The following is a 115343-nucleotide window of genomic DNA, read 5'->3' as shown; positions in this document are numbered from 1 at the left end:
AGATCTTTTTTTTCTTTGAATTCTTAATGGCTGATTCATGCGACTTTCCATACTCTTCGACCACATTGATTAAATGTTTTGAAAAATTATTTGCCGCATCTTGCATTTGATCTGGTGTTTTTCCTTGCAAGTCATGCCTCGAGATTCTTAGTTCATGCCTTAAGGATTCCAGTTGACCTCTTTCTCTAATCTTTTTTAATTCCAGATCGGAAAGCGCAGTAAGGAATTTTACTTCCGCGGCTGAAAGGCCCATTGTAATCGCTTGCTCTTCAGAAGAAAGAGGATTTAATTTACCATAATCCTTGACCAACTGCTCCGTAGTCCATTCATGTAAAAACATATGGTTACTATAAATAACTGGATCAATGCCTAATAGTGTTGCCGATAATTGAGTTGATCGCTGTGCATAAATTGCACCTTCAACCTTACCCAGTAAGGTTCCTATAGCTGACGGCAGATCGTAATCCAGAAGATCTACCTCTCTTGTTGTAAAACTCTTTAAATCTGTATCGTAAACCCAGACTTCTTTTTCGATGTTATTGAAATTATTAAGCAATGTTTTTAATAATTCTTTATTTATTAGGATCTTCTGGAATGTTTCTTCATTTCTCCCAAAGTGCTCAAGAAACGCTAAATAAGTAGCGTAATCCATTTTTCTATCTTTAAAAAAGAGCTGACTTAGAAAAGCGGCAGATTGTTCATGATTGCGTTCTTTATCAAAATCTAGTAATTCAGGAACGATTAGAAAAATTGGATAATCATCATCAATAGTCATAAATGGGATGGCGCGAAATAGATTGGAAACATGTTCAAGTAATACCAACCTGCGCATGCGGACATAACTATTATCTGGTGGCAATGACAAAAATGAATGCAGAGAGCTAAGAGAAGGAAAATGTAATGGATCAACCATTATGATGCTATCAAAATAAATTCCCAGAGATCTAAGGTGATTAGATATGTTATAACCAAACCGTTGAATCGGAAGTAATAATCGATAACTTTTAGACGCCCGCACTTCTGTTATAAGCGCCGCAGCGTGAGTATCCCAAAATTTATTTAGCAACACCATTAGGTTTGTAAGTTGATTATCTAACTCGGGAGAGCTAATTAGCTCTTTCAGGATGAATCTACGTAATTCTTTCAGTTCTAAATTTCTAAATGCATATTTATATTTTTCAGAAAAAGCGTTTTCCATCAATAAAACATATTCATTCTGTATGCTTTTTGTAATACTACTCATCATCTATCTCCGAACCACCACGCAACGATTTCCCAGTGTAGTGGTTCTTATCATGTGTATATTGTTAGTCATGTTATCGTAGAAAATTCAGTGGTCAATAACTCATTGAGGTAGCTACTAAAATTTGCAGTTACCAGGATTAGGATGATTTTAAAAATGTTTATAAATTCAGGCTGCGCCGCAGCGATTGCACTGATTTCCACATAACATGATAATCAATGGCTTTGATACCCTTTAAACGAACAAATATGAGCTTAACATGGCGACAATAAAGGATGTTGCATCCATGGCCGGTGTATCAACCGCGACTGTATCACGCGTCATTAACCAGACCGCGTGGGTTGAACCCGTCACGCGCGAACGTGTAGAGAAAGCCATGCGCGATCTCAATTATCGCCGGAATGCCGCCGCTATCGCGCTGGCGAAACGTAGCGGCGATATGCTCGGATTGTTAACCGGCAATCTGGCCGATCCTTTTTTTGCCCGCCTTGCTCGCGGCGTAGAAGATGTTTCTCGTAAGCAGCAGTATCGCTTGATGGTATGTAGCGGCGGCCACGACGAAGAAATGGAAAAAGCGGGACTGGATTTTCTGGTTAATCAAGGCTGTGAGGCTATTGTTGTACATGCCAGCCGATTACCGGATAAAGAGCTGCTGCGCTACGCAGCCCACTTTCCAGCGCTGGTTGTTGTTAATCGTTATATCGCCGGTATGGCCAACCGGTGTATCTGGCTGGAAAATCGCAGCGCCGCCAGGGAAGCGACCCGATATCTCCTGGCGAACGGGCATCGGCGCATTGCCTGTGTGACATCTGACTTGCCAATTATCGATCGTCAGGAACGCCTTGATGGTTACCGTCAGGCGCTGGAAGAATATGGTATTTCTCCAGACCCTCGCTGGGTGATTAGCGTTCCGTTTAACGAAGAAGGCGGCGAGCGGGCCGCGCATCAACTTATCAATAGCGGGCTTCCCCTTACGGCTGCGGTCACGTTTAACGATGTGATGGCCGCTGGCATTATGCGTATTCTTCATCAACGCGGCGTTCAGCTTCCGCAACAGCTCTCTATTGTCGGCTTTGATGATGTGGTGCTGGCCCGGTATCTTTATCCGGCGTTAACAACAATGCATTATCCGGTCGAACAAATGGCGCGTTGTGCCGCGCAACTGGCGATACAGTTATACCAGGGCATTACGCCGCCGCCCAGCAGCAATCATTTCAATGCCGAACTGGTGATCCGCGATTCTGTCGCGCCCTATTTTTCACGATGAATGCGTCGTCAACAGTAAAAACTGTGATGACTATCAAATTAACCCTTCTCATGTAATCGGTTACATGGACGAAAGTAATGGATCACAGTAGTGAGAAGCGTATCCCCCTACCCTTGAGCTACCTTACTGACCGGAGCTCCATTATGAGTGCATCACAAAACAAGAAGAAAACGCTGTCATTGGGTTTAGCGCTAATCCCAGTCATCTCCATGTTGTTATTGTTGATTATCGGTTACGGCATCATGGGGCTACGTATCGAACCGCTCCTTCTGTGCTCTGCGGCGGTAGCGGCAGGCATTGCATGGTGGCAAGGATACTGTTGGGAAGACATCATCAACTCAGTGGTGGATAAGCTGGCTAAAGCAATGCCGGTTATCATGATCCTGATCTGCGTGGGCGGTTTGATTGGCACCTGGATGTTTAGTGGCACCATTCCCTACATGGTGTACTGGGGGCTAAAACTCATAAGCCCGGAATATATTTTGATTGCAGCCTTCTTTTTAACCAGCGTGGTCTCCGTCTGTACCGGTACATCGTGGGGGTCCGCAGGGACGGTTGGCGTTGCGTTAATGGGGGTTGCCGCCGGGCTGGACGTGTCTCTTGCAGCAGCAGCTGGCGCCGTCGTTTCTGGCGCTTATTTCGGCGATAAAATCTCACCCTTGTCCGACTCGACTAACTTTGCCGCGATTGTCGCAGACACTACTCTGTTTGAGCATATTCAGCATTTACTTTGGACGACCCTGCCAAGTTTCCTGCTTGCCGCCGTGGTTTATCTTATCGCCGGACACAGTAATATGCTGGGCGAGGTGGCCACGCCGCAGCGCGTTACGGATATCATCCACTCGCTGGAATCGCTATACCATTTTAATATTGTTCTTATTTTGCCGCCGGTGATCGTACTGTGGGGCGCAATTCGCAAGAAGCCTGTCATCCCATTAATGTTAAGCGCCTGCGTACTTGCCTTATTCCTCGGCGTCATCATGCAGGGACTGAGCATCAAACAGGGACTGGACGCTTTCATTGATGGATTTGATATCGCCATGTTCCCACAAGGCGCTGAAGGTGTCGTGGCCGATGTTCCGCGCCTGCTAAACCGGGGCGGAATGTTCTCGATGATGGGAACAATACTGTTAGTTTTCTGCGCTTTTTCATTTGCCGGAGCGCTAACGTTAACCGGCGCGTTAACGATCATCATTAACCGGCTGCTGACTATTATTCATAGCGTTGGTCAGCTCATTGCCGCCACTATCGGCACCACAATTTTGGTCACAGGAGCGACCAGCGACGGTAAACTGGCATTGTTAGTTCCCGCCGAACTGTTTAAAGATGCCTATCGTCGTATGGGGCTGGATACTAAAAACCTTTCACGGACGATAGAAGATGCCGGTACCGTTATCGAACCTCTCCTGCCGTGGACCTCGGCTGGTGTCTACATGGCGACCACGCTGGGCGTTAGCACGCTTGATCTTCTGCCCTGGGCTATCCAGTGCTATGCGGCGATCTTCTTCGCATTAATTTATGGTTTTAGCGGAATTGGTATTGCCAGAACTGCCTCCGCTTCAGAAAAGTCGCCGCAAGCGTCAGTGACGAAATAATAAGGAAACAAGATGGATTTTAACCAGATTATCAATCGCAACAATACTGGTTCGGTAAAGTGGGATTTTATTGAGCGTCACTTTGGCGACGGCGCTGGAAAACTGCTGCCGATGTGGGTTTCTGATTTCGATTTTGCCTGCCCGCCTGAGGTTCAGGCGGCATTGCATCAGCGAATCGAGCACGGCGTATTTGGCTATAGCGAACGCGATGAGGCCTATTTTAACGCCCTGCTTCACTGGTTTTCATCACGCCACCAGCTCACGTTAAAACAAGAATGGGTATGCAGCGTGGAAGGCGTCGTACCAGGGTTGGCGCTCTTAGTGCAAATGTTGACGCATCCAGGCGACGGCGTAGTGGTACAGGGACCATACTATGGCTCCTTCGCCAAAATAATCACGCTTAATGGTAGAAAACTGCTGGAGAATCCCCTTAGCGAGTCGCCGGACGATGGCTACCAGATGGATTTTTGCCAACTGGAAAGGCTGTTTCGCCATGAGCGCCCTCCGCTGATGATTTTGTGTAATCCACATAATCCAACCGGGCGTTGCTGGTCGGCCAACGAGCTGGAGCAACTGCTTTTATTATGTGAAGCTTATGATGTCACTCTCATCTCGGATGAAATATGGGCCGATCTATTGCTGCCCGGCGAAACCTTTACCTCGGTACTGCATTTAGGGGAGCGCTGGCATAAACGGGTCATCTCCGCCACTGCGGCCAGCAAAACGTTTGGCTTATCGTCGTTGCGAATTTCTAATTTTCTCATTCCCGATCCTACGCTTCGCCAGCGTTTCCTGTCTCGTCTGGACGCTCATGGGCTGGACGTCTTTAACGCCCTCTCCGTTCAGGCGGCGACTACCGCATGGAATGAAAGCAGACAGTGGCTGGATTCGCTACTGGATTACCTGGCGGAAAACCGCCGCTGGTTTGTTGAACAGGCGACAGAGCACCTTCCCTGGGCAAGAATTGCCCCGGCGCAGGGAACCTATTTATTATGGATGGATTGTAAAAAACTGGGACTGGATGACGAACAGCTAAAATGGGTAATGGCGGATGTCGCGGGTATTGCTCCTTCAATGGGCAGCGGCTTTGGCCCGGCGGGCAGCGGATTTATCCGTTTAAATCTGGGTTGTCCACGTACCTACCTTGAAATGGCAATAGACGGCCTGAAGCGAATATCGGTGAAGACAATTAAAGGAATACCAACAGGCGGATGAATTTTTCGGGCGATAAACTGACAACGGTGTTATTTCTGCGGCATGATATCGCCTGAGCGCCAGTAAAAAAACCGGCCATCAAGGCCGGTTGGGTCCGGAGCGCAGTTTTACTATCAGGGGCGTCTGAATAATACGATGCTGCGCCCGGCCAGATCGAAATCCATTTCTTCGGTAATCCGCATTCCCTGCTGCGCGTTATCGGCAGTCGTCAGTTCAAGTACCCAGCCGCCTTCTCCCCACATCGGAATACGGAACGGTACGCTGCCTTCAAACGGATTGAAAAGCAGTAAGGCGTCGTGCCAGATCCCCGCTTCCGGCTGAAGATCGGGTCGACTAATACATACGCCTATCGTCGATCCCTCATCCCATTGTTCGGATTGCTGCGCCCCTCCGCCGGCGTTAAACCAGCGGATCTCCAGACCGTCACGCCAGCTCTCCCGGCGCAGCAACGGTTGCGTGGCGCGCAGTTGAATCAGATGACGGGTAAACTCCCGTAGCGCATTGGCGGTTTCCGGCAAATTATCCCAGTGGACCCACGATATTTCACTGTCCTGACAGTAGCCATTGTTATTGCCCATCTGACTGCGGCCAAACTCATCGCCCGCTAATAACATCGGCGTGCCGTGCGAGAAAAGCAAGGTGGTCAGGAAATTACGTTTCTGTTGCTCGCGTATCGCATTGATGCCCTCGTCGTCGGTTGGCCCTTCTGCGCCATAGTTACAGGAGCGGTTATCATTATGCCCGTCATTATTATCTTCGCCATTGGCTTCATTATGTTTGTCGTTATAAGACACCAGATCGTTCAGCGTGAAGCCGTCATGGGCAGTAATAAAGTTAACGCTTGACCAGGGGCGACGGCCGCGCAAATCATAGAGATCGCCGGAACCCAGCAGACGTGCAGCGAAATCATTTGTGACGTTGTCACCTTTCCAGTATTCGCGCACCGTATCGCGGTATTTATCATTCCATTCGCCCCACCCTGGTGGAAAACCGCCAACCTGATAGCCGCCCGGTCCGATATCCCAGGGTTCGCCAATCAGTTTCAGTTTTGCCAGTACCGGGTCTTGCGTTACCGCATCAAAAAAGCCGCCTCTCTGATCAAAGCCTTCCGGCTCACGACCAAGAATGGTGCCCAAATCAAAACGAAAGCCGTCGACATGCATTGACTCCGCCCAATAGCGAAGCGAATCCATCACCATTTGCAGTACCCGTGGATGAGAGGTATTGACGGTATTACCTGTCCCTGTATCGTTAATGTAATAGCGATGCTGATCGGGCATGGTGCGATAGTAAGAGAAGTTATCGATACCTTTAAATGATAGCGTGGGGCCAAGCTCATTCCCTTCTGCCGTATGGTTATAGACCACATCCAGTATCACTTCGATGCCGGCATCATGGAAAGCGCGCACCATATCGCGGAATCCCTGAATACCTTTTGGACCATAGTAGCGCGTCGCCGGCGCAAAAAAGCCAAGCGAGTTGTATCCCCAGAAATTTTTCAGTCCTTTATCGAGCAGATGCTGATCGTCCGGAAACCAGTGAACGGGTAAAAGCTCGACGGAGGTAATACCCAGACTTTTAATGTAATCCACGCTGGCTTTATGCCCCATGCCCTCAAACGTACCGCGTAGAGGCTCAGGGATCGCGGAATTAAGCTGGGTAAAGCCTTTTACATGCGTTTCATAAATAATGGCGTTCGACCACGGTATGGAAGGCCGTTGTCTATCCTCCCAATTCGCCTCAGCCGGATCAATCACCCGGCATTTAGGCGTAAATGGCGCGCTATCCTGGTCATCAAAGGTCAAATCTTTATCGTCATGAAGTAATTGATACGCGAAATGCGCATCGTTCCACTGAATATCGCCCACCAGCTCACGGGCATAAGGGTCAATAAGCAGCTTATTGGGGTTAAAACGATGACCATTTTCCGGGTCATAAGGACCGTAAACGCGGTACCCATACAGCGCGCCGGGCTGCAACTTCGGGACATAGCCGTGCCATATTTCGTCGGTATATTCCGGTAACTCCAGACGAGCGATTTCATGCTCCCCGCTCGGATCGTAAAGACAAAGCTCGACGCGTTCCGCATGGGCGGAAAAAATAGCGAAATTCACGCCTTCGCCGTCATAATTCGCGCCAAGCGTATGGCTGTATCCTGATCTGATTTCAAAAGCCCTGTTTGTTGTCATTCTCTTTCTCCACCCACGGTAAACGTTGTCCTGTCACGGCACATCAACACATAAACTCAGTCGCTCATTAAAACCAGTACGCCGCCCTGATGTGAGGCCAACGACAGGCGTTCACCAGGCATTAACCTCTCCCGGGTAAGCACATTGCGATAACGATGCTGATTAAGCTGTCCGGGTATAATAATGTCGGTTCCTGCCCAGAAACCGCTATGCGATTGTGACAATAAGCCGTCACATTCGGCGAACACCAGTCGGGGCGCAACAACAATCAGCGCATCATCATGATTGGCTCTGGCGTAAGCGATGACTTTGTCGGCACGCTGACCAACAGCCCGCAGCGGTATATAGTCGCCAAAACGGAAGAGATCATGATTCTGCTGACGCAGACGCAGTAAGGCGGCGGTGGCATACTGATTCACCTGCCCGTTCAGCCAACTCTCTTCGCACGAGAAAACTCCCGGCGTTAGCTGGTCTAACTGCTGCGCCAGCGTGGCGAAATCCGGTTCGCGGCGGTTGTCGGGATCGACAAGGCTAAAATTCAACGCCTCGCTTCCCTGATAGATATCAGGTACTCCCGGCGCGGTTAATTTGATAACGGTCTGCGTCAGGCTGTTAACCAGCCCTGCGCGGATGAAGGATTGCAAGGAACGATAAAAATCCTGCAAAAATGTCTGATTATCCGGCGCCAGTAAATAACGGGCGTAATCAAGCATTGCCGTTTCGTAAGCCTCATTACTGTCCACCCAATCGGTACGTAGCTTCGCTTCGCGTAGCGCTTTCTCCACAAAGGCTTCAAAGCGTGTTTTCAGCGCGTTTAAACCTGTTTCGTCCTGTGGTTGTAGCATCGGGGGCCAGACGCCGGTCAGCGCCTGATATAACATCCACGTATCCGCCGATTTTGGCGCAGTGCCATCATTCAAAAATTTGACATGGGTCTGGTTCATCTGCCGCCAGCGGGCAAGGCATTCGCTCCACTGTTCCGGCGCTTCGGTAAGCGTATACAGCCGTGCTCGCGCATCCTCGCCTCGCTTGGTATCATGGGTCGACGTACCGGATAACGCGTCAGGCTGTCGCGCTTGTCGGGTTTTCATCTCATGGTGAAAGCGTTCAATGGAGAAGTGATGCGTGACGGGCTCGGCGCCGACTTCATTTAACGCCAGTCCCATGTTTTGACGAAAGAAAAGCGTATCCTCTACCGATTTCGCCATCAGCGGACCGGTGAGTTGCTGGAACCGAACGCGAAACTGTGTCGCCTCCTCCTGGCTGGAGGTGGGAACATCGCCGGTAAGAAGGCGGCTCAGAAATGTAAGCGCTTCTGGCTGCGGAGGGTTTTCAAGCGTCTTTACCCGTTCCACAATACGATGTAACAGGCAAATATCGGTCGGCGGTAGCCCTTCTGCCGTGCCGTAAGTGCGATATACGGGAAAGGCAATTAATAACTCGCGTAACGCCTGCCGAACGATGCTCTCTTCCTGTGCGATCTGTAGCTCGCTGGCAATCGATAGCGCAAGCGCGAGCAGCCGGGTAAATTCCCCCTCGAAATTGCGATCGACCATCAGCAATTTAGCTGCCCGTAATTCCGCCCGCATATCCACTGGCGCGCCTTTAACGGTCTCGTAAGCCTGGCGCAGATTGTCTATCTGCTCATCGTCAACCAGCACCTCCGCCAGCGAGGCGATGAATTCATAGCCTGTGGTGCCGGAAACCGGCCAGTCATCAGGAAGTTGCTCGCCTTTAGCGAGAATTTTTTCCACGGTGATATAGCACGCCGGCCCCACTTCCTGACGTAAACGCGCAAGATAGGCTTTCGGATCGGCAAGGCCGTCGATATGATCGATACGTAAACCGTCAACCGCCCCCGTTCTGACCAGCTCCAGAATCAGCCGATGTGTATCGTCGAAGACGGTTTTATCTTCCACCCGCATTCCTACCAGCCCTGTGACCTCAAAGAAACGCCGATATGAAAGCGAGCGAGCAGCATCGCGCCAGGACATTAATTTCCACGGCTGGCGCTCATGCAAATCAGCAATAGCGGCTTTATCGGTAAGCGCCAGTATTTCGGCCTCGCGCCCCTGCCATGTCGCCGGCGCAAGCGGATAATAGTTATCATAATAGGCGAACGCGGGTTTACCCGTAGCGGGATCGGGCTTGATCGCAATTTCTCCGTTTTCCAGCACGGCGTCAAATGTGTCGCCTAAAAAAGGCAGCGTCAGTCGGCGCGACCAGTCAATATCGAAATGGCGCGCGTAACGGCTCTCCTTGCCATATTCAAGCACGTCGCGCCACCAGGCGTTTTCTAGCGAGCTGGCCATGTGATTAGGCACAATATCGATGATCAATCCCAGACCTTGCGCTTTAAGTTCAGCCACCAGTCTTTCAAATCCTTCACGCCCGCCAATAGAAGGCTCAATCTCATTCGCATCGGTGACATCATAACCATGCGTTGACGCTTTGGTGGCGGTAAAGATGGGTGAGGCATAAAGATGGCTGATACCCAGATTTTTAAGGTAAGGCACCAGCGCCGCAGCGCGATCGAAGGTCATGCCATTACGAAACTGAAGGCGATACGTTGCAGTTGGGATCATGATGCAGACTCTCCCTGGGCTAAGCGGACAATAAGAGAATGTTGGGAAAGCGACCCGGTGGATTCATTCGGCCAGGCGAAGAGAGTCTTACCCGGTAAATCGGGCAGTAATACCGTCGTGGCGCTAATATTCAGCGCCAGTGACAGTGTTCCTCCCGGAAAACGCCAGCTAACGGCAATAAACCCGGGCGCGGTTTGCAATACCGTTCCTGAGCTCTCACGGGCAGCGGACAACAGCGGTACGATATGCTTCTGGCGCAAAAGCAGTAGTTCGCGGGTAAACGCCAGCCACGCTTTACCCTCTTCACTGTGCTGTTGCTTCCAGTTAAGTTTTGAGCGTTGAAAGGTCTCTGGCGCATTCGGGTCCGGAACATTTTCCCCTGCATGATCGGCAAACTCTTTTGCGCGACCTTCACGAACGGCGCGGGCTAAATCCCCATGGAAATCGGTAAAAAAAAGAAAAGGACGGCTTTCGCCATACTCTTCGCCCATAAAAAGCAGCGGAATATGCGGTGAAAGCAGCAACGTGGCGAGCAATACTTTTGTTCGTTCAGCACCCGCCAGGGTTATCAGTCTGTCGCCCTGGGCGCGGTTACCGACCTGATCGTGATTCTGAATAAAATCCACAAAAGCGACCGGGGGTTGTCCGGTACTTTTTACGCCGCGAGGTTCGCCGGTTTGTGGTGAAATTTCTCCCTGATAAGCGAATCCTTCGGCCAGCGCTCTTGCGAGGTGTTTTTCCGGGGCATCAGCAAAATCGTTGTAGTAGGCCTGGGTCTCTCCGGTCGCAAAAACGTGGACGGCATTATGAAAATCGTCATTCCATTCGGCGGTAAACAGCGGCACATTGCCATCCTGATCTCGGGGATGCAGAGAAATAATATTGCGGCTATCTTCGGTGGTCAGATGAATGGGTCTGTCGGTAATGTCTTCCCGAATACGTTGTGCGATTTCAACCAGCACATGCTTGGCGCTACTGTCCTCAATCTGATCGATAGCGTCAAAGCGTAAGCCGTCGAGATGGTATTCTGTCAGCCAGTATAACGGCGCCTCGATGATATAGCGCCGCACGGCGTCGACATCATAGGCGATACCATTTCCCCACGGCGTCATGCGCTCTTTGTGGAAAAACGCCGGCGCCAATAGCGGTAAATAATTTCCCTCCGGGCCGAAATGGTTCAGCACAATATCCAGGACGACGGAAAGACCATACCCATGCGCGGCGTCAATAAACGCTTTGAAATCATCCGGCGTCCCATAGGCTGAATGCGGCGCGTAAAGCAGTACGCCGTCATAGCCCCAGCCGCGTTCGCCGCCAAATTGCGCAACGGGCATCACTTCAATAACGGTAACGCCGAGTTCAGCGAGATAAGGCAGCTTCGCTATTGCGGCGCGGAAGGTGCCTTCCGGAGTGAACGTGCCTGTATGCATCTCGTACACCACGGCCTGCTCCCAACGGCTACCTTTCCACCCGGTGTTGCGCCACGCGTAGCTGCCTGGATCAATCACATATGACGGACCGTTGACGTCAGTTTTTTGGGCGCGGGAAGCCGGATCGGGGAGCACCATGCCATCGCTGAGTACAAAATTATACTCCGTACCTGGCGTCACCCCGGAGACGTCCAGCGTAAACCAGCCGTCACCGCTCGCCTGCATTTCCTGGTCTTTACCCGCAAGCCTGAGCATAACCTTTTGCTGACCGGTGGCCCAAAGACGAAAGCGGACAACATCAGCGGCGATATATTCAGCCCCCCAGCTTTTGCAAAAAATTTTTGAACTCATTTATCGCTCCGTTTAACCCATAACCTCTACAGCATCCGAAGAACAAGCATAGACTATGGGGCTAATCTTTACGTGACACTGTCACTTAACAGGCGTTCTTTTTCGTATCTGCGTGTAAAAGCGTGGAATTATTGTCGGGATTGCTCAGATGTACCGAAGTGCGCGGTATCGCCTCGCCCGTGTTCGCCAGCGCCCTGAACACGCTGTAGCTGGATAACTTCTCCCTGCTCCCAGGCGTTAGCCCCCTTGATAACGGGATGTTCAGGCAGATCCTGCCGCTCGCGTTTAATGGCCTGGGTATCAATTCCCAGACGGCGATCCCGATCGGCCAGCAGCGCGGGGTCAAGCTGCCCGTCGCCAGTAAAGCCCATCATCAGCGCAGGGATACCCATTGGCAGGGTTTTATCCCGGTCGGTATGCCAGGTGTGCCAGGTCTTGCCATAAGTATTAACAATCTTACTCATCAACGCCTTATCAGCGACCTGCGGTAAGCCAGGCGCCACCAGGCTACCGGATTTCACCTCGTACTGGTGGCTGTGCCACAGTTTTTTCTCCTCGGGAGGAAGCGTTTTAAATAAACGTTCGCTGATAATGTACTCCACCCCCATCAGGCGCGCGTTTTTCGTATTGCCGTCGTAAATCACCGCCTGCATGACATCTTCGTTCAGGACGGTAACGTAATGGTGCGCTTCCATCTGTCCGTTTTTATCACCGCTATAAAAATGGAACCCGTCAAGGTAGGTACTGATGGCATCGACAGGTGGTCTGGATTGAATAGCCGCCGCGCCTGTTTCCAGGGTACGTAATTTGGCAGATGTTTTTTCCCCGGGAATAGGCGTTTGCGGCGGCGTATTATTGGCGCCACATCCGGCCAGAAAAGGAATGATAAAGAGTGCCAGCGGTAAAATTTTCATTAGGTCTCCATATAGTGAAAGGGCTCTAATGAAAATAGTGCAATACCACGTGATTGGTAGAAGAAATGGAAGATGTTATTTGTGACGGTGTCACAAATAGTAAAACCCGACACACAGGCCGGGTTTTGATATCAGTTTACTCTTATTTTGAGAGTTCTTTCTTGATTTCGTCTTTTATTTTGCTTAATTCACTCTGCGGGTTTTTCTTACAAAGCTCAACGGCTAGCGGCACTGCTGTCGTCTCAGTTTCCTGGAAATCAACGTAGTCCCCGCCTTTAAAATCTTCATCTTCATTCAGCACCCAGAAAGCGACTGGCGCCATAGTCTGCGGATTGAGGTCAACAAACTCCTGGCAGCTCATACCTTTAGGCGTAACGTTTGTTTTAGTAGTATCTGTTGCCGCATTCACGCTAACACTGGTTACCAGCGCTGCCACGATAATACCTGCTGTAGCAAGGGAGAATTTATTCATTGTTGTTGCTCCAATAATTATATAAATAACCTCTACATCTGCGCGTTAACCCGTTAATGTAGAACGCAGAAAATAATACCCCTCCTCTCTCAGGAATAAAGATCACCCTCCGTGATATGGCTATTATTGATATTTACGTTGACTGATTTTGATGTTTGATGAATAAAGCAACATGGCGAGCAGATTTTAGGGCGAAAAAGTAGACCACGACAATAGCAAATGACGAGGTATGCGCTACGTTGAGCTGATGAAAGAGAACTTCGCTCTGACATGCTGTCGCAATCGCGCCAGCCAGACACAAACGGTGGGCAGAACAAACATCGTAAACAGATTGCCTGTCAGCATTCCGGAGGCAACCACCAGCCCTGGCCAAAACGGCTTGCGGCGTCTACGCCGCTGGCGAACCCTATCAGGGCTAAACCAACCACTATTGCCCCGGTAGTCATCAGCACCGGGCGCAATCGGATCTACAATACAATTTCATAGCATTTACAGATAGTCGGACAATTTCAGGTTTCCGTAATCATAAAAAACACCTTTCGTACACAAACTGTATACTTCCAGTAGATTTATTGTTATTTAGCACTATAACTGCAAGCAGTTGAATCCAAAGGGTAATAATTCAGGCATTATTGGAAGGGTAATTTACATTATTAAGATAAATAAATGCTTATCGGTGAAGTGAGCGACGTTTAAGTTTTGTTGTAACCACGGCTTTATACTTTTTACGAGTGCTATTTTTTTTGGCTAATTAAAAGGTAAAGTTAATGAAACTATCCGTAACATTGGCGTTTTTCGGTTACATGATGGCATCCAGTTTAGCACAAGCTAGCGATATCAATATGTGGCGTGAACCCAAACCTGTTGTGAAAGAGGGTAAATATTACAGCTTAATCATGGATCGTGGCGAGTTGCAGAAAGCAGTAAAAAGCAGCAATAACAACTATCTCTTTTCCGAAAAAGGTGCAGGAGTGAAACCGCTGGTATTGATCGGCTCTCCGGTAGAGATTAGCGAATTTATGTTGCAAAATAAAACTCGCAGTATTGAAAACCACATTAAAGGTCTACCTGACATTTATATGGGAGTGACAAAATATAAACCCAAACAACGTTTTACCGGCTTATTTCCGCTGCAGGATATATTGACTCAAACTGTTGATCAGGTATCGAAATTTGTGCCCGGTACCGATATCACCGATGCGGTGGGAATCCCCGCCGACCTAAAAGCATTACAGCAAGCTATTTTGGCTATGAAGCCAAAAGATAAAACCAGCAACAATATACTGTACGTCAAATTTAGCTACTTACCGGAAGATGGGATGGTGAAAGTAGGAAGCAAAACAGTTTCTTTTGGTCGTATTCTGGAGAAAATGCAGCAGAGTAATCGTACCCTGCGTAGATAAGCAGGAAGCTGGCAGTATTTCCAGCTTCTGGAATGTTAACTTAAGCTACAAAAGCTGTCTGGAGGTAATAGGTAGAAATAAGTTATAAAACAATAGCTTAATTGCAATTTATATATTTAAAGAGGCAAATGATTATGACCGGAATATTTGCAGAACAAACTGTAGAGGTAGTTAAAAGCGCGATCGAAACCGCAGATGGGGCATTAGATCTTTATAACAAATACCTCGACCAGGTCATCCCCTGGAAGACCTTTGATGAAACCATAAAAGAGTTAAGCCGTTTTAAACAGGAGTACTCGCAGGCAGCTTCTGTTTTAGTTGGTGATATTAAAGTTTTGCTTATGGACAGCCAGGACAAGTATTTTGAAGCGACACAAACTGTTTATGAATGGTGTGGTGTCGTGACGCAATTACTCTCAGCGTATATTTTACTATTTGATGAATATAATGAGAAAAAAGCATCAGCCCAGAAAGATATTCTCATCAGGATATTAGATGATGGCGTCAATAAACTGAATGAAGCGCAAAAATCTCTCCTGGCAAGTTCACAAAGTTTCAACAACGCTTCCGGAAAACTGCTGGCATTAGATAGCCAGTTAACCAATGATTTCTCGGAAAAAAGTAGTTATTTCCAGTCACAGGTGGATAGAATTCGTAAGGAAGCTTATGCCGGTGCTGCTGCAGGCATAGTCGCCGGTCCGTTTGGATTAATTATTTCCTATTCTATTGCTGCGGGCGTGATTGAAGGGAAATTGATTCCAGAATTGAATAACAGGCTAAAAGCAGTGCAAAATTTCTTTACTAGCTTATCGGCTACAGTGAAACAAGCGAATAAAGATATCGATGCGGCAAAATTGAAATTAGCCACTGAAATAGCAGCAATTGGGGAGATAAAAACGGAAACCGAAACAACCAGATTCTACGTTGATTATGATGATTTAATGCTTTCTTTACTAAAAGGAGCTGCAAAGAAAATGATTAACACCTGTAATGAATACCAACAAAGACACGGTAAGAAGACGCTTCTCGAGGTTCCTGACGTCTGATACTTTTTCATTCGCTCCGTGTACTTTTAACGCCCGATAGCGTGAAGAAAATGAGAGAGGGAGAAAAAGCGATATTCAACAGCCCGATAAACAAGAGTCGTTACCGGGCTGGCGGAGTTATCAGGCGTTAAGCTGGTAGTCGAGGGTGATTTCCGCATTCAGAACCTGCGATACCGGGCACCCGGCTTTTGCTTTCTGGATGATTTGATCGAAAGTTGAAGCATCAATATCTGCTACCGCGACTTTGCTTTGTAGCGCAATTTTGGTAATGGCGAAGCCCGCCTCCACCTTATCAAGCGATACGTCAGCGGTGGTGTCAATGGATGTCGGCGTAAATCCAGCCTCTCCCAGCATGAGTGATAGTGCCATGGAGAAACAGGCCGCATGTGCGGCGCCAATTAACTCTTCCGGGTTGGTCCCCTGCGCGCCTTCGAATCGGGTATTGAATCCATACGGTTGTTGATTAAGCACGCCGCTTTCTGTTGATACGGTACCTTTACCCCGTTTGATGTCGCCTTCCCAGTGTGCCTGACCTTTCTTATGGATTGTCATTTTTGCTCTCCTGTTGGCTCAAAAAATAAAGTATAGACCATGCTGCTAATCTGCGTTGTCCATGCCGATGGATGTAGCATGTTGTCAATTACCCGCACTTCAGATATAGAAAATAGTTGTATGCTTTTTCAGTGATGGATATTAAATCAACAGGCCTCCCTTTCTTTAAAGAATATATCCCTCCTTTTATCCTTACGTTTTCTTCCGGAAGCGTATTCCACTATGTATATTTTTATTCAAATTAAGATTTGTCTTATCTCGTTGTAATAAAAGATAAAAATCGCAATAAGTAGCCTTTTAAATGTATATTAATTGACCACTATTTGTATGAGGATATGTAATTGGAAAACGTAATATATTTTCTTCTGGGGTAAACAATTAGAGTTCCGCCTTGCGTTAAAATAACTCCAGGACTAATCTTAACCACAGCCGCAAAAATATTTGCCATGCTGAATACGAATTAATTTTCTGCGAGCCGTACTAAATAAATACATGTTCACGGAGGCATTATATGTTTACTTATCACTCAGCAAATACCTCAGCAGCACAACCGGCCCTGGTCAACGCGATTGAACAAGGATTACGCGCGGAGTTAGGCGTTGTCACTGAAGATGATATTTTAATGGAGCTGACCAAATGGGTTGAGGCTTCCGACAATGACATCCTCAGTGACATCTACCAGCAGACCATCAACTATGTGGTAAGCGGGCAGCACCCTACTCTGTAAAACCTGCTATGCTGTATCGGCAACCTTAGGGGTTACGTTTCTTTCGCGTAAGCGAATTTGTCCTTAAAACTAGCAACAGGATTGAGGAGTTAACATGAAATCGAACCGTCAAGCTCGTCATATACTTGGACTGGATTACAGAATTTCCAACCAGCGTAAGGTTGTTACTGAAGGCGACACCAGCAGCGTGGTGAATAACCCAACCGGCAGAAAGCGCCGCGCCGATAGCCAAAAGTAATCGTACAGTCCTGAAATGACGTTAAACACCATTGCATCTGCAATGGTGTTTTTGTTTATAGGAATGACCTTAACGTCTCACAATGCTTTATACTCAGGGTCGGTTCCCTGGTGGAAGGCAATATATGATGATAAACGACGGTGCCAGGGACAGTTATTCGAAAAAGAGTGAGTAACATGGAAACTACAACCAAGAAAGCACGTTCCCTTTATATCCCTTACGCTGGCCCTGTATTGCTGGAATTCCCCCTGTTAAACAAAGGCAGCGCTTTTAGCGTAGAAGAGCGCCGCAACTTCAATTTGTCAGGGCTGCTGCCGGAGGTCGTCGAGTCGATTGAAGAACAGGCCGAACGCGCCTGGCTCCAGTATCAGGGGTTTAAAACAGAAATCGATAAGCATATTTACCTGCGTAACATCCAGGATACCAACGAAACGCTCTTTTATCGACTGGTGCAAAACCATCTTGAAGAGATGATGCCGGTTATCTATACCCCGACCGTGGGCGCGGCCTGTGAGCGCTTCTCTGAGATTTATCGCCGGGCGCGCGGCGTATTTATCTCTTATCCGAACCGTCACAATATGGACGACATTTTGCAGAATGTGCCTAACCACAACATTAAAGTTATTGTGGTGACGGATGGCGAGCGGATTCTGGGGCTTGGCGATCAGGGCATCGGCGGGATGGGGATCCCTATCGGTAAGCTGTCATTATACACCGCCTGCGGCGGCATTAGTCCGGCCTATACCCTTCCCGTTGTGCTGGATGTCGGCACCAACAATCAACAGTTACTCAACGATCCGCTTTACATGGGCTGGCGTCATCCGCGCATTACCGACGATGAGTATTATGCGTTTGTCGACGAGTTTATTCAGGCCGTTAAGCAGCGCTGGCCAGATATCCTGCTACAGTTCGAAGATTTCGCGCAGAAAAACGCAATGCCGCTGTTGACGCGCTATCGTGATGAGATTTGCTCCTTTAACGATGATATTCAGGGCACCGCAGCCGTGACCGTCGGTACGTTGATCGCCGCCAGCCGCGCTGCCGGCAGTCAGCTTAGCGAGCAGAAAATCGTTTTCCTCGGCGCGGGTTCCGCCGGATGTGGAATTGCTGAACAGATCATCGCGCAGACTCAACGTGAAGGTTTAAGCGAGGATGCCGCTCGACAGAACGTTTTTATGGTCGATCGCTTCGGCCTGTTGACGGACCGGATGCCTAATTTATTGCCGTTCCAGGCAAAACTGGTGCAGAAATGCGACAATCTCCAGCACTGGGATACCGAAAATGACGTGCTGTCGCTGCTGGATGTGGTGCGTAACGTGAAGCCGGATATTCTGATCGGGGTTTCCGGCCAGACCGGGCTCTTTACTGAAGAGATCATCCGCGAGATGCATAAGCATTGCCCTCGCCCAATCGTCATGCCGCTCTCTAATCCCACCTCTCGCGTGGAGGCCACGCCACAGGACATTATCGCCTGGACGGAAGGCAACGCGCTGGTGGCAACCGGCAGCCCATTCTCGCCGGTCATCTGGAAAGATAAGATTTATCCGATCGCACAATGTAATAACGCCTATATTTTCCCCGGCATCGGTCTGGGGGTTATCGCTTCCGGCGCATCGCGCATTACTGATGAAATGCTGATGTCAGCCAGTGAGACGCTGGCGAAACATTCTCCGCTGGTGAATAACGGCGAAGGATTAGTGTTGCCAGCGCTTAAAGACATCCAGGTCGTGTCGCGCGCTATCGCTTTTGCCGTAGGCAAAATGGCGCAGCAACAAGGCGTAGCGGTGAAAACCTCAGCGGAAGCGCTGCAACAGGCGATTGACGATAACTTCTGGAAACCGGAATACCGCGACTACCGTCGGACTTCCATTTAATACGTACCCGGCGGTGAATGCCGCCGGATATCACTTCTTCTTTAGTTTTGGCGAGTCTGTCGACACACCTGAATTCCTTTCCCTGCTTATTTGTCAAGCTACTAATATTAGCCACCTTTATGTATTGAACGGGGATTTATCAGGATAATCCTGGCTAAACTATTACATTGTATTTCTGCCGCCTTGCATAACTCATCAGAAATATTAATCCTAAAGAGGTAATAGCACCTTACCTGCTATTACCTGCTATGCAGTTCACTATTAATAAAAGGAGAAGGTTATGAAAGCTGCTGTTGTCACACAAGATCATCAGGTTGATGTTACTGAGAAAACGCTGCGTCCCCTTCGCCACGGTGAAGCTTTGCTGAAAATGGAGTGCTGCGGCGTATGCCATACCGATCTACACGTGAAAAACGGAGATTTCGGTGACAAAACCGGCGTCATCCTGGGACACGAAGGCATTGGCGTCGTGGCGGAAGTCGGTCCTGGTGTCACCTCGCTGAAACCCGGCGATCGCGCGAGTGTCGCGTGGTTTTATGAAGGATGCGGACACTGTGAGTATTGCAATACGGGCAATGAAACCTTATGCCGCAACGTGAAAAATGCCGGTTACACGGTAGATGGCGGCATGGCCGAAGAGTGTATTGTCGTCGCGGATTATGCGGTGAAAGTACCGGAAGGTCTGGACTCTGCGGCGGCAAGTAGTATTACCTGCGCGGGCGTTACCACGTATAAAGCGGTGAAGATTTCTCATATTAAACCTGGCCAGTGGATTGCCATCTACGGTCTGGGCGGTCTGGGTAATCTGGCCTTGCAGTACGCGAAAAACGTTTTCAATGCGAAAGTGATCGCCATTGATGTCAATGATGGACAGCTGAAACTGGCCGAGGAAATGGGCGCAGATCTGACCATTAATTCACGTACGGAAGATGCGGCTAAAATTGTGCAGGAAAAAACCGGTGGCGCGCACGCAGCGGTGGTTACCGCGGTCGCTAAGGCGGCGTTTAATTCCGCAGTAGATGCCGTTCGCGCCGGAGGTCGCGTGGTGGCAGTCGGGCTGCCGCCAGAAGCCATGAACCTTGATATCCCTCGCCTGGTGCTGGATGGCATTCAGGTTGTCGGTTCGTTGGTGGGGACACGCCAGGATCTGACCGAAGCCTTCCAGTTCGCGGCGGAAGGAAAAGTCGTACCAAAAGTCGCTCTACGTCCGCTTGAAGATATCAACGTTATTTTTAAAGAGATGGAACAGGGACAAATTCGTGGCCGTATGGTCATCGATTTCCGTCGTTAAACGATTTGCTGTGGTCGTCTGAGTATACAGACAGCAGATGAAAACAAGGCGCTACCAGGATAGCGCCTTGTTTATCAGATCGCGAAAGAATTACTGAATACCTTCTTCGCTCTCTTTTTTTGCTTCCGCCTTCTCGATTTCACGATACCAGCGTGGATGATGTTTCTTCGCCCAGCGACGGCTGACCTTCCCTTCGATCATGCCTTTAATCGAGCCTTTCACCCAAAATGCCATATACATATGGATGAGGATCGCGTGCATTAAAATAATGCCCGCCGCCGCATGAATTAACAGGCTATAACGCACCACCTGCATGGGGAAATACTGCGCGAAATACGGACGCCAGATAATCACGCCAGTCACCAGCAGCACAAAAATCATGCTCATAATGGACCAGAACATCATCTTCTGTCCGGCATTGTATTTGCCGACATCCGCCACCTTATGCTCATTGCCTTTCAATACTTCGACAATATTTTTCAGCCACGGAATATCTTTTTTATCCGGGATGTTGTGGTGGACGAAACGCACGAACATAAACATCAGCGCGATGAAAATGGCAATACCGAAGAACGGGTGCAAAATACGTCCCATCTGCGGCGTGCCGAAGGTTTGCGTCAGCCATTGTAGCGTCGGGAAGAAAAACGAAATCCCCGACAGCGCTACCAGGAAGAAGCAGATCACCACCGTCCAGTGACAGGCGCGGTCGACAAATTTCGTGCGCACAATCATTTTCGACTTACTCATGATGATCCTCCTCATCGTCGTCCGTTTCTTTATTCGGGCCAATACCGATGTAGTGGTAAATCAGACCGGCGAAAGTGGCGATAAAGCCCGCTGCGGCCAGCGGTTTTAGCGCCCCTTTCCACAGATTGATTGAGGTATCGATCTGCGGATCTTTCGGCAAGCCGTGGTACAACTCCGGCTGATTGGCATGGTGCAGCACATACATGACGTGCGTACCGCCAACGCCCTGCGGGTTGTAGATACCGGCATGTTCAAAGCCGCGCGCTTTTAACTTCTCCACGCGTTGCTCACCCAGTTCCAGCATCTCTTTTTTGGTGCCGAAGTGAATAGCCCCGGTCGGACAAGTTTTGACGCAGGCCGGTTCCTGGCCCACACTGACGCGATCGACGCAGAGCGTACATTTATAAACGCGGTTGTCCTCTTTGTTGAGGCGCGGAATATTAAACGGACACCCGGCGATACAGTAACCACAGCCGATACAGTGTTCAGATTGAAAATCAACAATCCCGTTCGCGTACTGGATGATAGCCCCGGCAGATGGACAGGCTTTAAGACAGCCTGGATCTTCACAGTGCATACAACCATCTTTACGAATCAGCCACTCCAGCTTGCCGTTCTGCTCGGTTTCGGTAAAGCGCATCACCGTCCAGGACTTGGCGCTGAGATCGGCAGGGTTATCGTACACCCCGACACAATGACCAACGTTATCGCGAATATCGTTCCATTCAGAACAGGCTACCTGGCAGGCTTTACAGCCGACACAGGAGGAGACGTCGATCAGTTTCGCGACTTCGGCTTTGTAATCACGCGCCTGTGGAGGCGGCGTGATGGCGTTTGTTGCGGACCGTTTAATAATGTCCTGCGTTTCCATAGACATATGTTCGCCTCCCTTACGCCTTCTCGATGTTAACTAAAAACGCTTTGTATTCCGGCGTTTGCGAGTTGGCATCACCGACATTTGGCGTCAGAGTATTGGCGATATAGCCTTTGCGCGCGACACCCTCAAAGCCCCAGTGAATCGGGATCCCCACCGTTTCAACCTGCTGACCGTTGACATGCAGGGTGCGAAGACGACGAGTTACCACCGCGACCGCGCGAATAAACCCGCGTTTACTGCTCACCTTCACATAGTCGCCGTTAGCAATACCTTTCGCTGCCGCCAGCGTCTCACTGATCTCCACAAACTGTTCCGGCTGAGCGATAGCGTTAAGTAGCGCATGTTTGGTCCAGGTATGGAAATGCTCTGTGAGGCGGTAAGTCGTGCCCACGTACGGAAACTGCTCCTTCTTACCCATGCGCAGCGCATCTTCTTCATACAGACGCGCCGCCGGGTTCGAGATCACATTCGGGTGCAGCGGGTTAGTGCCCAGCGGCGTTTCCATCGGCTCGTAGTGTTCAGGGAACGGTCCTTCTGCCATTTTATCAATAGCAAACAGACGTCCCAGCCCTTCCGGCTGCATGATAAACGGATTGGTCCCGCTCCCCGGCGCCGCGTTGTTAAAGTCCGGAATATCGTTCCCTGTCCACTTCGCGCCGTTCCACTGGATAAGCATCCGTTTTGGATCCCACGGTTTACCCTGCGGATCCGCCGAAGCGCGGTTATACAATACGCGACGGTTTAGCGGCCACGCCCACGCCCAACCCAGTGTATTGCCAAGCCCTGACGGGTCGGCGTTATCACGCCTGGACATCTGGTTGCCCTGCTCCGTCCAGCTACCGGTATAAATCCAGCAGGAGGAGGATGTCGTACCGTCATCGCGCAGTAATGCAAAACTGCTCAACAACTGGCCTTTCCTGGCAAGCAGTGTACCGTTGGCGTCATAGAGATCTTCCAGCGCATAGCCGTTGTTCTCTTTCGCCACTTCTTCCGAATGCGGTTCATCCGGCTGCTTGTAATTCCAGCTCATCTTCAATAGTGGTTCGGCGCCTTTACCGCCTTCTGCGCGATACATTTCACGCAGACGATGGTAAATACCGGCCAGAATCTCGCCGTCGTTACGCGCTTCGCCCGGCGCGTCCTGACCTTTCCAGTGCCACTGTAGCCAGCGGCCGGAGTTAGCGATAGAGCCATCCTCTTCTGCAAAACAGGTAGACGGCAGACGGAAGACTTCGGTCTGAATCGTTGTCGGATCGACATCGTTAGATTCGCCGTGGTTCTGCCAGAATGTTGACGTTTCAGTCACCAGCGGATCGATAACGACCAGATACTTCAATTTGCTTAAGCTTTGCACCACTTTGTTTTTGTCCGGGAAGGACGCCACCGGGTTAAAGCCCTGACAGAAATAGCCGGTGACTTTCCCGCTATCCATCATGTTGAAATATTTGATCACGTCATAGGACTGATCCCACTTAGGCAGCCAGGCAAAACCCCAGTCATTCTCTTTCTGCGCCGCATCGCCATAGAAAGATTTCATCAGGCTGACGAAGAACTTAGGATAATTACCCCAGTAGTTGACCTGATCGGCCAGCGTCGCTTTGGGGGTATTCGCGGCCAGATAAGTTTGCAGATCGGCCTGTTTTTCTGACGGTAGCGTCAGGTAACCCGGCAGGCTGGTGGAGAGCAGTCCTAAATCCGTTAAGCCCTGAATATTAGAGTGGCCGCGCAAGGCGTTCACACCGCCGCCAGCCATCCCCATATTGCCGAGCAGCAACTGGATCATCGCCATGGTACGGATGTTCTGCGCCCCGACGGTATGTTGCGTCCAGCCCAGCGCATACAGGAAGGTCGTAGTGCGATCCGGAGCGCTGGTAGAGGCCAACACCTCACACACCTTCAGGAAGTCCGCTTTCGGCGTACCGCAAATGTTTTCCACAACGTCCGGCGTATAGCGCGAAACGTGCTGCTTCAGCAGATTCCACACACAGCGTGGGTGCGTCAACGTTTCATCACGTTTGGCATAGCCGTTTTCATCGAACTGGTAGTTCCAGGAGGATTTATCGTACTGACGCTTTTGGGCGTCATAGCCGCTGAAAAGACCGTCATCAAAGGCAAAATCATCCCGCACCAGCAGGCTGGCGTTGGTGTAATGCTTAACGTACTCAGCGTTGATTTTGTTATTTTCGATCAGGTACAGCAACACGCCGGACAGAAAGGTAATGTCTGTACCGGAACGTATTGGCGCATAGATATCCGCCACCGACGCCGTACGTGTAAAGCGTGGATCAACGACAATCAGCGTCGCATCGTTATTGTTTTTCGCTTCCATCGCCCAGCGGAAACCCACCGGATGCGCTTCTGCGGCATTGCCGCCCATCACCATAACGACGTTGGCGTTTTTAATATCCACCCAGTGGTTGGTCATCGCACCGCGACCAAATGTTGGAGCAAGACTTGCTACCGTTGGTCCGTGTCAGACGCGCGCCTGGTTATCTACCGCCAGCATACCGAGAGAACGGGCAAACTTCTGCGTCAGCATACCCGTTTCATTGCTGGCCGCCGAGGCGCACAGCATCCCGGTAGAGAGCCAGCGGTTAACCGTGACGCCCTGCTCATTCTTTTCAATAAAGTTGGCGTCACGGTCGGCTTTCATTAATTTAGCAATACGAGTGAAAGCGTCATCCCAGCTAATGCGCTGCCACTTGTCGGAACCCGGCGCGCGGTATTCCGGATAGCGTAGGCGATCTTCACTGTGAACATAATCCAGCAAACCGGCCCCTTTCGGGCACAGCGCGCCACGGCTTACCGGATGATCCGGGTCGCCTTCAATATGGTAAATCGCTTCTTTCGCGTTTTTTGCCCCATCTCCCAGGCTATACATTAATAGCCCGCAACCTACGGAACAGTATGTGCAGGAGTTACGGATCTCTTTTGCGCGCAACAGCTTATAGTTTCGCGCCTGAGCCAGGGCCATTTTAGGGGTAAAACCCAGTGCGGCCACCGTTGTTCCCGCCATACCGCCCGCGCAGATTTTAAAAAATTGTCTGCGGCTGACGTCCATTGCTTTCCTCTTTTTTCCACTAATGCACGCCTCCTTCGAACTGCAGCAAAACCTCAGTCCAGGATGCGCGTATAACTTCGCGAGGAAACTAACAGCAAAATCGATAACTTTTTTGCGTCAAATCAATATTGAAACGGTTCCGCTATTAAATAGCCCTATTTTTAAACTGCAATAACTCCAGGGAGGTACTAAAAAATGACACTGCATGGCATCGCCCTCGGAAAAAGTGCTATAAGTGGCAGTTTATTTTGCGCGGTATTCAGGACAGTCACAAAGCATGACATCACAAAAAGCAACGCTAATAGGGCTTGTTGCCATCGTTCTGTGGAGCACGATGGTTGGGTTAATTCGCGGCGTCAGCGAAGGTCTCGGACCGGTAGGCGGCGCAGCCATGATCTATTCATTAAGCGGCCTGCTGCTGATTTTTACCGTCGGATTACCTGATATCCGTCGTTTCCCGGGGCGATACCTCATCGCAGGCAGCGTACTGTTTGTCAGTTATGAAATATGCCTGGCGCTTTCTCTCGGTTATGCCGCCACTCGCCATCAGGCTATCGAAGTCGGCATGGTTAACTATTTATGGCCCAGCCTGACCATTCTGTTTGCCATTCTTTTTAATGGGCAAAAAACTAACTGGCTTATTGTTCCTGGATTACTTATTGCACTTACTGGCGTTTGCTGGGTTCTGGGGGGCGAGAATGGTCTTAATCCAGGAGAAATTATCAGCAATGTCGCCACCAGTCCGCTAAGTTATTTACTGGCATTTCTTGGGGCGTTTATATGGGCGACGTACTGCACGGTCACCAATAAATATGCGCGTGGTTTTAACGGTATCACCGTCTTTGTGTTACTCACCGCCGTGGCGCTGTGGTTCCACTATTTTCTTACGCCGCAACCTGCCATGATATTTAGCCTACCGGTGATTGCTAAACTTTTTACCGCGGCATTAACGTTAGGGTTTGCCTACGCCGCATGGAATGTGGGCATACTTCATGGCAATGTGACTATCATGGCCGTAGGGTCTTATTTTACCCCCGTCATGTCCTCTGCTCTGGCTGCGCTGTTACTCAGCTCACCACTGTCATTCTCCTTCTGGCAAGGCGCAGTCATGGTTTGCGTAGGTTCGCTACTTTGTTGGCTGGCAACGCGGCGGCGCTAATAACGACGGGCGGGCCGATGTTGATATTAAATCGACCCGCTGCACCTTGACACTCTTCATAACACAACTACGCTTTTATCTATCGCCTGTGTGTATTTGACGATTTTTCATTTTCACGTGCTCCCCCTGCGCCATACCAGGATGCGCTGGTAAAAAATACGGATTTTATAAAATCGTTAAATATGTTAATGTGATGATATAATTTTATTAACAAATATATAATTAACGCTAGCTGGCAACTGTATTAGTGCATATAATAATCAGTCGTTACTACCAAAAATAAAACCATAAACAGCCCAATAGTCCCCTCCGAAAATATATCTTATTAGACAGTCCCTATTTAAATTAATACTCTCAAATGTATTAAGGAGATCTCGATCACACAAATTAAAATAATTTGTAATCTTATGAAACTTATTATTGAACTTATGCCACTCCGTCATTTAAAAATAGTCTGCCATTGACAAACGCCTCGTTTAACAATGGTTGAGGAAACACGCTAAGAAAATTATAAGGATTATTAAAATGAAACTTAAGTTAGTGGCAGTGGCAGTGACTTCCCTGTTGGCAGCAGGCGTTGTAAATGCAGCCGAGGTATATAACAAAGACGGCAATAAACTGGATCTGTACGGTAAAGTTCACGCTCAGCATTATTTCTCTGATGATAACGGAAGTGATGGTGACAAAACTTACGCGCGTCTGGGCTTTAAAGGCGAAACGCAGATCAACGATCAGTTAACCGGTTTTGGCCAGTGGGAATATGAATTCAAAGGCAACCGTACTGAAAGCCAGGGCGCTGACAAAGACAAAACCCGTCTGGCGTTTGCTGGTCTGAAATTCGCTGACTACGGTTCTTTCGACTACGGTCGTAACTACGGCGTTGCTTACGACATCGGTGCATGGACCGACGTTCTGCCAGAGTTTGGTGGCGATACCTGGACTCAGACTGACGTCTTCATGACTGGCCGTACTACTGGTGTTGCCACCTACCGTAACACTGACTTCTTTGGCCTGGTTGAAGGTCTGAACTTTGCCGCGCAGTACCAGGGCAAAAACGACCGTGACGGCGCATACGAGTCTAACGGCGACGGTTTCGGTCTGTCCGCAACGTATGAGTACGAAGGTTTTGGCGTAGGTGCGGCCTATGCGAAGTCTGACCGTACTAACAACCAGGTGAAAGCAGCGAGCAACCTGAATGCTGCGGGTAAAAACGCTGAAGTCTGGGCTGCTGGTCTGAAATATGATGCGAACAACATCTACCTGGCGACCACCTACTCCGAAACGCTGAACATGACCACCTTCGGTGAAGATGCAGCGGGTGATGCGTTTATCGCGAATAAAACCCAGAACTTCGAAGCGGTTGCTCAGTATCAGTTCGACTTCGGTCTGCGTCCGTCCATCGCTTACCTGAAATCCAAAGGTAAAAACCTGGGTACTTACGGCGACCAGGATCTGGTTGAGTACATCGATGTCGGTGCTACCTACTACTTCAACAAAAACATGTCCACCTTCGTTGATTACAAAATCAACCTGCTGGACGACAGCGACTTCACCAAAGCGGCTAAAGTGTCTACCGACAACATCGTTGCTGTTGGTCTGAACTACCAGTTCTAATTTTGTTGTAGTCTGAATACAAAGCCAGTCCTTTCAGGGCTGGCTTTTTCTCTTGATGTAGACTCGGTCATAAGGAGTATGCCGTGCAGACGTTCACTGGTCGTTGTCTTTGCGGACAGAGCCATTTTACCGTTGACGTCGAAATGCTGGATGTCTATGCCTGCCATTGTACGCTGTGTCAAAAATGGTCGGGTGGAATAGCCATGTATCTGGAAGCCTGCGGGCAACCACAGCTAGCCCCCCTTTCCCCGGAACCGCCATACTTTTCATCCTCTTCGCGCGGCGAACGCTACTTCTGTTCCGGCTGCGGGTGTCCGCTGTGGTTCCGGCTTACCGATACCGATCGCTATTTTATTCCCTGGACCTTACTGGAACTGAACGAAGTTGATCGCCGTCGGCTGATTCTGGCTGCGGAAATTTATACCGAAACCCAGCCTGCCTTCTGGCGACTGACGGGGCAATACGCACGCCTCAGCGGTAAAGAGGTTGAGGAAATGGACTCCCCCTGCCAGCTAGCGCATTAAGCGCTTATCTCACCAGGCGTTATGTTATCGGCGTTGGGCTTTTGCCAGGCTGAACCACATCCCTACCGCCAGCAAAAGAAGCATACTCCCGGCGCTGCTTAACGCCACGCTATGCGACCAGATAAAGGCATGTCTGGCGGCGTCCAGTATTGCCTGCCCCTGCGTGGGCGGTAGGCTATTCGCCAACTGCACGGCTTCTCCCATTGAAGATGACGCTCTGGCAATCTCTTGCGCCTCAAGCCCGGCAGGCAGACGGATAGACGCGGAGAAGCTACGGCTTAACAATAGACCGAAAATGGCAATGCCCAGTCCCGCGCCCAGTTCATAAGCCATCGTTTCTATCGCGCCGGCCGCCGCTGCTTTTTCTGCCGGCGCAGCGGCCATAATTGCCGACGTGGAAGCCAGCAATGCGCTGGCGGCGCTAAATCCCAGCAGCGCCATCAGCCCCCAGGCCTGCCATTGTTGGGTGCTGAAATCCGTCATCGCCAGGCCATAAAAACTCAGCGCGCTTAACGCCATGCCGCCCGTCGCGACCAGCCGTAGTCCCAGACGCGAGACCAGCACGCCCGCAATCGGCCCGCTGAATCCACTGGCGACCATCACCGGCAGCATAAATACCCCGGCCTCATAAGGCGATAGCCCGTGAACAAACTGCAGCTCTTGCGCCATCAGCAGCTCAAAACCCACCAGAGTGATCATCGCGGTCATCGCCATCACGACGCCGCTCAGGATAATGCGATGGGTAAATAGTCGCATATCAATCATCGGGCGCGATGTCGCAAGCTGTGTGCGGATAAAGAGTCCCAGGAGCAGCGCGCCGGTAAGCAGGGTAAACGAGATGACCCACAGCGACAGATGCCCTTTCAGCGCGGTTTTAGCGCTATAGACCAACAGCAAAATGGCAATAATCAGCATCACCGCATGGCCAAGATTGAGCGGTTGATCGCGACGGCCCGCCTGGCGAGGAACATAGCGGGCGGTTAAGCCCATGACGACTAGCACAATCGGCACGTTGATCAGGAAAACCGATCCCCAGTAAAAATGCTCTAATAATATGCCGCCGATGAGCGGCCCAAACGCCGCTCCGCCCGAACCTACCGCTGCCCAGACGCCCAGCGCCATGTTGCGATGCTTCTCTTCACAAAAGGTGGCGCGTATCCCGGCCAGCGTCGCCGGTACAATCATCGCCGCGCCAATAGCCAGTAATACCCTGGTGGCAATAAGCCAACTGGCGGTATGCGAAAACGCCGCCGCCAGTGACGCCAGGCCAAAGAGCGTCCCGCCCAGCATCAGCAGGCGTTTAAAACCGATACGATCGCCAAGCGCGCCCATCGGCAACACCATGCCAGCCATGACCAAAGAATAAATATCAATGATCCACAGCAGCTCGTTGCCGCTGGCCCCCAGTGTCATACTCAGTGTCGGGGCGGCGACATGCAAGACCGTGGCATCAATGGCGACAGGAATATAGACCAGCACAATAATGACTAACGTTAACCACTGACGAAACATAACTCTCCCTTCAAAAACTCAAATTTGGACGCTTGTCCAGCTTCAGGATCCTACGGTAAGTTGAACGAATGTCCAGCTTTTTGTTACACTGCGCGCATTGGCTAATGTGGGGAAAATATGAGTTACCTTAACCGGGATGAACGCCGCGAAGTGATCCTGCAAGCGGCGATGCGCGTGGCGCTGGCAGAGGGGTTTACCGCCATGACGGTGCGACGAATCGCATCAGAAGCCGATGTCGCCGCCGGCCAGGTGCATCACCACTTCAGCTCGGCGGGCGAGCTCAAAGCGCTGGCCTTTGTCCATTTGATCCGCACCCTGCTTGATGCCGGGCAAGTTCCGCCGCCCGCCACCTGGCGTGCACGGCTTCACGCTATGTTGGGTAGCGAAGACGGCGGCTTTGAGCCTTACATAAAATTGTGGCGAGAGGCGCAAATTCTGGCCGACCGGGATCCGCACATCAGAGATGCTTATCTCCTTACGATGCAGATGTGGCATGAGGAAACGGTCACAATTATTGAGCAGGGCAAACAGGCAGGAGAATTTACGTTTACTGCTAACGCCACGGATATCGCCTGGCGGCTTATCGCACTGGTGTGCGGGCTGGACGGTATGTATGTGCTGGGTATTCCGGAAATGGCCGATCCCGCGTTTAAATACCATCTGGATCGGATGATTACGCTTGAACTCTTTGCGTAAAGTTAAAAATAATTTAATAAAAATCACTTTTAGTTTACAAATAGTAACAATTAAGAAACATCATATCTCCTCTTCGCGCCGCGCTGGCCTGGTTTTTTATCTATTCTTTCACTCAATATTCTAAAAAAACTTCAATAAGTTCTCAAAAGAGCGCGTGACGCTCTGTCTCTTTTTTGTGTTTTTTTCAAATGATATGCGCATGTGAGGGGTAAAATGACACGACAAAACGAGAATTATAACCGTTATCTCTTGAGTGACTGGCGGCCCGAAAATCCAGCCTTCTGGGAAAATAAAGGGAAAGGCATCGCCAGAAGAAACTTATGGATTTCAGTAAGTTGTTTGCTCCTGGCATTTTGCGTCTGGATGTTGTTTAGCGCTGTTGCCGTCAACCTCAATAAAATTGGATTTAATTTTACCACCGACCAACTCTTTTTATTAACCGCATTACCTTCTCTTTCCGGCGCAATATTACGCGTTCCCTACTCCTTTATGGTGCCACTGTTTGGTGGTCGTAAATGGACCGTATTAAGCACCGTAATATTGATTATTCCCTGCGCCTGGCTGGGATTCGCCGTGCAAAATCCCGCCACCCCTTTCGGGGTATTTATGCTCATCGCTCTGTTGTGCGGTTTTGCGGGGGCAAACTTCGCGTCCAGTATGGGCAACATCAGTTTTTTCTTTCCAAAAGCCAGACAAGGTAGCGCGTTGGGTATTAACGGCGGCTTGGGAAATCTTGGCGTCAGTGTGATGCAGTTGATTGCGCCGCTGGTTATTTTTCTGCCGATATTTACTTTTTTAGGCGTCCGGGGCGTGCCGCAACCTGATGGCTCCCTGCTCGCCCTCACTAACGCCGCCTGGATCTGGGTGCCGTTACTGGCTGTCGCGACACTTGCCGCCTGGTTTGGTATGAACGATATCGGCAGTTCAAAAGCGTCTGTCGCCTCGCAATTGCCGGTGCTAAAACGCCTGCACCTGTGGCTGCTTAGCCTGCTGTACCTGGCGACATTCGGGTCATTCATCGGCTTTTCCGCAGGTTTCGCCATGCTCGCCAAAACGCAATTTCCCGACGTAAACATTCTGCAACTGGCGTTCTTTGGCCCCTTTATCGGCGCGCTGGCGCGATCGGCAGGCGGCGTGATCTCCGATAAATTCGGCGGCGTTCGCGTAACGCTCATTAATTTTATCTTTATGGCGCTGTTTACCGCCCTGCTATTCCTCACGCTGCCAGGATCCGGCGCAGGCAGCTTTAGCGCGTTCTATCTTGTTTTTATGGGCCTGTTTTTGACAGCGGGTCTCGGCAGCGGTTCTACCTTCCAGATGATTGCGGTGATCTTTCGTCAGATCACGCTCTACAACGTCAAACTGCGCGGCGGGAGCGATGAGCAGGCGCAGCGCGAAGCGGTGACGGATACCGCCGCCGCGCTCGGGTTTATCTCCGCTATTGGCGCTGTGGGCGGCTTCTTTATTCCAAAAGCGTTTGGCACCTCTTTGGCATTGACCGGCTCGCCGGTGGGCGCCATGAAAATCTTTTTGCTGTTTTACATCGCTTGCGTCCTGCTGACCTGGCTGGTCTACGGGCGTCGTAAGCCTAAACAGCAATAACAACATACATACCTGTAGGACGGCCATCCGGCAATGGTTTAACGCCAAATCGACAGGATGGCGGAAAATTTATCGAAGCAGGAGAAATGTCATGAGTAAACTGTTGGATCGCTTTCGTTACTTTAAACAAAAAGGCGATACCTTTGCCGACGGCCATGGTCAGGTGATGTATACCAACCGCGACTGGGAAGACAGTTATCGCCAGCGCTGGCAGTTTGATAAGATCGTGCGCTCAACCCACGGCGTCAACTGCACGGGCTCCTGTAGCTGGAAAATTTATGTCAAAAACGGTCTGGTGACGTGGGAAACCCAGCAAACCGACTACCCGCGCACGCGTCCCGATTTACCGAACCATGAACCGCGCGGCTGCCCGCGCGGCGCCAGCTACTCCTGGTATCTCTATAGCGCCAATCGTCTGAAATACCCTCTGGTGCGTAAGCGGCTGATAGAACTGTGGCGCGAGGCTCTTTCCCGGCACAGCGATCCGGTGCTGGCATGGGAATCTATAATGAACGACCCGCAAAAATGCCAAAGTTACAAACAGGCGCGCGGACATGGCGGCTTTATTCGTTCGAACTGGAAAGAGCTGAATCAGCTCATTGCCGCCGCTAACGTCTGGACAATCAAAACCTATGGCCCGGATCGTGTGGCGGGGTTTTCACCTATTCCGGCAATGTCGATGGTTTCTTACGCCGCCGGAACACGTTATCTGTCATTGCTTGGCGGTACTTGTCTGAGCTTCTATGACTGGTATTGCGATCTTCCACCCGCGTCGCCAATGACCTGGGGCGAGCAGACTGACGTGCCGGAGTCCGCCGACTGGTATAACTCAGCCTACATTATTGCCTGGGGCTCTAACGTGCCGCAGACGCGTACCCCGGACGCCCACTTCTTTACCGAAGTGCGCTACAAAGGCACCAAGACGATCGCCATCACCCCGGACTATTCCGAAGTCGCTAAACTGTGCGATCAGTGGCTGGCGCCAAAGCAAGGTACCGACAGCGCGCTGGCGATGGCCATGGGTCACGTTATTTTAAAAGAGTTTCATCTCGATAATCCCAGCGACTATTTTCTTAACTATTGCCGCCGTTATACCGATATGCCAATGCTGGTCCTGTTGGATGAGCGCGCAGACGGCAGTTATGTACCGGGGCGTATGATGCGCGCGTCGGATCTGGTGGATGGACTGGGAGAAGCCAATAATCCGGAATGGAAAACCGTCGCGCTCAACAGTACGGGCGAACTGGTCGCGCCCAATGGTTCTATCGGTTTTCGCTGGGGCGAAAAGGGAAAATGGAACCTGGAACCGGTGGCGGCGGGCGTCGAAACTGAACTGTCGCTCTCTTTACTCGGTCAGCATGATGACGTGGCGGGTGTCGCTTTCCCCTATTTTGGCGGCAACGAAAACCCACATTTTCGCAGCGTGCGGCAGGAACCGGTGCTGGTACGTCAGTTACCGGTGAAACGCCTGGCTCTGGCGGACGGTAGCGAGCGGATGGTCGTCAGCGTTTACGATCTGGTGCTGGCTAATTATGGGCTGGATCGTGGTCTGGATGACTGCCATAGCGCCAATAATTATAACGACGTAAAAGCCTACACGCCGGCCTGGGGCGAACAGATTACCGGTGTGCCGCGTCGACATATCGAAACTATTGCGCGTGAATTTGCCGAGACCGCCCATAAAACTCATGGTCGTTCGATGATCATCCTCGGCGCGGGAGTGAATCACTGGTATCACATGGATATGAATTACCGTGGGATGATTAACATGCTGGTGTTCTGCGGCTGTGTTGGACAAACTGGCGGCGGCTGGGCGCACTATGTCGGCCAGGAGAAGCTGCGGCCGCAAACCGGCTGGCTGCCGCTGGCCTTCGCGCTGGACTGGAATCGCCCGCCGCGTCAGATGAACAGTACCTCGTTTTTCTACAACCATGCCAGCCAGTGGCGCTATGAAAAACTGACTGCGCAAGAGTTGCTGTCGCCGTTGGCCGATCCGGCTAAATTTTCCGGACACCTGATCGATTTCAACGTGCGCGCGGAACGTATGGGCTGGCTACCCTCGGCGCCGCAGCTTAATCTTAACCCGCTCAGCGTGAAAGCGAGCGCCGATAAAGCCGGGCTGTCTGCGGCGGATTATACCGTGCAAGCGTTGAAATCAGGCGCTATCCGTTTTGCCTGCGAACAGCCTGACAGTGGTCATAATCACCCGCGAAATTTATTTGTCTGGCGCTCTAACCTGCTCGGCTCCTCCGGGAAAGGTCATGAGTACATGCTCAAATATCTGCTGGGCACAGACAGCGGTATCCAGGGCGAAGCGCTGGGTTCCAGCGAAGGAATTAAGCCTGAAGAGGTGGAATGGCAGTCCGCCGCGATTGAGGGCAAGCTCGATCTGTTGGTCACGCTTGATTTCCGTATGTCCAGTACCTGTCTGTTTTCCGATATCGTCCTGCCAACCGCCACCTGGTATGAAAAAGACGATATGAATACCTCGGATATGCATCCGTTTATCCACCCCCTTTCCGCCGCGGTCGATCCTGCCTGGGAATCCAAAAGCGACTGGGAAATCTACAAAGGTATCGCCAGCGTCTTTTCTGAGGTGTGTGTCGGACACCTCGGACAGGAAATCGATGTGGTGTTACACCCGCTCCAGCATGATTCCCCGGCGGAACTGGCGCAGCCATTTGATATTCTCGACTGGCGTAAAGGCGAGTGCGAACTTATTCCGGGCAAAACGGCCCCCAATATCGTCGTGGTTGAACGCGATTATCCGGCCACCTATGAACGTTTTACCTCGCTGGGTCCCCTGCTGGATAAATTAGGCAACGGCGGTAAGGGGATTGCCTGGAATACGCAAGATGAAGTCGATTTCCTCGGTAAGCTCAATTACACCAAACACGATGGCCCGGCGAAAGGACGTCCGCGCATCGACACCGCGCTGGATGCCTCGGAAGTGATTCTTGCCTTAGCGCCGGAAACCAACGGCCAGGTGGCGGTGAAAGCCTGGCAGGCGTTGGGCGAGATGACCGGGCGCGAGCACACCCATCTGGCCATCAATAAAGAAGATGAGAAAATTCGCTTTCGTGATATCCAGGCGCAACCGCGCAAAATTATCTCCAGCCCGACCTGGTCAGGACTGGAAAGCGAACATGTCTCTTATAACGCCGGGTATACCAACGTACATGAACTGATCCCGTGGCGTACGTTGTCGGGGCGGCAACAACTCTATCAGGATCATGCGTGGATGCGCGCTTTTGGCGAAAGCCTGGTGGCATATCGTCCGCCGATTGATACCCGCAGCGTCAGCGAAATGCGAGAAATTCCGCCCAACGGTTTCCCGGAAAAAGCGCTTAACTTCCTGACGCCGCACCAGAAATGGGGAATTCACTCCACCTACAGCGAAAACCTGCTGATGCTGACCTTGTCGCGCGGCGGGCCGATTGTCTGGATCAGCGAAGCCGATGCCCGTGAATTGGGTATTGAAGATAACGACTGGATTGAAGCCTTCAACGCTAATGGCGCCCTTACCGCTCGTGCGGTGGTCAGCCAGCGCGTTCCGCCGGGTATGACCATGATGTACCACGCCCAGGAGCGAATTATGAATATTCCGGGCTCGGAAGTGACCGGGATGCGCGGCGGGATCCATAACTCCGTGACCCGGGTCTGTCCAAAACCGACGCATATGATCGGCGGCTATGCGCAACTGGCTTACGGCTTCAACTATTACGGAACCGTGGGTTCGAATCGCGATGAATTCATCATGATCAGGAAAATGAAAAACATTAACTGGCTGGATGATGAGGGCCGGGATCAGGTACAGGAGGCGAAAAAATGAAAATACGCTCACAGGTTGGGATGGTACTGAATCTCGATAAATGTATTGGCTGTCACACCTGCTCCGTCACCTGTAAAAACGTCTGGACCGGACGTGAAGGGATGGAATACGCATGGTTCAATAACGTCGAAACTAAACCGGGTATCGGCTATCCCAAAAACTGGGAAGACCAGCAGGAGTGGCAAGGCGGTTGGGTTCGTGATGTTAATGGCAAGATAAGGCCCCGTCTGGGCGGCAAAATGGGGGTAATTAGCAAAATTTTCGCCAACCCGGTGATTCCGCAAATCGATGATTACTATGAACCCTTTACCTTCGATTATCAGCATTTACATCATGCGCCGGAGAGTAAGCATCAGCCCACTGCCCGTCCTCGTTCACTGATTGACGGAAAACGGATGGACAAGGTGATCTGGGGGCCAAACTGGGAAGAGCTGCTCGGCGGCGAATTTGAAAAACGCGCCCGCGACCGTAACTTCGACAACATACAAAAGGAGATGTACGGTCAGTTCGAAAACACCTTCATGATGTACCTGCCGCGCCTGTGCGAACACTGCCTGAACCCCAGTTGTGTCGCCACCTGCCCAAGTGGCGCTATTTATAAGCGTGAAGAAGACGGCATCGTGCTAATCGACCAGGATAAATGCCGGGGCTGGCGTTTGTGTATCAGCGGCTGCCCATACAAAAAAATCTACTTTAACTGGAAGAGCGGCAAGTCTGAGAAGTGCATATTTTGCTATCCGCGTATTGAATCCGGTCAGCCGACCGTTTGCTCGGAAACCTGCGTCGGGCGCATCCGTTATCTTGGCGTTCTGCTCTACGACGCCGACAGGATTGAAGAAGCGGCCAGTACCGAACACGAGACAGATTTGTATGAACGTCAGTGCGATGTGTTTCTCAATCCGCACGATCCGGCGGTCATCGAAGAGGCGCTTAAACAGGGCATCCCGCAAAACGTCATCGACGCCGCCCAACGGTCGCCGGTGTACAAAATGGCGATGGACTGGAAGCTGGCGCTTCCGCTGCACCCGGAATACCGTACCCTGCCGATGGTCTGGTACGTACCGCCGCTGTCGCCCATACAGTCATACGCTGACGCGGGCGGGTTGCCGCACAATGGCAATATTCTGCCGGCGGTGGAAACGCTGCGTATTCCGGTCCAGTACCTGGCCAATATGCTCAGCGCGGGCGATACCGGCCCGGTCATTCGGGCGCTAAAGCGGATGATGGCGATGCGCCACTACATGCGCTCGCAGACGGTTGAAGGCGTGACGGATACCCGCGCGATTGACGAAGTGGGTCTGAGCGTACAACAGGTTGAAGAGATGTATCGCTACCTGGCGATTGCCAATTATGAAGATCGTTTTGTCATTCCCACCAGCCACCGGGAAATGGCGCGCGACGCCTTTCCGGAGCGCAACGGCTGCGGCTTTACTTTTGGCGACGGTTGTCACGGCTCGGATACTAAATTCAACCTGTTCAACAGTAGCCGTATTGATGCCATCAATATCACCGAAGTGCGTGATAAAGCGGAGGGGGAATAATGCAAATCCTCAAAGCGATTGGCCTGTTGATGGAATATCCGGACGACGAGTTGTGGGAATGTCGGGATGAAGCGCTTGCCCTTATCCAACACGATGCGCCAATGCTGACCGACTTCACTCGCGAGCTGCTTTATGCGCCGTTACTGGATAAACAAGCAGAATGGTGCGAAGTGTTTGACCGCGGGCGCGCCACTTCATTGCTGTTATTCGAGCATGTTCATGCGGAGTCCCGCGATCGCGGCCAGGCGATGGTCGATTTGTTAAGCCAGTATGAAACCGTGGGCCTGCAGCTCAACTGCCGCGAACTACCGGATCACCTGCCGCTCTATCTGGAGTACTTAAGCGTGTTGCCGGAAGCGGAAGCGCGCGAGGGATTACAGAATATTGCCCCTATTCTGGCGCTGCTGGGCGGTCGTCTGAAACAGCGAGGAGCGCCGTGGTATCAACTGTTTGACGCCTTGCTGACGCTGGCGGGCAGTACGCTTACAAGTGACAGTGTCACCAAGCAAATTGTTCAGGAATCGCGGGATGATACCCGTCAGGCACTGGATGCCGTCTGGGAAGAAGAGCAGGTGAAGTTTATCGAAGATAACGCCACGACCTGTGACAGTTCACCGTTACACCATTATCAACGACGCTTTAGCCAGGACGCGGCGCCGCAGTACGTCGACGTCAGCGCGGGAGGCCCGAAATGATACAGTACCTGAACGTCTTTTTTTACGACATCTACCCCTATATTTGCGCCACGGTATTCTTCCTCGGCAGTTGGCTGCGCTATGACTACGGACAATATACCTGGCGCGCGTCGTCCAGCCAGATGCTGGATAAGCGCGGGATGGTGATATGGTCGAATTTGTTCCATATTGGCATTCTGGGGATCTTTTTTGGCCATCTGTTCGGGATGCTGACGCCACACTGGATGTATGCCTGGTTCCTGCCGATTGCGGTAAAACAGCAGATGGCGATGATCCTCGGCGGCGTGTGCGGCGTATTAACGTTGATCGGCGGCGCGGGATTACTGTGGCGTCGTCTGACCAATCAGCGTGTTCGGGCGACATCCACTACACCTGATATTATCATCATGAGCATTTTGCTGATTCAGTGCCTGCTTGGCCTGAGCACCATTCCGTTTTCGGCGCAATATCCGGATGGCAGCGAAATGATGAAGTTGGTGGGCTGGGCGCAAAGTATTGTCACCTTCCGCGGCGGGTCTTCGGAAATGCTGAGCGGTGTGGCGTTTGTTTTCCGCGTTCATCTGGTGCTGGGAATGACTATTTTCCTGCTCTTCCCGTTTACCCGCCTGGTTCATGTCTGGAGCGCGCCGTTTGAGTATTTCACCCGTCGCTACCAGATTGTTCGTACCCGCCGCTAATTCTCTTTGCCCGGGGGTACGCTTACCGGGCAAAGAAAAACACATGGGCGTCGTCATTCGGCAACGCACAGGCTATGATGATTCTTCAGTCAAAGGAGAACATCAATGAAACCGCAGATTTACCATGTTGACGCCTTCACCAGCGAACCCTTTCGCGGCAACTCTGCTGGCGTTGTCTTACATGCGGATACGCTAAGCGACGCGCAGATGCAGCTGATTGCCCGTGAACTTCGTCACTCGGAAACCGCCTTTTTGCTAAAAAGCGAAGAGAGTGATGTGCGCATACGCTATTTTACACCGACAGTAGAAGTCCCCATCTGTGGTCATGCCACCGTGGCCGCGCATTATGTTCGGGCAACGGTACTGGGATTGGGAAACACCACCGTCTGGCAAACCTCGTTAGCGGGCCGTCATCGCGTTGAAATTCATGCCGAACACAATGACTATCGCATCACGCTGGAACAAGGTCAGCCCTCTTTTGAACCACCGCTAGTCGGAGAGATTCGGGCTGCCATCATCACCGCGTTGAACCTGACTGAAGATGATATCGTGCCGGGAGCGCCAATTCAGGTGGCTTCAACAGGACATGCAAAAGTGATGATCCTGCTCAAACCAGACGTTGATATTGATGCCCTTTCTCCGAATCTGGAAGCCCTGACGGCAATCAGCCAGCAAATTGGCTGTAACGGCTTTTTTCCTTTCCAGATTCGTCCGGGAAAAAACGAAACCGATGGGCGAATGTTTTCCCCGGCGATAGGGATTGTGGAAGATCCGGTAACGGGAAACGCCAATGGCCCGATGGGAGCATGGCTCGTCCATCATGGCCTGATGGCGCATGACGGTAAAACGCTGCAGATTCAAGGCCATCAGGGGCGCGCTTTAGGCAAAGAGGGTACTGTTGATGTTACCGTCACCATTCGCGATGACCAGCCGGACAACGTCACCATCTCCGGCCAGGCGGTCATTCTGTTTCATGCCGAATGGGCCATTACTTTTTAATCTTTGTCAGGCCCGCAAATCCTCGCGGCAAAAAACTATTTTCCCGCCTCCGGATGGGTATCAAATGCAGCCATTACCGCGGCCAGCTCCGCCTCGGTAAAACCGTGCTTTACATCATTTACGCCGAGACCAAACTGCTGCTGAAGTAACTGATACAACGACGGTACATCCGGTATATTGACCTGTTCAACGGCATGTCCCTGGTGGTAACGCGTGAAGTGGAAATTCGTTAATGTCAGCTTGCCGCCATCAGGCAAATGGCGGCACATCAACAAATGATGACGAAAATGGGATTGCGGCCAGTGAGCCGACCAGAAATTGCCCATCACATGATCGCTCTGCTGCTGCACCCCCAGATCAAAACAGTACATCGACTGCCAGTGCTCATGGTGGCGGAATTGTAAAATCCATGTGCTCCCCTCCCGCATCAGGCGGTATTCGCCATGCGGCGTTTGCTGAGCAATTTCAGCCTGCAGACGAAGCGGCGCGGTTAGCGTTTGGCCGCCAAACCCCACGTCCGCGATCCACTGCTCGTCCTCAACATCAACCAGCAGCAAACGGTGCGTGCGCGGCGGTAAACTGGCGGGATGAGACAGAATGACCCGCCCCAATAAGCTTCGGACGTTAAAACCGATGTCGCGTAACGCACGTTCAAACAGGCCATTCAGTTCAAAACAGTATCCACCGCGTCGGGCATAAAGCAGTTTCTCCTCTAATGCCGTCTCATCGAGCTGTATTTCACGAGGCAGTAGCACATCCAGATTTTCAAAAGGAATCGCGCAGTTGTGCGCTAAGTGAAGCGTTCTGAGCGCTTCAACCGTAGGAACCCCCAACGGCTGACAATGTAATCGCGTAAAATAAGCATGTAAAAAAGAGGTCATCTGAGGCTTCCATTAATATTAATGCTTGCGTTCGGCACACAGGCTGAGGCGGATATCGCTGCGCAACAGGATACCCTATCCGTGGAATAGCGTTGGATACTTTTGAAAAAATAAGACAGGCCGGCTACAGCCGCCGGAGGTACGTGGAATTTTGGCGTACAAACGGAAATCGGGTTCTGAGAATCTCTTTGCGACACGCCGCCAAAATAGCGGCGTGTTAAAATTTTTAACGCCAGCTCAGCGAGTCTGATTTCTAACAAAACTGGCTAAACATAAACGCTTTTTAATACTTGTCCAAATAGTTATGGTAACGATCTTTTATGTCGGCCGCCCATTGCACTTTCGCCTCCTGCATGTCGCTGGCCCGAGCGATATAATGTTCTAAACTCGGAATAGCGCCTAATGCCTGAGGTAAGGCATTATATTCTGCTATTCGCTCTCTGACGGTTTTATATTTTTCATCAATATCATAATGATAGTACGCTGGCGCTTCAAAAAAGCCCTCTTCCAGTCTCATACAAATATCTTCAAAGGACCCCTTAACCTCTACGGTATGTTCGCCATCCGATATCCTGACGATTGGCTCACGTCCAGCCATCAGCGAGAGTTGTTCGAATGTTAACATCCGACCATCAGAAAGCTCGACATCTATAATAAATTGTTCATCACGTACAGCATCTGCAAGGTGATTATGGATATTCCCTGCATTGGCACAGAACTCCTCAACTTTAGGCGTAACATTGCAATAATGTTCAATTACTCTTGTAAATCCGTAGGCTAATCCTGCTGTAAGCACATACAAGATGCCTTTCATGATTTTTGTTGATAATTTATTTTCGTAATCTCCTGCAGCAACATGAGGTAGCTTATTTCCTGATAAAGCTCTGGCATAGGTAGAAACTGATGTATGTGGCATATCCTGCTCCTTCAAATTTTGCTCAATAGCTTTATATGTCCTACTCCTCTCTCATTATGACGATATGTCAATCAACAAAATTGCTCAAAGGCATATATTTTCAGGAGAAAATGAGAATAACAGGCGCAACGGCCTTATCTTATGCTGCTGCAATATCGTCAGGTAGTTTACCGTTCGAGGTTATATCTATGACCATAAATCCCACAAGTGATTAGCGCTGGTTAATTATTGCGCAACGCAAGCACTGCGGATTTGTGCTGGCGTCTTATCTGGCTGAATCGTGACCACACCACACCACATCTGACCACACAAATAAACTCGACATTCTCATTTTGTCCTTTCCGTATGTTTTGCGTCATTTAACAATTGCAGGTAGGATGCTCCGCCGGCGGTTTTATCCCTGTCACAGAATCAGGGAAAAGCGGCATTCGCCATTGCAGGCAATCGATTGGTGAGCGCCCGTCGCGGCATAAGGAATTTTTCTGTCAGGACAGGCTATAACAGGTAACGTAATGAAAACACAGACTACGCACGCCGCAGAACAACATGCGGCGAAACGACGCTGGCTGAACGCCCATGAAGAGGGGTATCACAAAGCGATGGGGAATCGTCAGGTTCAGATGATTGCTATCGGCGGCGCGATTGGCACCGGTTTATTTTTAGGTGCAGGCGCCCGATTGCAAATGGCCGGACCGGCACTGGCGCTGGTCTATCTGATATGTGGCATTTTTTCTTTTTTCATTTTACGCGCGCTGGGCGAACTGGTATTGCATCGCCCTTCCAGCGGGAGTTTCGTCTCCTACGCCCGTGAATTTTTGGGTGAAAAAGCGGCCTACGTCGCAGGCTGGATGTACTTTATTAACTGGGCGATGACCGGGATCGTCGATATCACCGCAGTGGCGTTATACATGCACTACTGGGGCGCATTTGGCGACGTTCCGCAATGGGTGTTCGCGCTCGGCGCGTTAACCATTGTCGGTACCATGAACATGATCGGCGTAAAATGGTTTGCCGAAATGGAGTTCTGGTTCGCGCTGATAAAAGTACTCGCCATTGTTATCTTCCTGGTGGTAGGCACGATTTTTCTCGGTACCGGTCAACCGCTTGAGGGTAATGCCACCGGTTTTCACCTGATTACAGATAATGGCGGCTTTTTCCCGCACGGCCTGTTGCCCGCGCTGGTACTGATTCAGGGCGTGGTGTTCGCTTTTGCTTCGATTGAACTGGTCGGTACCGCCGCTGGGGAGTGCAAAGATCCACAGACGATGGTGCCAAAAGCCATCAATAGCGTGATCTGGCGTATTGGTCTTTTCTATGTAGGATCGGTCGTATTGCTGGTTTTGCTGCTGCCGTGGAACGCCTACCAGGCGGGGCAAAGTCCGTTTGTCACCTTCTTTTCTAAACTTGGCGTGCCTTATATCGGCAGTATTATGAATATCGTGGTGTTAACCGCCGCGCTTTCCAGCCTGAACTCCGGGCTTTACTGTACGGGGAGAATTTTACGTTCAATGTCGATGGGGGGTTCCGCGCCGAAATTCATGGCGAAAATGAGCCGTCAGCATGTGCCCTATGCGGGTATTCTGGCGACTCTGGTGGTTTACGTGGTCGGCGTGTTCCTGAATTACCTGGTCCCCTCCCGCGTGTTTGAGATCGTTCTTAATTTTGCCTCGCTCGGCATTATCGCATCGTGGGCGTTTATCATGGTGTGCCAGATGCGTTTACGCCAGGCGATAAAAGAAGGCAAAGCCGCAGACGTCAGTTTTAAACTGCCCGGCGCGCCTTTTACCTCCTGGCTAACGCTGTTGTTTTTATTGAGCGTGCTGGTACTCATGGCGTTTGACTACCCGAATGGAACTTACACTATCGCCTCGTTGCCGCTGATCGCTATTCTGCTGGTCGCCGGCTGGTTTGGCGTGCGACGTCGCGTGGCGGAGATTCATCGCACTGCGCCAGTGACGGCGGATTCGACAGAGAGTGTCGTATTGAAAGAAGAAGCAGCGACATAACATTACCCTTCCCCGGCAGCCCCAGGCCTGCCGGGTTTAATGCGCGTTGCCGCCAACACCGCATCGCGCCCAATGCTTAGTCAGCCTTAATCAACTGCGCCACATCATTGCTGTTAATTTCCCGCTGGTTGCCTTCCTGATCGGTATAACTGGTCATTCCCGTCTCTTTATCTAACTGCGGCTTACCCTGAGTTACGATCGTTTGCCCATTCTTCGTCGTCATCACATAGTTGGTTGTGCAACCCGCAAGCATAAAAAACATCATGCCCAAACCAGAGCATATAAATAACCTTTTCATATTTTCCTCGTGAATATAATGAGTTAACTACAGCAAAAAGGCAGTGTAATTCTCACAGAATCATCAGGCTATCGGCGGGGTGTAACGAGGCGTATCGGTGCGTTTAAAGAGATGACTGGAGGGGTTTCCCCCTCCATACCCTATTTACAGAGCAATGCGAATAACATCATCCGGCTGCGTCGCTTCCTGTTCACGTGTCGATTTCTGCTTCACGCTGACGTAGAGCGTTTTACCGTCTGCCGATAGCGCCAGGCTATTCGGGTACGTCGGCGTATCGAACGTTTTAACAACGTTATAGGTCTTCGCATCGATCACGCTGACCTGCCCTGCCTGACGATGTGTCACATACGCCTCGTTACGTGTCGGGTTAAACAGGACGGCCAAAGAAGCAGGCGCCGCGATTTTGGCAAGAATATTGCCATTACGGGTATCGACAACCAGAACCTCAGTCGCCTTCGAGTCGGTGATAAACGCGCGATGACCTGCGGTATCGAGACTCAGGTTAATAAAGAAGTGTTCTTTACCGTCATCCAGCAACTTCTTACGACTGAGAATTTTATTGCTGGCGGTATCGATGGTGATAAATTCACCATCCGCATTGGTGGTGTACAGGCGTTGCGCTTTACTGTCGAGCGCCAGACCCGTACTCATTTTGCCGGTATTTTCGATCGTCGTTTTCAGTTTGATGGTTTCGCCATCCACTACCCAAATAGCACTCTCTTTACCAACACCGCTAATGTAGATCGTGTTGGTCGCCGCATCGGCAACCAGCTCACGGGGCTGTAACGGACGAACCTCTTCAGTACGTTTGCGCGCATCAAGTACCAGACGACCTTTTACATCACCCGTTTTGGCATCAATCGCGGTAACAGCGCTGTTAATGGTATTGCCAAACCACAGCGTTTGGGTCGCGGCATTGATGGTGGCGCCGAACGGCTTGAGATCGTTATGAATCGCTTGCGTGATTTCCAGCGTCACCGGGTCGAGACGATAAACTACGCCGCCTTTATCCAGTTTACGGCTTTGCGATGTAGCCAGCCAGAGCGCGTTTTCTTGCTGACTCCAGGCCATCTCATAAGCGCCTTTGCCTACCGCTTTACGCAGCATGTCTTCCGCCGCCAGCGTGCTAAATGAGGATGCGACGAGGAGCGAACCTAACAATAAAGAACCACGCAGGCGCGGCGAAAAAAGATGACGTAAGTGCATGACGACTCCCTTTGATAAAAACGTGTATAGCTGCTTCACACTACTTCGCTGCGCGGGATCTTCGTTCCGCACTTATTATAAGTTGAGAATAATAATCATTATTTATCAGAAAGTGGAGCTTTTCCTCGCCTGCGAATGTCATGGCTCTTAAATACCGCACATTTTCTTAACTTAATGTGCGATTAAAATTTCAAAACTTTACATATTGACTACCCTTAATGTCACGTTTTCCATTGATACGCTTACATTTATCCGGCATTTTCATGAAAATTATTTCCGTTAGACAGCGACTTTATCCCGCCCTCTTATTGCCTCTGACCTTCTCCCCGGTCCTTCAGGCCGCCAGCGCGCCCAATGAACAAACCATGATAGTCACCGCAACGCCGCAAACCGTATCCGAACTGGATACACCTGCCGCCGTTAGCGTCATTGAGGGAGAAGACATGCGTCTGGCGACGCCGCGCGTCAATTTATCTGAGTCTTTAACCAGCGTCCCGGGATTGCAGGTGCAAAACCGGCAGAACTACGCGCAGGATCTGCAAATCTCTATCCGCGGATTTGGCTCGCGTTCCGCCTTTGGCGTGCGCGGCATTCGTCTGTATGTTGATGGCATTCCCGCCACCATGCCGGATGGGCAAGGCCAGATTTCGAATATTGATATTAACAGCATACAAGACGTTGAAGTGTTACGCGGCCCTTTCTCAGCGCTATACGGCAATGCTTCCGGCGGCGTGATAAATGTCACCACCGAAACCGGCAAACAGCCGCCTACCCTTGAGGCCAGCAGCTACTACGGCAGTTATGGAAGCTGGCGCTATGGGCTAAAAGCCACGGGCGCGATGGGTGACGGCACACAGCCAGGCGACGTGGATTACACGGTATCGACTACCCGTTTCACCACCCACGGCTACCGCGATCACAGCGGTGCGCGAAAAAATCTGGCTAATGCCAAACTGGGCGTTCGCCTTGACGATGTCAGTAAACTCTCGCTGATTTTTAATAGTGTGGACATTAAGGCGGACGATCCCGGCGGACTTACCGAATCTGAATGGAAAGCCGATCCGCAACAGGCGCCGCGCGCTGAACAGTACAATACGCGTAAAACCATCAAACAAACTCAGGCAGGATTGCGTTATGAACGTCAGCTCAGCGCGCAGGATGATATCAGCGTGATGGCCTACGCCGGAGAGCGGGAAACCACGCAATACCAGTCTATTCCCCTGGTGGCACAGCTAAAACCAGCTCAGGCTGGCGGCGTAATTACACTGCAACGCCACTATCAGGGCATTGATTCCCGCTGGACTCACCGGGGAGAATTAGGTGTGCCGGTCACCTTCACTGGCGGAGTAAACTATGAAAACATGAGCGAAAACCGCAAGGGTTACAATAACTTCCGTCTCAACAACGGCACCCCTGAGTTTGGGCATAAAGGCGATTTACGCCGGGATGAGCGTAACCTGATGTGGAATGTCGATCCTTATCTGCAAACCCAGTGGCAGCTTACGCAAAAACTCTCGCTGGATGCTGGCGTGCGCTACAGTTCCGTGTGGTTCGATTCTAACGATCACTATATCGCGCCCGGCAATGGCGATGACAGCGGCGACGCCAGCTATCACCACTGGCTACCCGCCGGATCGCTAAAATATGCGTTAACTGACGCCTGGAATCTCTATCTTGCTGCCGGTCGCGGATTTGAAACTCCCACAATCAATGAGCTTTCTTATCGCGCTGACGGCCAAAGTGGGTTCAACTTTGACCTCAAACCGTCGACCAATGATACGGTGGAAGTCGGCAGTAAAACGCGGATTGGCAATGGCTTGTTGACCGCCGCGTTATTTCAAACCGATACCGATGATGAAATTGTTGTCGCCAGTAGTATGGGAGGACGCACTACCTACAAAAACGCGGGTAAAACACGCCGCCAGGGCGCAGAACTCTCGTTGGACCAGCGCTTCGCCGGCGACTGGCGGGTGAAAGCATCATGGACCTGGCTGGATGCGACCTATCGCAGTAACGTTTGTCAGGGGCAAAACTGTGATGGAAACCGGATGCCCGGCATCGCCCGTAATATGGGATTCGCCTCATTAGGTTTTATCCCGGATGAGGGGTGGTACGCCGGAACAGACGTTCGCTATATGGGCGATATCATGGCCAATGATGAAAATACCGCCAAAGCGCCTTCGTATACCGTTGTTGGACTAAATACAGGGTATAAATTTAATTACAGTCAGCTTACCGTCGATATTTTTGGGCGGGTAGATAATCTATTTGATAAAGAATATATCGGTTCAGTGATCGTTAATGAATCTAATGGCCGATATTATGAGCCAGCGCCAGGGCGTAACTATGGCGTGGGGATTAATCTGGCATGGCAATTTGAATAAATATCCGGCAAATATCCGGCAATAGCGGGGAATCCCCGCTATTGATAAGTCATAGTTTCATGAAGGTTACATGAAGTACTGATTTTTAATCGTCGCTACGTTTTGTTGCAAAACGTTCTGTAGGCAGTGGCGACTGGCTTCTTTATCACCAGTCACTAACGCATTAAGCAATTTTCTGTACAGATTAACGCCGTTTTGATAATCATCAAGTTTAAAATTATCATATAAAAAATGCAGGCTTGGCCCCAGGCGTACCCATAATTGCTCGATCATGGCATACAGCGTTGGCATATCCGCGTAGTGGTAGATCTCAAAGCGGAATGCGCGGTTGGCCAAAAGAATTTTCTCCATAACGCCACTTTCCAGCGCCTGTTGAAATTCATCTAATAGCGCATTCAGTGTCTGCTCGCGATCCGGAGTAATCTTACCCGCAGCGGCGACCACCGCCATCTCCTCCAGGGCAGTACGAATCGTATTAATTTCCAGCAAACTTTCCAGCGAGATCTCCGGCACCATAAACGCCTGTGCTGGCGCCACCGCCAAAGCACTGGAAGAGACCAGCCTTAACAGGGCCTCACGCACCGGCGTAATACTGACGCCTAACTCTTGAGCGATATTTTTAGTGATAAGCCTTGCGCCTGGTTTTAATGCGCCAATAGACAATTGATGCTTTAACCGATTTTCAACCTGTGTGGTCAGGCTTATATGTTGTGTTTTTTCCGTACCCGGCATTTTCCTTCCTTCACCTCTTGGCAGAACAACATCGCAATCGAGTCCCGAAGAAGTTTCGGAACTTAATTGTAAAAAAGATAATCCAGGCCCGAACGGCCAAATAAATAAAAGTGATAATTTACTTGCGTGATATTCTCATCTTTTACAACAATACAGGTTTCTTTATGGCAACCGTTTTATCTCCGTCATTCCTTCATGTATCAAGATTTTTGACCGGTTCAGGCCGCTGAGGGAGATAAGCTGCCCCACCGCGATCTGAATGATGAATATAAGTAAAGCCGGAATTTTAAAATTTGCACATTTTTATGGCGACATAATGCCGCCATTTTTTCTTTACGCATCGTCCGCTAAACGTATCACGACTTTGCCAAAGTTCTTCCCCGCCAGCAGCCCCATAAACGCTTCTGGCGCATTTTCCAGCCCATCAGTAATCTGCTCCCGGTAATGTATTTTCCCTTCTTTGATCCAACGCCCCATTTCTTGCTGAAACTCATGTATCCGGTGACCATAGTCCTGGTTGATGATAAAACCTTGCAGGCGAATACGCTTTTTAAGTAATGTTGCCATCAGCAGAGGCAGTCTGTCTGGACCGTCCGGCAACGCTGTCGCATTGTAGCCGCTGACCAGACCGCAGAGCGGAATCCGCGCCGACGTATTCAGTAGCGGTAAGACGGCGTCAAAGACTTTACCACCGACATTCTCATAATAGATATCGATACCCTGCGGGCAGGCCTGTGCAAGCTGTTGTGGGAAATTATCAGCGTGATGATCAAGGCACAGATCAAATCCCAAAACGTCTGTTGCATGACGGCATTTTTCCGCGCCGCCAGCAATACCCACGACCCGGCAGCCCTTCAGCTTGCCAATTTGCCCAACCGTTGCGCCTACGGGGCCAGTGGCGGCGGCGACAACCAGCGTTTCGCCCTCTTTCGGCTGGCCGATATCCAGTAACCCCATATAGGCGGTAAATCCCGGCATTCCTAAAATACCCAGCGACCAGGAAGGATGTTGCGGATTATCACCCAGCTTTACCAACCCTTCGCCATCTGAAATGTCATAATCCTGCCAACCATTGTAACTCAACACCCATTCGTCTGGTCGGTAATCAGGATGGTTTGACGCGACAACGCGACTAACCGTACCGCCAACCATAACGCAGCCAGGTTCAACAGGCGGCGCATAAGAGGGTTCATCGCTCATGCGGCCACGCATATAAGGGTCGAGTGATAAAAAAACGGTACGCAATAGCACCTGCCCTTCACCGGGCGTCGCGACGTCATCTTCTTCGAGGCGGAAGTTATCCATCTGCGGCGCGCCGTGGGGACGCGAGGCCAAAACCCAACGACGATTTCGGTTGGTCTGTTGCTTCATTCTATTCTCCTCATGCCTGGCATAATCCATCAATAATAGTCGAACATTAGCTTTCTGAGGGAGTTAAACACTCTCAGATATCAGGCTGTGCGCTTTTATGAACGACTTTCCCCCCTCCTCGCTAAACATGAATTCTTGTGCTAATTCGTTGATTTATGCCGCCTTCAATAGTATTTCTAACACTATCGTAAACATTCCCTGGGGTTCCCTATGACGATTCGCTTTGCCGATAAAGCAGACTGCGCCGCGATTACCGAAATCTATAACCATGCGGTATTACATACTGCGGCCATCTGGAACGATCGGACGGTCGATACGGATAATCGCCTTGCCTGGTATGAGGCCCGTCAATTACTGGGCTATCCGGTGCTGGTAAGCGAAGAAAATGGCGTAGTGACTGGCTATGCATCATTTGGCGACTGGCGCAGTTTTGACGGTTTTCGCTATACCGTCGAGCACTCGGTTTATGTTCATCCGGCGCACCAGGGGAAAGGACTGGGGCGAAAACTGCTCAGCAGACTGATCGACGAAGCCCGACGCTGCGGCAAGCATGTGATGGTGGCCGGTATTGAGTCACAGAATGCCGCCTCAATACGCCTGCATCATTCGCTGGGATTTACCGTTACCGCGCAAATGCCGCAGGTCGGCGTAAAATTTGGCCGTTGGTTAGATCTTACGTTTATGCAGCTCCAGCTTGATGAACACGCCGCGCCGGACGCCTGCTGATGAACCAGTCGCTGACGCTTATCTTTTTGATCGCCGCCGGCGTCGGGCTGGTGGTACAAAACAGTATTATGGTGCGTATTACGCAGACATCATCGACGATTCTGATCGCTATGCTGTTGAACTCGCTGGTAGGGATCGTTTTATTTGTGACGATATTGTGGTTTAAGCAAGGCGCTGCGGGTTTCGGCGAGCTGGTCGCCAGCGTTCGCTGGTGGACATTGATCCCCGGTCTGCTGGGGTCATTTTTTGTATTTGCCAGCATTAGCGGGTATCAGAACGTTGGCGCCGCGACGACTATCGCGGTACTGGTCGCCAGCCAGTTAATCGGCGGACTGGCGCTGGATATCGCGCGTAGCCACGGCGTCACGTTACGCGCAATGGTCGGGCCGGCGTTTGGCGCGCTGTTGCTGGTCATTGGCGCATGGCTGATTGCGAAGCGCCAGTTTTAATGGGTTACAGGATCGTGCCGCCTTTGGTGAGCTGCTCGCGGCGCGCGTCCCGATCTTCTTGATATTGCCTGCCGTGATGCGCGATAGCCGTGCGTAAACGCTGCTGCTGCACATAACGATCTTCGCGACGTAATTCAGCGTCATCGCTCAAGGCAATCAGCAATTCATTCATATGGGCAATTACGCTCTCCGCGATGGCGGCATCCACGCGGGCGCTCACTTCCTCCAGGTGCGACATAAGCTCTCCTACTCTTTATTCTGTAACAGCATGATTCGCCTATTATACGCGTTATTGTCGCCCGATGCGGTCATTCGCCGCCGCCACCCTGATTTAACTTACGTCAAGTGGAAACACGGGGCTTAATAGACCGAGAATTCGCGCCTTTTTGCCTTTCTTCCGCCGTTTGCTTGCGTATAGACCCCGTAAAGTAGACGCGTGAAGAAGTCTAAGGGATAACAACGTGGCAAAATCTCTCTTGCGCAGCGGCAATCTGGATGATTATCAGGCCGTGGGCGGCGGCGGTCAGGCCGTATTTGAATCAGCATTGCAAATTCGCGAAACGCTTCGTCTGCGTAAACAGCAGGCGATGGTTGACTGTCTGGCGATTCCGCAACTTAACGATAATGGCGATCGGGTTGACTGGTATTCGCCGATTGAAGGTCAGGCGATAGCGTGGAAAGCGGCTGACGAAGAGACACGTTCTCGGGCTTTACGTTATTTAGCCAGCACTTTTGAAAGCGCGGCTGCACTCAGTCGCAAAAGTCTGCAATCCGGTAAAACAGCGCTTCAGCTATTTGGATCGCTACTTGAGAAAGCGACGCAATTTCCCGGCGAAAATCATGTTTTCCTGGTTAACGGCAAACCGGTTATCACCTTCTGGGGATTCGTTAATCTCAACGAAAATACACGCGATGATGTGCTGGACTGCCTGCGGATAACCGAGGCAATCCCCGACATCCCTCTGGTCGAGCCGGAGCCGGAGCCCGAAGAAAAGCCGCTGGTAGAGGCGGCGTTTAGTCAGGCGGATGAACCCTTGTTAACGTCTGTCATTGAGCCGCCGAAAATGCCGGAGGAACCTGTTGCGCCGCCCGTTATCGTTAGCGAGCCGAAGCCGGCCACACCCATCCCGGTTGCTGAGGCGAAAAGAGCTCGCCGTCTACCGCTGTGGAGCTTACCTGTCGCTGCCGTGGTTATCGCCGCCGTCGCCACGCCTTTTTTCTGGCCATCTTCATCCGTTGACGGGGCCTCTCCTGTTCGCGCCGCGCCTGTCGCTACCGCGAAAACTGACGTTACCCCATTGCCTGAACTCACCGCGCATTTGCCGCTGCATCGCGCTGAGGTGACGCCCGCCCCCAAAGCGGCGCCGTTGCCGGAAGCGCCTGTTATTATTGCCGCTATCCCCAAAGACGCACTGGTGATGGACAGTACGCAGATGAAGCTTGGAACCACGCGCTTTTTAAACGGTAGCTGGCGGGTCAGCGTGGATGTCAAAGATCCGATTACCGGCAAGCCGCCCTCTCTGCGTTATCAGATCCAAAATAACAAAGGTATCGCGCGCGTAGTACATGGCGATAACGTGGTTTGTCGGGCGGAAATTTTCTCTGGTCTGCATCAAACGGGCGAGCTGATGATTAAAAGTCGCGGCAATGCGCGCTGCACCGACGGTTCACGTTATCCGATGCCGGAAATTACCTGTAAAGCAGGCGTCAATGACGTCGCAACCTGTACCGCCCGTTATGGCGACCACGCGGCAATTCCGTTGACGTTTAAAAAGATAGGTGCCTGATTTTATGTTGGTCAATCTGTGTGATTACAAACAGAGCGTCACGCTCATTGCAAACAGCGGCGTCCAGTTTCTTGATTTTGGCTTAACGCCGCAAGAGTCGGCCCACTACGGACGTTTTGTGCGCAAAACGGCAAACGGTCCGCTACTGCGCCTCGATTTTGATCTGACCAGCGGGCGCTACACGTTGCCAGGACGTGCTGGCGGCCAACCCGAAGTCGTGAAACCGGAAAGCACTCAGACGCTGCACTATTCTCTGGATGTACTCGACGGAATCTGGCTCCCCCTGCCGTTCCTGCGTTTTAATCCGCCGCGTACCTTTATTGACGGGCCGGATAACTGGGCGCGCATTCAGGTACGTAAACTCAGCGAGCCAGATAGCGCCGGAAACACACACCGCATCACCCTCGCCTTCGACAGTCAGCTGGCAAAAAATATGCCTGCGGCGTTGGCGCCTTGCGAAAACGATCTGCTCAATGGCACACGTTTTGCGCTCGCCTGGCGCGATGAAGAAGTTGCCGATTTTCTTGACCAGACATGGATTGACGGCTGGCTGCGCGAGTCGTTTCTTCAGTATGCCTCACAGGTGGAAAACCGTTCGGAACAGGCCATACAACAAGCGCTGCGTAGCTTTGAGTATCAGGCGCACTGGTTGAATTTACTGACGCTGTTAGGCGAACAGCTTACGGTGCCGGAAGTAAAGTTTGTGACACATACGTTAAGCACGCCCGCAATCCCGGTCGATCTGATTCTGGATGTCGGCAATACGCATACCTGCGGCGTCTTGATCGAGGATCATGGCGATGCGAATGACGGGTTACGCCAGACGGCAGAGCTTCAGGTGCGTTCTTTAAGCGAGCCGCAGTATCTGAACGATCCTTTATTTACCAGCCGGGTAGAATTCTCAGAAGCGCGCTTTGGCAAGCAACACTTTTCTGTCGAAAGCGGACGAGACGACGCCTTTGTCTGGCCTTCCATTGTGCGTGTGGGCGACGAGGCTCGCGCCCTTGCTATGCAGCGTGTGGGCACCGAAGGCAGCAGCGGTATCTCCAGCCCGCGCCGCTACCTGTGGGATGAAACCCCCGCCTTGCAGGACTGGCGTTTTAGCCAGATCCACGGTAAAACGCAGCGCGAACCGCTTGCCACCGCGTTTCCGCTGATGAATCTGATGAACGACGACGGACAGCCGTTATTCCGCCTGCCGCATGAAGAAAGGCTACCGGTTTTTTCGCCGCAATACAGCCGTAGCACCTTGATGACGCATATGTTGTGCGAAATTCTGGCTCAGGCGCTGGGGCAAATTAACAGCGTCGCCACCCGGCTGCGACTCGGCTTTCCCGCCTCGCCGCGCCAGCTACGCACCCTGATTTTAACGCTGCCTTCCGCTATGCCGAAACAGGAGCGAGAAATTTTCCGCCAGCGAATGTTTGAAGCGCTGGCGCTGGTCTGGAAAGCCATGGGCTGGCATCCGCAGGATGAGGATTTCACCACGCCTAAGCAGCGTGAAAAAAGCGTGGTGCCGGTACCAGAAATACAGATGGAATGGGACGAAGCAAGTTGCGGCCAACTGGTATGGCTTTATAACGAAGCCATTTCGCATTACGCCGGGCGTACCGAATCCTTTTTTAATGCACTCGCCAGACCGGATCGCCAGCCTGAACCCGGCGTCGTCCCCGGGCGCGCATTGCGCGTGGCATCGATTGATATCGGCGGCGGCACGACGGATATGGCGATCGTTCACTATCAGTTAGATGACGGCGTGGGGGCCAATGTAAAAATTACGCCTCACCTCCTGTTTCGCGAAGGTTTTAAAGTCGCCGGGGACGATCTGCTATTGGATATCATTCAGCGTTGCGTACTCCCTTCCCTGCAAACGGCGTTGCAACGGGCAGGCGTTACGGATGCCGCCGCCCTGCTGGCGACCTTATTTGGCGATTCGGGACGAATTGATACTCAGGCCATTTTGCGCCAGCAAACGGCGCTGCAATTATTTATGCCGCTGGGCCATGCGGTACTTTCCGCCTGGGAGCAAAGCGACATTAACGATCCGTTTGCTGGTTTACACGCGACATTTGGCGATCTGCTGATCCGCCGCCCAACAAGCAACGTGATGAACTATATCCAGCAGGCGATCGATCATGCCTTACCGTCTGGTTCGCCGACATTTGATATATTCAATGTGCCGTTGCAAATCCAGTTTAGCCAGCTTCAGGAGGCTCTGCTGGCCGGTCAGTTTACGCTGACAACGCCGCTTCATGCGGTCTGCGAAGCGATCTCCCACTATCACTGCGATATCTTGCTGGTGACGGGGAGACCGACCTGTTTACCCGGCGTACAGGCGCTCATCCGGCACTTACAACCGGTGCCGGTTAATCGCATTGTGTGGATGGATAAGTATCAGGTACATGAATGGTATCCCTTCAGTCAGCAAGGGCGTATCGGCAATCCAAAATCCACTGCCGCGGTAGGCGCGATGTTATGCAGCCTGGCGCTGGACTTACGTCTGCCGCGTTTCAATTTTAAAGCGGCTGATATCGGCGCGTATTCGACTGTGCGTTATCTCGGCGTACTGGATAATACCGTTAATACGCTTCGCGATGAAAATATCTGGTATCACGAGATCGATTTGGATAAACCCGGCGCAACGCTGGACGCTCGCCTGCATTTTCCGCTACGCGGCAACGTGACGTTGGGCTTTCGTCAACTGGCGAACAGTCGCTGGCCGGCAACCCCACTCTATTGCCTGAGCATTAATTCCGCTGAACTGGCGAAAACCATCGCTGGCGACGGCGTACTGAATGTGCGACTGAAATTACGCGGCAGTAGCAAAGATAGCGCCCCGGAATCGTTCATATTAAGTGATGCCTGGCTCCAGGACGGGACGCCGGTCGCCGCCGATGCGCTGACATTAAAATTGAATACGCTGGCTGACCGTCGCCACAGCGGCAGCCACTACTGGATAGATAGTGGGAGTGTATACCTGAAATGACAAAACCGTTAAACACCACCCAGGCTGTTATCGAGTGGGTTAACAACACGCGCCGTTACGCAACGCGACTGGATGACGAAGCCGACGCTCTGCTGGCGCAACTTACGCTTGCCGCGGCGGATGAGTCAGCGCTCAACGCCGCCTGCGCATCACATGGCTGCGTTGGTCTGTACGGGTATGCGCAATCCGCAAAAGCGCATCTGTTAACGACGCTATGCGGTAACGAGAATGGCAAGCTGGAAATTATCACGCCGGACCGTGACTATGATTATTTCAGCCACATCAATCCGGGTCATGCGCCAGCGAATATGGCTATTCGCTTTACGCGCGACATTTTTTCAAACGAGAACAGCTGGCCGTTGCGCCTGCGCTTGATCAGTGAAGCCGAACTGGTGCAGATCTTTATTGCCTGGACCAGCTCGTCCCACATTTGTCGCCAGGTCGAAAAATCCATTATCACATCACGCCTGGAGAAATGGCAATCGCTTCGCCAACCGCAGCCCGTCCCCGGCGTTACCGCTGAAGAGGTCGCGACCATCGCGAGTTTCTGGCGCTCTTGTCTTCCGTCCGCCAGACAACATATTGATGATGCGACATGGCAACACTTTGCCTCGCTCTTGCCTGCGCTGGATCTCACGACTCGGGCGCACGCCTGGGCACTACTGTGGGGAGAGCAACCGGAGATCACCCAGCAATGGCTGGCGCTGGCGCATATGTTGCAACAAACCAGCCATGCCGGGGAACTGGCGGCGCCGCTCAGCCTGCTGGTCGATCATTTTGGCTTACCGGCGGAAAACTTCCTGACGCAAATGGCGCTAACCGCCAGCGATACGCAAAGCGATGTGGTGGTGCATCCGGTTAAGGAAGGCCGACTGCTCAATGCGGTCAGCCTTTCGCTTGATTCTCTGGCGCTGCTTACCCGCGAACTGGTGCTAACCGTTGAAAACAGCGTACTGGATAATGTTGATTTACTGGATATTCCGGTCGCGCCAGACAGTCATCCTCATCCGTTATGGCGGGCGAAATTAGGCTGGATGCTGGCCCATTACCGTCAACAGGTACAGCCCGATGTTCTGGTGATTTGCAATGCTCTGGCATCTCGCTCGCAAACGCCCACCGCCGCCCGTCACTTACTGGAGTGGGTTAACGCCACGCAGCCGCAGCATGAATCAGCGTTACCGGGCGTCGTCTGGGCTATTACTCCACAGGATGCCCGTTTTGCCACCCAGCAAAATCTGGATGAAGCCGTCCAGCAGTTGATGGGTAAACCTGGCGTGCATTGGGGAACGCTGCAGGCGCTGGATAAACACAGTATGCAGCGTTTGGTGGAATGGTTATCGCAGGCGACATCGGCACCACAGCGACAGGCGCGCTTACAGGCGTTACGCGAACAACTGCGAGGCCGCGTGCGCGATCTGTTACCGATGTTTGATGACGCGCAGCTACCGGTTGAAACCGTGATCCGGCGTCTTCAGGCCCAGGCCGCCAGACATGGCGACCTGCTGGCCGGGCTGTTACCGCCGGTACAGAACTTCGAAGCGTTGCTGCGCACCCGACAGTCGCGAGAAGAACAGGTCAGCGGTTTATTTAATGACGCGATCGATCTCTTTGCCGACGAACCAACGCGCGCTTCAGCGTCAGAAGGTCATGAAACAGGCTACCAGGCGCACAAAATGTGGATCAATCATCTGCGCCAGTGGGCCCACTGCCGGGATAATGCGCAGCGTCTGGGTCTGGAACCGCAGATGCTCAACGCCGTGGCGGAGATTTTAATTACCGCCAGCTATCGCCTCGGTTTACCTCAGCAGTTACAGAAAACCATGCAGCGCGAGGAGGTGAGCGGCGCGCAGCTTCATGCCATCATTGGTAACTTCATCGCCTGGCTCGGCTACACAAATATCGAGGAGGCCCAACGCCCGGCCAGCCGCGTTCAGAAAGGCGCAGCCATTTTCGCCGCAACGTCGCGTTCGACAATGTTGCGTCTAACAAAGCTTGACGAACAGCCCGTTCACGCCGCCAGCCGCTATGTCTATGACTGGCTTGTTGCGCTGTATACCCTGGCCAATGAGAACGCAGGATATCGGCATCCGCAGGACGTTACCGACGTAGACAGAGAGCAATTAATTGCCCTGATAGCCTGACCTGGCGGAAAAACCATGCCCGGTAACCTGTATCGGGCTTGAGGTCAGAAAAGCGAAAACAGCAACGCGACGGGGAAACTTATCGGCCATGTCGCGCCAACCAAAAAGGCGCTCAGGAAACGAATTCGTTTTTTGTCATGAGTCAAAAACCAGGTGATCAGGGATGATATCACCGCCATGACGGCGTAAAAAATTAATATCTTTTGAAAGAGGGTCATATCAGGCATCCGCGCCAACCAGAGGAAAAAACGCGCGCAATATGCTCTTTTTATTCGACACACATCAAGGTTTATCAGCCTTAACAGCAAAACGTTCTCAATGCACGGCTCCGCTCACAGAATATCCTGTTTACGTATTATTGCGGATCTCGCCAACCCGTACTATACCCATAGGGGTTATGATGAAAGGTGGCGAAAATGAATGTTTCCAGTAAAACCGTCGTGCTGATTAATGTCTTTGCTGCTGCAGGACTTTTGGGTCTGATCTCGTTGAGATTCGGCTGGTTTGCTTGAGGTGTTCAACCTTTGAGTACTTGCTGCGCATGTTGGCGGGGAGGTCCCCCTCTCCGCCAACACCCGCCTATTTTTTCATGATTTTTCTGAACAGTAAATGATCCTTAATGCTTAACCATGATGTGGCGGACAAGAGTGTAGTCTTCCAGACCATACAATGACATATCTTTGCCGTATCCCGACTGTTTTTGCCCTCCATGCGGCATCTCGCTAACCAACATGAAATGGGTATTAATCCAGGTACAGCCATACTGCAATCTGGCGCTAAGCCGGTGCGCCCGCCCGACGTCCTGAGTCCAGACGGAGGATGCCAGACCATAGCGAGAATCGTTGGCCCACCTCAGAACCTGATCTTCATCATCAAAGACGGTTATACTGACCACCGGGCCGAAGACCTCGCGTTGCACGATGGCATCTTCCTGTTTTGCGTCTGCCAGCAACGTCGGAGCGAAATAGTAACCTTTACCTTCCGTTTGACTTCCGCCAGTAATCACACGGATATGGCTGAGGGCCTTCGCCTCCTCTACAGCCGCTGTGACGCGCTTCAGGTGCGCCAGCGAACTTAACGGCCCCAGCTCTGTCGACTCATCCTCCGGCGCGCCTATTTTCAGGCTGCTCACCGCGTTCCCTAGCTTTTCGACCAGCGCATCATAGATACCGCGCTGCGCGTATATACGGCACGCCGCAGTACAATCCTGTCCGGCATTATAGAAACCGAAAGTCCGGACGCCCTGCGCCACCGCATCCAGATCGGCGTCATCAAAAACAATCACCGGGGCTTTACCACCGAGTTCCATATGCGTACGTTTTATCGCTGGCGCAGTATGGCGCAGAATATGCTCCCCGGTCGCGATAGAACCGGTTAAAGAGACCATGCGTACTTTTTCATGACCGGTCAATACATCGCCAACAGTCTGCCCTCGTCCGAACAGGACATTGAGCACCCCCGGCGGAAAGATATCCTTCGCCAGCGCGGCAAGTTTAAGCGCCGTCAGCGGCGTGATTTCAGAAGGCTTAATCACCACGCAGTTACCTGCCGCCAGCGCTGGCGCCAGCTTCCAGGCCGCCATCATGAGCGGATAATTCCACGGCGCGATAGAGGCAACCACGCCAATCGGATCCCGGCGAATCATCGACGTATGTCCTTCCAGATATTCGCCCGCCGCCAGCCCACTCAAACAACGGGCCGCGCCGGCAAAAAAGCGAAAGACATCCACGATTGCCGGAATTTCATCATTAATTACGCAGTGCAAAGGCTTACCGCAGTTTTGCGATTCAAGCCGGGCGAACTCAAGGGCGTTTTGCTCGATGCTGTCCGCCAGTTTTAACAGACATTCCGCCCGTGCTTTGGGTGTGGTCTGCCCCCATTCGGCAAACGCGCTATCGGCGGCCAGCACTGCGGCGTCAACCTGCGCGGGCGACGCTTCCGCAATCTCAAGTATGACCTCGCCTGTCGCCGGGTTATAAACGGACTGCCTTTCTCCCTCGCCGTCCACCAGCACGCCATTAATCAGTAATTGATATTGCATAGCATTTTCCCATATCGTCATTAATCGATTTCCGGCGAACGGACCGCCGCTTTCCTAAAAATAGACGGCGCGCCAGATGCTCACCCGGCACACTCGGGAAATTTAGTCAGGTTGTGAGCTGACACGCATTCCACCTCACACAAGGCTTTTAGCGCTCAGCATCTCGCGAATCAGGCTGCCAAGCTGTTTTACGGCCTGTTCTTCCCGTTCTCCCCAATGCCATGCGGTGTTAAAACGAAAGAAACGCGTCCAGGCGCCGGACGTTGAAAACATTTTCCCCGGCGCGATACTGATAAGGTGTTCAAGCGCTTTGGCGCTAAGTTCACCGGCATCAAGCTGCTCAGGTAGCTCCAGCCAAAGAAAATAACCGCTATCGTTATGGTGAATTTTTACTTCCGCCGGGAGATGGCGCAAAAGGGTTTGCCAGGCTTGCTGTTTACGTTCGGCAAGCTGCCTTCGCAATCGACGCAGATGCGCGTCATATCGACGAGTCGAGAGATAATCCACTAACGCCAATTGCATGGGGGAACTGGTGGATAATGTGCTCATTAACTGCAAACGCTGAATTTGTCTGGCATGGCTTCCTCCCGCAACCCAGCCAATGCGAAAACCGGGAACCAGACATTTGGAAAAAGACGAACAATGCAACACGGTATCGTCGCGATCCCATGCTTTGGCGGGCAGAGGTTTCTCGCGGCCAAAGTAGAGTTCGCTATAAACATCGTCTTCAATTAGCATCACGTTATGGTGCGTGAGTAACGCAACCAGCCGCGCTTTTTTCTCAGCACTCAGCGTGAACCCTAACGGATTCTGGCTGTTGGTCATTAACCAGCACGCTTTCACCGGATATTCCTGTAACGCCTGTTCCAGCGCCATAAGATCGATACCTTCTTTAACATCGGTGGGTATCGACAACGCTTTCAGGCGCAATCGCTCCAGGGCCTGTAGCGCACCGTAGAAACAGGGGTTCTCCACCACCACCCAGTCTCCCGGCGCCGTCACCGCCTGTAAACTAAGATTCAACGCTTCCAGCGCGCCGGCGGTAATGACGATCTCGTCAGGAGAAACGGTAATCCCCTGCTGCGCGTAACGGCGTGCTATTGCATAGCGCAATTCTGCATTACCTGGCGGCAAATTTTCGATGACGCTCATTGCCGTCGCGGTTTTACTGACCTGCGCCAGAGATCGGTTCAATTGCGGCAAGGGAAACAGACGCGGATCGGGAAACGCTGAAGCAAAAGGCACCACTGAGGTATCACGGCTGGCCTGCAGCATCTCAAAAATATAGGTATTGATATCTACGGCTTCATCCCGAATAACGTGCGCTGCCGTCGCGACTGACCGACAAACCGGATGCGGCGCGACATAATAACCGGATTGCGGACGGGCGATAATCCGGCCCTGACTTTCCAGCAACTGGTACGCATGACCGACAGTCATAAAACTCATGCCGCTACTGGCGACCTGCTCCCTCAGCGAGGGTAATCGATCGCCGGGCTGCCAAACGCCAGAGGCGATTTGTTCTCTAATTTGCTCCGCCAGACGTTGATATTTTTTCATTATTCGTTCTCATTGAGCGCTGCTTGCAGGTGGCAACCGCAGTGTATATCAGTTGTTAAAATTAACAACGATTTGCTAACTGTTATGGTGCTTTCCAACAGGCGTAATGATTAGATTTCGCAACAAAACGCCGTTTCAGGGTCTCTGCTTAACGGGAAAGTCAAACCAGGTGTTCGGGTATGGTTCATGAGTAAGGGAGAAGTGCCACCATTCAGTATCCAGTGGCGTAAAGCCCGCATCACGCATCAATGTTTGTAATAACAACCTATTTGCGCGTTGCTGAGCGGTAAGCATGGCATTATCGGGATGGGATAACGGACTAAAACAGTCAAAGCCGGTACCAAAATCCAGACTATTATCTGGCGAGCGTTGTGCCGCGGACGCAGTACAATTCACCAGTGGTCGTCCGGGATGGTATATCGGTATTTTACTGTCGAGTGGAACAATCGTTAGATCAAGCGTACTTCCCCGACTGTGGCCGGATCTGGCGGCAAGATAACCTTCCTCAAACAGACGCTTTTTCTCTACCAGCGGATAAAATTCGTTTTTCATTTGGTTTTGAGAAGGATCTTTGGCCCACGCGATAAAGTCGTTCACTGCGCTTTGCGGACGGTAGCAATCATATATTTTCAAGGTAAGTCCGAAGGGACGTAAACGATCGGCGACCTGCTTCACTGCGTTCGCGGCTGGTCGTGTTAACAGGCAAACAGGCGCGTTATAGCCTTTAATTGGGCGACCAATAAAGTTATGGGAAGTGAAGTATCGCATGTCTACCTGTACGTCGGGGGCGACCGTAGTAATATCGACAAAGTCTTTTGGCTGGTGGAGATCAATATGGTTTTCAGCTGACATTGCCTGAATGGAAAACAGGCTGAACAGGAGGAAAGAAGATACGCATTTTACCATATGTTACACCTCGCGAGAGTCACAGGGGTGATTATGTATTTGAGCAGGTAAAGATTAGCGGACAGCGCTTAAACAGATGGTTAAAATAAACATCATTCCCCCCTGTAATCTGTGCCTTATCACAAACGGAGAGGTTATATTTTGCTTATATGACCATTACGCCGCCTGTTCTATACCCAAAATAATTCGAGTTGCTTAAAGGCGGCAAGGGAATGAGTCCCAGGAGCACAGATAACGATGTGTTTTCACAAAGGCGAGTCTACCTGACCAGAAAGGTTATTTGATAATCAGTAGTACAGTTGTTGTCGCCTTCCATAACTAAATAACATTGTTTCGCCAAAGATAAGACCACTATATAGTCAGGAAGGCAATTAGTGAGGAACGCGTCGATTGTCGGCGATAATGCATCTGAAATTACGATTCACCGCAGTTGTTCAAACACATAGAATCCCCCTCGAACCGAGATAATTCGGTCTGCTGCTCATAGCCATTATTCAGTAAGAACGCAGGTTGCAGCGGCGGATCACGGGCGTGAAGAAAAATCCTGAGCCCCAAACTTTTTGGACAAGCGCTGAACCTGCCGTATACTTTTACTTAACGTACACTCCGCCATAAAAATAAACCCTGCGATGATACCGTAATGCCACAGGCATAACTTAAGGATATGCCATAAATCAAGCGAAGCATGATTTAACTTCTCAGTGATTGCGATAGTCTGTACAAATATTATGGGATGAAATAATAAGACGCCTAACAAAAATATCCCTGCCACGATCATGGCGAGTAACTGAAAAAAAGCCCATCCGATAACGAAACGGTAAAGTAACAGCAATAATAGCCGTCCACATTTTCTTAGCCATTCTGACTGCAAAATGCCCCAGGATGCTGTCTTTTCGTGAATTTCACCATCTGATTTCTTCATTTTGAGCCTCCTCGCAGGTTTTTATAATTTTATCGCCCAACTGGAAATAAATCCGTCAGCTAATCGTTACAACAAATATAATTAAGACAGAAACTAAAGAGTAAGGCATTTATATCATAAGTGCTATCAGTATTGGCCTTCTGCCCTACCGCTAAATATCTCATTGTTGTTAGCCTAATAATACTTTCAGTTTAACTTCTTATAAGAAAATTTCTACACGGTTGAGCAACAATTTACTTTATCTAAAAATAATATAGCGTGTAATTAATCATTACTTATGGTACATGATGATGTGAAAATTAAGAAAACCGTTTTAGTTTCATTCGTTTTACCTGACATACTTCATGTCCAGGAGGCGTGGGCATGACTAAAACTACGGGTCAATTTGAACGTTCAGGATAAAGCAAAAATCAGGTGTTTCACCGATAGGCAAACCGATGGGCAACATGGGATAATATTTTGAATACCACCTATTCCAGTAATGAAGTATTATATACTCACTTGTGGTCTAAATTATGCCAATTACTATCGGGAGAGGGTTTTTAAAGAGTGAGATGTTTTCTCAAAGTGCCATCTCTCAACGCTCCTTCTTTACGTTACTATGGGAAAAGATTAAAGATTTTTTCTGTAGCACGCGAAGATCCGCTGCCGATCAATATATAAATGAATTATGTGATGTTGCCTCTCCGCCTGATGCGCAACGTTTATTTGATTTATTTTGCAAGTTATATGAATTATCATCACCATCATGCAGAGGAAATTTCCATTTTCAGCACTATAAAGATGCTGAGTATCAATATACAAATCTCTGCATTAAAGATGACGAAGATATTCCGTTATGCATTGTGATACGTCAGGATCACTACTATTATGAGATAATGAATAGAACAGTGCTCTGTGTTGATACTCAGTCTGCCCACCTGAAAAGATATTCTGATATTAATATAAAAGCTAGCACTTATGTTTGTGAACCACTATGTTGCTTGTTCCCTGAGCGGTTACTACTCTCGCTATCCGGCGGTATAACATTTTCCGTTGACCTAAAAAATATAAAAGAGACGCTTATCGACATGGCAGAAAAGGGTAATTTATGTGACTGGAAGGAACAGGAAAGAAAAGCCGCCATCTCCTCCAGGATTAATCTGGGCATCGCCCAGGCAGGTGTACCACCTATTGACGACGCTATTAAAAACAAAATAGCCGCAAAGGTTATTGAGAATACTAACTTAAAGAATGCAACATTTCATGCAAATCATACACAAAGCTCAGTTACTCAACTAGTTTATTCATGTTTGTTTAAGAATGAGATATTAATGAATATGCTTGAGGAAAGTTCCTCTCATGGCCTGCTATGTTTAAACGACCTTGTTGAATATGTAGCGTTACAAGTTCATAACAGCCTTTTTTCTGAAGATTTATCTTCACTCGTTGAAACAACAAAAAATGAGGCTCATCACCAGAGTTGACCACACCATAAATAGTATGGCTTACAATCCCCTGGCAATACCAAAACCATCTAGTACAATAACTTTAAATATATACTTCCATGGAATAATGGATTTACTATGGAGCGAATTGGCTCGTTATTTTTATAATTGAGATACTGAGTATAAGTATATTTTCTCATACAACTTATCGCACTTATTGACAAACCGTTTTCGCTAATTTGAAGTGTTGAATAATAACTCAAAGAAATTATTGGCATCATAGCCTCACGACGTAACTGGAAGGTGGAATGATGCTTACAAAAACGTTATCAGTAGTTTTACTGACCTGTGCGCTGTTTTCAGGCCAGTTACTGGCGAAACAGCAAGACCACGCATTCGTATGGTTTGCGACGGGAGGGCACCAACTTAGACACGAAGCCGACAGTGATGAATTACGGGCGGCAGCGGAAGAATCCGCGGAAGGCTTGCGCGAGCACCACAACTGGCAGAAATCGCGCAAACCAGAGAGCTATTTTCGTTAATTAAACGCCCCTACGCTTCGGCAGCGTTTTCATCAGCGCTTCAGGGCTCACTGAAGCGACAACGCTGCCGGGCTGGGGCATTTTTAAGATGTGGTTTTTAATTTTGCCAATGACATGCATTTCGCAAGGGCGGCAGTCGAATTTTAGCGTCAGTACCTCATCGCCATGCACCAACTGCATCGGCGTGGCTTTCCAGCTCTTAATATTTCCTTTCGCCTGCTTAGGACAAAGGTTGAACGCAAAACGCAGGCAGTGTTTGGTGATCATGACCGGTACCTCTCCCTTCTCCTGATGCGCCTCATAGGCCGCATCAATCAATTGTACGCCGTAACGGTGATAAAATTCCCGCGCTTTGTGGTTGTAGACATTAGCGAGAAAGCTGAGATGCGTTTGCGGATAGACCGGCGCAGGCTGCGCCACGGGTTTCCGACGACCTCGTTGATAATGGGCCAGCCGCGCCGCGTCAAGCATATCAATCGCCTCCCGACGGAACTGATTGAGCAGGCTATTTGGCACGAACAACGCCGCCGGTAATGTCACCTGCATATCACGTGCGTAGTAAGGCGTCTGTCCCAGCTTCGCCAGTCCGGCTGTTAGGTTATTCAACGCTTTTTCAGAGTTATTGGCTTCCTCAAATACCCCGTCAAGCGTATGCGTGATGCAGACACCGTCTTCACTGGTCAGCGTCAGAATAAGCTGTTCCTGCCAGCCGCCCAGCATGATATCAACCGCCACACGGCGCTCACTGGAGGTTTTTGTCAGCGCTTGCTGCCAGTTATGATCCAGATTACGATTCAACGGATGATGCGGACGGACTTTATGCAGGTCGGCAGGCATATCATTTGGCCAAACGCGGTAGCGGTTATGACCGGTTTTCTCCACCGTATTGGCGCGAAAACCCACCACTTCACGCTTAATCAACACGTTAAGACCATCGCCATTCGCCAACGGCTCCGTAGCTTCTACATCGAGATAATCCTTCGCCACATTCAGCACCTCGCCTACCGGCAAGCCAATAAATTTTGGTGAATCAAATGCGCCAATATCGCCTTTCCGCGCGTTAACAAAATAGTCGGTGCTGCCGCGGTGGAAGGTTTTCTCCGTGGAGGGAACAAAAAAGTGCTCGGTCCGACCAACCGACGCACGCGCCAGATCGCCACGTTGCTCGATAATCGCGTCCAGCATCTGACGATAATGCGCGGTGATGTTTTTGACATAGCTCATGTCTTTGTAGCGCCCTTCAATCTTGAAGGAACGTACACCTGCATCGATCAACGCGCCGAGGTTAGCCGTTTGGTCGTTATCTTTCATCGATAGCAAATGTTTTTCGTAAGAGACCACCCGCCCCTGATCGTCTTTTAACGTATACGGTAAACGACAGGCTTGCGAACAGTCGCCCCGATTGGCGCTGCGCCCGGTTTGCGCATGAGAGATATAACACTGCCCAGAATAAGCGACACACAGCGCGCCATGAATGAAGAACTCAATCGTGGCGTCAGTAGCCTGATGAATAGCCGCTATCTGACTCAAATTAAGCTCGCGCGCCAGTACAATCTGTGAAAAACCGACATCGGCAAGAAATTTCGCTTTTTCCACACTACGAATATCACACTGTGTACTGGCGTGAAGCTCAATCGGCGGGATATCCAGCTCCAGAATGCCCATATCCTGCACAATCAGCGCATTCACCCCGGTGTTGTACAAATCGGTGATTAACCGCTGCGCGGGCTCCAGCTCATCATCATGCAGGATAGTATTCAGCGTGACAAAAATCCGGGCGCCGTAACGGTGAGCAAACGGGACCAGATCGGCGATATCGCGCAGACTGTTACTGGCGTTATGACGCGCGCCAAAACCGGGTCCGCCGATGTAGACGGCATCTGCGCCATGCAAAATCGCTTCGCGAGCAATTGCGGCGTCACGGGCCGGACTTAACAATTCGAGATAGTGAGGTTGCTGGCGCATACAGTCTTTCTTATCCAATAGCAGCGAAATGGCGGCTATTGTAGTCAGAAGCGCAAACTAACGAAATAGTTTTCCCGCTTAATCACGCGGGTAATGGATCAGCGAGTGAAAATGAACCGTCTGGTCACTGCTGTTGCGATAGGTATGCGCCGTATCGCCGGCAAAACGCAAACCTTTACCGGCGTCTATGGTTTGCCATACCCCACCAGTACACATGTCCAGCCGACCCTGAATCACCACCACATGTTCGATAACGCCGGTTTTATGCGGCGTTGATTCGCTGACCGCGCCTGGCGCCAGCAATAGGGAAAAATAGTCAAAACAGAGTTCAGGGTCCCACGGAAACAGCGGTGTGATTACCATCGCTTGCTGCTGGGGATCGAAGGTCGGAGGAAATTCGGCCTGCGGAGGCGAAATAAACATTGAGAATGGAACGTTCAGGCCCGTCGCAATTTTCCACAGCGTTGCGACTGTCGGGCTGGATTCATTACGCTCTATCTGCCCCAACATGGCTTTTGAGACGCCGGAGATCTCCGCCAGACGCGATAAACTCCAGCCTCGCTGATGGCGTAGCGTTCTTAACGTGGTCGCCAGATAGTGTGTCAGGTTATCCATTTTTCCCCCCTGTAAGGCCATAGCGTATCACTTGTACGCTATAACGCACAATGCTACATTGACTGACCGTTATAACGCACAAGAGGCGATCATGCGTCTGTTATCACTGCCGTTACCTACTGTATTATCTGGTCTGGTCGCCGTTCTGGTCGGCTATGCAAGTTCCGCCGCCATTATCTGGCAGGCGGCGCTCGCCGCTGGCGCAACACCCGCAGAGATCGCCGGCTGGATGACCGCCCTCGGTATAGCCATGGGCATAAGCACACTAACGTTAACCTTGTGGTATCGTGCGCCGGTTTTAACCGCCTGGTCAACGCCTGGCGCCGCTCTGTTGGTAACAGGGCTTCAGGGATTATCGTTGCCAGACGCGGTGGGCATATTCATTGTCGCCAATGCCCTGATTGTGCTGTGCGGCGTCACGGGATTGTTTGCGCGTTTGATGCGGATAATCCCCCATTCTCTTGCCGCCGCAATGCTGGCGGGAATACTGCTACGCTTCGGCCTGCAGGCGTTCGGGACGCTCAACGGAGAGTTTGTCATGTGCGGCGGTATGCTATTGGCGTGGCTACTCTTTAAAGTATTCGCGCCCCGCTATGCCGTTATTGCTGCCATGGTGATGGGAATAACGGTGGCGCTCATCCAGGGTAAGGTGGCGATGAGCGGTATTCATTTCGCGCCGGTGTGGCCCACCTTCGTTCCCCCCCACTTTTCATTCGCGCAAAGCCTGAGCGTCGCGGTACCGCTCTTTCTGGTGACGATGGCATCGCAAAACGCCCCCGGCGTCGCCACAATGAAGGCGTCTGGCTATCAGCTTCCTGTCTCTCCGTTAATGATTTTTACCGGATTGCTGGCGCTGCTGCTTTCGCCATTTGGCGTTTATTCTATCTGCATTGCCGCCATTACAGCCGCCATTTGTCAAAGCCCGGACGCGCACCCCGATCCAACGCGTCGCTGGTTAGCGGCCGCCGCCGCAGGCGTTTTTTATTTACTTGCCGGGTGGTTTGGCGGTTCGATAACCGCGCTGATGGTCGCCCTGCCGGTTAGCTGGGTGCAAATGCTGGCTGGTCTGGCACTGTTAAGTACGATTAGCGGTAGCCTGTATCAGGCGCTTACTCACGAAAATGAGCGTGACGCGGCAGTTATCGCATTTCTCGTCACCGCCAGCGGGCTAACGCTGATGGGCATCGGATCGGCATTCTGGGGGTTGATCGCTGGCGGGATAGGCTACGCTGTATTAACGAGAACGCGCCGCCCATCGTTGTCTGGCTGATGGCGACCGCTAATCTGCCGGGGTTTGCGCCATCTTGCGATGGCGCCGCAGAACTATTTTTTGTTAACGTCAAACATAGAGGTATCCGTCGCCATATCATCCACGACCTGTTTCAACGTCTCAAACGCCATTGGCGTACTGGAATTACTCAGGTCTTGACCTTCACCCTGGCGCACTACCTTGACGACCGGCTTGTTGGTCGCGGCATCTATCAGCTCACCCTCAAAATAGAGGTGGGTATCCATGGTCCGGTGGCCTGTCGCCATTTGCGTGCCCGCCACAATCAGCGCTACAGGGATCACCTCATAGAATTGCAGCCCTTCTTTGCTGGTATCCACGCCCGTAATCGCCCCGCGGAAAATCAAACTGCGCGGCCCTGGCGTCGTGACCAGCGGTTTGCGCTGTTCAATTGCTGATTTTACTTTACTGTTCGTATAAGCCAGCAGTTTATCAAGAACTTGCTGCCCGACCTGGGTCGTTGGCTTGGGGACGGGATAGTACGTTATCGGATTGTAAACAATATTGTCATAGTTAGAGTCATTGAAATGTGGATCTACCCAGCGCAACACCGGTTTTCCCGTGGCGGAGGTAGTTTCCTGCAGGTCCGAATAATTTTTTAAGAATCCAGAATACTTATCCGGCTGTGTGACTTTGGACGCACAGCCGGATAACGCCAGCAAGCCAGTAAGCACTGCAACTTTAAATAAAGTATGAGTACGCATGAAACGATCCCTTTAGTCTTCGCAATGATGCAAAGGAAATAATAGCAAAACGAAATCATTCTGGATGCACTAAAAATGGTAACGACAGCACAATTTGAACGCGGCGCCCGACAAAAAAATGCCGAACGCAGCGAGACTTACAGAACTTGCATCGGTCAGGCCGGTTTTCTCGCCAGCATCGTAGCAAAGCGCAGTTTGATACGGTTGCCGTTTTCGTCCGTGCGGTGAAGCTCGCCGACATCTTCGTTGTATTTCAGCATGTCCCATCCTTCGTAATAGCGGCGTAATTCGCCTTCTTTAAAAGCGAACGGGAATCCCACCGTACAGGGAAAATCCGGCGTATCCATTGCCGCAACAATCAAATTATACCCGCCGGGTTTTGTGCAGCGTTGCATATTGGCAATTAAACCGGGAATGGTTTGCGCCTCAAGAAACATCATAACCACCGTCGAGAGAATAAAATCGTACTCGCCGTCAAAGGTCAATGTATTCAGATCGACAAGGTCGGTTTGCAGATTATCCAGCCCTTCTGCCGCTTTAATACGCTCAAGGTTAGCCATACTGGCCGGATTTTTATCCCACGCGGTAACGTCATAACCGTTCGCGGCCAGATACAGACTATTGCGGCCATTGCCGCATCCCAAATCCAGCGTTCGGCCCGGCGCGACAACCTTTGCCGCCGCCAGCACATCCGAATGCGTGCGGGTTAATCCGTATTTCTCAGTAAAGTAATTTTCGTCACGAACGGTCATTTTTTTCCTCCGTTTTCAACAGTGCAGCGCGCTCAGTGCGAATAAGCAACGTCCCCTGCACCAGCAATAGAAATGTACGAACCAGCAATAAGGCGATAATAGCGTTAGTGAAAATAAACAGCGGGACGGCCAGAATATGGAAAAGCCCTGATTCACTACCGTGACCAAGATGTAACCCCGTGGTCGCCAGCGCGGAAACGCCGAACGAAAAACTCCAGAAAGAAGCATTAAACGGTTGTGATAAATACCAGGGCATTAATCGCAGCATAAATAAAAGCTGTAACAGACCGTAGCCGAATAGCATTTTCGCCAGCGTGTCGCCCTCCCCGCCATTGACGCTCAGCCAGGCGCTACAGGCGACCAGCGCGGGCGCCAGTTGGATACCCAACGACGTACGCAGCACCGCCGGTAATTCGCCGCAGCTACGCAGTCGCTGCAAAATAACCGGTTCCAGACTTAACCACGAAAAAACGCCTGCGCCTAAAAACACCAGTCCGGCATCATTGTAACCGAGCGCTCCACAGGCCATGGCGCTGATAAAATTATTCGCTACCGTGGGCAGATAAAGCCCCGGGGTTGTCGCTTCTTCCGGATGCGCTCCGCGCCAAAGTCCCGCCGTCTGCCAGGCGGCATACGCCAGTTGTATGACGACACCCACGCTGAATAGCGCAACGGCCAACGGGCGATACCAGGGAACGAAGCCGATCGCGACCAGCATCGTGGTGGCGGGAAACAGGCTGACAAAACTGCTCATTACCGGATGTCGCACTTCAGCCATCACGCTATGGGGAAAGCGCACCAGACGGCTAAGGAACGCCAGGGTCAAGAGTGCCCAAATAATCATCGCCAGGATCACCATGATGTCGCCGGGCCAGTGGCTTATTGCCCATATCTGGCTGGCATAACGCCAGGCGAATCCCATACCGATAGTGCCAAGGACGATGCCAAAATAGCCCGCAGGCAGATTGAGCACGCGATCGCTCTGCTTGTGATTACGCATTTTGTTTAATTTATAAAGTATATTTGAAATGCATTTTATGGAATTTCTGGTTGTTTCGCCAGTACCTTTGCTACGGTTATCTTAATCGTTCACACGGAATTTCCCTATGACCAAATATCGACTGAGTGAAGAACCTCGTGCTTTTACTTATCAGGTAGACGGTGAGAAGAAAAGCGTCTTATTACGACAAGTTATTGCCGTAACGGATTTTAACGATGTTAAAGCCGGAACCTCCGGCGGCTGGGTTGATGCCGATAATGTGCTGTCACAACAGGGGGATTGCTGGATTTATGATGAAAACGCGATGGCCTTTGCGGGCACGGAAATTACGGGTAATGCGCGTATCACGCTGCCGTGCACGCTCTACAATAACGTGCGAATAGGCGATAACGTCTGGATTGATCGCGCTGATATCAGCGATGGCGCACGGATAAGTGACAACGTCACCATTCAGTCCTCTTCCGTGCGCGGAGAGTGTGCGATTTATGGCGATGCCCGCGTGTTAAACCAGTCAGAAATTCTCGCCGTTCAGGGACTAACGCATGAACATGCGCAGATTTTACAAATTTACGATCGCGCCACCCTGAGCCATTCGCGGATTGTCCATCAGGTACAGCTTTATGGCGACGCCACTATCACACACGCTTTTATTGAGCACCGGGCGGAGGTCTTTGATTTCGCGCTCATCGAAGGCAACAAAGACAATAATGTCTGGATCTGTGACTGCGCCAAAGTCTATGGCCATGCGCGGGTTATCGCCGGCACAGAGGAAGATGCTATCCCTACCCTTCGCTACAGCTCGCAGGTAGCGGAACATGCGTTAATCGAAGGCAACTGTGTGTTAAAACATCATGTGCTGGTAGGCGGACATGCAGAGGTACGCGGAGGCCCGATTTTACTGGACGACCGCGTGCTGATTGAAGGCCATGCCTGTATACAGGGCGAAATTCTGATTGAGCACCAGGTCGAGATTAGCGGACGGGCGGCGGTGATAGCGTTTGACGGCAATACTATTCACCTGCGCGGCCCAAAAGTGATCAATGGCGAGGATCGTATTACGCGTACCCCCTTAGTCGGTTCCCTTTAATCCGCATCAATAATGCGGGCATACATATTAACGTCGTGATAGTCGCCGTTAAGATACTCGGCCTGTTTCATACAGCCTTCCAGCGTAAAATGGTTGCGCCGTGCGACCGCATTACTGGCCTGATTATCAACGCGGCATTTAATGACGAAGCGCCGAATATCGCCGCGCCGGGCATAATGTGTCATCAGCGCCTGTAATGATTGCGACATTATCCCTTGTCCCTGGAGGGACTCATCCAGCCAGTAACCGATATAGGCGGCTTTGTTTACCGGTTCGATGGCATTAAATGAGAGTACGCCCGCCATCTCATTCTGGCAGAAAATCAGGTACATTTTGGCGTAACCACGCTGGTGCAACAGTATATTACCCTGCACATGCTTACGCGTTTCCTCCTGCGACGTGACATATTGCGGCCAGTCGAGCGACTGTTGTAGCCACGTTTTGTTTTTGAGTACCAGTTGGTGCAGCGCCGGAACATGACTTTCATCTGCCGCTTGCAGTTCCAGCGTCGTGCTAACAGGAATAATTTCCACCATCGCGTTGCCCTTCTTCGTTGTTGGTCGTAATCACATAAATAGCCTGGTTTACCGATAACCCGCAGGTGATATGAGCGTTTTTATTGTATCGCCATCACATTATTTTTTATTGGCCCTATTTAGCGTATTTCCGCGTGACACATTTCACACTTATCCAACCATTCTCCGCCTATAAAACGCTCAACAACTGATTGTTTTATCACCACGGAGACGCCAATGACCTTTTCTGTGCAGGAAACGCTTTTTTCTTTACTGCGGCTAAACGGGATTTCAGGACATGAAAGCAGTATTGCAAACGTTATGCAGCACGCGTTTGAACAGCAGGCCAAAGACGTCTGGCGGGATCGCCTGGGCAATGTCGTCGCCCGTTATGGCAGCGATAAATCCGACGCGCTTCGCCTGATGATTTTTGCGCATATGGATGAAGTGGGTTTTATGGTACGCAAGATCGAACCCTCCGGTTTTTTACGTTTTGAACGCGTGGGCGGCCCGGCGCAAATTACTATGCCCGGTTCGATTGTGACGCTTGCCGGACGTTCAGGCGATATCATGGGCTGTATCGGTATTAAAGCATATCACTTCGCGAAGGGTGACGAGCGCACCCAGCCTCCCGCTCTCGATAAACTCTGGATTGATATCGGCGCAAAAGATAAAGCGGATGCCGAACGAATGGGTATTCAGGTGGGGACGCCAGTAACCCTTTACAACCCGCCGCACTGTCTGGGCAACGACCTGGTATGCAGTAAGGCGCTGGATGACAGGCTGGGGTGTACGGCGCTACTGGGCGTCGCCGAGGCCCTCGCCTCCACACCGCTTGATATCGCGGTATTCCTGGTCGCGTCGGTACAGGAAGAGTTCAATATTCGCGGTATTATTCCCGTTTTACGACGCGTGCGCCCCGACCTGGCGATTGGTATTGATATCACCCCATCCTGCGACACGCCTGACCTGCAGGATTACTCAGATGTGCGGGTCAACCACGGCGTCGGCATCACCTGTCTGAACTATCACGGACGCGGTACGTTGGCGGGACTGATTACGCCGCCGCGTTTGCTGCGGATGCTGGAGACCACCGCGCACGAAAATAATATTCCCGTACAGCGAGAAGTCGCGCCAGGCGTCATCACCGAAACCGGCTACATTCAGGTTGAACTGGACGGTATTCCCTGCGCCAGCCTTTCTATTCCTTGCCGCTATACCCACTCGCCAGCCGAAGTCGCCAGCCTGCGCGACCTGACTGATTGTATCCGTTTACTGACTGCGCTGGCCAATATGTCGCCAGAACAGTTTCCCATTGAGCCTGAAACAGGCGCTACACAAGAGGCACGACCATGATGAAAAAGATCCTTGTGGCATGTGGTACCGGCATGTCGACATCAACCATGATTGCACAAAAACTGCAGGACTTTCTTGCGGAGCAAGGCATTGCGGCAACCACGGCGCAATGTTGTCTGAATGAGATCCCGTTGAACTGTAACGGTATGGATCTCATCGTAACGTCCATGCGTACGCACAGTGACTATGGCATCCCGACGCTCAACGGCGCCGCCCTGCTGACAGGCATCAACGACGACGCATTAAAACAAGAAATCAAGGCGCTGTTAACACAATAAAGGGGGCATTATGTTTGATTACATCCTGTCTCTCGGCGGCACCGTCTTTGTGCCCATCATTATGATTATCATCGGCTTAATCTTTCGTATTCCCTGGCTGCAGGCGGTGAAAGCCGGGGTGACGGTCGGCATCGGTTTTGTCGGCATGGGGTTGGTGATCGTCATGGCGATCGACAGTCTCAGTCCGCCGATTAAAGTGATGATTGAGCGTTTTGGCCTGACGCTGCATGTGTTTGACGTCGGCGCCGGGCCCGCGTCCGGCGTCGGCTATGCGACGGCCATCGGCGCTATGATCATTCCCGTTATCTTTCTGCTCAACGTCGGTATGTTGGTGACTCGTCTGACCAAAACCATGAACGTTGATATTTATAACTACTGGCACTACGCCATTACCGGAACGGTCGTCCAGTTGATGACCGGCAGTCTGATTTATGGCGTACTGGGCGCGATTTGCCACGCCGCCTTGTCGTTGAAAATGGCCGACTGGACGGCGAAACGGGTACAGAACATTGTGGGTCTGGAAGGGATTTCTATTCCGCAAGGGTATGGCTCCAGTTCCGTGCCGTTGTTCGTATTACTGGATGCGATATACGAAAAAATACCGTTTATGAAAGGACGCAATATTGACGCTCAGGAGATCCAAAAACGGTATGGGATGGTCGGCGACCCGGTGATCATTGGTGTTGTTCTCGGGCTGATCTTCGGACTTGCCGCAGGCGAAGGCTTTAAAGGGTGCGCAACCTTAATGATTACCGTGGCGGCGATTATGGTGCTGTTTCCGCGCATGATTCGCCTTATCGTTGAGGGGTTAATGCCCATTTCCGACGGCGCGCGTAAGTTCTTCCAGAAACACTTTAAAGGGCGCGAAGTCTTTATCGGTCTGGATACCGCAGTGACGTTAGGCCACCCGACCACCATCGCGGTTGGACTGCTGTTAATTCCCATCATGTTAATTCTGGCGAGCATACTGCCGGGCAATAAAGTCCTGCCGCTGGCTGATTTACCGGTCGCGCCATTTTTTATCTGCATGGCCACGGTTATTCATCGCGGCGATCTGATTCGTACTCTGCTCAGCGGCATCATTGTCATGATTACCGTTTTGCTGATCGCCACCCAGTTTGCACCGTACTTTACCGATATGGCGCTCAAAGGCGGCTTTAGTTTCGCCGCTGAAAACGCGCAAATTACCGCGCTGTCGGTGGGAAATATGTTTGGCTGGTCAATATCTGAATTGATGTCGCTGGGCATGATTGGCGTGGTTATTGTGGTCGGCATTGTCGCCAGCATCATACTTGTCTTACGTAAACGTGAACTACCGGAATAAGGAGCAACCCAGAATGAGTTGGCTAAAAGAGGTAATAGGAACAGAAAAAGCCGTTATCGCCATGTGCCATTTACGGGCGTTGCCGGGCGATCCCGGGTTCGATACCAGGAAAGGCATGAACTGGGTAATTGACCGCGCCCATGACGATTTAATGGCGCTACAAAATGGCGGCGTGGATGCGGTGATGTTCTCCAACGAATTTAGTCTGCCTTATTTAACGAAAGTCAGACCGGAAACGACCGCCGCGATGGCAAGAATCATCGGTCAGTTAATGAGTGAAATTCGCGTACCGTTTGGGGTAAACGTGTTGTGGGACCCTGTGGCCTCGTTTGATTTGGCGATGGCGACCGACGCAAAATTTATTCGCGAAATTTTCACCGGCGCTTACGCCAGCGATTTTGGCGTCTGGGATACGAATGTCGGCGAAACCATTCGCCATCAGCATCGCATCGGCGCAAGTCACGTGAAAACGTTGTTTAACATCGTTCCAGAAGCGGCGGTGTATCTGGGAAACCGGGATGTCTGTTCAATTGCGAAATCGACCGTATTTAACAATAACCCCGATGCCCTGTGCGTCTCGGGGCTGACGGCGGGCGCTCGCACGGATAGCGCCATACTGAAGCGGGTAAAAGAGACCGTCCCCGACACGGTCGTGCTGGCGAATACCGGGGTGTGTCTGGAAAACGTCGAGGAGCAGCTCTGCATTGCCGACGGATGCGTAACGGCAACCACGTTTAAAAAAGACGGCGTCTTCGCCAACTTTGTTGACCAGGCGCGCGTGGCGAAGTTTATGGAGAAAGTACGCCATATCCGACAATAAAATGGGGATAAGCAAAACGCTTATCCCCTGCAGAGAGCGATAACTCTTCTGCCGATCTCCGTCGCCTTCGCCAAAAGACACGCCGGGGATCGGTTTCAGAGTAACCCGAACCGGCAAGGAGTCAACGATCGATGATTAATGATGTTAAGTGGGTTCAGGCGCAACGCCATGCCAGCGACTGGCGACACGCGCTGGATATCGCCGTTCGTCCGCTGATTACCTTCGGCGCGGCGGCCCCCTGCTACCTGGACGGTATTATTGAGAACACCCTTAAATGGGGGCCATATTATCTTATCGCGCCGGGGATTGCGCTGCCCCATGCCAGACCGGAGCAAGGCGCCAACCATAATCAAATCAGCGTCACTACGTTAGCAACGCCGGTCGCTTTCGGCAATGCGGATTGCGATCCCATCTGGCTGTTGCTTTGCGCCAGCGCCACGGATGCTGAAGCACATATTCGCACCATTCAACGCATCAGCCAGTGGCTCGACTCGCCGGAAAGCGTCGCGATGCTGCAAAATGCGCCAAATGATACCGCGCTTTTCGCGCAATTAACCGCATTGCGCTGATGGAGGTTCCGATGATCCTGCACCCTTCACTGGCCTCCGCCGATCCGCTGCGCTATGCCGAGGCGTTGACCGCTTTACACGATGCGCCTCTCGGCTCGCTGCATCTGGATATCGAAGATACCAGTTTCATCAACAATATTACCTTCGGTATGAAAACCATTCAGGCAGTCGCACAACACACTCGCCATCCGCTCTCATTTCACCTGATGGTCTCATCACCGCAACGCTGGCTACCCTGGCTTGCAGCTATCCGCCCCGGCTGGATTTTCATTCATGCCGAAAGCGTGCAAAACCCCTCGGAGATTCTGGCGGATATTCGCGCTATCGGGGCGAAAGCAGGACTGGCGCTTAACCCGGCAACGCCGCTATTGCCCTATCGTTATCTGGCATTGCAACTGGATGCGCTGATGATCATGACCAGCGAACCCGACGGGCGCGGGCAGCAATTTATCGCCGCGATGTGTGAAAAAGTGAGTCAGAGCAGAGAGCATTTCCCTGCTGCGGAATGCTGGGCGGACGGCGGTATTACACTTCGCGCCGCACGGCTGCTTGCCGCCGCAGGCGCACAGCATCTGGTGATTGGCCGGGCGTTGTTCACGACGGCGAACTATGATGTGACGTTGTCACAATACACCGCGCTATAAAGGAGTCATATGCTGATGAGCCAACAGCGCCCCGACCGTATCAAACAGATGTTGCATTACCTTTGGCAACACAGGCACCTCTCAACACAACAAGCTATTGAGCTTTTTGGCTATGCAGAGGCAACCGTACGCCGGGATTTTCACTATATCGCCAGCCGTTATCCCGGAATGGTTCGCGGCCATGGTTGTATTGACTTCGACGACAGCACGGAAGATAAAGAATATGTTTTCGACGTTAAGCGAACGTTACAAAGTGAGGCGAAACGCGAAATCGCCGCCCTCGCCCGCACGTTCATCAAGGATGGAGACTGCTTTTTTCTCGACTCCGGCTCCACCTGTCTGGAACTGGCAAAATGTCTGGTTGACGCCAAAGTAAAAGTCATTTGCAATGACATCAAAATCGCTAATGAACTGGGTGGCTTCCCACACGTAGAGAGCTACATTATCGGCGGACTGATCCGCCCCGGCTACTTTTCGGTGGGCGAGAGTCTGGCGCTGGAGATGATTAACGCCTTTGCCGTTGAACGCGCCTTTATCTCCTGCGATGCGCTGTCGATTGAAACGGGCATCACCAACGCTACCATGTTTGAAGTGGGCGTTAAAACGCGCATTATTCAGCGCTCACGCGAGGTCATATTGATGGCCGATCACTCAAAGTTTGATACTGTAGAACCCCATGCGGTGGCGACGCTGTCCTGTATTACTACCATTCTTAGCGACAGTGCGCTCCCGTCTGCTATCGCCCGACGTTATCAGCAGGCGGGATGCCGTCTCATCATGTCAACCCCCTCATCAGGAGCGCGTTAATGGACATCAGGCACATGAACAAAACCCATCTGGAGCACTGGCGCGGATTGCGAAAACAGCTCTGGCCTGATCACCCGGACGACGCCCATCTGGCGGACGGCGAAGAAATTCTGCAAGCCGATCATCTGGCATCATTTATTGCGATGGCAGACGGGGTGGCGACTGGCTTTGCGGATGCCTCAATCCGCCACGATTATGTCAATGGCTGTGACAGTTCGCCCGTGGTTTTCCTTGAAGGTATTTTTGTTCTCCCCTCGTTCCGTCAACGCGGCGTAGCGAAACAATTGATTGCAGCGGTGCAACGATGGGGAACGAATAAAGGGTGTCGGGAAATGGCCTCCGATACCTCGCCGGAAAATACAATTTCCCAGAAAGTTCACCAGGCGTTAGGATTTGAGGAAACAGAGCGCGTCATTTTCTACCGGAAGCGTTGTTGAGGGAAATCACACAGTAAAAGGTCGGGTATAGTACCCGACCTTTATATTACTGGGGCAGATCTTTTTCAGTTAACAAGCGTGTCATTTTCACTTGTTCAATATTCCTGGCGCCACCCAACATCATGTTAATTGTCAGCTCTTTGTTTAGCTGTTCAATCACTGATGCCACACCCTGAGCGCCGCCAAGATTAAGACCGTATAATACAGGCCGGCCAACCGCCACAATATCCGCTCCGCTGGCTAACGCTTTGAATACGTGCGAACCACGGCGTACTCCACTGTCAAAAATAACAGGCACTCGCTTGTTGACGACTTTTGCAATCGCAGGAAGCATATCGAATGAGGACGGCCCGCTGTCTAATTGACGACCACCATGATTAGAAACCCATATTCCTGCGGCTCCGGCCTGGATAGCAATTTCAGCATCCTCCGGCGACTGAATGCCTTTTACGATAACCGGCAGACCGGAAATACGATGTACATAGGCAATATCCTCCGGCGTAAAGGCTTGTTTAGCCTGCGCGTAAATTTCACTTATCCCTGCCCCTTTGCCGGTTTTTGAACCATCGTCATTTTTTCTGGCGAACATTTCCAGGTTTGCAAAGCCCAACGGGAACTGGAAGTTATTTTTAATATCTTCTTCCCGATAGCCACCGACAGGCGAATCTACGGTCAGAATAATCGCTTTAGCGCCATGCTTTACCGCTTGTGCAAGAATAAATTCGTTAAATTGATTATTCTTACTCATATAAAGCTGGAAGAAGAACGGATTTTTCCCGGAAACGTTAGCCACCTCTTCGATGGTCTTGTTGCCATAAGTGCTCAACGAGAAAATCGAACCGACCTGCGCCATGCCTTTCGCCGTCGCCAACTCTCCGGAGGCGTGGGCCAGGCCCTGCGCTGCCATCGGTGCCTGGATTATAGGCGTTTTAAGCGGAATACCCAGTAGCTGCGTTGATAAATCGATCTCTTTTAACTCAATGCCCTGTAATACGCGCGGCATAATATATTTTTTGTCAAAGCTTTCGGTGTTGCTGCGAAGGTTATTCTCATCTTCGGCTCCACCGCGAATATAACCAAATGCCCCTTTCTCCATTCTGGCTTGAACGCGCGCTTCCAGAGAGGCTACGTTCGTCATTTTTATTGCTTTTTCGTCCGTGCTGGCTTTGTACTCTTCAGCATAAGCCAGACCTGACGTTGCCAACATCGCCAGCGAGGCCACTACCCGAATGAGGTGATGAGTTTTCATCATCATTCCCTTTATTGCTTAACCGCTTCTGCCTGGATTTTTATATCGACAACTTTCGTCATCCCCATATCGACCAGATAATCTACACCCCACTGGGTGCGATCTATTTGCGTGACAAAATCACCACCGCAAACCTGCGCCTTGAATATCGGGCTCATATAACAGCCAAACTTGGTGGTGGTTAAGGTGACGGGCTTAGTTACTCCCTTCATTGTTAGCAAACCGTCAATAGAAACCGGTTTATTATCTTCAAAATGCCATTTTGTCGATTTAAATACTATTTCTGGATATTTTTCCGCATCCAGAATATCGCTACTGCGAATATGGTTATCAAACGCATCCACCCCGGTATTTAAGGCGCTCACGGGAATCGTCACGCGCATCTCTGCGACTTGCTTTTCCGGCTGATATTTCAGTTCGCCGCTAATAGCATAAAACCCGCCATGATTGGTTGAGGTCTGGAAATGATCGATATTAAATACCGCATTGGTATGCGTATTATCAAATTTATATACATCTGCATGAGCAGCACTTAATAAACCCAGAGACAGGACAGCACCAAGAAAACTCTTTTTCATTATATTCACTTTATATCTTAAATAAGGTGAAGCTATCTTAATGTCCCCTGTCCGCAGGATCGAGAGGGATAAACAGGAAGGACTGTTGCAAAAATAGAACGATGGAAAGGCCGTGTCACAAAAACAGCGGCTCACGAATGAGTTTATGCCAGGGCAATTTCCGCAACCTGTACCGCCTTTGTGGCGGTACAGAAGGCAAACTGACTAACGCATGATACGATCGTCGACATAACGGCGCTTATCCGGCGCGGGCGGGAAATACTGATACAGCCAGGTTTCGCTGATAGCCTCCCCCTGGCAGCGCAGGAACATACGCATATCCACCGGTGCCGTAGAATCCGAGGTCGGATACCAGTCAAACTGGATACGATAACCGTCGAAAGGCTCTACGTAGAGGATCTCAATCTGCTTCGCCTCGCCACTGGAGAGCGTAATCACCGGCTCAATGCCTTTTGGCGCGGCCGCTTTCAGATCGCCGCCGACAAAATCAATAGCAAAACGGCGCGCCCATTTATCCGGGTAATGTTCGCCCGGCGCCCAACCTTCGGGAAATCCGCCCATCCCTGTACGGGTCGCCATGACCCGCGCAAGCGGCGATTGTACCGGCGGCTGCGCGCTCCAGTACAAACGATAATTGAACGCCAGCGCATCCCCGGCTTTGATCGCTTTTTCCGGCTGCCAGAAACAGACCACATTATCCAGAGTTTCACCAGTGGTTGGGATCTCCATCAGGCTAACCGCGCCTTTCCCCCACTTACTGCGCGGCTCCACCCACAGGCTCGGACGTTTGTTGTACCAGCCCATCACATCCTGATAATGCGAGAAATCACGATCGAGTTGCAGCAGGCCGAACCCTTTTGGGTTATCGTCCATATATGCATTGAACTGCAATTTCTGCGGATTATTCAGCGGGCGGCAAATCCACTCGCCGTTACCCCGCCACATCGCCAGCCGATCGGAATCGTGAATTTGCGGATGAATGGTGTCGCATACCCGGCGTTCATTATTCCCACAGCTAAACATACTGGTCATCGGCGCAATGCCAAGTTGCTTAATATCTTTACGGGCGTAGAGATGGTTTTCTACATCCATGATCACCTGCGATTTTTCGCAATGAATCACAAATTTATACGCGCCCGTCACGCTGGCGCTGTCCAGCAGAGCGTAAACGGTAAATGTAGTATCGCCCGGCTTCGCGGTGTCAAACCAGAATGCGGTGAAGTCAGGGAACTCTTCCTGACCGTCAGTATAGGTATCTATCGCCAGCCCGCGAGCCGACAGGCCATACTGATAAGTATCATCTACCGCCCGGAAATAACTGGCGCCCAGGAAGGAGACGACATCGCGCCGCGCCAGTTCCGGCGCTTTAAAGACACGGAAACCGGCGAAACCGAGATCGCTCTGCCCTTCCAGTTGCGTCGTATCGACGCCGGCATCGTTGTATTTAAACAGTTCCGGGCGAAAATGAATCTCGCGAGCAAGATGCGTCGTCGTATCAACGGAAAACATGCGTACGCGACGACGAAAGCCCATCCCTACGTGGAAAAACTGAATATCGAGCTGCCGGTTGGCAACACCGTTCCAGAGTGAATGCGCCGCGTCATACTGAATGCTGTTATAGGCCTGCGGCGTCAGATTGGCGAGCGTATCCGGCAAGGGTCCCGGCGCGCCGCCCCAGGGCTTTTTCGCTAACGCCTGGGCCATTGATTGCAGACCAGCAAAATCAAAACGGACAATTTTACCATCCGCAATATCGGATTCCGCGGCAAACGCCGCCTGAGAAAAGAGTGAAGCAATACCGCTGGAACCGCACACGGCGGCCATTGCCATTGAACCTTTAATAAATCGTCTACGATTCATACCTGAAAATGAGTCCTTCTGGTCTTGTGAATGGTCCCGCGCTGGTTTTTTCAGCAGCAAGAATGTGCCCGTTTCTGACCGCTCACTCTAGACAAAATTCATTAATAATCCAATTGTTGGTCGCCTGGAAACTGTGCAAAAGCGTAAATATTTTATGTCGATAAGAACCGACCGAATCGGATGTAAACCTCACGCAGCATTCTTCAGGTTATGAAAAGTTTATTCCAGACTAACGTGATGTTTCATGACTCGTTTAAACAGCGCCAGACGCGCACGCATAAAGCGGTTTTCCACTTTAAAACCGGCAAGTTTGTTCAGCCCAATCCGCAACAGACGATCTCGCCCCCGAATGCTGGCGGGCCAGCGAACCGGGCCGTGCAGCACGTCGCGCGTGCGGCTGGCATGACGAGCGAAATTCACCCAGTAATCCGCCACCTGCGAGGCAAAGGCCAGGTCATTCTCATTCACATAATGGCATGTGGTCTCAGCCCGCGTTAACGTATCGAATACATACGGTATTTCATTGCCATGACAGGCACCATTCGCGTAGGTGTTATGCTCCGCTTCGGCGACATAATCAAACCAGTAACGCCAGCACGGTTCGCCGATCCGCTGCTGCGCTTGCATGACGACATAACCCAACGTGGTAAATACCATATCCCGACAGACCTGCCGCCCTAGTGCTTCGTCGCCTTTCACTCCAGGATAAAGCAGCCGGATTAACCCCAGGCCAACACGCCGCTCACGGCGCATTTTTTGAATTTGACCGGCAATATCGACGCCAAAAACTGCCAATACGCTGGCTTCATCGCTATTCGAGCCGATCATCACCGGTATCGGATGCTGTTTCGCCGCAAAGAAGGTTTCCAGCATCGGATGCGGCAGCACGACGTCGCCGGAAATCGGCGTCGGCGCAATTTTAAAAGGCGCGTCCAGCGGCCAAAACGTCTCTGCCGGTAAAGCGCGTAGCTGTTCGGCAGTGGCATGGGCTAAGCCAAGATGTTCTGCCAGCGCAACGCCTTTTTTTAGCGCCACCTCGCGGGGCGTATCCGGCAGCGTATAACCACTCTGAATAATCGCTTTATGAAAAAGCCCCTTCGCCAACGGCGAAGCCATCAACGACAGCACGCTGCGGGCGCCGGCGGATTCGCCAAATAACGTCACATTCTGCGTATCGCCGCCAAATGCGGCAATATTGTCCTGCACCCAACGCAGCGCAGCGATTTGATCGAGTAAAGCGAAATTATGAATACACTCCGCCTCTCCGCCTTCCAGCGCCGGATGCGCGAAAAAGCCCAGATGGCCAAGCCGATAATTGACCGTCACCACGATCGCGCCGCGCTTCGCCAGCGCATGTCCGTCATAGGGCGGCAAACTCCCCGCGCCAATAGTGTAACCGCCGCCGTGTAGCCAGACCATGACCGGCAACGGTTCATGACGCACGGCGGGAGCCCAGACGTTCAGATAGAGGCAGTCTTCGGAAAAATTTCCCGGATCGCCGCCGCCGAGTTCACGACACCAGGTAATATCCTGCCAACTGGCGCAGGAGAAACAATCCGCCTGGCGCACATCCTGCCAGGGCGTAACAGGCTGCGGCGCACGCCAGCGTAGCTCCCCTGTTGGCGGCGCGGCATAAGGTATACCGCGCCAGATATGGATTTCTTCCTGTACGACGCCCACGATTTTACCGTGACGCGTCGCCACCAGCGGAATGGAGGGATTCAACATAACGCCTTCCTTTTACAGTATCCTCACAGCCTGTGAAGCTTACCGCTTTTAAAGCAGACCGCAACGGCGTTTACTGCGTTCTTCCGCTTCCTGATATAACGAAAATTCATCCCGTACTGCACATCCCAGCGCCTGTTCAAAGGCGTCGCGGCTGGCATTGCCGTGGCTTCTGGCCAGCGTTTCATTTCCCAAATTCGACTGAAAAATGCCGGCTGCGCTGACCGGAAGAAAATCTTCATAGGTAATCGGCTGCGCGATCACCCAACCGCGCTCAATAAGCGGCTGCGGATCGTCGCCAGGATGGATCGCCTGACGATGCGCCTCGCCGGAAGGCGTTAAGCGATAGCGGAACCAGGCAAGCCCCTGCTGGCGAAGCAGAAATTCGCTATCCGGAAAGGCGTTAAAGACCTCCCGCAAATGGAGTTGATGCGTAAAGTTATCCTTACCCGTTCCCGCCTTGTGCAACAGTTCGTCATATAATCGACGACCTTTTGGCGTCAGCGCGACGCCACGTTGCTCAATTTCGCCGAAGCGCGCCGTGTGCGTACCCTGCTTTTCATCAACGAAGAGCACCTGCTCTTCCAGTGCTTTGAAACTGGTTTGCCGCAACAGAATAGGTACTTCGCGGCGAGGCGGACCTTCGATAAGAGTTTTAGGCGTAATGCCGCACTCCGGCATCATGGCCTGTACCCGGTCGATATCCAGAGTACGCGGCGTCAGATGGTTAATGTGACATCCCGGGAAACAGACCACGTCGGCAATTAAACGATGCTCACGATGCAGGCTGAGGTACGTTTCTTCATCAACGGTAGCCTGACGATGCCAGCGAAAAGTCTCCAGCGTTTCACGGACGAACTCTTCGGCCTGAGCAGCGCTAAAACCGCCCTGCTCGTCGTACTCATCCAGCAATTGTCGGCAGCGCGATGTAAAAATATCCCGCTGCGATAAGATTTCCGCCGCCCGCTGGCGTAATGCCGCGTTTTCAATGAGCTCCAGGCGTAATAGCGAAGTGAACATGCGAAAGGGATTACGCGAGAGCGAAGCCTCGTCAATGGGACGAAATGCCGTGGAGTGCACAGGCACGCCCGCCTGAGAGAGATCGTAATAACTTACTGGGTACATCCCCATGATGGCGAATATCCGACGCAAGGTAGAAAGTTCTTCTGCGGTGCCAACACGAATGGCGCCATGTCGTTCCACGTTCAATCGCGCCAGTTCATCGGCATTAGCCAACTGCTCATGCAGTTTGGGATTATTTTCCAGCACCGCCAGATTCACGTCAGCCACAAGTTCCAGTAACGTACCGTACTGCGGAACTTCCTGCTGGTACATTGCCGACATTGCCTGCGAAAAGTGTTCCCGAATCTCATCTGCCGTGATGGTGTTCGCCATAATGTCATGCCTCCAGTGAATGTTACCTGGAGTGTAGAAAACCTCATCCATTCCGGGGAGAAGAATTTATAAAGTGTGATCCGGTCTGAATTCATTATGCAGAACGGATTGACATGAGCTGGCGTATCCCCGACCAGATCGCGGCTTAACACGCTTAACGGCAGTTGAATCATCAGTAAAATAAAACAGTTGTAACTTGAAATGGTAAAATGTTAATAATATTTTGCTATCAGGTTATCAAAAACAAACAACTTTACTTGTCACCCGCACGGCTCTGTTTTTAACATCGCTTATGGAAAAAAATGGTCTGTTTAGTCAGCGCATTCGGTTGCGCCACCTTCATACATTTGTCGCCGTTGCGCAACAGGGAACGCTGGGGCGCGCGGCTGAAACCCTTAACCTGAGCCAGCCAGCGCTTTCTAAAACGCTGAACGAACTGGAACAACTCACCGGAACCCGTCTGTTCGAACGCGGGCGACTGGGCGCGCAATTAACGGTTCCTGGCGAACAATTTTTGACTCATGCGGTAAAAGTATTAGATGCATTGAATACCGCCGGGCAGGCGCTGAATCGCAAAGAGGACGCCAGCGCCGATGTGGTGCGTGTTGGCGCGCTCCCCACCGCTGCGCTGGGTATACTCCCGGCGGCTATTGGGCGGTTCCATCAACAGCAAAAATCGACCTCGTTACAGGTCGCGACCATGAACAATACGATGTTGCTTGCGGGTCTCAAGTCAGGCGAGATCGATCTGGGTATTGGCCGCATGTCAGACCCGGAATTAATGGGCGGTTTAAATTACGAACTGCTGTTTTTAGAATCGCTTAAATTAGTGGTACGCCCCGGTCATCCCCTGTTACAGGAGACGATCACGCTCAGTCGGGTTATGGAATGGCCGGTAGTCGTCTCGCCAAAAGGCACGGTACCGCGCCAGAATGCGGAAGCCCTGTTGCAAAGCCAGGGGTGTAAAATGCCTGCCGGATGTATCGAAACGCTATCCGCATCGTTATCACGACAACTTACCGTAGATTACGATTACGTCTGGTTCGTCCCCTCTGGCGCGGTTAAAGAAGATCTTCGCCAGGCAACGCTGGTCTCATTACCCGTGCCGACCCAGAGCGCGGGCGAACCGATAGGTATTCTTACGCGAGTTGATATCCCGCTCTCAACCGGGGCGCAAATGCTGATTGCGGCGATCCGTAAATCGATGCCGCTGTGATAGCGGCTGTCGGACATTAACCGCGCCCGCGGCTAAAATAGCCCGCTGGCGCGACGCTTACTAAAGGAAGGATGATCGCATCGTCGCGCCAGTATCCTGTAAACGAAACGCATCAACGGCTTGCGTCAAACGGGCAGCCTGTTCTTCAAGCGAAGCTGCCGCCGCGGACGCCTCTTCTACCAGCGACGCGTTTTGTTGCGTAACCTTGTCCATCTCAGAAATCGCCTGACTGACCTGAACAATACCGCGACTTTGCTCATCAGAGGCTGCCGCGATATCGAGCATAATATCGGTGACGCGTTTGACGGCATCCACAATCTCATTCATGGTGCTCCCCGCAGCGATAACCTCTTCAGATCCTTGTTCAATCAGGCTGACCGATGCGCCGATCAAGCCTTCAATCTCTTTTGCCGCCTGCGCGCTGCGACTGGCGAGGGTACGAACCTCACTGGCGACCACCGCAAAACCGCGTCCTTGTTCCCCGGCACGTGCCGCCTCGACCGCCGCGTTCAGCGCCAGTATGTTGGTCTGGAAAGCGATACTGTTAATGACGGCGGTAATTTCCGAGATTTTTTTCGAGCTGGTGGAAATATTCCCCATCGTTTGTACGACCCCGGAAACCATCTGGCCTCCGCGACTGGCTTTACCGGAAGCATCTTCCGCCAGTTTGCTGGCGTGATGCGCATTATCCGCATTCTGCTTAACGGTTGCCGTCAACTGTTCCATACTGGCCGCGGTTTGTTCAATGGCGGCAGCCTGCTGTTCAGTACGAGAAGATAAATCCGTATTACCGGCGGTAATTTCGCTGGTGCCTCGATAAATTTCCTCCGCCCCCTGACGCACCGCCCCTACCGTTTGTTGCAACGCATGCTGCATCTGCTGAAGATGATGACTCAGACGACCAATTTCACTGCGTCCTGTGGGCTCGTCAGCCATGGTCAGATCGCCCGCCGCAATGCGTTCGATACGTGACGCAGACTGCTGCAAGGGTTGTATCACCGTGCGACGCAGCACCATGAAGGTCATTAACGTCAATACCAGCGCCAACGTAAATGCGCCAATCATAAACATCATACCGAGCCGGGTACGTTGGTAAGCCTGCTCGCTAAGTAGTCTCGCCCGCTCGGTGCGCAGTTCAATCGCTTTCAACAGGATATGGTTATATGCGGCATCCAGTTGTTTTGCCTGCTCGTTTTCATGATTAATGATCGCTTCGAACATGCCATTTTTGGCAAATTTCAGCATCGGTTGCAGGCCGTTGATATAGGCGGTGTAACGGGCGTTTAACTCGTTATCCAATGCATCATCGGCGGGTGTTTTCACCGTTCTGGACATATAAGCGTTAAAGCCGTCCTGAGACTGCTTGATCCGCGTTTCCGCAGCGGCAATATTGGCTTTCATTTCATCCATTTCAGCAATCCGGCTCGCCGCGCCAGCGTGGATCATATTGATACGTGCGGTACGTAAGTGGTTAGCGCTGTTGGATAATCCCATCCGTACCTGAATCTCGTCCGTGACATCACGCTGATCGCGATCGGCCTGTAACAGAAAATAGCCTGCCAGCCCGGCGCTCAAAGCAAAAAGAAGAAGGATGCCACCGAGAATGGAGGAAAACAGCGGAACCAGCCGAATATGATGCAGGAAGCCCAGTTTATGCGAGGCTTGCATCGAAAATGTGTTGCCCATGACCGTCGACTCTCTTGTAAGTTTTATGCGTAAAACACGCCCGTTAGATAGTCATCGGCACTTCATGACGTTTGCTTACCGCGAAAAGCATCGCCTTCGTCACATTTTCACAACATTCATTCCAGAAAATTCAGAAAAGCGCCAGCGGAAAATCCGCTGGCGGATGAATCAGTTATCGCTAAAGTGGATAACAGTACGGATGGATTTACCCTGATGCATCAGTTCAAAGGCATCGTTAATCTGCTCCAGCGGCAGGCGGTGAGTAATAAAAGGATCTAAACGGATTTTACCGTTCATCGCATCTTCGACCATCCCTGGCAGCTGCGTGCGCCCTTTCACGCCGCCAAAAGCGGAGCCACGCCAGACGCGACCAGTCACTAGCTGGAAGGGACGGGTTTTGATTTCCTGCCCTGCCCCCGCTACGCCAATAATAATGCTTTCGCCCCAGCCTTTATGACAACATTCCAGCGCCGCTCGCATCACGTTAACGTTGCCGATACATTCAAAACTGAAATCTACGCCGCCATCAGTAAGCTCAACAATAACGTCCTGGATCGGTTTGTCGTAATCATTCGGATTAATAAAGTCCGTGGCCCCCATTTCGCCCGCCAGCGTAAATTTTTCCGGATTCGTGTCGATAGCTAAAATACGCCCGGCTTTAGCCTGAACCGCGCCCTGAATAACCGCCAGCCCAATACCGCCTAGACCAAAAACGGCAACGGTGTCGCCCGCTTTCACTTTAGCGGTGTTATGGACGGCGCCAATACCAGTCGTCACACCGCAGCCCAACAGACACACTTTATCCAGCGGCGCCTGCGGGTTCACTTTCGCCAGAGAAATTTCCGCGCAAACGGTATATTCGCTGAACGTGCTGGTTCCCATATAGTGATAAACGGGTTCGCCGTTATAAGAAAAGCGGGTAGTGCCATCCGGCATCAGCCCTTTTCCCTGAGTGGCGCGTACGGCCTGACAAAGGTTAGTTTTACCGGACTTACAGAACTTACACTCGCCGCATTCCGCCGTGTACAGTGGAATAACATGGTCGCCGGGTTTCAGGCTGGTGACCCCCTCGCCGACCTCAACTACCACGCCGCCGCCTTCGTGACCCAGGACTGCCGGGAATACGCCTTCCGGATCATCGCCGGAAAGGGTAAAAGCATCGGTATGGCAAACGCCGGTATGGGTGATTTTGACCAGAACTTCGCCTTTTTTCGGCGGCGCAACGTCAATCTCGACAATTTTTAGCGGCTGACCGGGACCAAAAGCAACTGCTGCACGTGATTTCATATATCTCTTCCTGTTACGGTGAGGGAAATTGTTATTTTAGATAAGCGCGAAGGAGATGGCCGATTTCCGCCATCCGAACCGCGCGCTGATCTGGCGTAGTTTCCCCGCTGACCAGCTCATCTTTCAGATGGATTTCAACCATTTCACTCATCAGGCCATTAGACGCGCCGCGCACGGCGGCAATCTGTTGCAGAATCGCCAGACAAGGTTCGCCAGACTCAAGCGCCCGCTCCAGCGCTTCGACCTGCCCGCGTATGCGACGAACACGGGTAAGGATACGTTTTTTATCTTCAGGTGAATGCGGCATTCGACCTCCATATACTATAGGGGGGTATACTATCAGAATTTTATATTTATGTAATTGTAAAATTACACACAATATAAAAATCAATAGCTTATAGCTTTCCGGCATAGACCATTAAGAATCAGTTCACATTCAGCATATTCAGCTCACGGGAACTTTTTCAGGCCACAGACAATAAACACCAAAGCTTTCTTTCTAAGCTGCAATGTTCTGCCCGACTGGGGCACAGAGGTAATGCCGGTAAATCCAGTCCCATTACCCAGAAGTAAATATTTGCTTAATAGTTTTTATTTACTCACCAGGTGGTAATGAATAAAGGTTATGATATGCAGATGTCAGTCTTGTAAGAACGTAACATCACAACTGCGATACACCGCCGACGGGTAGCGAAAATATCTCAACCCTGTGTCTTTCCAGACTTAGTTAATAGTGGACAAAAAATCAAATGAGCGTTATTTGAAAGATTTTTAATACCCAAAAGCGTCATCATTATTGTTAATTTGAAATCAATCTCAGGTAATAATCCATGCCTATTTCGATTTGTAAACATGGTGCTCCTTTTGTTGTTCAACATGAAAATCGGTACGGTTCCGGTGCAAGTCAGTCATCATCACTTTTCAAATCAATACGCCATATTAGCAACTCTCATGAGGCAATAAACTTTATAAGTTGCTATAGTGCAAATGGAAGCTGTTTTTCCAATGCACAGATGCTAGCCAATGCCTCAGGGAGCCCTGTTATAGGCTACTTTGGGAAAATAAATAAGTTAACAGCCAATCTGGATAATAGCGGTCGTATATTCCGCCCACAGCATAAGCTTGCGGCCAGGATTTGTTATGTAGGTAATCGGCTTCTGAGCGGTCCAATTCAACTTGGGTTTGGCCTGAAACATCTGCTAAACTGCCACTCAGATGGTAATGTCAGATAAAGTGTCATGCCATGCCCTTCCCGGCATTGCTATTCCACAGCCTACAGATATAGGCGCTCAGTTCTTTCTCTAATCTCTGCCATGGGAAGCTCTGGCGTCATTTCACGCTCTTGCCAACCAGTATTTTATTAAAGTCTGACTTTTACCAGGGTAATTTCATAAGAGTGTCCATCTTCTGGTCTAAAAATAATAAATCTATTGTTATTTTTAGTAAAGGATTTCGACAAAATAAAACTATCATGATACCTGGCCAGGACGTAGTACCAGCCTCCATCATACAATATCATTTCGTATTCTTTCTTTAATTGTGGCTTATAGATCCCAACAAAAAAAGAAAATATAAAAAAATATATAATAAAACCAATCATAACTATAGTGAAACAATGTCTTCGCACCCAACTGAGTTGCGTAAAACAAATCACTGGCATCAATTTACTATAAAAACGCATCCCCACCGATAGGCATAAAGCCACCAGTAAAATGATAAAAAAAAGCTCCCACAAAAACGATTCTGTTAAGAGAGAAAACTCGATAACAATTGGAATAAAGAACAAAACCGCTGCCAAAAAAAGGCGTAAGAAGCTAAGGTCGTGGATACGTGCTTTTTGCTTTACTAAAAAAAATAATAGAATACCCACTCCCCACGCTATTATGAATATAGCCATCAGGCTAATCGCATGGAATAGACTTCGGGCAATGTTGTCAGGGCCGACGCCTACATACCACCACGGGAAACCATAGTACGCGGAGACGCCCCAGCCATAAAAATAGGCGCTCCCCCATCCCAGACCACCTAAATAGGCCAAAAGCATTGAAGAGTTTTTAATAATTGAATCATCACTCATTATAGTTAACTCACTTAAGAAATATTTAATATGAAAATAGAAATCAACACGTTATATAAAACACCACCCCCTTGGAAATAATAGCTTGATGATAAGCTTACCTAATTTTCCTGAGTATCAAGCCAGCTCATACCCACGCCAGCACACTAAAATCAGGAGTGGCTACTTTTTTTAGAGGTTTGCCTTAACCAGACGCACAGTCAATAATGATAGCAGTCAGATAATATGTACCCGGCATTAACCTCACGTTGTTGATGATATATTTACTTCGTTGAAAAATAATAAATATTGCATGTGTTTTTTTGGCGGCGACAAACTGTAAAAGAAGCGCAATTCTATATACACCATTTACCTGATTACTTTTCTTGCTAATATTTGTTAATTAATGTTTTGCTAAAGCGTGATTAATTAGTAAGGAGGACACTATGCCATTGAGTGTTGGACAGGGTTATTTCACATCATCTATCAGTGCTGAAAGATTTAATGTGATAAAAGAAAGCGCACGCCCTCCGGAATTAAGTTTATGGGAGAAAATCAAAGCATATTTCTTCACCACTTACCATGCAGAGGCGCTCGAATGTATCTTTAAACTTTACCACTATCAGGAACTGAATCTAACACCGGTACAGGTTCGCGGAGCCTACATCAAACTTCGAGCCTTAGCGTCTCAGGGATGTAAAGAACAGTTTATTATAGAATCACAGGAACACGCCGATAAGTTGATTATTAAAGATGATAATGGTGAAAACATTTTATCTATTGAGGTTGAATGTCATCCGGAAGCTTTTGGTCTTGCCAAAGAAATCAATAGATTACATCCCAAGCCAAAAAATATTTCTTTAGGTGATATTACCAGACTGGTATTTTTTGGCGACAGTTTATCTGACTCCATGGGGCGTATGTTTGAAAAAACACATCATATCTTACCCTCCTATGGTCAATACTTTGGCGGAAGGTTTACTAATGGATTTACCTGGACTGAGTTTTTATCATCTCCACACTTCTTAGGTAAAGAGATGCTTAATTTTGCTGAAGGGGGAAGTACATCGGCAAGGTATTCCTGCTTTAATTGCCTCGGTGACTTTGTATCAAATACGGACAGACAAGTCGCATCTTACACCCCTTCTCACCAGGACCTGGCGATATTTTTATTGGGGGCTAATGACTATATGACACTACACAAAGATAATGTAATGATGGTCGTTGAGCAACAAATTGATGATATTGAAAAAATAATTTCCGGTGGAGTTAATAATGTTTTAGTCATGGGGATTCCCGATTTGTCTTTGACGCCCTATGGCAAACATTCTGATGAAAAAAGAAAACTTAAGGATGAAAGCACCGCTCACAATGCCCTGCTAAAAACTAATGTTGAAGAATTAAAAGAAAAATATCCCCAGCACAAAATATGCTATTTCGAGACTGCCGATGCATTTAAGATGATAATGGAGGTGGCCAGTAATATTGGTTATGATACGGAAAACCCTTATACTCACCACGGCTATGTACATGTTCCCGGGGCTAAAGACCCTCAGCTGGATATATGTCCGCAATACGTCTTCAATGACTTTGTCCATCCAACCCAGGAAGTCCATCATTGTTTTGCCACAATGTTAGAAAGTTTTATAGCTCATCATTATTCCACTGAATAATGTTCCATCGGCTGCGGTACGCCTTGAGCAAAACACCGCTCAATATCATAGTGCCGGTGGCATGAAAATATGAGGTTGTCTTTGCTGCCGGTTGGTCAATAAGTGATCCATACTCTATGTTCAGTAGGACAAAAATGGATAGAGTCGATAGATCGCCACCGTAACTACAATACTCACTATCACACTGACGATAAAGTATGTTTTGAATGGCTGCTTTTGCGTTTTATGACGGAAGAGTTGTTGACCAACAATCGCACCAGGCCACCCACCGACAACCCCAAACACCAACAAAGTGGATTCCGGCACTCTGCGCCAGGTTTTACGTGCCGCCGTTTTGTCTATACCGTAGATCGCCAGCGTTAGCACGTTGGCGAGCAGGAACCACATCGCGACGGGATGCGATGTAAAAATGCTTCCGACCGCAGCGGAGATCAGGAGTAAATAACAAAAGCGGTTAAGATACATATTATTATGTCATAGCAATGATTAGGGACATCGGAGCCCATTATACGCGATACATGCGCCTATGTGATGTAGAATTTTCTTTTCATTCAGCCAACGAGTCATCGAGGATTCATTTTTAATTACCATGGTAATCATAAGGTAATTAACGTGTTGTGAACACGATTAAAATGGGTAAAGCCACCAAAAATGTTACCACCTTAACCATTGCCAGGATAACTTAATGAAGAGCCCTCTTTATTGCTGTTTGTTATCCGGTTGGCAGTCTCAGTTTTGGATTTATTTATCGTATTTATATTTATTACATAAGATGTACGATGTTAATTTGAGAATTTTATCTCGACAACCGCATATATTAAGATATTTCTGAATTAAGATTATTGTCGATTAAAACAAGTTAACGTTTTGATAAACATAACAACATCGTCAGAACTCCTGATTTGTTGTCGTTTGTTCATAGGATAAATAATTTATATGCTTGCAAATATAGATAGCACGCAAATCAAATTAGCTCAGAAAATGTATTTGACAAGCAAAGATAAGTCTTTATATTGGCCCTGGATAGAGTGGCAAGATGATACTTAGAGACATTAAATACACCGTCACTGAAGCATTTATCTGCTTATCATGTAAATATGTATGCGTAAATGGAGCATAAACTATGTCCAGTATACTAATGTCTATGGTATTTTTACATTTTCACCTTTCATGGGGTCGCTGCACTCATATCCAGTTGATATCTCATGGTATATTCAATCCATTCCCTTTGATGATTCCTGTCAAACCTCCTGATTAAATTAGTTAACAGCGATGGAATACATAACGTTAAGTACTTTACGCCTGCAAATGTCAGGTTCACGCCCTAATGCTTAATTTATAATACACATTACCTTACTACAGGAAATAGATAGCATGTTATTCAAAAAAATTGGCTTATCGATGATAGTGTTGGGAATAATGTCGTCTTCAGCTTTTGCTGATAGCATCGTTGAAGGGAAAACACTCAATGTCGCAGTATCACCGGCCTCTCCCCCTATGTTATTTAAAAGTGCTGATGGCAAATTGCAGGGGATAGATCTGGAGCTTTTTTCGTCTTACTGTCAGTCACGGCATTGTAAGCTAAACATCACCGAATATGCCTGGGATGGAATGCTTGGCGCAGTGGCGAGTGGTCAGGCAGATGTCGCATTTTCGGGAATTTCAATCACAGATAAACGTAAGAAAGTTATTGATTTTTCTGAACCTTATTACATCAACTCTTTTTATCTGGTCAGTATGGCCAATCATAAAATAACGCTCAATAACCTCAATGAATTAAATCAATATTCTATTGGATACCCTCGAGGAATGGCTTACTCCGACCTTATCAAAAACGATCTGGAGCCCAAAGGATACTACTCGTTAAGTAAAGTAAAATTGTATCCAACATATAATGAGACGATGGCTGATCTAAAAAATGGCAATCTTGATCTGGCTTTTATAGAAGAGCCGGTTTATTTTACCTTCAAAAATAAGAAAAAGATGCCGATAGAAAGCCGTTATGTTTTCAAGAATGTTGATCAGCTTGGCATTGCCTTTAAGAAAGGCTCTCCCGTGCGCGATGATTTCAACTTATGGCTTAAAGAGCAAGGGCCACAAAAAATATCTGACATCGTCGATAACTGGATGAAATAGTAAGCTATGTCATCAGGTAATATGCTGGCTATCTTTTATTTCCTATTGGAAGGGATTGGTAATACGCTGCTTGTAACCTTTACCTGTTTTCTCTCAGCGTTTTTTACCGGGCTTACAGTCGCCGTATTACGGCGACTATCCCCCCTTCCACTACAGAAGATACTCGACGTACTGGTCTTTATTCTTCGGGGAATTCCAATACTTATTGCTGTTTTTCTTGTTTATTTTGGATTGCCATCGATTGGCATATATGTTTCACCTCTGGTAGCCATGAACCTCAGCGTCGGCTTAATCAGCGGGAGTTATCTTGCCGAGGTGTTCAGAGGGGCGCTTAAATTAGTTGAGCCATTCGAAATCACGGTAGCGAAAGTAGCAGGAATGCGTCAATTACAGATTATATTAAATATTGAGTTGCCACAGATGTTGCGATTTTCTGTGCCCGGTATTATCAATGAGTTTTCTTCTGTATTAAAAGCGACGCCCTTTGCTTATACTGTAGGTATCGCTGAAATAACGAAGCAGGCAATGTCACTGACAGCCATCACGCTGAACGGGTTACAGATCTATACTCTTGCCGGGGTATTATATTTCATTATTTATAAAATTTTTACTCTTCTGGCCGGAGTGTTTGAGAAAAAATATCGCATCAGTTGAAGCATAAAAATAGAGGTGATACTCATGGCTTTACTGGAACTAAAAGAGATAAGTAAGGAATATTCAGGAAAAAAGGTTCTTGATACGGTTAGTCTAAAAATTCAATCGGGAGACATGAAAGTAGTCATGGGGCCATCGGGTTGTGGAAAAACGACGCTTTTACGCTGTCTGCTTCGATTAGAAGAGCCTGATTATGGTGATATTTATTTTCACGGGAGAAATATTTATGACAAGGAATTTACTATTCTTGAGTTCAGAAAAAAAGTTGGTTGTGTCTTCCAGAATTACGCTTTGTATCGCCATCTTAACGTCATGGATAATATTACCCTTGCCCTATGTAAAGTGTTTGGCATGCCGGGACAACTAGCCCGGGAGAAAGCCTTACATGAGCTACAAAAACTTGATATGGTCTCGCATAGCGCGAAATACCCTTCGCAATTATCGGGCGGGCAGCAACAGCGCGTCGCCCTGGCCCGTACAATGGTCACCGACCCAGAACTCATTATTTTTGATGAGCCGACGTCTGCGCTTGATCCGCTCATGACTCGTGAAGTCGGAATGTTGATCAAGCAACTTCACGACAATGGCGTCACTATATTATGCGTCACTCATGATATTCGCCTCGCCAGATTACTAAGCGATAACGTAACGTTTCTTAATCATGGCAAAATTCGTGCAGAAGGCGCTTTTACCGATCTTGCTTTACGAGAAACGGATCCAGATATCCACTGTTTTTTTAGCGAGGCACAACGATGATCGCTGGCTGGTCTCTCTTCTTTAATGACCTGACTGAACAACTGCCACTTGTTGTGGACGGTATTAAAGAAACCTGTAAACTTGCGCTGATTGTTTCCATCACCGGTTTTTTGTGGGGAATTATTATTTTCTTTCTGAGCCTGAGCCATCGCCCCGTGGTAAAAGCCATAACTCGACTGTACATGGATTTCTTTATCGGTACGCCACTCATTCTTATTCTGTTTGTTATCTATTATGGTTTACCTCAATCTGGCATTCACCTGTCCTCTTTTACCGTGGCGGTTACAGGGTTTACTTTAAACGTCGGCGCATATAATGCCGCGTACATGACAACGGCCTATAACGCATTGAATAAATATGAAACGGAGGCCGCAGTCGTTCAGGGGTTGAACAAACGGCAGGTCTTTTTGTGGATTATACTGCCTCAGGTATTGCTGTCTTCCATTCCAGCCTTAACGAATCAGGTGATTAATAACCTTAAAGACAGCACCATCGTTTTTCTTATCCAATATACTGAGTTTTTCGCGCGAATTCAGGAGGTTGCTGCAACCAGCTTTAAATTCTTCCATGCTTACCTTTTTGCCGCCATAGTGTACCTTATTGGCGTTACCTTTATTGTCGGTTTGACCCGGTTTTTAGAGCATAGACTGCTTCGCCATTACGGTCAGGATTACTGAGTTGCACTGCACTATTCTGATTAATTCATCGCTGACATTATCAAAGTTATTTTTATTTAGTGTTGGTTAATATTTTAACCTTCATTATTGCGTTAGGTGTCCATTCTGGTCTAAGTCTTACTCCATTGAGGATATTATGGCGCTACCACAACTATCAATATGGCAGCCCGGCGATGGGTTAAGAAAAATAAAGTATAAATATCATGTTTGTCTCATTGTCATATTCTCCGTCCTTATACGGTTGCTGTTTATAACTGACCGCTACCTTTGGTGTGACGAAGCGTCCAGCGTGCTGATTAGTCGACATAGCGTAGATAATCTGCTCTTCCATGCCGCTTTTGACGTGCATCCCCCGCTTTATTATCTGTTACTGCATGGCTGGATCATATTATGGGGTGATAGCATTGCAGCGGTACGCTCTCTCAGTCTACTCTTTGGGATCCTGACAGTTGTGCTGGTTATCGCGCTTACGCGATGGCTGGCAAATGAGCGTACAGCCTTATTGGCAGGATGGTTTGCCGCCCTGATGCCGATGGCAGTCCATTACAGTCAAGAAACGCGCATGTACGCGTTAATGGGAATGCTAACGCTCGCAGCCGCGTTAGCATTGATGATGTGGATAAAAACACCCACCCATAATCGCTATCTTGTCGCGTATGCTTTACTTATGACGTTCAGCTTTTACACCCATTATTTCACCCTATTTGCACTTATTGCCCACTGGATCGCAGTAACAATATTATCCTGCCAAAGCCATAAAACGGCCTGCTACCTTAAACTTCCTGGCTGGTGGTTTGCTAACCTGGCGATTGCTGTCGCTTATCTCCCCTGGTTGCCCGTATTGTTTAATTTACTGACTCATCTGGCGCAGTTGAGAGCCGGTAATGATATCGGTTGGATTCCCCCCGTAACATGGCGTGACCTGCCTGCGATGTACTGGCATTTTTTTACCGGAAACAACGGACAGGGTTTTCCGTCGTTCATTCTGTGGCTGGCTGTGGGAGGTTTTATCGGTACTGTGGGGCGAATATCTTTATACAACGGAGAATATGAAAGATATCAGCTGATATTATTTTGTAATCTGGTCATCCCTGTAATGCTGGTCTTCATCATTTCCTGGTGGATGCCGTTATTTATCGATCGTTATTTCTTCTTCTCATCGCTGAGCATTCCTCCCCTGCTCGCGGTATTACTTACCCGCGAAAAAAAAGCGGTTTGTGGCTTCGGTTTTATCTTATTCACCTTATTATTCGGCTATGGTTCATATCATAATAATCCTGAGCACATAGACGAGTTTAAACCATTGGTAAACTATATTAATACCCGTCACCAGCCTAATGATGCCGTGGTAGTCAGTAAAATGTTCGATTATTTAAGTTATGTGTATTATAATAAGCGAGATTATCGTGCGTTTCTTTATACACCACCTAACGCACACGGAACATCAGGCAGACCGAATGCCTATGGCTTTGGTTCACTGTTTTATGCGCAAGCCGACCAGACATATATTGATACTCTGACAACGCTTTCAAAAAGTCACCATCGTGTCTGGTTGATAAGCGGCGGTAACTTTAGTCAGGATTACCCCTTGCCGTCAGAATGGCAAAATATCGCAAAATTCAGAAGTGGTAGATTTCAGGTACAATTATTTGTAATACCGACTCAACAGGCGCATCAAATGCAATGATTACCGTTTTTTATCCAGTGCAGTGATAAACAGTACTGCCACTGCCAGACCGCCTAAAAGTAAGGTCCAGCCAAACGCTTCAAAAACCTCAATCATATCGCCTCCGGGTAGGTGATATTAAATCACGATGGCTATCTCATCGTAACATTTAAAATATCAATTAATGTGCAATAATCGCTTTATGTGTATGAATAAATATTGTTCCTCCTGCATTTAATTGCATTACTATTATCATAGGGCTTAATATGTGTATATTAACGATTATTAATTATCAGCTTATAATAATATAACTGTCCAATTCATTTGCCAGCTATTATTATCCTCTATCTTCTTTAAGATAACCGCTTAACTCATAATATCGCCTTTATTCATCGCATTAAATTACTCACTCACCTGATTAATGCTTGCCTAACGATTGCTTCGTTGTTTTAATTCCAGCGCGAAATTATTTAGTGAGAGAACAATGAAGCATACACAACAATCAGGCGCAAAAGTCTATAACCCATTCACGCTTAGCTTATATGACTGGTGGGTACTCAATATCTCAAACAAATATGCCTGGAAGTGTCCTACTGATACGCGACTACTTCCTTTCTTCCTGCATCATATGGGCGAGACTCACCTGGATATTGGCGTAGGTACAGGTTATTACCTGAAGCATGCACCTGCGACTCATGCCATTTCGCTGATGGATTTAAATCCGGATAGTCTGAAAATAGCCGCCAGCCGAGTGGGTAATACGAAAATCCGCGCCACACTACAACACGATGTTTTCGACACGTTCCCGGCGGACTGGCACGGGCGCTTCGATTCCGTTTCGATGTACTATCTTCTGCACTGCTTACCTGGTGAGATGACAACAAAAGCGAAGGCAATTAAAAATGCCGGTATGGCGCTTAAACCCGGCGGCACACTTTTTGGTGCCACGATTCTGGGCAAAGAGGTTCCTCACAATGCTTTTGGCAAGAAATTGATGGCTGTTTATAACAAGAAAGGAATATTCAGTAATACCAATGATTCAGCCGATACGTTACGCAGCGTGTTGGACGAACATTTTGCTAAGGTGACTTTGGAGCAACATGGCGCCGTTGCGCTATTTTCCGCCACTATGCCACGTTCATCGTAAGTGTAGGCACTTCCGAGCGGTCGGGCAGCGCGATCATGTGGGTTTAACCCGTTGATTAAACATTGGATTACGGAATAGCAATTGCTTATTTTATTTGTCATACAAATAAGTATAATACCCGCTTCCGATGTAGACCCGTCCTCCTTCGCCTGCGTCACGGGTCCTGGTTCGACGCAGGCGTTTTCTGTATGGAATACGCCATCCCCTCCGATAGATGCCTTGTTTGCCTAAAGCAGTTAACCCCACCAGCGACAAACGTCATGCAGGACGGTCAGTCACGCTTACGCGGCATCATCCGTAACAGCGTATTGTCTTTCCAGAAATAGTGATGCATCAAAGCAGCGATGGCATGAAGTCCAATAACAAAATAGCCCAGGTTCGCCAGCGTGACGTGCCAGGATTTCAGCATATCTACGCGTTCAAAGTTAGCTTCGGCGGCATGCGGCATAGTAATGCCAAATGCGACCCAGGGATTGCCGCGGTTATACATCATGACCAGACCAATAACAGGCAGCACGATAAATAACAGGTAAATCACCAGATGTCCTAAATGCGCCATTCCGGTCATCATCGGTTTTGGACGAGGAACAATGGGCGGCGTGGGATATTTCAGCCGAATAATCAAGCGCGCCACCATTAAAAGCAAAATAGTGATACCACATGAAACGTGCGTCATATTAAACCAGGGCCGATAACTACGCGGCGCAAAACCGCGCAGCTCCATCGCGGCGTAAGCCACAATAACCAGAAAAAAGACTAACCAGTGAATACCAATTTGCAGGCCGGAATACTTATTGCCCATAGCGCGTCCTGAATGAAAACCGTAAAGCGACAACATAACCAGCTTTTATAAATAATTCATCAAATTTATGAGATGGTGGTCGCACTTGCCCGTTCACCCTCGCAAACGGGCGATTTTTAGCGTAAAGCTCTCTGTTCTAACGCACTGCGCAGCGTCGTATCTGCCTGCAATACCTGCCATGCGTTTTCAATATCGCGTGGGATATCAACGTGAATGATAAAATCTTTACCGCGCGGTCCATACCCTGTTTCATCGTCACGCAAACGTGGCAGCTCGCCGGCAATCAGAGACAAATAACGCTCCACCGTCCAGATGCCCTCTTCAACATTGGCAAAACGTGTACCGCCATTAAGGTGGCGCAGTACCGGAACAAAACCAGGAAAACTCAGCCAGCGCGGCGCATCGGTGTCGTCGTTTGTCACGCGCCGAAACGCCGCGATAGTGCGCCGCTGCATGGTGGGGTCTTGCACAACGATAGCCGTGTTAATGTTTTCTTTCGCCTGACGGATCAGTGCGCAAGAGAAACGGGCATTTTCGCCGCAATTAGTTGACCGATCTTCCAGCCAAATTTTCTCAGCCGGAATATGCCAGAACTGGTTCGCGATATCCGCGAGGATAGCGGCTTCAGCGCGTCCGCTTGTGCGAATAGTGTGGTAGCGCGAATGCCGGGCAATCACGGCGTACAAAAACGGCGTCGAATGGCCTATACCGCCGCTAATCAGTAAAGGAACACCTTGCGCTTTGGCGATGCGACAGGCCGCGTCGATAGTGGGGATCACCGCATTGCCCGCCAGGACGACACAATCCGACGAATAAGGTTGTTCGCCGGAAAAATCATTTTGCGCCAGCCACTGTCCGACGGTATTCACCGCCAGCAATGTTTCCGCAGAGAGCACCGGAAATGGCGTTGTATTCATAATTCCTCCTTTTTGTTCCGAACTTGTACCGGATCTCTTTGAAAGACATCGTCGCCTGGCTTTTTAGGCCGTAATCTGATCCATGGCCTGTAAAATACGCTTATCGGAAATAGGATAAGGCGTACCGAGCTGTTGCGCGAAATAACTGACACGCAGTTCTTCAATCATCCAACGGATCTCTTTAACATCATCATCTTCGCGACGCGCTGGAGGCAATTTATTTATCCATTGTTGCCACGCCTGCTGGACGCTTTCGACTTTCAGCATTTGCGCCCGATCGCGGTGCGGATCGACAGCCAGTTTCTCCAGCCGCTTTTCAATTGCCTGCAGATAACGCAGCGTATCGCCGAGACGTTTAAAGCCGTTGCCAGTCACAAAACCACGGTATACCAGACCGCTCATCTGCGCCTTGATATCGGAAAGCCCCAACGCCATGCTCATATCCACCCGCCCTTTCAGACGCTTATTGATATTGAATACGGTCGTCAGGATCCGCTCGACCTGCTTCGCGATATCCACCACAGTATCATTCAGCTCGGCGCGTACCTTTTCGTGCAGCGCGGTGAAACCTGCTTCGCTCCACACCGGTCCGCCGTTGGCATCTATCAGTTTATCTACCCCGCAGGCAATACAGTCATCAATCAACTCCAGTACTTTGCCGTACGGGTTAAAGTACAGCCCCAGCTTGGCTTTATTCGGCAATTTCTCATGCAGATACTTAATCGGTGAAGGAATGTTGAGCAACAGCAGACGGCGTAAACCGCACCACATCGCCTGTTGTTGTTCCAGCGGATTATCAAACAATTTGATAGCGACGCTGTCACGCTCATCCACTAACGCCGGCCACGCCTTCACTTTATAATTACCGCGTTTCTGTTCGTAGCTTTCCGGCAGCTCGCCGAAACTCCAGATATGCAGCCCGCTCTGCTCGATGCCGTCATCCGCCACCGCCGAGAGCGTCTCCTGCATTTTGCCTTTCAGCGCATTTTTAAGCTCGGCGAGCGAACGCCCTTCCTGCAGTTTCTTGTTTTTGTCATTCACCACGCGAAACGTGATTTTCAGATGCTCGGGCACCTGATCCCAATGCCAGTCTTCCCGGTCGACCGTGACGCCGGTCATCCGGCGCAGTTCACGCTCCAGAGCGTCCAGCAGCGGCAGCTCCAGCGGCGTTACGCGACCTAAAAACGCTTCAGCATAGTTTGGAGCCGGAACAAAGTTGCGACGTACCGGTTTTGGCAACGATTTAATCAGCGCAATCACTAATTCACGGCGCAGCCCTGGGATCTGCCATTCAAAACCGCTCTCATCAACCTGGTTAAGTAGCGGCAACGGAATATGGACGGTCACGCCGTCAGCATCCGCGCCCGGTTCAAATTGATAGCTCAAACGCAGCTTGAGATTGCCCTGGTGCCAGAAATTCGGGTAATCCAGTTTGCTGATTTTTTCCGCGCCTTCTTTAATCAGCATACTTTTTTCAAAGTTGAGCAGATCCGGCGTCTCGCGGCTGATTTTTTTCCACCAACTATCAAAGTGGCGGGCGGAAATAACGTCATGGCTAATACGCTGGTCATAAAACTCAAACAGGGTATCGTCATCCACCAGGATATCGCGGCGGCGAGATTTGTGCTCAAGTTCCTCGACTTCCGCACGCAATTTTAGATTCTCACGGAAGAAGGCATGACGGGTTTGCCAGTCCCCCTCCACCAGCGCATGGCGGATGAACAACTCGCGACACAACGCCGGGTCAATCTGGCTGTAATTCACCTTGCGCGCGGCGACAATCGGCAGACCGTAGACAGTAACCTTTTCCGTCGCCATCACCGCGCCTTGCGCCCGCTCCCAGTGCGGTTCGCTATATGAACGTTTAATCAGGTGCTGGGCTACCGGTTCCACCCATTCTGGCTCAATGCGGGCAGCGATACGCCCCCACAAACGGCTGGTCTCCACCAGTTCTGCGACCATTGTCCATTTCGGCGGTTTTTTGAATAAACCGGAACCGGGGAAAATAGAGAATCGGGCGTTACGCGCGCCGGTGTACTCTTGTTTATCGGCATCTTTCATCCCGATATGCGACAACAGCCCCGTTAACAACGCAACGTGAATTTCCCGGTACTCTGCGAGTTCGCTGTTTACCGGAATCCCCAGTTCTTTGACCACCTGACGCAGTTGGGTATAGATATCCTGCCACTCACGCACGCGTAAATAGTTCAGATAGTCGGTGCGACACAGACGGCGGAATTGATTCGACGACAGGGCCTTTTGTTGCTCGCCGAGGTAATTCCACAGGTTAACAAACGCCAGAAAATCGGACTCCTTATCATGGAAGCGCCGGTGTTTCTCATCGGAAGCCTGCTGCTTGTCCACTGGGCGCTCGCGCGGATCCTGAATAGAGAGTGCGGAAGTAATGATCATCGCTTCGCGCACACAGCCATGCTTTTGCGCTTCCAGAACCATACGCGCCAGGCGCGGGTCGACCGGCAACTGGGATAATTGTCGGCCCAGCGGCGTCAGCTTATATGCCGTTTGCTGTTCGTCGGCGGTAATCGCCCCCAGCTCTTCCAACAAACGCACGCCATCCTGAATATTGCGCTTATCCGGCGCTTCGACAAACGGGAAGGCAGCGATGTCACCCAGCCCCAGGGCGGTCATCTGCAAAATAACCGACGCCAGGTTGGTACGTAGAATTTCCGGGTCGGTAAATTCCGGACGTGACAAAAAGTCATCTTCCGAATACAGACGAATGCAGATCCCTTCCGATACGCGTCCGCAACGCCCTTTACGCTGGTTGGCGGAAGCCTGTGAGATCGGTTCAATCGGCAGGCGCTGCACTTTAGTGCGGTAGCTGTAGCGGCTGATGCGCGCAGTGCCAGGATCGATCACATACTTGATACCCGGCACCGTCAGCGAGGTTTCCGCCACGTTAGTCGCCAGCACGATACGGCGTCCGCTGTGCGACTGGAAAACGCGGTTCTGTTCGCTGTTCGACAAGCGTGCATACAGCGGCAACACTTCGGTATGCCGTAAGTTCAGCTTGTTCAGGGCGTCGGCGGTATCGCGGATTTCCCGCTCTCCGCTCATAAAAATCAGAATATCGCCGGGACTTTCACGCCCCAGTTCATCAACAGCGTCGAAAATTGCCTGTAGCTGATCGCGTTCAGTGTCGTCAGCCTCTTCCACGATAGGGCGATAACGAACTTCTACGGGATACGTTCGGCCAGAGACTTCGATAATCGGCGCGTTATTAAAGTGGCGCGAGAAACGTTCCGGGTCGATGGTCGCAGAGGTAATAATCACTTTCAGATCGGGGCGACGCGGCAGAAGCTCTTTCAGATAGCCCAGCAAGAAGTCAATATTCAGGCTGCGTTCATGCGCTTCATCAATAATGATGGTGTCATACTGCATCAATAGCCTGTCCTGCTGGATTTCCGCCAGCAGGATACCGTCCGTCATCAGTTTGACCATGGTGTTGCTACTGACATGATCGCTGAAACGAACTTTATAGCCGATGCAGCCGCCTGGCTCCGTTTGCAACTCTTCGGCAATGCGGTTAGCGACGGTGCGCGCCGCCAGGCGACGCGGCTGAGTATGTCCAATAAGTCCTTTAATTCCGCGTCCCAGCTCCATACAAATTTTCGGCAACTGGGTGGTTTTACCGGAACCGGTTTCCCCTGCCACGATCACCACCTGATGATCGCGGATCGCTTCCAGAATGTCCTGTTTCTTCTGGCTAACAGGTAAATTTTGCGGATAAGTGATTGAGGGGCGCGCCGCTTCGCGTAGAGCGACCTGCGCCGCAGCCTGTTCAATTTCTTTCGCCATCGTCTGGAAAATAGCCTGTTGCGCATCAGGATTTTTTACTTTCTTTACGCCATGCAGGCGGCGAGCAAAGCGCTGTTTGTCGCGCAGCATCAGTGCATCCAGCCGCTGCTGTAACACCTGAAGCGTCAACGTAGATTGTTCAGTCATAAAGCTCTTGGGCAGCATTCTGCCTGTTTAAAATCGTTTTAAATGATAGGTATAGAGTACCACATTGGGGCTTTTTTTGTGTTGTTCAATAATTTCGAACAAAGGGTTCGATATATTGCGCTATCCCTGCGACATATTTGTGAATAAAGTGTCAACAAGCAACGGGGCCCGCCCCTTCAAACACATAAAAGGAAACACCCATGAGCAAGGTATTAGTTCTTAAATCCAGTATTCTGGCAGGGTACTCTCAGTCTGGTCAGTTGACTGACTATTTTATTGAACAATGGCGCGAAAAACACGTCGCAGATGAAATTACTGTCCGCGATCTGGCGGCCAACCCTGTTCCGGTGCTGGATGGCGAGCTGGTGGGCGCGATGCGTCCGGGCGATGCGCCTTTAACGCCACGTCAGCAGGAGGCTCTGGCGCTGTCTGATGAACTCATTGCTGAACTGAAAGCCCACGACGTCATCGTTATTGCGGCACCGATGTACAATTTCAATATCCCGACGCAGCTGAAAAACTACTTTGATCTGATTGCCCGCGCCGGTATCACTTTCCGCTATACCGAAAAAGGCCCGGAAGGTCTGGTAACCGGTAAACGCGCGGTGGTTCTCTCCAGTCGCGGCGGTATCCATAAAGACACCCCGACGGATTTGATTGCGCCTTACCTGAAAGTGTTCCTTGGTTTTATCGGTATTACCGACGTGAATTTTGTCTTTGCCGAAGGCATCGCCTACGGGCCGGAAGTGGCGGCTAAAGCTCAGGCCGATGCAAAAGCCGCGATTGACAGCGTAGTGGCCGCTTAAATATTTTTGCCTCCCGTTTCGACGGGAGGTGACTTCTTCGGTTCGTAGCGCAAATATCCTACCACGCCGCTACTGCCGCCATCGCTGGGATGCGTTACCCCATCATTGACTTCAACGCAGGCGAAATCAAAAGGCGACACATTTTCGATGCACGCCACATTGACCCCATATTGATCGGGATTGGATCGACGTTGATGAAAAGTATATATCCCGCATACCGAACAGAAAAAATGCACCGCCTTGCCCGTATTGAAGCGATATTCGGTAAGCTTATCCTGCCCTTTTAGCACTTTAATACCCGATAGCGGCGCAGACACTGCCACTGCTCCGCGCATCCGGCAAAAGGAACAGTTGCAGCGCCTGGCGGTATGAAAGCCATCGCTAAGTTGAACGGTAAACACGACGCTGCCACAATGGCAGGCAGCAGATAATTTTTCAGACGTCATACCTGGTTACTCTCGCGAATAGTGATACCAGTCAACAGTATAGAAATGGCGTTTCCGGTTCGCCTAATATAAATACGACCTTCATATTCAGAAATTACCAATATAAAAATGCATTTTGCGGTAAAAAAATTGTCGGAAAGCGGTTATTTACGCATCCATTTGCCATTAATTCCCTGGACATATTCTCCCGGCCTGGCGCGCTCAACCAGTTTTTGCCCTGCCATCTTCGCCACCTCGTCCACGGGAAGATGATTGCTATCCGCTAACTGCTGATAACTGGCGCGACGGGCATGATTAATATCAAGCACCAGTTTCTGGGTTTCGGCATCATTCTTTAAGGCCACCAGATAGCCATTCAGCGTTTCCCCAACCCGGCCCTGCGTGCGCGCTTCGTCCAGGGTTAAGGCCCACACAGAAGGTGTGAGCAAGCTCAGCGTCAGCACCCATAGCATTAAATACTTTTTCATTATGGCCTCAGAATAGATCGCTGCGTGATTTCAGGAGTTCTTCAACATCTTTATCGACTTTGATATGTATTTCATGCTCGATCTTTACATTCATGTTGATGGTAATCGGCTGTTCCGGCGCGGCGACTTCAATACGTGGCGTGCACCCCACCACGATAAATGACGCAAGCGCTGACAGCATGGCAATACTCATTTTCATTATTTATCCTCACAGTCCTTGTCTTTCCGGCAAGGAGGTTGCGGCAACGCTGTATTTTGTTCAAGCCATGCCTGTAAATTGTCGCCAAAACGCAAACTGCGCCACAGCGTAAACACATTTTCTTCATGGGTATAGTTCAAGTTAACGATCGCGGTTTTACCATCTACCCGGCTTTTGCCGGTAATAGCCGCCTGCATCGTTAGTACGCCCAGGTTATCAACGTTAATTTTCGTCCACGAATGCGTAATTTCCATATAACGTAGCCAGTTAATCGCCGAGCCTGCCGTGACATTATCCTTCACCACCGCATCCGCAGTATCTTTATCGATGCGCAATGTCATTGGCCCAGGGTTGGTAAGCCAGCCATCTTTGATTATCCATTTTTCATTGTTCAGCCACAGCGGCAACGCGCCGCTAACAGGGCCAGACATGGCGAATTGCTTTGGATTTATGGCGCTAATCAATTCGCTGGATGAAATATTTTGCACCCGCAAAAGCGCCGGGTCGTGCTGCGGCATTCGCAACTGTTTCATAATGATTTGACCACCCAGCACGTCTACGCTGACATCGCTTAGCAGTAATGGATTCGACTCGCTCCAGGGATAACCGCCCTGTAAATCAGCGGTGATATTTTTCGCCGTGACCTGGTTGACTATCCCGGCAATACGCAGCGAGACGGGCCCGCGCGTCCCCAATTGCCACGCGCCGTTGTGGAAGCGAAATGGCAGAATGAAATCGACGCCGTTGATTTTGTTATCCGGCATCCAGGCGCTACCGCCTTTTAACACGCCGTGTCCACCTGCTTCAAACCCCTGCCCCTGTGCGGCGGAAAAAGCCACCTGCGCATACAGTGAGCCTTCGCGCAGCGTCATTTTCCAGTTTGGTGGAAGCAACGGCTGGAAAACGATAAGCGACTGCTTCGGCCACCAGGCCTGTCCGCGAAGGCGTTCGCCATCCCAGCGCCCATTCAGCCGTACCGGTCCTATCGCCCCCGCCCGAAGGTCGCCTTTAAACTGGAACAGGGTTGGCTCTCGCCCTTCAACGCTAAAATTAACGGTAGAAGGCGGCAGCACGCTCCCGCTGGTAAATACGGTTTTCCCCGCCTCCAGAGACAGCGCGCCCTGTAGCGACGGCGTTGTGGCGTCGCGAACCCAGACAATAGGTTTATTCAGCGCCAGTCTTGGCGATGTGACAGTCATTGCGCCATATTGCAACTGATCAAAACCGGTGGATAAACTGGTCAACCTGATGGTGTTATCATGCCATTCGCCCTGTCCGGCAATATCCCAGCGGGCGCGCATTGGCGTAAAGCTTCCTTGCCCCCAATAGCGCCACCGCCAGCGACCAGCATCAGGGAGAAAATCATTCGCCAGGCCATCAAGATGAAGAACGAAATCGCCCATCTCATTTTCGTGCGCCCGTAAAATAGCCTGTAATCGACCATCAACGCCGCGCGGCGTCACCTTAACGCCCGCCAGCGGCCAACGAATTTCATCAATATCTAACGCATCAATCACCCGTCCGCGCGAGCGTAGCAATGCGCCAGGTGCAAAGGTGAGCTGCGGATCGGCCAGACTGCCGCGGAACATAGCGGGCAATACGGCATAAAAGATTAAATCCTTCTGTTTAGCCTCGCCGGTAAGCTGTAGAGGCATCTCACTGCTGTCCATGCTGAGTTTTCCCGGGCCGATAGTCAGTACAGCGTTCGCTTTACCGGCATCGCCCTGGGTCAGAATATTCAGGCGTCCGCTGACTCGTGCATTATCCGGCCCGGCTTGCCAGTTATCGATATTAAAAGCCAGACGTCCGCTCAAGGGGAATCCCTGATATGGCCAGTTCCAGCGGCCATCGCTGATGGTAAGCCGCTGACGCGTTACCGCCCAGGGGAGATCGAGAATCGGGTCAGGATTACCTCGCGCCATCACGATGAGCTGTCCGGCGTTATCACGCCACTCCAGTTCCGCATCCACCAGCGACGGTTCCTGCGGCAGACGCAAGGTCGCTGCCGCATGACCGCTGACCGGCAGGCCATCCGGTACCAGCGGCAACATAAACTCCCCCGCCAGGCTAACGGGAGGCTGGTTGGCCAGCGCGGCGATCTCCAGTTGGCTCACCGTCAATGCCTGACCGCGTAACTGCCCTTGAAATTTTACTTTTTCGCCCTGATAACGTATCTGCTGAATGAGCGGCGTCATGGAGATCGCCAGCTTGCCCTGCCATTCCGGCCAGGGCGCGAGAATGACATTATCAATGTTAATCCAGGTATTGGGCAGCATTGACTGCCACTGCGCCAGCGTACGCGGCGCGGCGGGAGAAGCTTCCGTAGCGGGCAGTTTCGCCAGGCACGCGGCATCCAGTTTAAGGCTTTTAATATTCAGCAACCAACGGCTGGGATGCGTCAGTTCCGCCTGGGTAATATGCGCTAACGAACAATCATTGACCAGATAGCGAAGATCGGGAATCACTAACCCATGACGTGTCAGGCGTGGACTTTGTTCCAGAGCGATACGGGTACCGACGGGTAGCCAAATTCCCGCCAGAGTGGGAACCCACAGCCCGAGGGTCATCAGTAGCGTCAGAGGGACAAGAATCAGCAGTAACAGTAGCGCAAGGGCGGCTTTATATTTACCCTTCATGGGCCATTAATTTCCTGATTTAACGAAAAATTCAGTCGGCTATCTCTTTATTTTGGCATGATTGCCCGTACATAGCCTAATAGTTCATGTTGCAAGCGGGTGATGCGTTATGCATGTTGCAGGGGCGCCCTCCGGCTATTTGAGGCGTTGTGGAGAATGATAACCTAAAATTATTCATTATATGTATGACTATCAATTATTTTTGATTTTTTGTAAGATAATTTTAAGCATATTTGTGTGATTCTAACATCACTGGAGAAGGTCATATGAAACTCGCCGTCTATAGTACCAAACAGTATGACAAGAAATATCTACAGCAAGTGAACGAAGCGTTCGGTTTTGAACTGGAGTTTTTTGATTTTCTGCTGACCGAGAAAACGGCGAAAACCGCCAATGGATGTGAAGCAGTTTGTATCTTCGTGAATGACGACGGGAGCCGACCGGTACTGGAAGAGCTGAAAAAACACGGCGTGAAATACATCGCGCTGCGTTGCGCCGGATTTAATAATGTCGACCTGGATGCCGCTAAAGAGCTCGGTTTGCAGGTGGTGCGCGTACCGGCTTATTCTCCGGAAGCCGTCGCTGAACATGCGATTGGCATGATGATGACATTGAACCGCCGTATCCACCGCGCTTATCAACGCACCCGCGACGCTAACTTTTCCCTTGAGGGACTGACCGGCTTTACCATGCACGGAAAAACCGCTGGCGTCATTGGTACCGGTAAAATCGGCGTCGCCGCGCTGCGTATTCTGAAAGGCTTCGGAATGCGTTTACTGGCGTTTGATCCTTATCCCAGCACCGCCGCGCTTGATCTCGGCGTAGAGTATGTGGATCTGCAAACGTTGTTTGCCGAATCGGATGTCATTTCCCTGCACTGCCCGCTCACGCCGGAAAACTACCATTTACTGAACCATGCGGCATTCGACCAAATGAAAAATGGCGTTATGGTCATTAATACCAGTCGTGGCGCGCTGATTGATTCCCAGGCGGCTATCGAAGCTCTGAAGAATCAGAAAATCGGCTCGCTGGGGATGGATGTGTATGAAAACGAACGCGACCTGTTCTTTGAAGATAAGTCAAACGATGTTATTCAGGATGATGTTTTCCGCCGTCTGTCGGCCTGCCATAACGTACTGTTTACGGGGCACCAGGCATTCCTGACCGCAGAAGCGCTGATCAGCATCTCTGAAACCACGCTACAAAACTTAAGCCAGCTTGAGAAGGGCGAAGCCTGCCCGAACGCGCTGTTCTAATCCTGTCGCTCCCCTGCGCTCAGGGGAGCATTTTCGGATAACCCCTGAAGATCTATCCGGTCATATTATTACTATAGTCAGTGTTAACTATCAGATTACAGAGAATATCAATGAAGAAAATCGTCACGCTGGTCGCCCTGAGCATCATAATCACAGGGTGCGTGAGCAGTGGAAAAGTGTCCGTCAAACGCGAGCAACTGGAGCACCACCGCTTTGTTCTGGAAAGCGTAAACGGTAAAACGGTCACCGGCCCGGAGCTCAGCTTTGGCGAGGACATGACGGTATCTGGCAAAATGTGCAATCAATTCACCGGCGAAGGAAAACTGTCGGACGGCGAATTAAAAGTGAAAAATTTAGCGATGACCCGAATGATGTGCGCCGATCCACAGCTTAATGCGCTGGACGGCACCCTCAGCGAGCTCTTCAGCAAAGGCGCACAGGTCGATTTAACCGCGAACCAATTAACGCTGGCGACGGCAGAAACAACGCTAATGTATAAACTGGCGGATTTAGCGCACTAAGCCATTAAGTGAAAAGTTATACGCGTCAGGCGAAACGCTACGCTTAATAACTCCCGCAGTTTCCGGCGGCAAGCGACTGTTCGCTACAACGTTTGCCGTTGGGTAGCGCGCACATACCAATTACTGAACCATCAAGCTGCCGGGCCGCTGAAAGCGAACCGCCAATCATAGCGCAATTCGCTTCGCCGGCGCTGGACATCGCCGCTTTCATCCCTGGCGAAACATGCGCCGCGGTTGCCTGCTGAACAGGTTCGCTACTGCAAGCCGACAATAATAACGCGGCACATCCCACCCAAAACGCTGCGCGCATTTCTCTCCCCTCTGTTTATTCATCCAAACGACACCGCCCTAAATAATAGGCAGCAGAAACTGACGCGTCGAGAGGCAAAGCGCGCATTTATGCGCTTCATTAACATTTATTGGCAATTTTTTACGTCTTTTCGGCAAGAAATCGCCATTCTCCTCCCGCCAGGGACACAAAAGCGAAAATGGGGCTTGAAGGGCTTTGCTAAAATAAAAGGATAACTACAGGATGCGCTCACGATTATGCGTGTCCCTCTTTTTTGCGCAATGTAAGGGTGTCATATGCAAACAATTGACGGTAATGGCGCGGTAGCGTCTGTGGCGTTCCGTACCAGCGAGGTTATCGCCATTTACCCGATTACGCCCAGTTCAACAATGGCTGAACAAGCGGATGCCTGGGCCGGTAATGGGCTTAGAAATGTCTGGGGCGATACGCCGCGTGTGGTAGAGATGCAGTCGGAAGGCGGCGCGATCGCCGCCGTTCACGGTGCGTTACAAACCGGTTCGCTTTCTACGTCATTTACATCATCGCAGGGGCTGCTGCTGATGATTCCAACGCTGTATAAACTGGCGGGGCAGCTCACGCCGTTTGTACTGCACGTTGCCGCGCGCACCGTCGCCACGCACGCGCTTTCTATTTTTGGCGACCATTCCGATGTGATGGCGGTCCGCCAGACAGGCTGCGCGATGTTATGTGCCGCCAGCGTTCAGGAAGCGCAGGATTTTGCGCTGATCGCACACAGGGCTACGCTGAAAAGCCGCGTTCCGTTTATTCATTTTTTTGATGGCTTCCGTACATCGCATGAAATCAACAAAATTATACCGCTAACGGATGAAACCATTCTGAACCTGATGCCGCAGGCGGAGATCGACGCTCACCGCGCCCGCGCGCTGAATCCGGAACATCCGGTGATTCGTGGAACTTCAGCGAATCCGGACACCTACTTCCAGTCTCGCGAAGCGACCAATCCGTGGTACAACGCCGTTTATGATCATGTTGAAGAGGCGATGAAGGCATTTGGCGACGCTACAGGCCGCCAGTACCAGCCATTTGAATATTATGGCCATCCCCAGGCTGAACGCGTCATCATTATGATGGGCTCCGCCCTCGGCACCTGCGAAGAGGTCGTGGACGAGCTACTGATACGCGGAGAAAAGGTCGGCGTTCTGAAAGTCCGTCTGTTCCGCCCCTTCTCCGCCAAACATTTGTTACAGGCATTACCGGAAACCGTTCGCGCTATCGCCGTGCTGGATCGCACCAAAGAGCCTGGCGCGCAGGCCGAGCCGCTTTATCTGGACGTGATGACCGCACTGGCGGAAGCCTTTAATAATGGCGAGCGCGAAACGTTGCCGCGCACCATTGGCGGCCGTTATGGGCTATCATCCAAAGAGTTCGGCCCGGCGTGCGTACTGGCGGTCTTTAATGAACTCAGCCGCGCGAAACCCAAACCACGGTTTACAGTGGGCATTTATGATGACGTCACTAATCTCTCGCTGCCATTACCGGAAAATACCCTGCCCGGCAGCGCTAAACTTGAAGCGTTATTTTACGGTCTGGGAAGCGACGGCAGCGTATCCGCCACGAAAAATAATATTAAAATTATCGGTAATTCTACGCCGTGGTATGCGCAAGGTTATTTCGTTTATGACTCTAAAAAAGCTGGCGGGCTCACGGTATCGCACCTGCGCGTCAGCGAAAAACCCATTCGTTCCGCTTACTTAATTGCTCAGGCGGATTTTGTCGGCTGCCATCAATTACAGTTTATCGATAAATATCAGATGGCGGAACGTCTGAAGCCAGGCGGAATCTTTCTGCTTAATACGCCGTACAGCGCCGACGAGGTCTGGTCGCGTCTGCCGCAAGAAGTTCAGGCGGTGTTGAATCAGAAAAAG

General features: G+C 50.5%; 100 protein-coding genes and 2 pseudogenes (2 of these 102 running past the window's edge). 53 read left to right on the top strand and 49 right to left on the bottom strand.

The window, feature by feature from the left end:
* Positions 1 to 1246: the 5' portion of a hypothetical protein gene (locus tag LCS67_RS11480; protein WP_000987832.1), read on the bottom strand. The gene continues 221 nt to the left of window position 1, outside the view; 1246 of the gene's 1467 nt are visible here — the first part of the coding sequence; its start codon is at positions 1244 to 1246; its stop codon lies off the left edge, out of view.
* Positions 1247 to 1502: 256 nt separating this feature from the next.
* Here LCS67_RS11480 and LCS67_RS11475 point away from each other — a divergent pair, with 256 nt between their 5' ends.
* The 3 genes from LCS67_RS11475 to LCS67_RS11465 all read left to right on the top strand — a co-directional run bounded on the left by LCS67_RS11475 (position 1503) and on the right by LCS67_RS11465 (position 5320).
* On the top strand, positions 1503 to 2510 hold the full coding sequence (locus LCS67_RS11475; protein WP_000201082.1) for a LacI family DNA-binding transcriptional regulator: 1008 nt from the start codon (positions 1503 to 1505) through the stop codon (positions 2508 to 2510).
* 143 nt (positions 2511 to 2653) lie between these two features.
* Positions 2654 to 4105, top strand: a complete 1452-nt coding sequence (gene nhaC, locus LCS67_RS11470; RefSeq protein ID WP_001276630.1) for a Na+/H+ antiporter NhaC — start codon at positions 2654 to 2656, stop codon at positions 4103 to 4105.
* Positions 4106 to 4117: 12 nt separating this feature from the next.
* Entirely contained in the window at positions 4118 to 5320 is a 1203-nt protein-coding gene (locus tag LCS67_RS11465) for a MalY/PatB family protein (protein ID WP_000347155.1), read from the top strand.
* 113 nt (positions 5321 to 5433) lie between these two features.
* Here LCS67_RS11465 and glgX read toward each other — a convergent pair whose 3' ends face one another.
* The 6 genes and pseudogenes from glgX to LCS67_RS11435 all read right to left on the bottom strand — a co-directional run.
* Positions 5434 to 7509, bottom strand: coding sequence for a glycogen debranching protein GlgX (gene glgX / locus LCS67_RS11460; RefSeq protein ID WP_001527713.1), 2076 nt, complete (start codon positions 7507 to 7509; stop codon positions 5434 to 5436).
* Between the two features lie 56 nt (positions 7510 to 7565).
* Positions 7566 to 10094, bottom strand: a complete 2529-nt coding sequence (gene treY, locus LCS67_RS11455; protein ID WP_031569046.1) for a malto-oligosyltrehalose synthase — start codon at positions 10092 to 10094, stop codon at positions 7566 to 7568.
* Positions 10091 to 11875: a malto-oligosyltrehalose trehalohydrolase gene (gene treZ / locus LCS67_RS11450; protein WP_000095551.1), complete on the bottom strand. Its 1785-nt coding sequence runs from the start codon at positions 11873 to 11875 to the stop codon at positions 10091 to 10093. The genes treY and treZ overlap by 4 nt, the downstream gene beginning before the upstream one ends.
* 128 nt (positions 11876 to 12003) lie before the next feature.
* Positions 12004 to 12789, bottom strand: coding sequence for an OBAP family protein (locus tag LCS67_RS11445; RefSeq protein WP_000698596.1), 786 nt, complete (start codon positions 12787 to 12789; stop codon positions 12004 to 12006).
* Between the two features lie 142 nt (positions 12790 to 12931).
* Positions 12932 to 13261 (bottom strand): acid-activated periplasmic chaperone HdeB, encoded by a 330-nt coding sequence (hdeB, locus tag LCS67_RS11440; RefSeq protein WP_001032161.1) that lies wholly within the window; start codon positions 13259 to 13261, stop codon positions 12932 to 12934.
* 234 nt (positions 13262 to 13495) lie between these two features.
* Positions 13496 to 13728 (bottom strand): annotated as a pseudogene (locus LCS67_RS11435) (efflux RND transporter permease subunit); the annotation flags it as partial.
* 300 nt (positions 13729 to 14028) lie between these two features.
* Between LCS67_RS11435 and LCS67_RS11430 the strand changes: the two are divergent.
* The gene (locus tag LCS67_RS11430; RefSeq protein ID WP_000778346.1) at positions 14029 to 14664 is read left to right on the top strand and encodes a hypothetical protein; all 636 of its coding nucleotides are present in this window, start codon (positions 14029 to 14031) and stop codon (positions 14662 to 14664) included.
* Positions 14665 to 14798: 134 nt separating this feature from the next.
* The gene (hlyE, locus tag LCS67_RS11425; RefSeq protein ID WP_001545517.1) at positions 14799 to 15710 is read left to right on the top strand and encodes a hemolysin HlyE; all 912 of its coding nucleotides are present in this window, start codon (positions 14799 to 14801) and stop codon (positions 15708 to 15710) included.
* A gap of 120 nt (positions 15711 to 15830) precedes the next feature.
* On the opposite strand, the gene LCS67_RS11420 is transcribed toward hlyE, so the two are convergent.
* Positions 15831 to 16262 carry an OsmC family protein gene (locus tag LCS67_RS11420; protein ID WP_000152297.1) on the bottom strand — a complete coding sequence of 144 codons (432 nt, stop codon included), beginning with the start codon at positions 16260 to 16262 and terminating at the stop codon, positions 15831 to 15833.
* 511 nt (positions 16263 to 16773) lie between these two features.
* Between LCS67_RS11420 and bdm the strand changes: the two genes are divergently transcribed.
* From bdm to adhP, 4 genes are all read left to right on the top strand, one after another.
* The gene (gene bdm, locus LCS67_RS11415) at positions 16774 to 16989 is read left to right on the top strand and encodes a biofilm-dependent modulation protein (protein WP_000495700.1); all 216 of its coding nucleotides are present in this window, start codon (positions 16774 to 16776) and stop codon (positions 16987 to 16989) included.
* A gap of 94 nt (positions 16990 to 17083) precedes the next feature.
* Positions 17084 to 17227, top strand: coding sequence for a stationary-phase-induced ribosome-associated protein (gene sra, locus LCS67_RS11410; RefSeq protein WP_000841559.1), 144 nt, complete (start codon positions 17084 to 17086; stop codon positions 17225 to 17227).
* Between the two features lie 176 nt (positions 17228 to 17403).
* Positions 17404 to 19101, top strand: a complete 1698-nt coding sequence (locus tag LCS67_RS11405) for an NAD-dependent malic enzyme (RefSeq protein WP_000450509.1) — start codon at positions 17404 to 17406, stop codon at positions 19099 to 19101.
* A gap of 280 nt (positions 19102 to 19381) precedes the next feature.
* Positions 19382 to 20392 (top strand): alcohol dehydrogenase AdhP, encoded by a 1011-nt coding sequence (adhP, locus tag LCS67_RS11400; protein ID WP_000642447.1) that lies wholly within the window; start codon positions 19382 to 19384, stop codon positions 20390 to 20392.
* A 90-nt stretch (positions 20393 to 20482) separates the two neighbouring features.
* Here adhP and fdnI read toward each other — a convergent pair whose 3' ends face one another.
* Genes fdnI through fdnG form a run of 3 tightly spaced genes read right to left on the bottom strand, consistent with a single transcriptional unit; the run spans position 20483 to position 25077 of the window.
* Positions 20483 to 21139, bottom strand: coding sequence for a formate dehydrogenase-N subunit gamma (fdnI, locus tag LCS67_RS11395; protein ID WP_000045657.1), 657 nt, complete (start codon positions 21137 to 21139; stop codon positions 20483 to 20485).
* Positions 21132 to 22016, bottom strand: a complete 885-nt coding sequence (gene fdxH, locus LCS67_RS11390; RefSeq protein ID WP_000061599.1) for a formate dehydrogenase subunit beta — start codon at positions 22014 to 22016, stop codon at positions 21132 to 21134. The genes fdnI and fdxH overlap by 8 nt, the downstream gene beginning before the upstream one ends.
* A gap of 13 nt (positions 22017 to 22029) precedes the next feature.
* Complete coding sequence (gene fdnG, locus LCS67_RS11385; RefSeq protein ID WP_077908602.1) at positions 22030 to 25077, bottom strand: formate dehydrogenase-N subunit alpha; 3048 nt, start codon at positions 25075 to 25077, stop codon at positions 22030 to 22032.
* A 277-nt stretch (positions 25078 to 25354) separates the two neighbouring features.
* On the opposite strand from fdnG, the gene yddG reads away from it, so the two are divergent.
* The 3 genes from yddG to LCS67_RS11370 all read left to right on the top strand — a co-directional run bounded on the left by yddG (position 25355) and on the right by LCS67_RS11370 (position 28374).
* The gene (yddG, locus tag LCS67_RS11380) at positions 25355 to 26236 is read left to right on the top strand and encodes an aromatic amino acid efflux DMT transporter YddG (protein ID WP_000203795.1); all 882 of its coding nucleotides are present in this window, start codon (positions 25355 to 25357) and stop codon (positions 26234 to 26236) included.
* Between the two features lie 525 nt (positions 26237 to 26761).
* The gene (ompD, locus tag LCS67_RS11375) at positions 26762 to 27850 is read left to right on the top strand and encodes a porin OmpD (RefSeq protein WP_000769035.1); all 1089 of its coding nucleotides are present in this window, start codon (positions 26762 to 26764) and stop codon (positions 27848 to 27850) included.
* A gap of 143 nt (positions 27851 to 27993) precedes the next feature.
* Positions 27994 to 28374 carry a GFA family protein gene (locus tag LCS67_RS11370; RefSeq protein WP_014343841.1) on the top strand — a complete coding sequence of 127 codons (381 nt, stop codon included), beginning with the start codon at positions 27994 to 27996 and terminating at the stop codon, positions 28372 to 28374.
* A 24-nt stretch (positions 28375 to 28398) separates the two neighbouring features.
* Here the strand turns inward: LCS67_RS11370 and smvA are convergent, their stop codons facing one another.
* Entirely contained in the window at positions 28399 to 29886 is a 1488-nt protein-coding gene (gene smvA / locus LCS67_RS11365; RefSeq protein ID WP_000489731.1) for a methyl viologen efflux MFS transporter SmvA, read from the bottom strand.
* Positions 29887 to 30003: 117 nt separating this feature from the next.
* On the opposite strand from smvA, the gene LCS67_RS11360 reads away from it, so the two are divergent.
* The 7 genes from LCS67_RS11360 (at position 30004) to LCS67_RS11330 (ending at position 39928) form a co-directional block, all read left to right on the top strand.
* The gene (locus LCS67_RS11360; protein ID WP_000121049.1) at positions 30004 to 30582 is read left to right on the top strand and encodes a TetR family transcriptional regulator; all 579 of its coding nucleotides are present in this window, start codon (positions 30004 to 30006) and stop codon (positions 30580 to 30582) included.
* 213 nt (positions 30583 to 30795) lie between these two features.
* The gene (locus LCS67_RS11355; RefSeq protein WP_000198255.1) at positions 30796 to 32184 is read left to right on the top strand and encodes a NarK family nitrate/nitrite MFS transporter; all 1389 of its coding nucleotides are present in this window, start codon (positions 30796 to 30798) and stop codon (positions 32182 to 32184) included.
* Positions 32185 to 32275: 91 nt separating this feature from the next.
* Positions 32276 to 36016 (top strand): nitrate reductase subunit alpha, encoded by a 3741-nt coding sequence (locus tag LCS67_RS11350; RefSeq protein WP_031569073.1) that lies wholly within the window; start codon positions 32276 to 32278, stop codon positions 36014 to 36016.
* The gene (gene narH, locus LCS67_RS11345) at positions 36013 to 37557 is read left to right on the top strand and encodes a nitrate reductase subunit beta (protein ID WP_000702582.1); all 1545 of its coding nucleotides are present in this window, start codon (positions 36013 to 36015) and stop codon (positions 37555 to 37557) included. Before LCS67_RS11350 ends, narH begins: the two co-directional genes overlap by 4 nt.
* The gene (gene narW, locus LCS67_RS11340; protein ID WP_001166293.1) at positions 37557 to 38252 is read left to right on the top strand and encodes a nitrate reductase molybdenum cofactor assembly chaperone; all 696 of its coding nucleotides are present in this window, start codon (positions 37557 to 37559) and stop codon (positions 38250 to 38252) included. Before narH ends, narW begins: the two co-directional genes overlap by 1 nt.
* On the top strand, positions 38249 to 38929 hold the full coding sequence (gene narI, locus LCS67_RS11335) for a respiratory nitrate reductase subunit gamma (RefSeq protein ID WP_000617106.1): 681 nt from the start codon (positions 38249 to 38251) through the stop codon (positions 38927 to 38929). Before narW ends, narI begins: the two co-directional genes overlap by 4 nt.
* Before the next feature lie 105 nt (positions 38930 to 39034).
* Positions 39035 to 39928, top strand: a complete 894-nt coding sequence (locus LCS67_RS11330; RefSeq protein WP_000804301.1) for a PhzF family isomerase — start codon at positions 39035 to 39037, stop codon at positions 39926 to 39928.
* Positions 39929 to 39963: 35 nt separating this feature from the next.
* Here LCS67_RS11330 and nhoA read toward each other — a convergent pair whose 3' ends face one another.
* The gene (gene nhoA / locus LCS67_RS11325; RefSeq protein WP_079900468.1) at positions 39964 to 40809 is read right to left on the bottom strand and encodes an N-hydroxyarylamine O-acetyltransferase; all 846 of its coding nucleotides are present in this window, start codon (positions 40807 to 40809) and stop codon (positions 39964 to 39966) included.
* A 283-nt stretch (positions 40810 to 41092) separates the two neighbouring features.
* Complete coding sequence (gene steA / locus LCS67_RS11320; RefSeq protein ID WP_001120862.1) at positions 41093 to 41725, bottom strand: type III secretion system effector SteA; 633 nt, start codon at positions 41723 to 41725, stop codon at positions 41093 to 41095.
* 512 nt (positions 41726 to 42237) lie between these two features.
* On the opposite strand from steA, the gene ansP reads away from it, so the two are divergent.
* Positions 42238 to 43731 (top strand): L-asparagine permease, encoded by a 1494-nt coding sequence (gene ansP / locus LCS67_RS11315; RefSeq protein ID WP_000857112.1) that lies wholly within the window; start codon positions 42238 to 42240, stop codon positions 43729 to 43731.
* Positions 43732 to 43807: 76 nt separating this feature from the next.
* On the opposite strand, the gene LCS67_RS11310 is transcribed toward ansP, so the two are convergent.
* On the bottom strand, positions 43808 to 44029 hold the full coding sequence (locus LCS67_RS11310; RefSeq protein WP_000825228.1) for a YgdI/YgdR family lipoprotein: 222 nt from the start codon (positions 44027 to 44029) through the stop codon (positions 43808 to 43810).
* Between the two features lie 144 nt (positions 44030 to 44173).
* On the bottom strand, positions 44174 to 45235 hold the full coding sequence (locus tag LCS67_RS11305; RefSeq protein WP_000550636.1) for a YncE family protein: 1062 nt from the start codon (positions 45233 to 45235) through the stop codon (positions 44174 to 44176).
* 263 nt (positions 45236 to 45498) lie between these two features.
* On the opposite strand from LCS67_RS11305, the gene pqqU reads away from it, so the two are divergent.
* Entirely contained in the window at positions 45499 to 47619 is a 2121-nt protein-coding gene (gene pqqU, locus LCS67_RS11300) for a TonB-dependent receptor PqqU (protein ID WP_000692031.1), read from the top strand.
* Between the two features lie 66 nt (positions 47620 to 47685).
* Here pqqU and mcbR read toward each other — a convergent pair whose 3' ends face one another.
* Both mcbR and LCS67_RS11290 read right to left on the bottom strand, forming a co-directional pair.
* Positions 47686 to 48351: a colanic acid/biofilm transcriptional regulator McbR gene (mcbR, locus tag LCS67_RS11295; RefSeq protein WP_001119592.1), complete on the bottom strand. Its 666-nt coding sequence runs from the start codon at positions 48349 to 48351 to the stop codon at positions 47686 to 47688.
* A 333-nt stretch (positions 48352 to 48684) separates the two neighbouring features.
* Positions 48685 to 49722, bottom strand: coding sequence for an NADP-dependent oxidoreductase (locus LCS67_RS11290; protein ID WP_001517827.1), 1038 nt, complete (start codon positions 49720 to 49722; stop codon positions 48685 to 48687).
* Between the two features lie 210 nt (positions 49723 to 49932).
* On the opposite strand from LCS67_RS11290, the gene mddA reads away from it, so the two are divergent.
* Entirely contained in the window at positions 49933 to 50448 is a 516-nt protein-coding gene (mddA, locus tag LCS67_RS11285) for an L-methionine sulfoximine/L-methionine sulfone acetyltransferase (RefSeq protein ID WP_000155373.1), read from the top strand.
* The gene (locus LCS67_RS11280) at positions 50448 to 50897 is read left to right on the top strand and encodes a DMT family transporter (RefSeq protein ID WP_001076565.1); all 450 of its coding nucleotides are present in this window, start codon (positions 50448 to 50450) and stop codon (positions 50895 to 50897) included. The genes mddA and LCS67_RS11280 overlap by 1 nt, the downstream gene beginning before the upstream one ends.
* A gap of 4 nt (positions 50898 to 50901) precedes the next feature.
* On the opposite strand, the gene LCS67_RS11275 is transcribed toward LCS67_RS11280, so the two are convergent.
* Entirely contained in the window at positions 50902 to 51135 is a 234-nt protein-coding gene (locus tag LCS67_RS11275; RefSeq protein WP_000018720.1) for a YdcY family protein, read from the bottom strand.
* Positions 51136 to 51358: 223 nt separating this feature from the next.
* On the opposite strand from LCS67_RS11275, the gene srfA reads away from it, so the two are divergent.
* From srfA to srfC, 3 genes are read left to right on the top strand one after another with little or no spacing between them, the layout of a single operon-like run.
* Complete coding sequence (gene srfA, locus LCS67_RS11270) at positions 51359 to 52684, top strand: virulence-associated effector SrfA (protein ID WP_001129947.1); 1326 nt, start codon at positions 51359 to 51361, stop codon at positions 52682 to 52684.
* A gap of 4 nt (positions 52685 to 52688) precedes the next feature.
* Positions 52689 to 55670: a virulence factor SrfB gene (locus LCS67_RS11265; protein ID WP_000960830.1), complete on the top strand. Its 2982-nt coding sequence runs from the start codon at positions 52689 to 52691 to the stop codon at positions 55668 to 55670.
* On the top strand, positions 55667 to 57811 hold the full coding sequence (srfC, locus tag LCS67_RS11260) for a virulence-associated effector SrfC (RefSeq protein WP_000165641.1): 2145 nt from the start codon (positions 55667 to 55669) through the stop codon (positions 57809 to 57811). The genes LCS67_RS11265 and srfC overlap by 4 nt, the downstream gene beginning before the upstream one ends.
* Before the next feature lie 44 nt (positions 57812 to 57855).
* Here the strand turns inward: srfC and LCS67_RS11255 are convergent, their stop codons facing one another.
* Positions 57856 to 58029 (bottom strand): GhoT/OrtT family toxin, encoded by a 174-nt coding sequence (locus tag LCS67_RS11255; RefSeq protein WP_000171943.1) that lies wholly within the window; start codon positions 58027 to 58029, stop codon positions 57856 to 57858.
* A 198-nt stretch (positions 58030 to 58227) separates the two neighbouring features.
* On the opposite strand from LCS67_RS11255, the gene yncL reads away from it, so the two are divergent.
* Positions 58228 to 58323, top strand: coding sequence for a stress response membrane protein YncL (gene yncL, locus LCS67_RS11250; RefSeq protein ID WP_001103198.1), 96 nt, complete (start codon positions 58228 to 58230; stop codon positions 58321 to 58323).
* A gap of 104 nt (positions 58324 to 58427) precedes the next feature.
* Here yncL and patD read toward each other — a convergent pair whose 3' ends face one another.
* From patD to LCS67_RS11225, 5 genes and pseudogenes are all read right to left on the bottom strand, one after another.
* Positions 58428 to 59873: an aminobutyraldehyde dehydrogenase gene (gene patD, locus LCS67_RS11245; RefSeq protein WP_000158091.1), complete on the bottom strand. Its 1446-nt coding sequence runs from the start codon at positions 59871 to 59873 to the stop codon at positions 58428 to 58430.
* 114 nt (positions 59874 to 59987) lie between these two features.
* On the bottom strand, positions 59988 to 61412 hold the full coding sequence (gene ycdR, locus LCS67_RS11240) for a GntR family transcriptional regulator YdcR (protein ID WP_000760688.1): 1425 nt from the start codon (positions 61410 to 61412) through the stop codon (positions 59988 to 59990).
* A gap of 135 nt (positions 61413 to 61547) precedes the next feature.
* On the bottom strand, positions 61548 to 62318 hold the full coding sequence (locus tag LCS67_RS11235; RefSeq protein WP_000237708.1) for a M15 family metallopeptidase: 771 nt from the start codon (positions 62316 to 62318) through the stop codon (positions 61548 to 61550).
* A 259-nt stretch (positions 62319 to 62577) separates the two neighbouring features.
* Positions 62578 to 62809 (bottom strand): annotated as a pseudogene (locus LCS67_RS11230) (hypothetical protein).
* Positions 62810 to 62841: 32 nt separating this feature from the next.
* Positions 62842 to 63240 carry a hypothetical protein gene (locus LCS67_RS11225; RefSeq protein WP_000747901.1) on the bottom strand — a complete coding sequence of 133 codons (399 nt, stop codon included), beginning with the start codon at positions 63238 to 63240 and terminating at the stop codon, positions 62842 to 62844.
* 515 nt (positions 63241 to 63755) lie between these two features.
* Here LCS67_RS11225 and sifB point away from each other — a divergent pair.
* On the top strand, positions 63756 to 64706 hold the full coding sequence (gene sifB, locus LCS67_RS11220; RefSeq protein ID WP_001122939.1) for an SPI-2 type III secretion system effector SifB: 951 nt from the start codon (positions 63756 to 63758) through the stop codon (positions 64704 to 64706).
* Positions 64707 to 64978: 272 nt separating this feature from the next.
* Positions 64979 to 65209, top strand: a complete 231-nt coding sequence (locus tag LCS67_RS11215; RefSeq protein WP_000956438.1) for a DUF2554 family protein — start codon at positions 64979 to 64981, stop codon at positions 65207 to 65209.
* Here the strand turns inward: LCS67_RS11215 and LCS67_RS11210 are convergent, their stop codons facing one another.
* Both LCS67_RS11210 and LCS67_RS11205 read right to left on the bottom strand, forming a co-directional pair.
* On the bottom strand, positions 65210 to 67174 hold the full coding sequence (locus LCS67_RS11210; protein ID WP_001249765.1) for a peptidase U32 family protein: 1965 nt from the start codon (positions 67172 to 67174) through the stop codon (positions 65210 to 65212).
* Positions 67175 to 67252: 78 nt separating this feature from the next.
* Positions 67253 to 67789, bottom strand: coding sequence for a helix-turn-helix domain-containing protein (locus LCS67_RS11205; RefSeq protein WP_031569106.1), 537 nt, complete (start codon positions 67787 to 67789; stop codon positions 67253 to 67255).
* A 91-nt stretch (positions 67790 to 67880) separates the two neighbouring features.
* Between LCS67_RS11205 and LCS67_RS11200 the strand changes: the two genes are divergently transcribed.
* A complete protein-coding gene (locus tag LCS67_RS11200; RefSeq protein ID WP_001238500.1) occupies positions 67881 to 69059 on the top strand; it encodes a benzoate/H(+) symporter BenE family transporter in 1179 nt (392 codons plus the stop codon).
* 53 nt (positions 69060 to 69112) lie between these two features.
* On the opposite strand, the gene LCS67_RS11195 is transcribed toward LCS67_RS11200, so the two are convergent.
* From LCS67_RS11195 to tehA, 3 genes are all read right to left on the bottom strand, one after another.
* Positions 69113 to 69781, bottom strand: coding sequence for a DUF3313 domain-containing protein (locus LCS67_RS11195; RefSeq protein WP_001259021.1), 669 nt, complete (start codon positions 69779 to 69781; stop codon positions 69113 to 69115).
* A gap of 155 nt (positions 69782 to 69936) precedes the next feature.
* A complete protein-coding gene (tehB, locus tag LCS67_RS11190; RefSeq protein ID WP_000218279.1) occupies positions 69937 to 70533 on the bottom strand; it encodes a tellurite resistance methyltransferase TehB in 597 nt (198 codons plus the stop codon).
* Positions 70520 to 71533 carry a dicarboxylate transporter/tellurite-resistance protein TehA gene (tehA, locus tag LCS67_RS11185; RefSeq protein WP_001243996.1) on the bottom strand — a complete coding sequence of 338 codons (1014 nt, stop codon included), beginning with the start codon at positions 71531 to 71533 and terminating at the stop codon, positions 70520 to 70522. The genes tehB and tehA overlap by 14 nt, the downstream gene beginning before the upstream one ends.
* A 106-nt stretch (positions 71534 to 71639) precedes the next feature.
* Here tehA and ydcK point away from each other — a divergent pair, with 106 nt between their 5' ends.
* The gene (gene ydcK, locus LCS67_RS11180; RefSeq protein ID WP_031569112.1) at positions 71640 to 72620 is read left to right on the top strand and encodes a YdcK family protein; all 981 of its coding nucleotides are present in this window, start codon (positions 71640 to 71642) and stop codon (positions 72618 to 72620) included.
* On the opposite strand, the gene rimL is transcribed toward ydcK, so the two are convergent.
* Positions 72617 to 73156 carry a 50S ribosomal protein L7/L12-serine acetyltransferase gene (gene rimL, locus LCS67_RS11175; protein WP_000229299.1) on the bottom strand — a complete coding sequence of 180 codons (540 nt, stop codon included), beginning with the start codon at positions 73154 to 73156 and terminating at the stop codon, positions 72617 to 72619. The genes ydcK and rimL overlap by 4 nt on opposite strands.
* Before the next feature lie 216 nt (positions 73157 to 73372).
* Here rimL and LCS67_RS11170 point away from each other — a divergent pair, with 216 nt between their 5' ends.
* From LCS67_RS11170 to aac(6'), 8 genes are all read left to right on the top strand, one after another.
* On the top strand, positions 73373 to 74491 hold the full coding sequence (locus tag LCS67_RS11170) for a M42 family metallopeptidase (RefSeq protein ID WP_000144624.1): 1119 nt from the start codon (positions 73373 to 73375) through the stop codon (positions 74489 to 74491).
* Positions 74488 to 74769 carry a PTS sugar transporter subunit IIB SgcB gene (gene sgcB, locus LCS67_RS11165; protein WP_000976132.1) on the top strand — a complete coding sequence of 94 codons (282 nt, stop codon included), beginning with the start codon at positions 74488 to 74490 and terminating at the stop codon, positions 74767 to 74769. The genes LCS67_RS11170 and sgcB overlap by 4 nt, the downstream gene beginning before the upstream one ends.
* Before the next feature lie 10 nt (positions 74770 to 74779).
* Positions 74780 to 76093 carry a PTS sugar transporter subunit IIC SgcC gene (sgcC, locus tag LCS67_RS11160; RefSeq protein ID WP_000460835.1) on the top strand — a complete coding sequence of 438 codons (1314 nt, stop codon included), beginning with the start codon at positions 74780 to 74782 and terminating at the stop codon, positions 76091 to 76093.
* A gap of 13 nt (positions 76094 to 76106) precedes the next feature.
* Positions 76107 to 76913: a BtpA family protein SgcQ gene (gene sgcQ, locus LCS67_RS11155; RefSeq protein ID WP_000118616.1), complete on the top strand. Its 807-nt coding sequence runs from the start codon at positions 76107 to 76109 to the stop codon at positions 76911 to 76913.
* Between the two features lie 131 nt (positions 76914 to 77044).
* On the top strand, positions 77045 to 77482 hold the full coding sequence (gene sgcA, locus LCS67_RS11150) for an SgcA family PTS sugar transporter subunit IIA (RefSeq protein WP_000606456.1): 438 nt from the start codon (positions 77045 to 77047) through the stop codon (positions 77480 to 77482).
* Positions 77483 to 77493: 11 nt separating this feature from the next.
* Positions 77494 to 78126 carry a ribulose-phosphate 3 epimerase family protein gene (locus tag LCS67_RS11145; RefSeq protein WP_000600603.1) on the top strand — a complete coding sequence of 211 codons (633 nt, stop codon included), beginning with the start codon at positions 77494 to 77496 and terminating at the stop codon, positions 78124 to 78126.
* A gap of 15 nt (positions 78127 to 78141) precedes the next feature.
* Positions 78142 to 78933 (top strand): DeoR/GlpR family DNA-binding transcription regulator, encoded by a 792-nt coding sequence (locus tag LCS67_RS11140; RefSeq protein WP_023197658.1) that lies wholly within the window; start codon positions 78142 to 78144, stop codon positions 78931 to 78933.
* Positions 78933 to 79370, top strand: coding sequence for a cryptic aminoglycoside N-acetyltransferase AAC(6')-Iy/Iaa (aac(6'), locus tag LCS67_RS11135; RefSeq protein ID WP_000354599.1), 438 nt, complete (start codon positions 78933 to 78935; stop codon positions 79368 to 79370). The genes LCS67_RS11140 and aac(6') overlap by 1 nt, the downstream gene beginning before the upstream one ends.
* A 46-nt stretch (positions 79371 to 79416) precedes the next feature.
* On the opposite strand, the gene LCS67_RS11130 is transcribed toward aac(6'), so the two are convergent.
* The 5 genes from LCS67_RS11130 to LCS67_RS11110 form a co-directional block, all read right to left on the bottom strand.
* Entirely contained in the window at positions 79417 to 80619 is a 1203-nt protein-coding gene (locus tag LCS67_RS11130; RefSeq protein WP_000848083.1) for a lactate oxidase, read from the bottom strand.
* Between the two features lie 11 nt (positions 80620 to 80630).
* Complete coding sequence (locus LCS67_RS11125; protein ID WP_001024319.1) at positions 80631 to 81206, bottom strand: YceI family protein; 576 nt, start codon at positions 81204 to 81206, stop codon at positions 80631 to 80633.
* A gap of 195 nt (positions 81207 to 81401) precedes the next feature.
* Positions 81402 to 83057, bottom strand: a complete 1656-nt coding sequence (locus tag LCS67_RS11120) for a glucan biosynthesis protein D (RefSeq protein WP_001081945.1) — start codon at positions 83055 to 83057, stop codon at positions 81402 to 81404.
* Between the two features lie 219 nt (positions 83058 to 83276).
* On the bottom strand, positions 83277 to 84785 hold the full coding sequence (locus LCS67_RS11115; RefSeq protein WP_031569127.1) for a carboxylesterase/lipase family protein: 1509 nt from the start codon (positions 84783 to 84785) through the stop codon (positions 83277 to 83279).
* Between the two features lie 48 nt (positions 84786 to 84833).
* Positions 84834 to 86177: a VOC family protein gene (locus tag LCS67_RS11110; RefSeq protein ID WP_000024089.1), complete on the bottom strand. Its 1344-nt coding sequence runs from the start codon at positions 86175 to 86177 to the stop codon at positions 84834 to 84836.
* 292 nt (positions 86178 to 86469) lie between these two features.
* Between LCS67_RS11110 and LCS67_RS11105 the strand changes: the two genes are divergently transcribed.
* Positions 86470 to 87393 carry a LysR substrate-binding domain-containing protein gene (locus tag LCS67_RS11105; protein ID WP_000414259.1) on the top strand — a complete coding sequence of 308 codons (924 nt, stop codon included), beginning with the start codon at positions 86470 to 86472 and terminating at the stop codon, positions 87391 to 87393.
* A 60-nt stretch (positions 87394 to 87453) separates the two neighbouring features.
* Here LCS67_RS11105 and LCS67_RS11100 read toward each other — a convergent pair whose 3' ends face one another.
* The 3 genes from LCS67_RS11100 to LCS67_RS11090 form a co-directional block, all read right to left on the bottom strand.
* A complete protein-coding gene (locus LCS67_RS11100; RefSeq protein WP_031569135.1) occupies positions 87454 to 89079 on the bottom strand; it encodes a methyl-accepting chemotaxis protein in 1626 nt (541 codons plus the stop codon).
* Positions 89080 to 89247: 168 nt separating this feature from the next.
* On the bottom strand, positions 89248 to 90366 hold the full coding sequence (locus LCS67_RS11095; RefSeq protein WP_000842138.1) for an S-(hydroxymethyl)glutathione dehydrogenase/class III alcohol dehydrogenase: 1119 nt from the start codon (positions 90364 to 90366) through the stop codon (positions 89248 to 89250).
* A gap of 31 nt (positions 90367 to 90397) precedes the next feature.
* Positions 90398 to 90673: a metal/formaldehyde-sensitive transcriptional repressor gene (locus LCS67_RS11090; RefSeq protein WP_001120770.1), complete on the bottom strand. Its 276-nt coding sequence runs from the start codon at positions 90671 to 90673 to the stop codon at positions 90398 to 90400.
* A gap of 523 nt (positions 90674 to 91196) precedes the next feature.
* Between LCS67_RS11090 and LCS67_RS11085 the strand changes: the two genes are divergently transcribed.
* Positions 91197 to 91598: an effector protein gene (locus LCS67_RS11085; protein ID WP_077905323.1), complete on the top strand. Its 402-nt coding sequence runs from the start codon at positions 91197 to 91199 to the stop codon at positions 91596 to 91598.
* A 128-nt stretch (positions 91599 to 91726) separates the two neighbouring features.
* Here LCS67_RS11085 and LCS67_RS11080 read toward each other — a convergent pair whose 3' ends face one another.
* Positions 91727 to 92443 (bottom strand): hypothetical protein, encoded by a 717-nt coding sequence (locus LCS67_RS11080; RefSeq protein WP_001527697.1) that lies wholly within the window; start codon positions 92441 to 92443, stop codon positions 91727 to 91729.
* A gap of 425 nt (positions 92444 to 92868) precedes the next feature.
* Between LCS67_RS11080 and sseJ the strand changes: the two genes are divergently transcribed.
* Positions 92869 to 94095: an SPI-2 type III secretion system effector SseJ gene (gene sseJ, locus LCS67_RS11075; RefSeq protein WP_001131418.1), complete on the top strand. Its 1227-nt coding sequence runs from the start codon at positions 92869 to 92871 to the stop codon at positions 94093 to 94095.
* A gap of 120 nt (positions 94096 to 94215) precedes the next feature.
* On the opposite strand, the gene LCS67_RS11070 is transcribed toward sseJ, so the two are convergent.
* Complete coding sequence (locus LCS67_RS11070) at positions 94216 to 94560, bottom strand: DUF1294 domain-containing protein (protein ID WP_000281190.1); 345 nt, start codon at positions 94558 to 94560, stop codon at positions 94216 to 94218.
* Positions 94561 to 95469: 909 nt separating this feature from the next.
* On the opposite strand from LCS67_RS11070, the gene LCS67_RS11065 reads away from it, so the two are divergent.
* The 6 genes from LCS67_RS11065 to LCS67_RS11040 all read left to right on the top strand — a co-directional run bounded on the left by LCS67_RS11065 (position 95470) and on the right by LCS67_RS11040 (position 101131).
* Complete coding sequence (locus LCS67_RS11065) at positions 95470 to 96231, top strand: transporter substrate-binding domain-containing protein (protein WP_000897695.1); 762 nt, start codon at positions 95470 to 95472, stop codon at positions 96229 to 96231.
* A 6-nt stretch (positions 96232 to 96237) separates the two neighbouring features.
* Entirely contained in the window at positions 96238 to 96885 is a 648-nt protein-coding gene (locus LCS67_RS11060; protein WP_031569143.1) for an amino acid ABC transporter permease, read from the top strand.
* Positions 96886 to 96909: 24 nt separating this feature from the next.
* Entirely contained in the window at positions 96910 to 97641 is a 732-nt protein-coding gene (locus tag LCS67_RS11055; RefSeq protein ID WP_001185903.1) for an amino acid ABC transporter ATP-binding protein, read from the top strand.
* Positions 97638 to 98318 (top strand): amino acid ABC transporter permease, encoded by a 681-nt coding sequence (locus LCS67_RS11050; RefSeq protein ID WP_000560165.1) that lies wholly within the window; start codon positions 97638 to 97640, stop codon positions 98316 to 98318. Before LCS67_RS11055 ends, LCS67_RS11050 begins: the two co-directional genes overlap by 4 nt.
* 136 nt (positions 98319 to 98454) lie before the next feature.
* A complete protein-coding gene (locus LCS67_RS11045; RefSeq protein WP_031569148.1) occupies positions 98455 to 100005 on the top strand; it encodes a glycosyltransferase family 39 protein in 1551 nt (516 codons plus the stop codon).
* A gap of 463 nt (positions 100006 to 100468) precedes the next feature.
* Positions 100469 to 101131: a class I SAM-dependent methyltransferase gene (locus tag LCS67_RS11040; RefSeq protein ID WP_001611673.1), complete on the top strand. Its 663-nt coding sequence runs from the start codon at positions 100469 to 100471 to the stop codon at positions 101129 to 101131.
* 271 nt (positions 101132 to 101402) lie between these two features.
* Here the strand turns inward: LCS67_RS11040 and cybB are convergent, their stop codons facing one another.
* The 3 genes from cybB to hrpA all read right to left on the bottom strand — a co-directional run bounded on the left by cybB (position 101403) and on the right by hrpA (position 106816).
* A complete protein-coding gene (gene cybB, locus LCS67_RS11035; RefSeq protein WP_000527279.1) occupies positions 101403 to 101933 on the bottom strand; it encodes a cytochrome b561 in 531 nt (176 codons plus the stop codon).
* Between the two features lie 116 nt (positions 101934 to 102049).
* Entirely contained in the window at positions 102050 to 102850 is an 801-nt protein-coding gene (locus LCS67_RS11030) for a YdcF family protein (RefSeq protein ID WP_001098520.1), read from the bottom strand.
* A 63-nt stretch (positions 102851 to 102913) separates the two neighbouring features.
* Positions 102914 to 106816 carry an ATP-dependent RNA helicase HrpA gene (gene hrpA, locus LCS67_RS11025; protein ID WP_031569150.1) on the bottom strand — a complete coding sequence of 1301 codons (3903 nt, stop codon included), beginning with the start codon at positions 106814 to 106816 and terminating at the stop codon, positions 102914 to 102916.
* A 200-nt stretch (positions 106817 to 107016) separates the two neighbouring features.
* On the opposite strand from hrpA, the gene azoR reads away from it, so the two are divergent.
* Entirely contained in the window at positions 107017 to 107622 is a 606-nt protein-coding gene (azoR, locus tag LCS67_RS11020; protein WP_000048931.1) for an FMN-dependent NADH-azoreductase, read from the top strand.
* On the opposite strand, the gene LCS67_RS11015 is transcribed toward azoR, so the two are convergent.
* From LCS67_RS11015 to LCS67_RS11000, 4 genes are all read right to left on the bottom strand, one after another.
* The gene (locus tag LCS67_RS11015; RefSeq protein ID WP_001518898.1) at positions 107619 to 108068 is read right to left on the bottom strand and encodes a GFA family protein; all 450 of its coding nucleotides are present in this window, start codon (positions 108066 to 108068) and stop codon (positions 107619 to 107621) included. The two genes, azoR and LCS67_RS11015, sit on opposite strands and share 4 nt — an antisense overlap.
* Before the next feature lie 143 nt (positions 108069 to 108211).
* A complete protein-coding gene (locus LCS67_RS11010; RefSeq protein WP_000760414.1) occupies positions 108212 to 108535 on the bottom strand; it encodes a YdbL family protein in 324 nt (107 codons plus the stop codon).
* A 7-nt stretch (positions 108536 to 108542) separates the two neighbouring features.
* Positions 108543 to 108734, bottom strand: coding sequence for a YnbE family lipoprotein (locus LCS67_RS11005; RefSeq protein WP_000784063.1), 192 nt, complete (start codon positions 108732 to 108734; stop codon positions 108543 to 108545).
* Positions 108734 to 111370 (bottom strand): YdbH family protein, encoded by a 2637-nt coding sequence (locus tag LCS67_RS11000; protein WP_000677033.1) that lies wholly within the window; start codon positions 111368 to 111370, stop codon positions 108734 to 108736. Before LCS67_RS11000 ends, LCS67_RS11005 begins: the two co-directional genes overlap by 1 nt.
* A 266-nt stretch (positions 111371 to 111636) precedes the next feature.
* On the opposite strand from LCS67_RS11000, the gene ldhA reads away from it, so the two are divergent.
* Entirely contained in the window at positions 111637 to 112626 is a 990-nt protein-coding gene (ldhA, locus tag LCS67_RS10995; protein ID WP_000762206.1) for a D-lactate dehydrogenase, read from the top strand.
* Between the two features lie 110 nt (positions 112627 to 112736).
* Positions 112737 to 113147, top strand: coding sequence for a heat shock protein HslJ (hslJ, locus tag LCS67_RS10990; protein ID WP_000725238.1), 411 nt, complete (start codon positions 112737 to 112739; stop codon positions 113145 to 113147).
* Positions 113148 to 113190: 43 nt separating this feature from the next.
* Here hslJ and LCS67_RS10985 read toward each other — a convergent pair whose 3' ends face one another.
* Positions 113191 to 113457, bottom strand: a complete 267-nt coding sequence (locus tag LCS67_RS10985) for a DUF333 domain-containing protein (RefSeq protein WP_001200679.1) — start codon at positions 113455 to 113457, stop codon at positions 113191 to 113193.
* Here LCS67_RS10985 and LCS67_RS10980 point away from each other — a divergent pair.
* Positions 113361 to 113672 (top strand): hypothetical protein, encoded by a 312-nt coding sequence (locus LCS67_RS10980; RefSeq protein WP_031601775.1) that lies wholly within the window; start codon positions 113361 to 113363, stop codon positions 113670 to 113672. The genes LCS67_RS10985 and LCS67_RS10980 overlap by 97 nt on opposite strands.
* A 60-nt stretch (positions 113673 to 113732) precedes the next feature.
* Positions 113733 to 115343: the 5' portion of a pyruvate:ferredoxin (flavodoxin) oxidoreductase gene (nifJ, locus tag LCS67_RS10975; RefSeq protein ID WP_031569164.1), read on the top strand. The gene runs 1914 nt beyond the window's last position; only the first 1611 of its 3525 coding nucleotides appear in the window; the start codon lies at positions 113733 to 113735; the stop codon falls past the right edge of the window.

Origin of the sequence: Salmonella sp. A7 (genome assembly GCF_020181675.1) — a bacterium.
GTDB classification, from domain to species: domain Bacteria; phylum Pseudomonadota; class Gammaproteobacteria; order Enterobacterales; family Enterobacteriaceae; genus Salmonella; species Salmonella enterica.
The sequence above is the reverse complement of the archived record's forward strand: the minus strand, read 5'-3'. Positions and strand labels throughout refer to the sequence as shown.

Coding starts and splice junctions, on each gene's coding strand:
- LCS67_RS11475 (WP_000201082.1), top strand. CDS start 1,503: ATGGCGACAATAAAGGATGTTGCATCCATGGCCGGTGTATCAACCGCG.
- nhaC (WP_001276630.1), top strand. CDS start 2,654: ATGAGTGCATCACAAAACAAGAAGAAAACGCTGTCATTGGGTTTAGCG.
- LCS67_RS11465 (WP_000347155.1), top strand. CDS start 4,118: ATGGATTTTAACCAGATTATCAATCGCAACAATACTGGTTCGGTAAAG.
- glgX (WP_001527713.1), bottom strand. CDS start 7,509: ATGACAACAAACAGGGCTTTTGAAATCAGATCAGGATACAGCCATACG.
- treY (WP_031569046.1), bottom strand. CDS start 10,094: ATGATCCCAACTGCAACGTATCGCCTTCAGTTTCGTAATGGCATGACC.
- treZ (WP_000095551.1), bottom strand. CDS start 11,875: ATGAGTTCAAAAATTTTTTGCAAAAGCTGGGGGGCTGAATATATCGCC.
- LCS67_RS11445 (WP_000698596.1), bottom strand. CDS start 12,789: ATGAAAATTTTACCGCTGGCACTCTTTATCATTCCTTTTCTGGCCGGA.
- hdeB (WP_001032161.1), bottom strand. CDS start 13,261: ATGAATAAATTCTCCCTTGCTACAGCAGGTATTATCGTGGCAGCGCTG.
- LCS67_RS11430 (WP_000778346.1), top strand. CDS start 14,029: ATGAAACTATCCGTAACATTGGCGTTTTTCGGTTACATGATGGCATCC.
- hlyE (WP_001545517.1), top strand. CDS start 14,799: ATGACCGGAATATTTGCAGAACAAACTGTAGAGGTAGTTAAAAGCGCG.
- LCS67_RS11420 (WP_000152297.1), bottom strand. CDS start 16,262: ATGACAATCCATAAGAAAGGTCAGGCACACTGGGAAGGCGACATCAAA.
- bdm (WP_000495700.1), top strand. CDS start 16,774: ATGTTTACTTATCACTCAGCAAATACCTCAGCAGCACAACCGGCCCTG.
- sra (WP_000841559.1), top strand. CDS start 17,084: ATGAAATCGAACCGTCAAGCTCGTCATATACTTGGACTGGATTACAGA.
- LCS67_RS11405 (WP_000450509.1), top strand. CDS start 17,404: ATGGAAACTACAACCAAGAAAGCACGTTCCCTTTATATCCCTTACGCT.
- adhP (WP_000642447.1), top strand. CDS start 19,382: ATGAAAGCTGCTGTTGTCACACAAGATCATCAGGTTGATGTTACTGAG.
- fdnI (WP_000045657.1), bottom strand. CDS start 21,139: ATGAGTAAGTCGAAAATGATTGTGCGCACGAAATTTGTCGACCGCGCC.
- fdxH (WP_000061599.1), bottom strand. CDS start 22,016: ATGTCTATGGAAACGCAGGACATTATTAAACGGTCCGCAACAAACGCC.
- yddG (WP_000203795.1), top strand. CDS start 25,355: ATGACATCACAAAAAGCAACGCTAATAGGGCTTGTTGCCATCGTTCTG.
- ompD (WP_000769035.1), top strand. CDS start 26,762: ATGAAACTTAAGTTAGTGGCAGTGGCAGTGACTTCCCTGTTGGCAGCA.
- LCS67_RS11370 (WP_014343841.1), top strand. CDS start 27,994: ATGCTGGATGTCTATGCCTGCCATTGTACGCTGTGTCAAAAATGGTCG.
- smvA (WP_000489731.1), bottom strand. CDS start 29,886: ATGTTTCGTCAGTGGTTAACGTTAGTCATTATTGTGCTGGTCTATATT.
- LCS67_RS11360 (WP_000121049.1), top strand. CDS start 30,004: ATGAGTTACCTTAACCGGGATGAACGCCGCGAAGTGATCCTGCAAGCG.
- LCS67_RS11355 (WP_000198255.1), top strand. CDS start 30,796: ATGACACGACAAAACGAGAATTATAACCGTTATCTCTTGAGTGACTGG.
- LCS67_RS11350 (WP_031569073.1), top strand. CDS start 32,276: ATGAGTAAACTGTTGGATCGCTTTCGTTACTTTAAACAAAAAGGCGAT.
- narH (WP_000702582.1), top strand. CDS start 36,013: ATGAAAATACGCTCACAGGTTGGGATGGTACTGAATCTCGATAAATGT.
- narW (WP_001166293.1), top strand. CDS start 37,557: ATGCAAATCCTCAAAGCGATTGGCCTGTTGATGGAATATCCGGACGAC.
- narI (WP_000617106.1), top strand. CDS start 38,249: ATGATACAGTACCTGAACGTCTTTTTTTACGACATCTACCCCTATATT.
- LCS67_RS11330 (WP_000804301.1), top strand. CDS start 39,035: ATGAAACCGCAGATTTACCATGTTGACGCCTTCACCAGCGAACCCTTT.
- nhoA (WP_079900468.1), bottom strand. CDS start 40,809: ATGACCTCTTTTTTACATGCTTATTTTACGCGATTACATTGTCAGCCG.
- steA (WP_001120862.1), bottom strand. CDS start 41,725: ATGCCACATACATCAGTTTCTACCTATGCCAGAGCTTTATCAGGAAAT.
- ansP (WP_000857112.1), top strand. CDS start 42,238: ATGAAAACACAGACTACGCACGCCGCAGAACAACATGCGGCGAAACGA.
- LCS67_RS11310 (WP_000825228.1), bottom strand. CDS start 44,029: ATGAAAAGGTTATTTATATGCTCTGGTTTGGGCATGATGTTTTTTATG.
- LCS67_RS11305 (WP_000550636.1), bottom strand. CDS start 45,235: ATGCACTTACGTCATCTTTTTTCGCCGCGCCTGCGTGGTTCTTTATTG.
- pqqU (WP_000692031.1), top strand. CDS start 45,499: ATGAAAATTATTTCCGTTAGACAGCGACTTTATCCCGCCCTCTTATTG.
- mcbR (WP_001119592.1), bottom strand. CDS start 48,351: ATGCCGGGTACGGAAAAAACACAACATATAAGCCTGACCACACAGGTT.
- LCS67_RS11290 (WP_001517827.1), bottom strand. CDS start 49,722: ATGAAGCAACAGACCAACCGAAATCGTCGTTGGGTTTTGGCCTCGCGT.
- mddA (WP_000155373.1), top strand. CDS start 49,933: ATGACGATTCGCTTTGCCGATAAAGCAGACTGCGCCGCGATTACCGAA.
- LCS67_RS11280 (WP_001076565.1), top strand. CDS start 50,448: ATGAACCAGTCGCTGACGCTTATCTTTTTGATCGCCGCCGGCGTCGGG.
- LCS67_RS11275 (WP_000018720.1), bottom strand. CDS start 51,135: ATGTCGCACCTGGAGGAAGTGAGCGCCCGCGTGGATGCCGCCATCGCG.
- LCS67_RS11265 (WP_000960830.1), top strand. CDS start 52,689: ATGTTGGTCAATCTGTGTGATTACAAACAGAGCGTCACGCTCATTGCA.
- srfC (WP_000165641.1), top strand. CDS start 55,667: ATGACAAAACCGTTAAACACCACCCAGGCTGTTATCGAGTGGGTTAAC.
- LCS67_RS11255 (WP_000171943.1), bottom strand. CDS start 58,029: ATGACCCTCTTTCAAAAGATATTAATTTTTTACGCCGTCATGGCGGTG.
- yncL (WP_001103198.1), top strand. CDS start 58,228: ATGAATGTTTCCAGTAAAACCGTCGTGCTGATTAATGTCTTTGCTGCT.
- patD (WP_000158091.1), bottom strand. CDS start 59,873: ATGACGATATGGGAAAATGCTATGCAATATCAATTACTGATTAATGGC.
- ycdR (WP_000760688.1), bottom strand. CDS start 61,412: ATGAAAAAATATCAACGTCTGGCGGAGCAAATTAGAGAACAAATCGCC.
- LCS67_RS11235 (WP_000237708.1), bottom strand. CDS start 62,318: ATGGTAAAATGCGTATCTTCTTTCCTCCTGTTCAGCCTGTTTTCCATT.
- LCS67_RS11225 (WP_000747901.1), bottom strand. CDS start 63,240: ATGAAGAAATCAGATGGTGAAATTCACGAAAAGACAGCATCCTGGGGC.
- sifB (WP_001122939.1), top strand. CDS start 63,756: ATGCCAATTACTATCGGGAGAGGGTTTTTAAAGAGTGAGATGTTTTCT.
- LCS67_RS11215 (WP_000956438.1), top strand. CDS start 64,979: ATGCTTACAAAAACGTTATCAGTAGTTTTACTGACCTGTGCGCTGTTT.
- LCS67_RS11210 (WP_001249765.1), bottom strand. CDS start 67,174: ATGCGCCAGCAACCTCACTATCTCGAATTGTTAAGTCCGGCCCGTGAC.
- LCS67_RS11205 (WP_031569106.1), bottom strand. CDS start 67,789: ATGGATAACCTGACACACTATCTGGCGACCACGTTAAGAACGCTACGC.
- LCS67_RS11200 (WP_001238500.1), top strand. CDS start 67,881: ATGCGTCTGTTATCACTGCCGTTACCTACTGTATTATCTGGTCTGGTC.
- LCS67_RS11195 (WP_001259021.1), bottom strand. CDS start 69,781: ATGCGTACTCATACTTTATTTAAAGTTGCAGTGCTTACTGGCTTGCTG.
- tehB (WP_000218279.1), bottom strand. CDS start 70,533: ATGACCGTTCGTGACGAAAATTACTTTACTGAGAAATACGGATTAACC.
- tehA (WP_001243996.1), bottom strand. CDS start 71,533: ATGCGTAATCACAAGCAGAGCGATCGCGTGCTCAATCTGCCTGCGGGC.
- ydcK (WP_031569112.1), top strand. CDS start 71,640: ATGACCAAATATCGACTGAGTGAAGAACCTCGTGCTTTTACTTATCAG.
- rimL (WP_000229299.1), bottom strand. CDS start 73,156: ATGGTGGAAATTATTCCTGTTAGCACGACGCTGGAACTGCAAGCGGCA.
- LCS67_RS11170 (WP_000144624.1), top strand. CDS start 73,373: ATGACCTTTTCTGTGCAGGAAACGCTTTTTTCTTTACTGCGGCTAAAC.
- sgcB (WP_000976132.1), top strand. CDS start 74,488: ATGATGAAAAAGATCCTTGTGGCATGTGGTACCGGCATGTCGACATCA.
- sgcC (WP_000460835.1), top strand. CDS start 74,780: ATGTTTGATTACATCCTGTCTCTCGGCGGCACCGTCTTTGTGCCCATC.
- sgcQ (WP_000118616.1), top strand. CDS start 76,107: ATGAGTTGGCTAAAAGAGGTAATAGGAACAGAAAAAGCCGTTATCGCC.
- sgcA (WP_000606456.1), top strand. CDS start 77,045: ATGATTAATGATGTTAAGTGGGTTCAGGCGCAACGCCATGCCAGCGAC.
- LCS67_RS11145 (WP_000600603.1), top strand. CDS start 77,494: ATGATCCTGCACCCTTCACTGGCCTCCGCCGATCCGCTGCGCTATGCC.
- LCS67_RS11140 (WP_023197658.1), top strand. CDS start 78,142: ATGAGCCAACAGCGCCCCGACCGTATCAAACAGATGTTGCATTACCTT.
- LCS67_RS11130 (WP_000848083.1), bottom strand. CDS start 80,619: ATGAAAACTCATCACCTCATTCGGGTAGTGGCCTCGCTGGCGATGTTG.
- LCS67_RS11120 (WP_001081945.1), bottom strand. CDS start 83,057: ATGAATCGTAGACGATTTATTAAAGGTTCAATGGCAATGGCCGCCGTG.
- LCS67_RS11115 (WP_031569127.1), bottom strand. CDS start 84,785: ATGTTGAATCCCTCCATTCCGCTGGTGGCGACGCGTCACGGTAAAATC.
- LCS67_RS11110 (WP_000024089.1), bottom strand. CDS start 86,177: ATGGCGAACACCATCACGGCAGATGAGATTCGGGAACACTTTTCGCAG.
- LCS67_RS11105 (WP_000414259.1), top strand. CDS start 86,470: ATGGAAAAAAATGGTCTGTTTAGTCAGCGCATTCGGTTGCGCCACCTT.
- LCS67_RS11100 (WP_031569135.1), bottom strand. CDS start 89,079: ATGGGCAACACATTTTCGATGCAAGCCTCGCATAAACTGGGCTTCCTG.
- LCS67_RS11095 (WP_000842138.1), bottom strand. CDS start 90,366: ATGAAATCACGTGCAGCAGTTGCTTTTGGTCCCGGTCAGCCGCTAAAA.
- LCS67_RS11090 (WP_001120770.1), bottom strand. CDS start 90,673: ATGCCGCATTCACCTGAAGATAAAAAACGTATCCTTACCCGTGTTCGT.
- LCS67_RS11085 (WP_077905323.1), top strand. CDS start 91,197: ATGCCTATTTCGATTTGTAAACATGGTGCTCCTTTTGTTGTTCAACAT.
- LCS67_RS11080 (WP_001527697.1), bottom strand. CDS start 92,443: ATGAGTGATGATTCAATTATTAAAAACTCTTCAATGCTTTTGGCCTAT.
- sseJ (WP_001131418.1), top strand. CDS start 92,869: ATGCCATTGAGTGTTGGACAGGGTTATTTCACATCATCTATCAGTGCT.
- LCS67_RS11070 (WP_000281190.1), bottom strand. CDS start 94,560: ATGTATCTTAACCGCTTTTGTTATTTACTCCTGATCTCCGCTGCGGTC.
- LCS67_RS11065 (WP_000897695.1), top strand. CDS start 95,470: ATGTTATTCAAAAAAATTGGCTTATCGATGATAGTGTTGGGAATAATG.
- LCS67_RS11060 (WP_031569143.1), top strand. CDS start 96,238: ATGTCATCAGGTAATATGCTGGCTATCTTTTATTTCCTATTGGAAGGG.
- LCS67_RS11055 (WP_001185903.1), top strand. CDS start 96,910: ATGGCTTTACTGGAACTAAAAGAGATAAGTAAGGAATATTCAGGAAAA.
- LCS67_RS11050 (WP_000560165.1), top strand. CDS start 97,638: ATGATCGCTGGCTGGTCTCTCTTCTTTAATGACCTGACTGAACAACTG.
- LCS67_RS11045 (WP_031569148.1), top strand. CDS start 98,455: ATGGCGCTACCACAACTATCAATATGGCAGCCCGGCGATGGGTTAAGA.
- LCS67_RS11040 (WP_001611673.1), top strand. CDS start 100,469: ATGAAGCATACACAACAATCAGGCGCAAAAGTCTATAACCCATTCACG.
- cybB (WP_000527279.1), bottom strand. CDS start 101,933: ATGGGCAATAAGTATTCCGGCCTGCAAATTGGTATTCACTGGTTAGTC.
- LCS67_RS11030 (WP_001098520.1), bottom strand. CDS start 102,850: ATGAATACAACGCCATTTCCGGTGCTCTCTGCGGAAACATTGCTGGCG.
- hrpA (WP_031569150.1), bottom strand. CDS start 106,816: ATGACTGAACAATCTACGTTGACGCTTCAGGTGTTACAGCAGCGGCTG.
- azoR (WP_000048931.1), top strand. CDS start 107,017: ATGAGCAAGGTATTAGTTCTTAAATCCAGTATTCTGGCAGGGTACTCT.
- LCS67_RS11015 (WP_001518898.1), bottom strand. CDS start 108,068: ATGACGTCTGAAAAATTATCTGCTGCCTGCCATTGTGGCAGCGTCGTG.
- LCS67_RS11010 (WP_000760414.1), bottom strand. CDS start 108,535: ATGAAAAAGTATTTAATGCTATGGGTGCTGACGCTGAGCTTGCTCACA.
- LCS67_RS11005 (WP_000784063.1), bottom strand. CDS start 108,734: ATGAAAATGAGTATTGCCATGCTGTCAGCGCTTGCGTCATTTATCGTG.
- LCS67_RS11000 (WP_000677033.1), bottom strand. CDS start 111,370: ATGAAGGGTAAATATAAAGCCGCCCTTGCGCTACTGTTACTGCTGATT.
- ldhA (WP_000762206.1), top strand. CDS start 111,637: ATGAAACTCGCCGTCTATAGTACCAAACAGTATGACAAGAAATATCTA.
- hslJ (WP_000725238.1), top strand. CDS start 112,737: ATGAAGAAAATCGTCACGCTGGTCGCCCTGAGCATCATAATCACAGGG.
- LCS67_RS10985 (WP_001200679.1), bottom strand. CDS start 113,457: ATGCGCGCAGCGTTTTGGGTGGGATGTGCCGCGTTATTATTGTCGGCT.